Source organism: Botryobacter ruber, from assembly GCF_003347595.2.
Classification (GTDB): domain Bacteria; phylum Bacteroidota; class Bacteroidia; order Cytophagales; family Hymenobacteraceae; genus Pontibacter; species Pontibacter ruber_A.
On the sequence record NZ_QCZK02000043.1, the window covers coordinates 1 to 96,961 of the forward strand.

General features: G+C 50.5%; 81 protein-coding genes. 56 read left to right on the top strand and 25 right to left on the bottom strand.

The window, feature by feature from the left end:
- Window positions 1-202: 202 nt before the first annotated feature.
- Window positions 203-1,519 carry a group II intron reverse transcriptase/maturase gene (gene ltrA / locus DCW36_RS14025; protein WP_114782755.1) on the bottom strand — a complete coding sequence of 439 codons (1,317 nt, stop codon included), beginning with the start codon at window positions 1,517-1,519 and terminating at the stop codon, window positions 203-205.
- A gap of 612 nt (window positions 1,520-2,131) precedes the next feature.
- Between ltrA and DCW36_RS14030 the strand changes: the two genes are divergently transcribed.
- From DCW36_RS14030 to DCW36_RS14040, 3 genes are all read left to right on the top strand, one after another.
- The gene (locus DCW36_RS14030; protein ID WP_114782756.1) at window positions 2,132-2,356 is read left to right on the top strand and encodes a hypothetical protein; all 225 of its coding nucleotides are present in this window, start codon (window positions 2,132-2,134) and stop codon (window positions 2,354-2,356) included.
- Between the two features lie 425 nt (window positions 2,357-2,781).
- A complete protein-coding gene (locus DCW36_RS14035; RefSeq protein ID WP_114782757.1) occupies window positions 2,782-3,018 on the top strand; it encodes a DUF433 domain-containing protein in 237 nt (78 codons plus the stop codon).
- A complete protein-coding gene (locus DCW36_RS14040; protein ID WP_114782758.1) occupies window positions 3,015-3,368 on the top strand; it encodes a DUF5615 family PIN-like protein in 354 nt (117 codons plus the stop codon). Before DCW36_RS14035 ends, DCW36_RS14040 begins: the two co-directional genes overlap by 4 nt.
- A 58-nt stretch (window positions 3,369-3,426) precedes the next feature.
- On the opposite strand, the gene DCW36_RS14045 is transcribed toward DCW36_RS14040, so the two are convergent.
- Window positions 3,427-3,954, bottom strand: a complete 528-nt coding sequence (locus DCW36_RS14045; protein ID WP_114782759.1) for a DUF4385 domain-containing protein — start codon at window positions 3,952-3,954, stop codon at window positions 3,427-3,429.
- 263 nt (window positions 3,955-4,217) lie between these two features.
- On the opposite strand from DCW36_RS14045, the gene DCW36_RS14050 reads away from it, so the two are divergent.
- From DCW36_RS14050 to DCW36_RS14060, 3 genes are read left to right on the top strand one after another with little or no spacing between them, the layout of a single operon-like run.
- Window positions 4,218-5,405, top strand: a complete 1,188-nt coding sequence (locus DCW36_RS14050) for a D-arabinono-1,4-lactone oxidase (RefSeq protein WP_114782760.1) — start codon at window positions 4,218-4,220, stop codon at window positions 5,403-5,405.
- 26 nt (window positions 5,406-5,431) lie between these two features.
- Window positions 5,432-5,818: a sensory rhodopsin transducer gene (locus DCW36_RS14055; RefSeq protein ID WP_114782761.1), complete on the top strand. Its 387-nt coding sequence runs from the start codon at window positions 5,432-5,434 to the stop codon at window positions 5,816-5,818.
- Between the two features lie 13 nt (window positions 5,819-5,831).
- Window positions 5,832-6,341, top strand: a complete 510-nt coding sequence (locus DCW36_RS14060) for a DUF2721 domain-containing protein (RefSeq protein ID WP_114782762.1) — start codon at window positions 5,832-5,834, stop codon at window positions 6,339-6,341.
- Between the two features lie 11 nt (window positions 6,342-6,352).
- On the opposite strand, the gene DCW36_RS14065 is transcribed toward DCW36_RS14060, so the two are convergent.
- Window positions 6,353-7,240 (bottom strand): DMT family transporter, encoded by an 888-nt coding sequence (locus tag DCW36_RS14065; protein ID WP_262708148.1) that lies wholly within the window; start codon window positions 7,238-7,240, stop codon window positions 6,353-6,355.
- A gap of 175 nt (window positions 7,241-7,415) precedes the next feature.
- Window positions 7,416-9,227, bottom strand: a complete 1,812-nt coding sequence (locus DCW36_RS14070; RefSeq protein WP_114782763.1) for a hypothetical protein — start codon at window positions 9,225-9,227, stop codon at window positions 7,416-7,418.
- 371 nt (window positions 9,228-9,598) lie between these two features.
- On the opposite strand from DCW36_RS14070, the gene DCW36_RS14075 reads away from it, so the two are divergent.
- The 7 genes from DCW36_RS14075 (at window position 9,599) to DCW36_RS14105 (ending at window position 14,878) form a co-directional block, all read left to right on the top strand.
- The gene (locus DCW36_RS14075) at window positions 9,599-10,027 is read left to right on the top strand and encodes a hypothetical protein (RefSeq protein WP_114782764.1); all 429 of its coding nucleotides are present in this window, start codon (window positions 9,599-9,601) and stop codon (window positions 10,025-10,027) included.
- Between the two features lie 312 nt (window positions 10,028-10,339).
- Window positions 10,340-11,656, top strand: a complete 1,317-nt coding sequence (locus DCW36_RS14080; RefSeq protein WP_125185424.1) for a hypothetical protein — start codon at window positions 10,340-10,342, stop codon at window positions 11,654-11,656.
- A gap of 458 nt (window positions 11,657-12,114) precedes the next feature.
- A complete protein-coding gene (locus DCW36_RS14085) occupies window positions 12,115-12,699 on the top strand; it encodes an SUKH-4 family immunity protein (RefSeq protein ID WP_114782766.1) in 585 nt (194 codons plus the stop codon).
- Between the two features lie 64 nt (window positions 12,700-12,763).
- Window positions 12,764-13,444 (top strand): hypothetical protein, encoded by a 681-nt coding sequence (locus DCW36_RS14090; protein ID WP_114782767.1) that lies wholly within the window; start codon window positions 12,764-12,766, stop codon window positions 13,442-13,444.
- A gap of 132 nt (window positions 13,445-13,576) precedes the next feature.
- Window positions 13,577-13,855 carry a DUF4160 domain-containing protein gene (locus tag DCW36_RS14095; RefSeq protein ID WP_262708149.1) on the top strand — a complete coding sequence of 93 codons (279 nt, stop codon included), beginning with the start codon at window positions 13,577-13,579 and terminating at the stop codon, window positions 13,853-13,855.
- The gene (locus tag DCW36_RS14100; protein ID WP_114782768.1) at window positions 13,849-14,091 is read left to right on the top strand and encodes a DUF2442 domain-containing protein; all 243 of its coding nucleotides are present in this window, start codon (window positions 13,849-13,851) and stop codon (window positions 14,089-14,091) included. Before DCW36_RS14095 ends, DCW36_RS14100 begins: the two co-directional genes overlap by 7 nt.
- Before the next feature lie 430 nt (window positions 14,092-14,521).
- Window positions 14,522-14,878, top strand: a complete 357-nt coding sequence (locus DCW36_RS14105; protein WP_128396978.1) for a hypothetical protein — start codon at window positions 14,522-14,524, stop codon at window positions 14,876-14,878.
- Between the two features lie 136 nt (window positions 14,879-15,014).
- On the opposite strand, the gene DCW36_RS14110 is transcribed toward DCW36_RS14105, so the two are convergent.
- Window positions 15,015-18,365, bottom strand: a complete 3,351-nt coding sequence (locus tag DCW36_RS14110) for a vitamin B12-dependent ribonucleotide reductase (protein ID WP_114782770.1) — start codon at window positions 18,363-18,365, stop codon at window positions 15,015-15,017.
- Window positions 18,366-18,595: 230 nt separating this feature from the next.
- Between DCW36_RS14110 and ric the strand changes: the two genes are divergently transcribed.
- The 11 genes from ric to DCW36_RS14165 all read left to right on the top strand — a co-directional run bounded on the left by ric (window position 18,596) and on the right by DCW36_RS14165 (window position 33,091).
- Window positions 18,596-19,546 (top strand): iron-sulfur cluster repair di-iron protein, encoded by a 951-nt coding sequence (ric, locus tag DCW36_RS14115; protein ID WP_114782771.1) that lies wholly within the window; start codon window positions 18,596-18,598, stop codon window positions 19,544-19,546.
- Between the two features lie 299 nt (window positions 19,547-19,845).
- Window positions 19,846-20,349, top strand: coding sequence for a hemerythrin domain-containing protein (locus tag DCW36_RS14120; RefSeq protein ID WP_114782828.1), 504 nt, complete (start codon window positions 19,846-19,848; stop codon window positions 20,347-20,349).
- A 2-nt stretch (window positions 20,350-20,351) separates the two neighbouring features.
- Complete coding sequence (locus DCW36_RS14125) at window positions 20,352-21,170, top strand: DUF2249 domain-containing protein (RefSeq protein ID WP_114782772.1); 819 nt, start codon at window positions 20,352-20,354, stop codon at window positions 21,168-21,170.
- Window positions 21,171-21,172: 2 nt separating this feature from the next.
- Window positions 21,173-22,480, top strand: coding sequence for a hypothetical protein (locus DCW36_RS14130; RefSeq protein ID WP_114782773.1), 1,308 nt, complete (start codon window positions 21,173-21,175; stop codon window positions 22,478-22,480).
- Window positions 22,461-22,775, top strand: coding sequence for a metal-sulfur cluster assembly factor (locus DCW36_RS14135; protein ID WP_114782774.1), 315 nt, complete (start codon window positions 22,461-22,463; stop codon window positions 22,773-22,775). The genes DCW36_RS14130 and DCW36_RS14135 overlap by 20 nt, the downstream gene beginning before the upstream one ends.
- Window positions 22,776-22,810: 35 nt before the next feature.
- Window positions 22,811-23,269, top strand: a complete 459-nt coding sequence (locus DCW36_RS14140) for an RrF2 family transcriptional regulator (RefSeq protein WP_114782775.1) — start codon at window positions 22,811-22,813, stop codon at window positions 23,267-23,269.
- Between the two features lie 833 nt (window positions 23,270-24,102).
- Window positions 24,103-25,098: a quinolinate synthase NadA gene (gene nadA / locus DCW36_RS14145; RefSeq protein WP_240676186.1), complete on the top strand. Its 996-nt coding sequence runs from the start codon at window positions 24,103-24,105 to the stop codon at window positions 25,096-25,098.
- A gap of 10 nt (window positions 25,099-25,108) precedes the next feature.
- On the top strand, window positions 25,109-26,665 hold the full coding sequence (gene nadB, locus DCW36_RS14150) for an L-aspartate oxidase (RefSeq protein ID WP_114782777.1): 1,557 nt from the start codon (window positions 25,109-25,111) through the stop codon (window positions 26,663-26,665).
- 462 nt (window positions 26,666-27,127) lie between these two features.
- Window positions 27,128-27,757 (top strand): phosphoribosyltransferase, encoded by a 630-nt coding sequence (locus DCW36_RS14155; RefSeq protein WP_114782778.1) that lies wholly within the window; start codon window positions 27,128-27,130, stop codon window positions 27,755-27,757.
- A 17-nt stretch (window positions 27,758-27,774) separates the two neighbouring features.
- A complete protein-coding gene (locus DCW36_RS14160) occupies window positions 27,775-28,428 on the top strand; it encodes a dienelactone hydrolase family protein (RefSeq protein WP_114782779.1) in 654 nt (217 codons plus the stop codon).
- A gap of 778 nt (window positions 28,429-29,206) precedes the next feature.
- A complete protein-coding gene (locus tag DCW36_RS14165; RefSeq protein WP_114782780.1) occupies window positions 29,207-33,091 on the top strand; it encodes a T9SS type A sorting domain-containing protein in 3,885 nt (1,294 codons plus the stop codon).
- Window positions 33,092-33,592: 501 nt separating this feature from the next.
- On the opposite strand, the gene DCW36_RS14170 is transcribed toward DCW36_RS14165, so the two are convergent.
- Window positions 33,593-35,440 (bottom strand): prolipoprotein diacylglyceryl transferase, encoded by a 1,848-nt coding sequence (locus tag DCW36_RS14170; protein ID WP_114782781.1) that lies wholly within the window; start codon window positions 35,438-35,440, stop codon window positions 33,593-33,595.
- 135 nt (window positions 35,441-35,575) lie between these two features.
- A complete protein-coding gene (locus DCW36_RS14175; protein WP_125185425.1) occupies window positions 35,576-36,172 on the bottom strand; it encodes a hypothetical protein in 597 nt (198 codons plus the stop codon).
- 430 nt (window positions 36,173-36,602) lie between these two features.
- Between DCW36_RS14175 and DCW36_RS14180 the strand changes: the two genes are divergently transcribed.
- From DCW36_RS14180 to DCW36_RS14195, 4 genes are all read left to right on the top strand, one after another.
- On the top strand, window positions 36,603-37,433 hold the full coding sequence (locus DCW36_RS14180) for a hypothetical protein (protein WP_125185426.1): 831 nt from the start codon (window positions 36,603-36,605) through the stop codon (window positions 37,431-37,433).
- Window positions 37,434-37,485: 52 nt separating this feature from the next.
- Window positions 37,486-39,231, top strand: coding sequence for a DUF5060 domain-containing protein (locus tag DCW36_RS14185; protein ID WP_114782783.1), 1,746 nt, complete (start codon window positions 37,486-37,488; stop codon window positions 39,229-39,231).
- Between the two features lie 184 nt (window positions 39,232-39,415).
- Entirely contained in the window at window positions 39,416-39,844 is a 429-nt protein-coding gene (locus DCW36_RS14190) for a hypothetical protein (RefSeq protein WP_114782784.1), read from the top strand.
- Between the two features lie 275 nt (window positions 39,845-40,119).
- On the top strand, window positions 40,120-40,572 hold the full coding sequence (locus DCW36_RS14195; protein ID WP_114782785.1) for a YbhB/YbcL family Raf kinase inhibitor-like protein: 453 nt from the start codon (window positions 40,120-40,122) through the stop codon (window positions 40,570-40,572).
- A gap of 11 nt (window positions 40,573-40,583) precedes the next feature.
- Here the strand turns inward: DCW36_RS14195 and DCW36_RS22960 are convergent, their stop codons facing one another.
- Window positions 40,584-40,709 (bottom strand): hypothetical protein, encoded by a 126-nt coding sequence (locus DCW36_RS22960; RefSeq protein ID WP_262708150.1) that lies wholly within the window; start codon window positions 40,707-40,709, stop codon window positions 40,584-40,586.
- A gap of 235 nt (window positions 40,710-40,944) precedes the next feature.
- On the opposite strand from DCW36_RS22960, the gene DCW36_RS14200 reads away from it, so the two are divergent.
- Window positions 40,945-41,316, top strand: a complete 372-nt coding sequence (locus DCW36_RS14200) for a hypothetical protein (protein ID WP_114782829.1) — start codon at window positions 40,945-40,947, stop codon at window positions 41,314-41,316.
- 13 nt (window positions 41,317-41,329) lie between these two features.
- Here DCW36_RS14200 and DCW36_RS14205 read toward each other — a convergent pair whose 3' ends face one another.
- Window positions 41,330-43,504: a xanthine dehydrogenase family protein molybdopterin-binding subunit gene (locus tag DCW36_RS14205; protein WP_114782786.1), complete on the bottom strand. Its 2,175-nt coding sequence runs from the start codon at window positions 43,502-43,504 to the stop codon at window positions 41,330-41,332.
- Window positions 43,505-43,516: 12 nt separating this feature from the next.
- The gene (locus DCW36_RS14210) at window positions 43,517-43,966 is read right to left on the bottom strand and encodes a (2Fe-2S)-binding protein (RefSeq protein WP_114782787.1); all 450 of its coding nucleotides are present in this window, start codon (window positions 43,964-43,966) and stop codon (window positions 43,517-43,519) included.
- Window positions 43,967-44,435: 469 nt separating this feature from the next.
- On the opposite strand from DCW36_RS14210, the gene DCW36_RS14215 reads away from it, so the two are divergent.
- Window positions 44,436-45,431, top strand: a complete 996-nt coding sequence (locus DCW36_RS14215; protein WP_114782788.1) for a Gfo/Idh/MocA family protein — start codon at window positions 44,436-44,438, stop codon at window positions 45,429-45,431.
- Window positions 45,432-45,460: 29 nt separating this feature from the next.
- On the opposite strand, the gene DCW36_RS14220 is transcribed toward DCW36_RS14215, so the two are convergent.
- The 6 genes from DCW36_RS14220 to DCW36_RS14245 form a co-directional block, all read right to left on the bottom strand.
- On the bottom strand, window positions 45,461-46,006 hold the full coding sequence (locus tag DCW36_RS14220; RefSeq protein ID WP_114782789.1) for a class I SAM-dependent methyltransferase: 546 nt from the start codon (window positions 46,004-46,006) through the stop codon (window positions 45,461-45,463).
- A 32-nt stretch (window positions 46,007-46,038) separates the two neighbouring features.
- Entirely contained in the window at window positions 46,039-47,448 is a 1,410-nt protein-coding gene (locus DCW36_RS14225; RefSeq protein WP_114782790.1) for an APC family permease, read from the bottom strand.
- A gap of 124 nt (window positions 47,449-47,572) precedes the next feature.
- The gene (locus DCW36_RS14230) at window positions 47,573-49,129 is read right to left on the bottom strand and encodes a protein adenylyltransferase SelO (RefSeq protein WP_114782791.1); all 1,557 of its coding nucleotides are present in this window, start codon (window positions 49,127-49,129) and stop codon (window positions 47,573-47,575) included.
- 220 nt (window positions 49,130-49,349) lie between these two features.
- Window positions 49,350-50,390 carry an aspartate--ammonia ligase gene (gene asnA / locus DCW36_RS14235; RefSeq protein WP_114782792.1) on the bottom strand — a complete coding sequence of 347 codons (1,041 nt, stop codon included), beginning with the start codon at window positions 50,388-50,390 and terminating at the stop codon, window positions 49,350-49,352.
- Window positions 50,391-50,642: 252 nt separating this feature from the next.
- Window positions 50,643-51,083: an SRPBCC family protein gene (locus DCW36_RS14240; protein WP_114782793.1), complete on the bottom strand. Its 441-nt coding sequence runs from the start codon at window positions 51,081-51,083 to the stop codon at window positions 50,643-50,645.
- A 146-nt stretch (window positions 51,084-51,229) separates the two neighbouring features.
- Complete coding sequence (locus DCW36_RS14245; protein WP_114782794.1) at window positions 51,230-52,171, bottom strand: hypothetical protein; 942 nt, start codon at window positions 52,169-52,171, stop codon at window positions 51,230-51,232.
- Between the two features lie 111 nt (window positions 52,172-52,282).
- Between DCW36_RS14245 and DCW36_RS14250 the strand changes: the two genes are divergently transcribed.
- The 3 genes from DCW36_RS14250 to DCW36_RS14260 all read left to right on the top strand — a co-directional run bounded on the left by DCW36_RS14250 (window position 52,283) and on the right by DCW36_RS14260 (window position 54,869).
- Window positions 52,283-52,870 (top strand): methyltransferase, encoded by a 588-nt coding sequence (locus DCW36_RS14250; protein ID WP_114782795.1) that lies wholly within the window; start codon window positions 52,283-52,285, stop codon window positions 52,868-52,870.
- Window positions 52,871-52,928: 58 nt separating this feature from the next.
- The gene (gene kdsA, locus DCW36_RS14255) at window positions 52,929-53,738 is read left to right on the top strand and encodes a 3-deoxy-8-phosphooctulonate synthase (protein ID WP_114782796.1); all 810 of its coding nucleotides are present in this window, start codon (window positions 52,929-52,931) and stop codon (window positions 53,736-53,738) included.
- A gap of 99 nt (window positions 53,739-53,837) precedes the next feature.
- Window positions 53,838-54,869, top strand: coding sequence for a hypothetical protein (locus DCW36_RS14260; RefSeq protein ID WP_125185427.1), 1,032 nt, complete (start codon window positions 53,838-53,840; stop codon window positions 54,867-54,869).
- A gap of 86 nt (window positions 54,870-54,955) precedes the next feature.
- Here the strand turns inward: DCW36_RS14260 and DCW36_RS14265 are convergent, their stop codons facing one another.
- From DCW36_RS14265 to apaG, 3 genes are all read right to left on the bottom strand, one after another.
- The gene (locus DCW36_RS14265) at window positions 54,956-55,249 is read right to left on the bottom strand and encodes a Bor/Iss family lipoprotein (protein WP_114782798.1); all 294 of its coding nucleotides are present in this window, start codon (window positions 55,247-55,249) and stop codon (window positions 54,956-54,958) included.
- A 174-nt stretch (window positions 55,250-55,423) separates the two neighbouring features.
- A complete protein-coding gene (locus tag DCW36_RS14270) occupies window positions 55,424-56,209 on the bottom strand; it encodes an O-methyltransferase (RefSeq protein ID WP_114782799.1) in 786 nt (261 codons plus the stop codon).
- A 253-nt stretch (window positions 56,210-56,462) separates the two neighbouring features.
- Window positions 56,463-56,849, bottom strand: a complete 387-nt coding sequence (gene apaG, locus DCW36_RS14275; protein ID WP_114782800.1) for a Co2+/Mg2+ efflux protein ApaG — start codon at window positions 56,847-56,849, stop codon at window positions 56,463-56,465.
- A gap of 100 nt (window positions 56,850-56,949) precedes the next feature.
- Between apaG and ung the strand changes: the two genes are divergently transcribed.
- Together ung and DCW36_RS14285 are read left to right on the top strand one after the other, a co-directional pair.
- Window positions 56,950-57,612: a uracil-DNA glycosylase gene (ung, locus tag DCW36_RS14280; RefSeq protein ID WP_114782801.1), complete on the top strand. Its 663-nt coding sequence runs from the start codon at window positions 56,950-56,952 to the stop codon at window positions 57,610-57,612.
- 209 nt (window positions 57,613-57,821) lie between these two features.
- The gene (locus tag DCW36_RS14285; protein WP_240676188.1) at window positions 57,822-58,484 is read left to right on the top strand and encodes a DUF4397 domain-containing protein; all 663 of its coding nucleotides are present in this window, start codon (window positions 57,822-57,824) and stop codon (window positions 58,482-58,484) included.
- A 531-nt stretch (window positions 58,485-59,015) separates the two neighbouring features.
- On the opposite strand, the gene DCW36_RS14290 is transcribed toward DCW36_RS14285, so the two are convergent.
- A complete protein-coding gene (locus DCW36_RS14290; protein ID WP_114782803.1) occupies window positions 59,016-60,557 on the bottom strand; it encodes a hypothetical protein in 1,542 nt (513 codons plus the stop codon).
- A gap of 164 nt (window positions 60,558-60,721) precedes the next feature.
- On the opposite strand from DCW36_RS14290, the gene DCW36_RS14295 reads away from it, so the two are divergent.
- The 6 genes from DCW36_RS14295 to DCW36_RS14320 all read left to right on the top strand — a co-directional run bounded on the left by DCW36_RS14295 (window position 60,722) and on the right by DCW36_RS14320 (window position 66,560).
- Window positions 60,722-61,888: a 2-isopropylmalate synthase gene (locus DCW36_RS14295; RefSeq protein WP_114782804.1), complete on the top strand. Its 1,167-nt coding sequence runs from the start codon at window positions 60,722-60,724 to the stop codon at window positions 61,886-61,888.
- Window positions 61,889-63,286: a 3-isopropylmalate dehydratase large subunit gene (gene leuC / locus DCW36_RS14300; RefSeq protein WP_205702935.1), complete on the top strand. Its 1,398-nt coding sequence runs from the start codon at window positions 61,889-61,891 to the stop codon at window positions 63,284-63,286. It begins immediately after the preceding gene.
- Window positions 63,286-63,882, top strand: coding sequence for a 3-isopropylmalate dehydratase small subunit (leuD, locus tag DCW36_RS14305; RefSeq protein WP_114782806.1), 597 nt, complete (start codon window positions 63,286-63,288; stop codon window positions 63,880-63,882). Before leuC ends, leuD begins: the two co-directional genes overlap by 1 nt.
- Window positions 63,870-64,988, top strand: a complete 1,119-nt coding sequence (gene leuB / locus DCW36_RS14310; RefSeq protein ID WP_114782807.1) for a 3-isopropylmalate dehydrogenase — start codon at window positions 63,870-63,872, stop codon at window positions 64,986-64,988. The genes leuD and leuB overlap by 13 nt, the downstream gene beginning before the upstream one ends.
- Window positions 64,989-65,472: 484 nt before the next feature.
- Window positions 65,473-65,928, top strand: a complete 456-nt coding sequence (locus DCW36_RS14315) for a hypothetical protein (protein WP_125185429.1) — start codon at window positions 65,473-65,475, stop codon at window positions 65,926-65,928.
- A 50-nt stretch (window positions 65,929-65,978) separates the two neighbouring features.
- Window positions 65,979-66,560, top strand: coding sequence for a YIP1 family protein (locus DCW36_RS14320; RefSeq protein ID WP_114782808.1), 582 nt, complete (start codon window positions 65,979-65,981; stop codon window positions 66,558-66,560).
- A 203-nt stretch (window positions 66,561-66,763) separates the two neighbouring features.
- Here the strand turns inward: DCW36_RS14320 and DCW36_RS14325 are convergent, their stop codons facing one another.
- Entirely contained in the window at window positions 66,764-67,996 is a 1,233-nt protein-coding gene (locus DCW36_RS14325; RefSeq protein WP_114782809.1) for a Bcr/CflA family multidrug efflux MFS transporter, read from the bottom strand.
- Window positions 67,997-68,291: 295 nt separating this feature from the next.
- On the opposite strand from DCW36_RS14325, the gene DCW36_RS14330 reads away from it, so the two are divergent.
- Window positions 68,292-68,558: a GNAT family N-acetyltransferase gene (locus tag DCW36_RS14330; protein ID WP_114782811.1), complete on the top strand. Its 267-nt coding sequence runs from the start codon at window positions 68,292-68,294 to the stop codon at window positions 68,556-68,558.
- 404 nt (window positions 68,559-68,962) lie between these two features.
- Here the strand turns inward: DCW36_RS14330 and treF are convergent, their stop codons facing one another.
- The 4 genes from treF to DCW36_RS14350 form a co-directional block, all read right to left on the bottom strand.
- On the bottom strand, window positions 68,963-70,576 hold the full coding sequence (gene treF, locus DCW36_RS14335; RefSeq protein ID WP_114782812.1) for an alpha,alpha-trehalase TreF: 1,614 nt from the start codon (window positions 70,574-70,576) through the stop codon (window positions 68,963-68,965).
- 200 nt (window positions 70,577-70,776) lie between these two features.
- Window positions 70,777-71,880, bottom strand: coding sequence for an outer membrane beta-barrel protein (locus tag DCW36_RS14340; protein WP_114782813.1), 1,104 nt, complete (start codon window positions 71,878-71,880; stop codon window positions 70,777-70,779).
- 10 nt (window positions 71,881-71,890) lie between these two features.
- Window positions 71,891-72,763 carry a hypothetical protein gene (locus DCW36_RS14345; protein ID WP_114782814.1) on the bottom strand — a complete coding sequence of 291 codons (873 nt, stop codon included), beginning with the start codon at window positions 72,761-72,763 and terminating at the stop codon, window positions 71,891-71,893.
- A 12-nt stretch (window positions 72,764-72,775) separates the two neighbouring features.
- Complete coding sequence (locus DCW36_RS14350) at window positions 72,776-73,309, bottom strand: RNA polymerase sigma factor (RefSeq protein WP_114782815.1); 534 nt, start codon at window positions 73,307-73,309, stop codon at window positions 72,776-72,778.
- A gap of 592 nt (window positions 73,310-73,901) precedes the next feature.
- Between DCW36_RS14350 and DCW36_RS14355 the strand changes: the two genes are divergently transcribed.
- From DCW36_RS14355 to DCW36_RS14420, 14 genes are all read left to right on the top strand, one after another.
- Entirely contained in the window at window positions 73,902-74,342 is a 441-nt protein-coding gene (locus tag DCW36_RS14355) for an OsmC family protein (protein ID WP_164891141.1), read from the top strand.
- Between the two features lie 229 nt (window positions 74,343-74,571).
- Window positions 74,572-75,891, top strand: a complete 1,320-nt coding sequence (locus DCW36_RS14360) for a type IX secretion system plug protein (protein WP_114782817.1) — start codon at window positions 74,572-74,574, stop codon at window positions 75,889-75,891.
- Between the two features lie 532 nt (window positions 75,892-76,423).
- A complete protein-coding gene (locus DCW36_RS14365; protein ID WP_164891142.1) occupies window positions 76,424-78,034 on the top strand; it encodes a DUF6377 domain-containing protein in 1,611 nt (536 codons plus the stop codon).
- A 172-nt stretch (window positions 78,035-78,206) separates the two neighbouring features.
- Window positions 78,207-78,959: a 3-keto-disaccharide hydrolase gene (locus tag DCW36_RS14370; RefSeq protein WP_240676187.1), complete on the top strand. Its 753-nt coding sequence runs from the start codon at window positions 78,207-78,209 to the stop codon at window positions 78,957-78,959.
- Between the two features lie 972 nt (window positions 78,960-79,931).
- Window positions 79,932-83,024 carry a SusC/RagA family TonB-linked outer membrane protein gene (locus DCW36_RS14375; RefSeq protein ID WP_114782830.1) on the top strand — a complete coding sequence of 1,031 codons (3,093 nt, stop codon included), beginning with the start codon at window positions 79,932-79,934 and terminating at the stop codon, window positions 83,022-83,024.
- A gap of 20 nt (window positions 83,025-83,044) precedes the next feature.
- Window positions 83,045-84,520: a RagB/SusD family nutrient uptake outer membrane protein gene (locus DCW36_RS14380; protein WP_114782820.1), complete on the top strand. Its 1,476-nt coding sequence runs from the start codon at window positions 83,045-83,047 to the stop codon at window positions 84,518-84,520.
- A 163-nt stretch (window positions 84,521-84,683) separates the two neighbouring features.
- Complete coding sequence (locus tag DCW36_RS14385) at window positions 84,684-86,165, top strand: SusF/SusE family outer membrane protein (protein WP_114782821.1); 1,482 nt, start codon at window positions 84,684-84,686, stop codon at window positions 86,163-86,165.
- Between the two features lie 66 nt (window positions 86,166-86,231).
- Window positions 86,232-86,450: a hypothetical protein gene (locus tag DCW36_RS14390; protein WP_125185431.1), complete on the top strand. Its 219-nt coding sequence runs from the start codon at window positions 86,232-86,234 to the stop codon at window positions 86,448-86,450.
- Window positions 86,451-86,860: 410 nt separating this feature from the next.
- Window positions 86,861-88,645, top strand: a complete 1,785-nt coding sequence (locus DCW36_RS14395) for an endo-dextranase (protein ID WP_114782822.1) — start codon at window positions 86,861-86,863, stop codon at window positions 88,643-88,645.
- Between the two features lie 584 nt (window positions 88,646-89,229).
- Complete coding sequence (locus tag DCW36_RS14400) at window positions 89,230-89,796, top strand: sugar O-acetyltransferase (protein WP_114782823.1); 567 nt, start codon at window positions 89,230-89,232, stop codon at window positions 89,794-89,796.
- Between the two features lie 370 nt (window positions 89,797-90,166).
- Entirely contained in the window at window positions 90,167-92,296 is a 2,130-nt protein-coding gene (locus DCW36_RS14405) for a glycoside hydrolase family 97 protein (RefSeq protein WP_114782824.1), read from the top strand.
- 704 nt (window positions 92,297-93,000) lie between these two features.
- Window positions 93,001-93,357, top strand: coding sequence for a hypothetical protein (locus DCW36_RS14410; RefSeq protein ID WP_114782825.1), 357 nt, complete (start codon window positions 93,001-93,003; stop codon window positions 93,355-93,357).
- Between the two features lie 247 nt (window positions 93,358-93,604).
- Complete coding sequence (locus DCW36_RS14415; protein ID WP_114782826.1) at window positions 93,605-96,316, top strand: alpha-L-rhamnosidase-related protein; 2,712 nt, start codon at window positions 93,605-93,607, stop codon at window positions 96,314-96,316.
- A 552-nt stretch (window positions 96,317-96,868) separates the two neighbouring features.
- The coding region (locus tag DCW36_RS14420; protein ID WP_164891143.1) for a glyceraldehyde 3-phosphate dehydrogenase NAD-binding domain-containing protein at window positions 96,869-96,961 on the top strand (93 nt) is incomplete at its 3' end.

Sequence of the window (96,961 nt, forward strand, 5' to 3'; positions counted from 1 at the left end):
TGCCACTGCCTAACTGGGCCTTGACTTTCTCTCAGCTTTTTATCATGTTTGAGGAAAGACTCAGGACCCACCTGAGGGTTTGACTTTTTTGATGTTAGGCTAAAGCCGTAACATCAAAAAAGCCATTAAAAAAATGAGTGACACAGTTTCGTTTACACTCCCGTAGACGGCCCCGCCAGCGTTAACTGACGGGGAGCGCCTCTCACACCACTGTACGTACGGGTCTCGTATACAGCGGTTCGTTAAGTTGTGGAGCTACTTTCCTGTAGTAGTCGAGCATCGATTCATACCCCCTCCTGACAAGCCGTTTCACCGTTACCGTCGTTATCAGCATCGGACTTTGAGCTACAGCCCAGCCTCCTTTCCTGGTCCTGCTCCAGGCATACGCCTGGCCTTTCGGAACTCCCAGCCGAATCAGGTTCTTCCTTTTCCGTTCCGGTCGCTTCCAGTCATGCCAGATGCAGTGCCTTAATCTGTTGCGTATCCAGCTGTCGACTTCTTTGAGTTTGCCCTGTATACTTGCCAACCGGAAGTAATGGATCCATCCTCGTTGCGCCTCTTTCAGTTCCTGAATACGTTCGTCAAAAGAGCAGGGCGTCGTTTTCCGGGTGATGCTCTTTAGTTTCTGCTTTAACCTGTCCCAACCCTTCTTTGTCACCACCAGCTGGTATTTGCCTTTGTCGCCCTTCTTGTAGGTAGGCACGAATCCGTGACCCAGAATTTGAAAGTCCACAGGACGCCTGATACCAGACTTCTCCCTGTTGATAGGCAGCTTGAGCCTGTCCCTGAGGAACAGGAAGACAGTGTTACCTACCTTCCGGGCTGTCGCTTCACTTTTGGTGTAGATACTGAAGTCATCGGCATAGCGGACGTAGCGCAGCTCTTGCTTTTCCAGCTCCTTGTCAAGCTCGTGGAGCATGATGTTGGAGAGGAGCGGTGAGAGCGGGCTTCCCTGTGGCACACCTTTCCGGCGTTTGACCAGTCTCCCGTTGATAAGGATGGGAGCCCGGAGCCATTTGCGGATGAGGCGAAGGGTGAGGGGGCATTTTACCTTGCGGTAGAGCAGTTGCAGCAGGATGCAGTGGTCCACTTCGTCAAAGAAGTTCTGAAGGTCTATATCCACCATATACTGGTAGCCTTCATGGATGTACTTATGCGCCTGCTGCACTGCCTGGTGGGCATTGCGGTTGGGGCGGAAGCCGTAGCTGTGCTCTTTGAACTCAAGCTCGAAGAGCGGTGCTATCACCTGGCTGACGGCCTGTTGCAGTGTTCGGTCGGTAACGGTGGGAATGCCCAGCAGGCGATTCTTACCGTTGCTCTTGGGTATGGCTACCCCTAAGATGGGTTGAGGAAAGTACCTGCCGTTGCAGATGTCGGTGGCGATGGCGTCCCTGTTTTGTTTCAGGTGCGCCGCCAGCTCTTTCACAGACATACCGTCCACACCGGCCGAACCTTTGTTGGCCAGTACGTGCGTGTATGCCTTGAGCATGTTGCCCCGGTGGAGTACCCTCTCTATCATCTTTACTACTTTTACTGTATTCTCTGCCCCGCTTAAGGCAAGGCTGGCTAGGCCTCCTTACCGAATTTGGAGCAACTTAACGTTCGGCCCTTGAGTAGCTTGTGAGGCCTCCGGGGGAAGGGTTTAGCTATTCCGGCTCGTTTCCACTACCTACTATGGCTTCTGCTGACTCCTTGGCTCATAGAAAACAAATCTATTCCAAGGTATCCCCAGGTAAGAGCACATTCCTTCCTCCGATTCCTGCTGCATCTACACAAAGTCGTTTGTTGGTCAGGGGCATCGCAAAGGGGTGCTTGCTTACCCACGACTTCCTGCCTCTTATGCAGTTTCTGTCCGTCAGTACCGGATTTTGCAGTCCCGCTTTCTTCACTGCACGCCTCACGACGAACCAGCTTGCGGCTTGCTAACAGGCTTCACCAACTCGCCTGCAAGGGACTTGCACTCTCTGGAATAATTTGGTACCTTCAGTACCAGGTGCCCATACTGGGCGCACACCCTAGCTATAATATAGCTACGCCACATTATAGCCCAATCCGTCAAGCAAGTAAAACCTTTTAAATTTAGAATACGTCCAGAAATTACGATATTGGCTTATAAACAGAACAAAAGAAGATGGGACTTGAAGCTCTAAAATTGGAATTGATAGAATGGCTGGCTCAATTAGATGATGAGGACACCATTGAATATTTAAAAGTTGTAAAGGACTCTAAAACAGAAGGAGACTGGTGGGAAGATTTAACCCCGGAACAAAGAACAGGAATAGGAAGAGGTCTGAAAGATATAGATGAAGGAAGGGTTACGCCACATGAAGAAATAAAGAAGCGATTCGGGTTATGAGTTTTCCGATTTTATGGACTGACGAAGCCGTAGAAAATTTGAGAACATCCTCAGCTATATTTCCACAAAATGGACAGAAAGAGAAGTCAATAAATTTAAGGCTAAACTATCCGAGCAACTAACTATCATATCCAGGTTTCCCAACGTTTTTCCTGCCTCGACCATAAGTCCACGTTTAAGAAAAGCTGTATTGTCTAAGCAAACAATAATTTTCTATGAATTTAAAGAACAAGTAATTTATATCACGTACTTGTTTGACAGCAGACAGAACCCAAATAAGATAAAATAGACACAGGCCGGTTTGCCAGGTATGTTACCTGCTTCGGCTAATGCCTCGCAAGTCGTAGATACCAGCCCATTGTCGGGAAAATAATAAAAGTGAAAAGTTTTCCAGCTATTTTTGATTAATAAAAGTAAACTAAGACATGCAAGAAGAACTTATCAACAGAATAACAATAGACCCCAATATTTGTCACGGTAAACCTACTATTCGTGGATTGCGATACCCTGTCGATAATATGCTTGAACTTTTAGCTTCTGGTATGACCATAGAAGAACTTCTTGAGGATTATCCTGATTTAGAGAAAGAAGATTTTCTTGCCTGCCTTGCGTATGCGGCTAAACTGACTCAAATAAAAAGTATCTACAGAATAGCTTCATGAAGTTCCTTGTTGATGCACAGTTGCCAAAAGCACTTTCTGACTTCATTAACTACAAAGGAATTGTTTCCATTCATATCCTTGAGCTGCCAGATAAGAATAAGACGCAAGACGGATACATCACTCGGTTAGCCACTGATGAGCATTTCATAGTTATCACAAAAGATGCCGATTTTCTGGAGTCGTATGTACTAAAAAAAGAGCCTCCTAAGCTGTTGATTGTAAGAACAGGAAATATCCGAAATAGCGAGTTAATCCACCTGTTTGACAAGAATTTAGAATTGATTGTAAGACTATTTTCAGAGCATTCGTTAGTGGAGATGTCAAAAACAGAAATTGTGGTACACGCATGAAGTGTCTTCCCCTAACCCAGCTACAAGGTATGCTTCGGCTAACGCCTCGCAAACCAGTTCATTTATAATACTTCTCCCGAAACACCGCCTTCTGCTTCAGGTACTCCGGGTGGTCTTTGGCTTTAAACCAATAGTTTTTAAACACCGCAGCAGCACGGGCTTTTTCGTTTGTTAGCGTATCAGGCTCCTGCTCCAGCACTGTGTTGCCTTTGTGCCTGCTTCCGGAGGAGTAGGGATAGGCCAGGTTTTCAGTTTTGTCTTCCGCGCCGGGTTTGTATTTGCGGCCGCTTTGGTGGTTGGCGTAACGGCGGGCACGGGTAAAGCCCATCTGCAGGAACTTGCGGGCCATGTCGGCGCCTACAAAATCGTGCTGCTGCAGGTACTCTTCAAACAGCGCAAATATTTTTTCGGCAGAAGCTTTTGCTACTGCTTCGGTCTTAAACCTCCAGTGCGGCAGCAATTCCGACTTGTACGGCTGCACCAGCAAAACCCCCTGCTCGCCCACACCAATCCGGTATAATTCCGGGTGTTTCCTGAAATCGGTGTTGTCGAAATCAAGCTCATAATTAAATGCGTTGCCTGCCATAGTGTTCCTATACCCGCTAACGACAGCGAATGTTGCTGCAAAACAAAACCCCAGCCTCATCATAAAAAATACAGCAGCAGAGGCAATGGTGGCAGCTGCAGCAGATAAAAAAAGAACTTTTTCTGCTGCATACAGGCAAAAATTATTTGCTGCTGCAGTCACCATTCCCGCTGCTGCTGGTGCAGGTTAATTTACGTCATTCCTCCTTAACCTTCAGCAGCTATTTTCAGTTATAGGGGAGAATACCTCAACATCTAACCAGAATGGCGGAAGAATGGATTAACTGGTCAGGCAGTGTACGGTTTACGCCTGAGAAAATAAAAAAACCGGATAGCGAAACGGCGCTTCAGAAGCTTGTGTTGCAGGCCCTGGCTGATAAAAAACAGCTACGCATTGTGGGAGCAGGACATTCTTCCATGCCCCTGGTAAAAACAGACCAGTTGCTGGTGTCGCAGGAAAAACTGAAAGGGATCACAGGGTTCGAGGAAGATAAGCTGCGGGTAAAACTTTTGCCGGGTACTTCTATTCGCGAAGCTTCTGAAGGGCTGATCAAACTGAACACGAGCCTGCACAACACGGGCGATATCGACATGCAGTACCTGGCCGGTGCTTTCGGAACAGGCACCCACGGCTCTGGCCGGAAGCTGAAAAATCTGTCAAGTATGCTGGTGGGGTGCCGCCTGGTGGATGGCAGAGGCGACCTGAAAACCTACACCCTGGAAGAGCATCCGGAAATGATACGGGCGGCAAGGGTGTCGCTGGGCAGCCTGGGTTTTATGACCGAGCTGACGATACAGGTGGAACCGGCGCAGCAGTTTTTACGGAAAGAATACTGCACCCATACCGATACCAGCCTGGCGCACCTGCACGAACTGATAGAAACCAACCGCATGTTCGACCTGTACTGGTACCCGCGCAGCGACCTGACCAAGCTGCGGATCTGCAATCCGGTAGGGGAGGGCATGCAGGATATTCCGTTCGGCGACCTGGTGAAAGAACAGGAAGGCTGGCTGTACGAAGTGCTGCCACGGTTCCGGTACCTGAAGTACGAAGAAATGGAGTATGCCGTCCCGTTTGAGGCGGGGCCGGAGTGTTTCCGGGAAATACGGAAGCGCATCAAGGAAAAGCACCGGCACTATGTGGGCTGGCGCGTGCTGTACCGGACGATTGCGGCAGACGATGCCTGCCTGAGCCCGTTTTACAACCGCGATTCGGTAACCATTGCCGTGCTGCAGAATCATGAACTGGAGTACAAAAAATATTTCGACGACCTGGAGCCAATTTTCAGAGCCTACGACGGAAGGCCACACTGGGGTAAAAAACATACCCTGAAAGCCCCCGAACTGAAGCAGTTATACCCGGAGTGGGACAGGTTCCTGGAAATCAGGAAGCAAATGGACCCGGAGGGTATATTCCTGAACGATCATTTAAAGGAAATTTTTGGCCTGTAAGCCAGCAAAACAAACTATTTTTACACATGAAAGACAAGCGCTACGGCAAAAAATATTGGGCGTTTTCGGGTGGTTACATTCCAGTCGACAGTACCGGAAAAGAACCGGAGTATGTGAGTAAAGATATTATTTCGATATTGAACACCACCAGCGAAGAAGCAACTGTAAGCATGACTTTTTATTTTACCGACACCGAACCTGCCGGCACTTACCAGGTAAAGGTGAAAGCGCAGCGGGTAAAGATGTTCAGCGTGAACGACCTGATAGAACCGTTTGCGCTTCCGCTGGGCGTGCCGTATGGGGGAGTGCTGGAGAGCGATGTGCCGGTGGTAGTGCAGCTGACCAAACAACACACCGGGCAAAGTGCACTGGCTTTGATGGGCATAACGGCTTACCCCGCCGACAATACTTGAAACCTCTGTCTGTATGATGACTGATTTAAAAGTTTTATCAGCCATGATTACGCCTGTGGTGCTTATTTTAGCCACCGGGCAACTCATCCTGACTACCTCGCAACGCCTGGCCAGAAGCATTGAGCGGGCACGAAAGCTCTCCGATCAGTTCGAAGAACTGGTACGGAAAGAGGAAGATCAAATCAATGCGGAAAAAAAAGAGCTGTTGTACCAGCTTCTGTACCGTGCGGCCTATCGCTCCCGTAAGCTGCAGCACACCATTAGTTTGCTGTATGTGGCGCTGTCTACGTTTGTGGCTACCAGTATTTCCATTGGTCTGCTGGAAGCGCTGGGAATTCTGACGCTTTGGGTGCCGGTGGTATTGGGTATTTTCGGGACCGTATTTCTGTTCTACGCCACCATCCTGCTGATTGCCGAAACCCGGATAGCCTTAGCGGCTGTTGATGTTGAAATGAATTACCTGGTCCGGAATTTCCGGAGAGATATCCCTAAAACGGCGGAGGAAAAAGGCGAAATCAAATAACACTGCTTCAGTTAAACAGCTTCGCTTGCTTGCGCTCCTTGCATGGCCTGTCGTTTTAGCTGGCGGCTTTTGAACCGCATGTTCAGAAAAACCCCCAGCAGCACCAGTGCCATACCCGAATAGGTGAGCAGGCTGAATTCTTCCCCAAAAAGAAAATACCCCAGCACAAGCGCGTAAATAATGCCGATATAGTTCAGGTTGGCCACTTTCGAAATTTCTTCGGCCTGGTACGACATGGTCATGTAATACTGCCCGAGCTGTGTGAGCACGCCCACCAGCAGCAGCAATGCCCAGTCCCAACCCTCCGGCCTCACCCAGTTGAACATGGTATAAGTGCCCACAATGGGAATGGTAACGAGCGGAAAGTAAAAAATTATGACCAGTGGATGTTCCTTCGTATTCAGTTTCCGGATGATGGTATACGCCAGTCCGGAGAACAAGGAACTAAGGACGCCAAGCCACAGGTAGAAGGTATCGATTTCGGTTTCGATGCCATTGATCACGATTATTCCGGCAAACGAGATCAGGAAAAAGACCCACTGCCAGGGCTTTACATGCTCCTTTACCAGGAAAATGCCCAGGATGGCGGTGAAGATAGGAGAGATGTATTGCACCGTGGCCGCCGTAGCCAGCGGGATGTGCTGCAGCGTGTTAAAGAAAAGCAGCAGTGCCGTGGCGCCTGTTGCCCCGCGTGCTACCAGCCACCAGCGGTTACGTTTGCTGCCCAACACACTTAAATGCGCCCTGCGCAGCACCACAAAGCTCATGATCAGCGAAACCACAGATCGGAACAGGATTACTTCTGCTGCCGGAATATGCGGCACTGCCTTCACGCAGACATTCATCAGCGAGAAAAACAACGTTGACAGCAGCATGTACCTTACCCCTTTCGAGAACATAATTTCATTCTGGTTATGGCTGTAAAGGTCCGCTTTTTAAGCCGGAAAAGAAATTATACGCAGATAATCGGGCAATGCTGCCGCTGTAAAAAAAGAGGCAGCGCTTTTATAACCAAATACGATTACAAAAGCGCTGCCTCAGAAAAAATGACAGGAAAAATCAGGTATCGGTTGGTTAAGCCATGGCCGGTTTGTGTTGGTGTACCAGCAGTTCTTCTTCAGCCTGCAACAGCTCCTCCAGCATGCGTGTCAGCTGCTCGGGTTTGTTCGGGAACAGCGAGGGCAGCAGTTGTTTGTAGTAGCTGATGCCTTCCTGCAGGTTCTGCCAGAAGTTCTGCAGGTACTTCTGCTGCTTATCGGTAATAGCGGCAGCCTGTTCGGCTTTGGTTTTTTTCCAGTAGTCGATGTACATGCCAAGCTCATTAATGAACATGTGCGGACGATACGTCTGGTTGAGCAGGTTTAGGCGACCGTAGATGTGGTCGACCATTTCCTGCAGCTTAAAGATACCTGAAAAATAAGCCAGGTTAGGGCCGGGGCAGATGGTAACCGTCTGGTTGATGGCTCTGCGGCTGAGGTCGAACTTCAGGAGTGCGGAATTGGAAAGCCCTTCGCAGAGGCATTCTTTTGCCAGCACCTTTGCTTCTTCTGCCTGGTATTCCGCCAGTGGCAGATCCTGGGCCTTCAGCTGCTCCAGTTTCCGGCGCTGGTATTTGCGCGAGGCGGTGCAAATGGGCTCATCGGTAAATTCCGTGTTAGATACCAGGTGCTTTTTCTCGCACGGACTGCCCGGTTTTCCTTTAGCGGCCCGCTCGAATTTCATGGCTTCGCTGGAAGTGCCGCGCAAGGCATTAAAAGGAACGCCAAGCGGCGAAATCGGGCTCAGGTAGAGGTCTTTTTTCCTGGCTGAAGCCAGCTTCTGCAGTGTTTCTTCATCCACGGTAGTTGCCTCCGGCACCAGCAGGAAGGGGGTGCCCCAGCCCGTGGCTTCCACACCGTAATACTCCAGCAGGAAATTGTGTTCGTCGGCTGTGCCAATGCCGCCCTGTACCGTTACGCGCATGGCTGGCGCCTCTGCCGGTACCTGCTTGCCTTTGGCAGCCAGGGCTGCGCTGTAGAGCGAATAAAGTTCTGCTACCAGTGCCTCCTTGTTTTTCTTGAACTCCTCCAGGATCGGGCCCAGCAGGTAGCCGTCGGTGGCAAAGGCGTGGCCGCCGCAGTTAAGCCCGGACTCAATCCGGAATTCCGACACCCACAGCCCCTTCTTCGCCAGGATTTTGCCCTGTACCAGTGCCGAGCGGTAGTCGCTTACTTTTATGATGATTTTCTTATCAAAAGTGCCTTGCTCGTTCAGTCCAAAGCAGGCGAACTGGTCGAGGTAGCTGTAGAGGCGCATGTTCATACCTGCCGAGAACACAATAGAAGAGTGCACCGTGCTGTTGGCATAGCCGCGCAGTGCAGCCAGCGCATCGGTATATTCCGAAGGCAGCGCTTCCCCGCTTTTGCTGTAGTTGGTCTTGTCGAGCTTGGTCATGATGTTTACATCGATGCTGCCGGGCACAACCAACTTGCGCAGTTCATCCTGCATCATCTGTTGCTGCGCTGCCTTCTCTTCGAGCAGCATCTCGTTGTAGAGCGACTTCAGGTAAGAGTTCTCAGGCAGCAGCTCAAAGTATTTTGTGAGTTCGGTGCCGGGAGCAAAAGCCTCCTGCCGCAGCGTTTCTACCTGTTCGTTTACCAGCTCGTTTACCAGGTCGAGGTAAGCGGTTATTCTTCTGGCCCTGTAGTCGTCTTCGTGCTCGGTAATAGGCGTAAATGGTTTTTGATTGAGGTGGCTGTAATAGTCACGCATTTGCTCGATAAGCTGATCGGTGCTGAGCGAAAGTACCGAAGAAATCCCAAAACGGGCTACCTTCAGGGGAGTATCGATGGAAAAAGACAGCCCCATGACAGGTATATGAAAATTGTGCGGTGTAAACTGTTGCATGAGTGTGTTAAATAACTATAATTTGGTTTAAATAAGTATGTCTGAGACAGCTTGTGCCCGGGTGAACCAGCACGAGAGCGGTAATGCGCTCCAGGCTGTTGGGTGCCATAACTTTCGCCAAATGTTCCGGATGCCGCTGCTTGTCTAAAGCAACAGCTTAGCACAGTACAAGTGTAGGGAGAAAAATGCAGCAGGAGGATGAGTAGTATCAGCTGAAAAAGTGATAAATATCAGTTTTTTTCTGAAAGGTCTAGGAAGTGCGCAATATCATCTTAATATCCTTTTTAGGGTGACCTGAGTCATTTCAGGAACAGGCAGCAACTGGTAACTTGCAGCTACTTAAATGTTTGATATGTAGCCTGTTTTTACCCATGAAAACCATTTTTTCAGTAGCCCTTGCTTTGCTGCTCCTGGCTGCCTGTTCACCCGGTCCGGAAGCCGAAGTGCACAGCGTAATCATCTATTCCGAAGCCCCTGAGCTAACCCTGAACCTGGGCGAGCGCTGGCAAACCGACGACTACACCGACCTGGGTATCCGCATCATCCAGGAGACTGCCTGGCAGCATGATGGCCGCACCCTGGATACCTATAACACCCTGGGCCGCAACCTGGAAGAAGTAATTATGCAGGTGTTTAAGAACACCACCATGAAAGGCGAATCCAACGATATGCTGCACGTGTTCCTGATGCCGGTTGCCCAGGATGTGAAGATGCTGGAGCGGAAGGATCTGGAAGAGGCCAGGGCAGCGTATGAACGCATCTGCTTACGGCTGACCTTGTACGAGCATTATTTTAAGTGATAGATGATACACGTAAAATAGTAGGAAAAGTCCCCCTTTGAAGGGGGTAAGGGGGATGATACACGGGCTGTGAAGAAAATCAGGTTCTGCAGCCAGTACAATATATATTGTCCGCTGGTGTAAATCATCCCCCTGCCCCCTTCAAAGGGGGACAAAATACCGCCTGCGTAGCTTCAGTAAGCGAATTTGGTCTGCGCAGATACGAAAGTTGAAAACTTTCGTCATAGTTAGCTCCAAGTTGAAAACTTGAAGCAGTAATTATTTAGTCAAAGGAGGACAAATCTACTTGCGGAACATAAGTGAAAAAAGCCCATGCTACAGGTAAAGAAGAGAAGGAATATAGTCGAGCAACGCCGCGAGTCGGTGGTGCGGGTACGGCTGGCGCTAGGGTATTTTGTGCTGGTAGCTGTGCTGGGCCTGCTGCTGCGCTGGTTGCTGGTGGCACCTGTCAGCTGGCTGAATTACAAAAATATTCTCCATGCACACTCGCATGTGGCGCTGCTGGGCTGGCTGTATTGCGCTTTTTTTGCGACACTGCTATACGCCTACAAACCCCAATCAGAACAGGCGCGAAAATCGTTCCGGCTGCAGTTCTGGCTTACGCAGGTGGCGGTGCAGGGCATGCTGCTGTCGTTTCCGGTGCAGGGGTATGCCTTGTTCTCGATTACCTTTTCTACGCTGCAAATCCTGCTTACTTATTGGTTTGCGTGGCGTTTCTGGCGGCATGTGAAAGATGATCAGCTCCTGTGGCACCGGCACTACATCTCGCTGCGATTTGTGCTGCTGAGTTTGGTGTTCCTGGTGTTGTCGAGCTTTGGCCCCTGGGCACTTGGTCCTGTGATGGCAACCGGAGGAGCGGGAGGCGAGCTTTACTATTCGGCTATCTATTTTTACCTGCACTTCCAGTACAACGGCTGGTTTACTTTTGCGGCGCTTGGCCTGCTGTTCTGGTTTCTTGAAAACAGGAACATCACCTATAACAAAAGCTATGCGAGCCGGGTGTTCTGGCTGCTAACCCTTGCCTGCGTACCTGCCTTTGCCCTGTCGGTGCTCTGGACAAAGCCTGCCGCTGCTATTTACTGGACGGGAGGGGTAGCAGCTGTGCTGCAGATTGTGGCGCTGGGATACCTGCTCCGGCTGCTGTGGGCAGTACGACTGAAACTGGCGCGGCAGCTGCAGCCCTGGGTGAAGTTCCTGTCCCTGCTGGCCCTGGTATCGCTGGTGGTTAAACTGGCAATGCAGCTGGTTTCGGCTTTCCCGTATTTCGCCGACCTGGCGTACCGGCTGCGTTACTTCGTTATCGGGTACCTGCACTTGTCGCTCATTGGCTTTGTGTCGCTTTTTGTGCTGGGCTTTTTCCTGCAGCAACGACTCCTCAGGCTTTCCGCTATGGGTAGAGCCGGAATGGTGTTGCTCTTGGTTTGCTTCTTCCTGACCGAAGCGCTCCTGTTCGGGCAGGGGACGCTGTTGTGGCAGGGGCTCCCGGCAGTTCCTGCTTTTAACCTCGTGATGTTTATCGCCAGCATCGGCATGCCCGTAGGTGTGCTGCTCCTGTTCCTGGACCAGCCCGGCCTTTACCTGTACAAACGGCCAATAGCTGCAGCTGAGGCTGACAAAGCGTGCGCGTGAAGCAGTTTTATTCACCTTCGGGTATCAATTTTGTTTGCTGCACCTGCCACCATTCCCGCTGCTGCTAAAGAATTTCCTTTCTTAATATTTATCTTCAGGCCTTTCCCTGTAAGGCTGTGGTGGCTATGGGAGAACCCAAGTTGCCTATGTGCAGCGGCTGTGGTGGCAGGTGCAGTGATACTTTTTTGGGGTATGAAAGCGCTTTCAGCGAAAGGTGCCGGGAAAGTGACCAGAAAAGTAGGATGTCGTATCTGTCTTAGAATTATTTCCTTATCTTGCTATACGAATGCCACTCCGGGAAACGGGCTGATTTCCGCTGTTCCGAGGCTGAAAAAACCATAGCCGGAGCAAAAAGGAATCTACTCTGCATATAGTGCAGATAACCGTATGTTTGTAAACCGTAGGTTGGGTGGTATTACGTTTATACTATAGTTCTGTGTAATATGAAATAATGAAAGATGACCCCAGCAGAGTTAAAGCAGATTTGGCCTGAAGAAGATTTAATAAAAGTTAATATAGACTCAGTTAATAATTTTTCACTTCAATCAAGTACTAAAGATTTATTGACTATTTCAGGTATTCCAAAAGGCTTCGAAGAAATAAGCTTTGATGATTTAAGTGAAGGGTTAAATACTGTTAATAAATCTTGGAACTTGGAAGACACGTTCTTTGACCAATATTTAGCTATTGGCTCAAATGGTTCTGGTGACCCAGTAGCCATAAATTTGAATAACAAAGAATGTATCGTCTACTTAAACCATGATAATGGTTTTCAGGAAGTATTTATTAATACAAATATTGAAAAGCTCGTTGAGACTATTGTAAGGCTTAGGGAGTTCTCAAAGGTAAAACATCCACTAAAAGAAGATTCCTTCTGGATTACAGAATTTACTGATGAAGAATATGAAAGACTTAAAGCCGACCTCAGCAGAATAGATAATAATATATTTGAAAATGAAGGCTCCCATTGGAAAGACACAATTGATTACTACCTATGGGAACGGGAAGAAGAAAGAAAAAATACAGCACAGAACACTATATAGCATAGAGCCTTCGGCTTTGCCTCAGTTCCTATGCTATACCACACCGTTATGTGGTATTTGAATTATGAATACAGAAGAGCACAAAGCCATTTTCAAGAATGATTTCTTTAGAATAATACAGGAACAATCATTTATAAGGAAACAAATGATTGGGAAAGGTATTGATGCTATCTATTATGCTCCTAAAGTTGAGGGATGGGAGGAAATTAAAGATAAAGAAGTCATTCATGTGCCAATGGGTTTCTTGACGATTCAATTGTCTGACACAACATTCTATAAACTGAATACTGATTATCAATCATGGTGTGGTGGCATTTTCGGTATTCAAATAGAGAGAATTCAAGCAAAGGAATTCTTTGAAAACAAATATGTGCAAGACGAAAACAATCTGAATGTTAATAAAAATTGGCAAGCAATAGCTGGGCAAAGGATTAGAAATATTAAATGGTACTGGAAAACAGATTCAAATGAGGTATTAGATGGTACAGTTCTAAATGATGAAGATGCATTAGAATTTTTATTTGAAGATTTATTTCTGCCTGAAAGCATAGTGTTTACATTCGAAAATAACAAAAAAGTCTATTTTTCCGCCTTTGCTCCTGATTCGGATTACAAGCTAATTACTGGTGCCGAGGAAATAATGATATTTTTTGATGAGGCAAAACTTCTGCAATGGGGAATTGCCAGCAAAGGGTTTGAAATAGAACAAAAAAGCAAAACACCACATAACAAAGTTCAGCCTTAACCCTACTAGCTACGCTACGGGCTTCGGCTGCACAAATAACGTTGGTGTACATTTCAATAACAAAAAGTAATATTCTAACTTTACAAGAAATTACTTATGCCAAAGCTTTATGAATATTTCTGACTAATCATTTTGTTTTATTCAAATGAGCATGAACCAATTCACGTGCATGGCAAGTACCAAGGGCAGGAAAGCAAAGCTGAATTAATTTTTGAAAATGGAGAATTTGAAAAAGTTCGAATATCAGCAGTGAAAGGTAAAGAACCTCTTGAAAGTAAAAATGAAAAAAGGCTAAGGAAGTTAGTTGAGCACTTTAGGGAAGATATTGTGAAGAAATGGGTAGACTTCTTCGTATATAATAAAGAAGTAAAATCTGAAGTAATCACTAAAAAAATTGATGAAGCATGGTAGTTTCAATTGACAAGGCTGTATATCTTGACGGGTATAAAATTAAATTTGAATTCTCAGATGGTGTTAACAAAACCATCGATTTTGAAAGCTTTTTAAAGTCAGCGAAAAATCCGATGACTAAGAAGTACCTGGATAAGGAAAAATTTAAAAACTTTAACTTGGAATATGGGGATATAGTCTGGAATGACTATGAGTTATGTTTTCCCATATGGGACTTACATGAAGGAAGCATTTAAAGAAACATGCACCAATCCAGCACCGCCTTAATCCTCGCTTTGCTTCGAATTCATGCAATATAAGATTTGAGGGAGGTCCATTTCGGGAACAGGAGTTTGAAGTCGTTAAATTTGAAGGAGAGAGTTTATATTTAAAAGAAGAGGGCTACCTGTATAAACTCAAGAAAGAAAAATAACTCATACCCTAATTGCTGCAATAGATTATCAAAGCATTTTCTGCTCAACTCCTTTAGCCCTACCAGTTTAAGCCTGTTGCCTGTATTACCCTTCCAGTACCAACCCCGCCTCTGAACATCAACAGGCAAGCCCAGTTTTAGAAAAAATACAGAAAATTTAAAGCAGCTTTTGCAAGGAACTGTAACTGCACAGCCTGAAAAAATAACGCTATCGCCGCTAAATCCCGTATACTGTCATAAATTCTGCAAAAGCCATGCTATACGGGCAGTCCATCATGTCTTATTTAAAAACAATAAAGCGTTACATCTACATTGCACTGGATGCGCACCGCAACGAGCGCTTTATGCTGTTTGCGTTTTTGCTGACCATTTTTGTGGTGGGCACCAACATAAATGAGCAGGTAATTCCGGATGTGGTGCTTCTGCCACTAAGCGTAATCCTGTGCCTGGTTGGCGTGGTATGTTTTGCCGCTTTCATTTACTGGACCATCTTTTTCTGGAACAAATACTCCACCGAACATCGAATCCTCATCCTGATAAAAGGCATCATTTATACCTTCCTGTTCCTGCTGGCCGGAAGCTTTACCTACTCCATTTATTTTTATGGTTGATGCTGCAGGTGTAGCCGTTTCCTGTGTGAAAAATAATTCTGCTGTAGCTGCCACCACACCCTCTGCTCTTCAAAAAAGAAAAGCGGAAGCCGCTGCCATTACAGCAGTTGCTCCCGCTTTTTTAGAAGATGAAATTTTAGCTACAGCCGAGGCTGTTGCCGCAGTTCAGGCATTTGTAACAGGTGCCGGAGCGGATGGTAATGTGGCCGCACACGTTGCAGATCGGGGCATCGCCCATCATGCTGGCCAGCGCCTGCTGCGACTGCTCCAGGTGCAGGCCTTTGTTAGCGGCCGCTACCGCTTTTTGGCTGTTCCCGTTCACGCCGTTTACCAGCCGCCCGTTCTGTGGTGCTTTGGGCTGTGTAGGTTTTTCCGCTTCCGGAGCAGCCCTATTCACTTCCTTTGGCGGGTCCTGCACATGCACCAGGTCGGTACGGTTCAGGTACTCGTAGCCCAGCAAACGGAACATGTAATCGAAAATCGAAGTGGCAGACTTGATGTTCGGATGCTCCACACGCCCCGCCGGTTCGAAGCGGGTGAAGGTGAAGCGGCTCACGAACTCTTCCAGCGGCACCCCGTGCTGCAGCCCCAGCGATACGGCAATGGCAAAGCAGTTGAGGATAGAGCGGAACGAAGCCCCTTCCTTGTACATATCGATGAACACTTCGCCCAGCGTGCCGTCCGGGTACTCGCCGGTGCGGAGGTAGATGGTATGGCCGTCGATTTTGGCTTTCTGCGTAAACCCGTTGCGTTTGTCCGGAAGCTTGCGGCGCTCCACCATGTACGCCAACTGCTGCCGGAAAGCAGGATTGTCCGATTCGGCGAGAATGGCCTTGGCAGCCTTCAGAATCTGGTCGGCGTTATAGGTCAGTTCCTCTTTCTGTGGCGCTTCCTGTTTCTTTGCCTCCAGCTTCACTTCTTCCTGCTTCACCTCTTCCTGCTGCTCTTCTTTCTCATCATCGCTGCTGCTGTTCTTGGCCGACAGCGGCTGCGAGAGTTTGCTGCCGTCGCGGTAGAGCGAGCAGGCTTTCAGACCCAGTTCCCATGACAACTCGTAGCAGTGTGCCACTTCTTCCGGAGCGGTTTCCTGCGGCAGGTTTATGGTTTTGGAAATAGCTCCTGAAATGAAAGACTGAACAGCAGCCATCATCCGGATGTGGCCCTGGGGCAGTATATAGCGCCTGCCTTTGTTGCCACAGCGGTTGGCACAATCGAATACCGGGTAGTGTTCCGCTTTCAGGTAAGGCGCGCCTTCGATGGTCATGGTGCCGCAGACGTAGTCGTTGGCTTCTTCGAGTTGCTTAGTTGTGTAGCCCAGCGCACGCAGCAGGTTAAAGCCGGGCTGGTTGTAGTGAGCAGCCGTAAAGCCCAGCCGCTGCAGGCTGGCCTCGCCCAGGGTATACACACTGAACAGCGAAACCAGGTCATAAGCCGTTGGCAGGACTTCTTCCACCCGGTCAACTTCCGCCTCCAGCAGGCCATGCTGCAGCAGCGACTCCCTGTTTACATGCGGTGCACCAGCTAAGGTCGCATGCCCTTTGGCATAGTTTACAATGGCCTGGGTTTGCTCCGGCGTGTAGTTCAGCTTCTGCAGCGCCAGCGGAATAGATTGGTTGATGATTTTGAAGTAGCCGCCACCGGCCAGCTTTTTATATTTTACCAGCGCAAAATCCGGCTCCACGCCGGTGGTGTCGCAGTCCATGAGCAGGCCGATGGTACCGGTCGGGGCGATAACGGTAGCCTGTGCATTGCGGTAGCCGTATTTTTCACCGAATGCCAGGGCATCATCCCAGGCCTGGCAGGCGGCAGCGTGCAGCTGCTTGGGGCAGCGCACCGGGTCCAGCGGAACAGGCTTGATGCTGAGGTGGCTGTAGTTTTCCGGTTGGTTATGGGCAGCCGCATGGTGGTTGCGGATCACGCGCAGCATGGCCTCTTTGTTCTGCTCGTACTTCGGAAAAGCGCCCAGCACAGCGGCCATTTCGGCGGATGTTTTGTAGGCCACACCGGTCATGAGGGCGGTAATGGCACCGGCCATGGCACGGGCATCGTCGCTGTCGTAGGGGAGGCCCTGTATCATGAGCAGTGCGCCCAGGTTGGCGTAGCCCAGGCCGATGGTGCGGTAGTCGTAGGAGCGTTGCGCCACAGCCTCCGATGGGAACTGCGCCATCAGCACCGATATTTCCAGCACGATCGTCCAGAGGCGGCAGGCGTGCTCAAACGCAGCCACATCAAACGACTGCTCCTGCTCGTTAAAAAACTTGCTCAGGTTCAGCGACGCCAGGTTACAGGCTGTGTTGTCGAGGAACATGTATTCCGAGCAGGGGTTCGAAGCCCGGATAGGTCCTTCGGCCGGGCAGGTGTGCCACTCGTTAATGGTGGTGTCGAACTGCACGCCGGGGTCGGCGCAGGCCCAAGCGGCGTCTGCTATTTCATCCCAGAGTTTTTGTGCCGGTATCTCCTTTACTACACTGCCATCGGTACGGGCCACCAGGTTCCAGTTTTCGCCTTTGCGGAGTGCCTCAAAAAAGGAGTTCGGAATGCGCACCGAGTTGTTGGAGTTCTGCCCCGACACGGTCTGGTACGCCTCGCCGTTGTAATCGGAGGAGTAGCCTTCTTTAATAAGTGCCGCTACCTTTTTCTCTTCGTCTTTTTTCCAGTTGATAAAATCTTCGATTTCGGGGTGGTCCAGGTCGAGGCACACCATCTTAGCCGCACGGCGGGTAGTGCCGCCCGACTTGATGGCACCGGCTGCACGGTCGCCGATCTTCAGGAACGACATCAGGCCCGAGGAAGAGCCACCGCCGCCAAGGGGCTCGTCTTTGCCCCGGATGCTGGAGTAATTGGTGCCTACACCCGAGCCATATTTAAAGATGCGGGCTTCCTGCACCCACAGGTCCATGATGCCGCCTTTGTTCACGAGGTCGTCTTCTACAGCCAGGATAAAACAGGCATGCGGCTGCGGCCGCTCGTACGCCGACTCCGACTCCTTCAGTTCACCGGAGTTCGGGTCTACATAATAATGTCCCTGGGGTTTGCCGGTTAAGCCGTAGCTCTCGTGGAGGCCGGTGTTAAACCACTGCGGGGAATTGGGCGCAGCCTGCTGGTCCAGGAGCATGTAAGCCAGCTCATCGTAAAAGGCCTGCGCATCGTCTTCCGATGCAAAATAGCCGTAGCGTTTGCCCCAGTTGGTCCAGCAGTTCACCATGCGGTGCACCACCTGCTTTACCGACGTTTCGGAACCGGTGCCTCCCGATGGCAGCGGCACGCCTGCTTTGCGCAGGTATTTCTGGGCTAAGATATCCGTCGCGATCTGCGACCAGCCTGCCGGCACTTCCACATCTTTTATCTCGGCAACCACATCACCCGACGGGTTCCGGATAGTGGAGGAACGGCGCTCGTAACGGAACAGATCATACGGGTTTGCGTCCTTCCTGGAGAAGTGGCGGGAGACGGTCAATCCTTTTCGCTCTGCGTGTTTTTTTTTCATAAGTAAAGTCTAAATATTTATAAACGAGATTGTTAGGCCAGTGTTCGGGTGGCGGGAAGATATTCTATTGTAAAGGTACTATATAGGGCTTTCCTAAAAAGTGATATATATCACCTGTTTTAGAATAAAAAAAGATCTTTTACTCTTTTGTTTTCTGGATTCCGTTTCTACTTTTACATCGGCAATCATTTACAACCTGACAGTATTAGTATCACGCAAAGCAAAAAACAATGGAAACCTTAGAAAAACTAGATGTAACCGTTATAGAACCCCGCCTGAAACACCCCACCATCTTCAGTAAGTTTGATGCGCTGGCTGGTGGCCAGGCGTTCATCATCCACAACGACCACGACCCCAAGCCGCTGTACTACCAACTGCTGGGCGAGCGCGGCAATATCTTTAAATGGGAGTACCTGGAAGAGGGGCCGGAAGTATGGGAAGTGCGCATTTCGAAGCTGACTCCCGCCGAGGGCGAAACAGTAGGAGAGCTGGTAGCAAAGGATTACCGCAAGGCGCAGGTGTTTAAGAAGTATGGCATCGACTTCTGCTGCGGCGGGAAAAAATCGGTCGCACAGGTTTGCGAAGAAAAAGGAGTTGACCAGGAGCAACTGGAGCAGGAACTGAACGCAACCGGGCAGGTAAGCAACGCCCGCGAAAACGACTACAGCAGCTGGGATCTTTCTTTCCTGGCCGACTACATCGTGAACATGCACCATAAATATGTGCGGGAGTCGCTGCCTGCACTGTATGAATATACCACCAAACTGGCCCGCGTGCACGGACAGCGCCACCCGGAGCTGGTGGAAATCGCCAAACACTTTGTGAATGTGGCCAACGAGCTAGAGGCGCACATGCCGAAAGAGGAGCGCGTGCTGTTCCCGTACATCAAGCAGCTGGAAGAGGCGAAGAAGCGTGGCCTGCAAATGGATACGCCGCCTTTCGGCTCTATTCAGAACCCGATTAACATGATGGAGATGGAACACGAAAATGCAGGCGGCGAACTGGAAGCCATCCGCAGACTCAGCAGCAACTATACGGTGCCGGCCGACGGCTGCGCTACCTACCAGGTTGGTTTTGCCAAGCTGAAGGAGTTTGAAGAAGACCTGCACCGCCACATCCACCTCGAAAACAACATCCTGTTCCCGAAAGCCCTGGAGCTGGAGAAAGAGGTGCTGAAGTAAAACCTCCTGTCATTTCGAACGCAGTGAGAAATCTGATACAGTAAAAACCTAAGCTAACCCAGATATCTCCCTGCGGTCGAGAAGACAGCTTCAAAAGACCTCGCAGTGTGCGCAGGTCCAGCGAGTGTCTGACAGCAGAAAGAGCTAAGACAATGGTCGCAGCTGCAGAAAAATTTTCCTGCCGGATGAACATCAAAGGAGAACAGTAATAACTACATGTACAATAGGAGGAAGTAAGCAGCGGGTTGGTAAGGCTGACCCTGCTGTTTCAAAACAAACGGGTTAACCCCACCATCGCCATGAAAACTGAAACCAAACCACAGAAAAGAGATAAAAGCCTGGTGCCGTTGTCGCGGGAGCACCACTTTGGCCTGCTGTTTTGCTGGAAGCTGCGCCAGGGCCTGAAAAACGGTACCGACCTGGAGGTGCTGCGGGATTACGTGCGCTACTTCTGGGAAAACATCCTGAAGGCGCATTGCGACGAAGAAGAATGGGTGCTGAAAAGGCTGTTGCCAAAACACGATACCCAACGGATGCGGCTGGAGGAAGAACACAGGCTGTTGGAAGCCATTATTCAGCTTATTGACGATGGCAGTCCCCGGAACAAAGACCTGTTCCAGGTGCTGGAAAAAGACCTGGTGGACCATATCCGTTGGGAAGAGCGGGAGTTGTTTAATTACCTGCAGTCGGTGGTGCAGCCCGACGAGCTGGAGCTGACCGGAAAACTGCTGGAGCACCGCCACGCACCCAGCACCGATAATTTTCAGCCGGAATTCTGGACCAAAACCGATAAGATTGAATAGCCATGAACATTGCCGCCACAACCAAAATTTCGGCGCTGATCAAAGCCAATCCTGACGCCATCGAAGCGATTGCTTCTATTAACAGGCGCTTTGAAAAGCTGCGTAACCCGGTGCTCCGGAAGGTGCTGGCCTCCCGGGTAACCATCGCTGATGCCGCCCGCATTGGCGGCTGTGCTGTCGAGGATTTTTATGAGAAGCTGGCGCCGCTTGGCTTTAATAGCGGTAACACAACAGAACCAAACACGATGCAAACAACCGAAACCAAAATTGCCCTGCCCGCATTCCTGTCACAACTCGACGAAGCGCAGGTGCTCACGCTGGATGTGTGCGAAGACATCGCCACCGGCAACGATCCATTCCTGAAAATCATGGCGGCCGTAGAGCAGCTTGATGGCAGCAATGCCCTGCTGATAATAAACACCTTCGAGCCGACGCCGCTCATTTCCATCCTGGCCAAAAGAGGCTACAACTACTACACCGTGGTAAAATCGGAAGACCTGGTGCATACCTACTTCTGGCTGCAGACAGCAGTAGGAGCAGCGGCTGTGGTGACAGCAGCAGCAGAACTTTCGTTTGACGAAGCGCTGCAAACTTATGGCCAAAACATCCGGAAGATTGACGTACGGCACCTGGAAATGCCGCAGCCGATGGTTACCATCCTCAACGAACTGGAACAGCTGCCACCGGAGGAGGCACTGTATGTGACGCACCGCCGCGTGCCGCAGTTCCTGCTGCCGCAACTGCAGGAGCGCGGTTTCAGCATAAAGGCAAAAGAGGCCGGACCAGCCGAAGTGTATTTACTCATCTATAAAGAAACCTGACCATGAGTACCGCCACCGTCTCCAACTCGCCTGCAAAATGGGTAGTGCTGCCACACTATGCCTTTGCAGCCCTTGCGTTTGTGGCACTGAGCGTGATGCTGCTCTTTTCCACCGATGCCTTCAGCGGGCATTATTTTCATCCCAAGCTGCTGGCCCTCACGCACGTGGCGGCGCTGGGCTGGGCTACCATGACCATTTTCGGTGCGCTGTACCAGCTGCTGCCGGTGGTGCTGGAGGGGAGGCTGTACAGTGAGCGGATGGCGGTCTGGGCTTTCGGGCTGCTGGGTGCCGGTACGATGCTGCTGGCCTACTGTTTCTGGAATTTTCAGGTGGGATGGCTACTGCACGCGGCGGCCTGTATGCTGTTCCTGTCGTTTCTGTTCTTTACCATCAACGTTGTCCAGACGGCCCGGCAGGCACCTAAGTGGACCATCGAAGCTGATTTTATTGTGACCTCGGCCATCTGGCTGTTGCTGACCGGGCTCATCGGGCTGCTGATGGCGCTGAACTTTACGCTTGCTTTTCTGCCGCAGGAGCATGTGCACTACCTCAAGCTGCACGCGCACCTGGGCATGGCCGGCTGGTTTCTGCTCCTGATCATTGGTGTAGGGGCCAAGCTGATCCCGATGTTCCTGCTCGCGCACCATACCGACACGCAGCACCTGAGCAAAGCCTATTACCTGATCAACGCCGCGCTGGTTTTCTTTACGTTCGATCACCTGTTTTTCCACTCAGATTTGTTGCCGCTTTATGCCGCCATGGTGGCTGCCGGAATTGTCTTGTTCCTGCTCTACCTGCGCCAGGCCTACAAAGCAAAGCTGCGTCCGGCAACCGACCCGGGCATGAAGCAGACGTTTGTCGCGCTAGGCTTGTTGCTGCTGCCGCTCGTGCTGGTGTTCGTGGTAAGCAGCAGGCTGGGGCTGCCGCAGGCCTTGCTCTCGTCCGTGTACCTGGTGTATGGCGTTTCAATTTTCCTGGGCTTTTTATCGGCGATCATCCTGGGGCAGACGTTCAAGACCCTGCCGTTCATCGTTTGGATGCATGCTTATGAAAACCAGGTGGGCCGCTTTAAAACGCCGCTGCCCAAGGACCTGTTCAGCGAGGGACTGCTGCGCTGGCAGAATGCCAGCTACCTGCTTGGATTTGTGCTGCTGGTGGCGGGGGTGCTGCTGAACCGGCAGGAACTGCTGCTGGGCGGCGCCATCGGGTTTACGATTACTTCGCTGCTCTTTACTGCCAATGTCTTTCAACTGCTACTGCACAAAACTCAAGAATTAAAACCGTTTACCTATGGAAGCGCCAACAACTGAAACCGGAAATGAAGTACTGGAGACCTTAAAGTTTATCATAGACCCGGAGATAGGCATAAACATTGTAGACCTGGGGCTTGTATACAAGGTAAGCCACGAAGCTAACAGGCTGCACGTAGAGCTTACCCTCACCACGCCGGGCTGCCCCATGAGCAGCACGATCGTAACAGCGGCAGAGCAGATCCTGCAGAACCGCTTTCCGGAGCTGGCGGTAGCGGTGGAGCTGGTGTGGGTGCCCATGTGGACACCGGAAAGAATAACCGAAGCCGGATTGCTGCAGATGAACAGTATCTGATATCTTCGCGGCTGAAAATTACAGGAGAGAGAATTATGTTATCGAAGACAACTGAATATGCCTTGCGTTCCATTGTGTACATCGCCATGAACGATGAAAAAGGAAGCAAAGTAGGGATAAAGGAAATAGCCAAGGAACTGGAACTGCCGGTACATTTTATCGGCAAAATATTGCAGGACCTGGTACGGAAAGGCGTGATCGCTTCGGTGAAAGGGCCAAACGGTGGGTTTTACCTGCACCGCCCGGCCAGCGAGATCAACCTGATGGAAGTGGTGCGGATTATCGACGGGCTGGAAACATTTAAAAAGTGCGGCATGGGCATGAAACACTGCTCAGACACACATCCCTGTCCGCTGCACAACGATATAAAAGCCTGGCGCAACCATATGCTCAAAACCTTCAGCACCCGCACCATCCAGGACCTGGTAGACAGCATCAACGCCGGGAAATCCTATATCACCAACGTACACGAAGAGCTGACCACCAGCAGCTGACCGGTAGCTGATAACGTGTGGCTGGATCCTTCAGGGCCTGCCTGCAATTCCGCGGTCTCTGGTTGAAGTAAAATAAACAACCTCAGGTCGCGGAATTTTTGTTTAGCAGCAGCGGCTGTGGTGGCAGCTGCAGCAGAATAAAAACAGCGCTTATTCGGATGTTTTCATCCGAATGTAATCTGCCGGGGATCTCCAGATCCCCGTGAACCAATAGGGCCGTTTCATTCTAATTTTTTGCTATTCAAAATGAAAAATAAAAGTAACTGTCATTTCGAACGCAGTGAGAAATCTGAATTATTACAAGCATTTGTGTTTGTACCAGATTTCTCACTGCGTTCGAAATGACACAAAAGATTAGATAAAACAGCCCTACGTGAACCAGGATCAGAAGAAGCATAAAGTATTGCGGTGAACTTCTAATTTATATAAAGCCAGCTGTTTAGTTTCCTGTAGCGAGCAGCAGCGGCAGTGGTGGCAGGTGCAGCAGAATAAAAGAGACCAAATTATGCGCTGGAGCCGGAGTGGGTAGAGGTTTTCAGGTCTTACTTCCGGTGCAGCATTAAGATAAACGTTAAAACATCAATCCATTTGATGACAAATGTCATTCTCCTGCTCAGCAGCAGGTAATACCTTTGTAATGTTGATAATCTTACACTTAGCTAACAGGGCAGGTGAAGCGGCTTTTTCAAAGCTTTTTTACCTGTCGGGAGCTGGCTGACAAAACCGGAATCTGAATGACCGGTTGCGCAAAGACATTTTTTTGACTTTCATAACCATATTTCCGCATGCTTGAAACACAAACACAGGGTGCTTTCTCTGAAAAACTCAGAGCAATGGATCCCTTTGCCTTATTCACGGAAGATGCCTCGCTGCTGGAGGCTGTAGAAGAGATACGCGAACTGAAACGGCAGAAGAATGCTGTCATCCTGTCGCATTACTACATGGCGCCCGAGCTGCAGATAACTGATGCGGATGGCGGTATTGCCGACTTTGTGGGAGACTCGCTGGGCCTGAGTGTGGCGGCGAAAAAGACAGGTGCTGAGAACATCATTTTCTGTGGTGTGAAGTTTATGGCCGAAACAGCCAAGATATTGAACCCGGAGAAACGGGTGCTGCTGCCAAGTTTTGAGGCAGGCTGCTCGCTGGCCGAAAGTATTACAGCGTCCGATGTGCGTCAGCTCAAAGCGCTGCACCCGGAGGTGCCGGTGGTGGCCTATATCAACACCTATGCCGAAACAAAAGCGGAAGCCGACATCTGCTGCACCTCGCGCAACGCCATGGACATTGCCCGTTCCTTTCCCGGGAACAAACTTATTTTCCTGCCCGATGTTTTTATGGGTCGCAACTTGCAGGCTAAAATCGCTGCCGAAACCGGCAAAGAGTTAATCCTGTGGGAAGGCCGTTGCGAAGTGCATGAGCAGTTTACGCCGCAGCGCATCAACGGCCTGAAACTGGTGCACCCCGATGCGCAGGTGCTCGTGCACTGGGAAGTGCCGGACGATACGGTGCTGGAAGCCATGAAAGGTTCCGGTGGTATTGTAGGCAGTACGTCAGATATTATCCGCTTCGTGGGCGAGAGCAGTTCCCGCAAATTTATCCTGGGTTCCGAGTGCGACCTGGGTGCTACGCTGCGCGGGATGTATCCTGAAAATGAATTTGTGGTGCCCTGCATCAAGTGTCCGCATATGAAACAGATAACAGTGCAGCGTACGCTGCAGGCCCTGCGTGCGATTGGTACGGAAGAGGAGCGTGTGTTTGAAGTGAACCTGGAAGCAGACATCCTGCAGCGGGCGCTGCTGCCGATCGAGCGGATGCTGGAGTTCTCTTAATCCTATTGTCATGGAAGCGCGGTTTTACGACTATGTGGTGCTCGGAAGCGGTATTGCAGGACTTACCTTTGCCCTGCATGCCGCCCGGCATGGGACGGTGGCGGTGGTCTGTAAAGCCGGCGCAGCCGAAACGAATACTGCCTACGCCCAGGGCGGCATAGCTGCCGTACTCAGCACCCTGGATTCCTTTGAGGAGCATGTGCAGGATACCTTAACAGCCGGTGCCGGTCTGTGCGACGAGGCGGCGGTTCGCTTCCTTGTGGCACAGGCCCCGGAGGCAATTCAATGGCTGCAACAGCAGGGGGTGGTATTCGACAGCAACGGGAACAGCGAAATTGCGCTGGGGCTGGAAGGCGGCCACAGCCGCAAACGCATTGCCCACGTGAAAGACCACACCGGCCTGAGCATACAGCAGGTACTGGTAGCGGCAGCGCAAAGGCAGGAGAACATCACCTTCCTGGAGCACCGCATGGGAACGGAGTTGCTGACGAGCAGAGGCAATGGTGGCAGCTGCTGTTACGGTGTTCGGGTGCTGGATCTGAACACAGACACGCAGCAAACTCTCCTGGCAAAAGCAGTGGTACTGGCAACAGGTGGCGCAGGCCAGGTTTTTCAGCACACCACCAACCCGGCTATTGCGACAGGCGATGGCCTGGCCATGGCTTACCGTGCCGGTGCAGCTGTTAGTGACATGGAGTTTTTCCAGTTTCACCCCACGGCGCTCTACCAGCCCGACAGCAACGAAACTTTTTTAATTACGGAGGCTTTACGGGGAGCAGGAGCAGAGCTGGTGCTGCCCGATGGCTCCCGCTTTATGCACGAAGTGCACCCGCTCGGCTCGCTGGCACCGCGCGACATTGTAGCCCGTGCCGTGTACCGGCAGATGCAACTGCACAACAGTCCCTGCCTGTACCTGGATGCCCGTCACCTGCCCGCGGATCACGTCCGGAAACAGTTTCCTTCTATCAATGCCAAATGCAAAAGTATCGGGATTGCGGTGGAGCAGGACCTGATTCCCATCGTACCGGCAGCACACTACCAGTGCGGCGGCCTGCAAACTGACCTTCACGGCTGCACTACGATCGCAGGGCTTTATGCGATTGGCGAAGTTGCCTGTACGGGCGTGCACGGTGCCAACCGGCTGGCAAGTAATTCCCTGCTGGAAGGGGTGGTGTTTGGCCGCAGCGCGGCGCGTCATTCCCTTCGATGGCAGCAGGCGCAGCTGGGGCCACAGCCTGAGCTACCACCAGTTATTCCAGGTGTTCTACAACCTGCTGCTATGGCGCAGCCTGATGTCGCACACCTCCGCACCAGGTTGCGGGAGCTGCTGTGGGAAAAGGTAGGCATTGTCCGGAATCCGGATAAACTGGAGCAGGCGCTGCATCAGGTTGCGGAACTGGAAGAGCAGCTTGAGAATGAATCTGCCCTTTCCACCGCGACTGCTGCTGTGCAGGAACTGAGAAACCTGCTGACGGTGGCCACGCTGGTGATACAGGCATGTTTGCGCCGGAGCGAATGCGTAGGCGGGCATTATGTAGAGGCTGATTCGGTGGTAGCTGTGTGTTAGTCAGGAAGTTTTTGTCCTCACAAAGCTAATCTTGTAGAGAAAAATTATCTGCTGGTGCCACCATTGCCTTAGCTCCTGGGTAAGATAATTTGGTGAACAACTTCATCCCCCTTGGCGAAGGGGGCAGGGGGATTGATGGTTACTGCTAATCAATAGTTGTTTGCATTGCTTCCAGTAAATCATCTTATAGCTTTGATTCTTCTGCTATACCGGGCCAATCCCCCAACCCCCTTCGCCAAGGGGGATTAATTCCGTCGCACTACCTTCTACTGCCTTCTCTTGCATTGCAACCAAATTTCACTGATCCGCTTTTTCTCTACAAAATTTAGCTTTAAAGTGGAATATGCAACTCCCGGTTTTACCCGTTAGTCAAAATATAAAATCCAGGTAGAAAGCATCTTAGCAGTACGCTAACCGTAAAGACTATAAGACTTGTGTTTGTATTACCTAAACACGAAACGTATGGCCTTTGAAAACAGAGAAGAAGCAGCACAGTTGCTGGCGCAGGAGCTGAAAAAGTATAAGCAGACCAATGCTGTTGTTCTTGCCCTGCCCCGTGGAGGCGTACCCCTCGGCTACATCATCGCGAAAGAGCTGGACCTTCCCCTCGATGTTATCCTCATCAAAAAAATAGGCTACCCCACCCATCCCGAATACGCCATCGGGGCCGTCAGCCTGGAGAGCCGGGTCCTTAACCCGGATGTAAAGGTGCCACAGGAATATTTCGACGAGCAGACCGAGGAGATCAGGTACCAGCTGCGGGAGCGCTACAAACGTTTCAGGGGCAGTCGTAGTCCCGTCATTATCAAAGACAAAACCGTTATTCTGGTAGATGACGGCATTGCGACGGGCTATACCATGATGGCGGCTGCCCAGCTGGTACGCGATTCGCACCCGGCTAAAGTGGTCATTGCCGTTCCCGTCGCCTCACCCCGCGTGCTCGACAAGCTCGCTGTCTGTTCCGAAGATATTGTTTGCCTCTCGGCGCCTGAGTCTTTCCAGGCGGTAGGACAGTTTTATCATGATTTTTCTGAAGTGACGGATGAGGAGGTAATCCAGATGCTGCAGGACCCCACTATCCAGAGCCGGTAATTTAAAACAACTGAGGTATGCCAGAATATCAAATACAGGAAGAAGTGGAAATCCGCATCGGCGATAAGCGCCTGATGGGAAATTTGAATTTACCTGCCGGGGCAACCGGTATGGTTATTTTTTCGCATGGCAGTGGCAGCAGCCGGCACAGCTCCCGCAACCGCTATGTAGCCCGTGTGCTCGAAGAAGAGGGCCTTGCCACCCTGCTGTTCGACCTGCTTACCGAGGAGGAGGACAGCGTGTACGAGAACCGGTTTGACATTCCGTTGCTTATCCGGCGCCTGATAAGTGTAACGGAGTGGGTGCAGCACCAAAAAGCTTTACAGCAGTTGCCACTGGGTTTCTTTGGTTCGAGTACAGGAGCTGCTTCGGCGCTGGGAGCGGCTGCAGAACTAGGCAATACAATTAAAGCCGTCGTATCCAGGGGTGGCCGGCCCGACCTGGCTATTCCGGTGCTGCCCAAAGTTACGGCACCAACCCTGCTGCTGGTCGGCGGCCTCGATGGCCCGGTAATCGGCATGAACGAAGAGGCTTACGCTGAACTGAAATCGGTACGAAAACTTACCATAGTGCCGGGCGCGACGCACCTGTTCGAAGAACCCGGGAAGCTGGAGGAAGTGGCGCACCTGGCTATGCAGTGGTTCAAAGAGTACCTGAAGAAGCAGGAGTAGCTGTCGGGACCGTTGGTGGAAATGTTACTTACTCTTAGTGTATGTTCATCTGTATCTTCTTGCTCCCTTTTTCATTGTTAACTTTCGCGCTCCTCGGCTGGGGAAGGGGCCCTATTTAAGCGCGGCCGCGTTTTCGCATCCGTCGCTGTCTACGTGAACCTGCCCTTCGCTGCACTGCGGGCTGCTGAGCAGAGCTCAGCACCGGAACACGTAGAAGGCTCCTCCTGCGAAAACTGGAAAGGTTTTCTCTTCGAGCCAACTGTTGCAAAATCTGTCATTGGTAGCCCTGTGAGAAATGACACTAAAAATTAGAATGCTTGAAATAATTCAGATTTCTCACAGCTACGCTGGCTCCCTTCGGCTCTCGCCTCGGGAATGTTACCAATGACAGTTACTTTTGTTTTTTATTTTGAATAGCAAAAAATTAGAATGAAACGGCCCTACCTGATAACGGGAAGAACAGGGGGAAATGGTTTGGTAGCTGAGTTGAAAAGAAGATGAACCATTCTTCCGGATACAGGTAGTAAACTACAATAAAATAATTTTCAATTTTAGGGAATCAAAATTGCACTTTAAAGGTTTTGGCTGGAAATAACTAAAACTTTATGGCAAAAAATTACAATAGAGGTGTTTTTACTGCCTCTAAAGGCCTGTTGGCTTTGTACCACGCGAAGCAGCTTAACTCCTGCTCCGGAAATAGTACGTTTCTGCAATTGTGCCGGCTTCTGTAGTCGCCATTTTTCTAAAATAAATACTGATCCATTTTTGAATTTATTTTATGCAGTTCGCACAACTCCGACGTTCCTTTGCAGCTGTTGCTGCACTTTGCTGTTTCCTTAGTTACCCCGCGTTTGCCCAGACCAGTTACACCTGGAACGGCAGTAGTTCTTCGGACTGGAACCAACCTGCCAACTGGACGCCAAACGGAGTTCCCGCTGCTGCAGACAATGTTTCCATTACCACTGCCACTCCAAACCAACCGGTGCTCCAGGCTTCCGGCAGCGTCGCCAACTTTACAATCAGTACCGGTAACCTCAACTTAAATGGCTTCACGCTGACAGTTGCAGGAGCAACAGGTACTTTCTCCGGCGGAACAATCTCCAACGGCACCCTACAGCTGTCGCTCACGAACAGTGCCACCTTTTCAGGCACTACCTTTGGCGTCCTGCTAAATGGTAACGCAGGCGGGTTGCTTTTTAACGGCTCTACTTTCAACAACACCGTAAGCCTGACCAAAACCGGCAGTACCACAGATCTCTGCACCGGGAACAACACCTTTAACGGCGTCACTTCCATCACGAACAACGGCACCAACTATATCCGGCTTGCCAATTCTACCCGCGATATCTTTAATGGAAACGTCACGTTCAGCAACACCGGCACCAGCTACATCGACGTGGCCCGCCACGATGCCAGCGGCACATTGTTCAATGGCAACGTCCTAATCAACAGTATTAGCGGCACAGGCGTCAACTTCGGGCAGGGAACAGGCATGGCTATACTGGCAGCAGGAAAGACGATTAGCGTGGGTGCTTCCGGTTTCACAGCGGGTACGCTGGCGCTGCGAAATTTTATTCAAACAGGCACAACCGCACAAAATCTTAGCCTGAGCGGCACCAGCACCTTATCTTTCCAGACAGGCAGCGTTTTTGAAGGTCCGCTCACCACTGTCGCTCCAAATATGGCCTTGAACGGCTCCACCTTTAACAACACAACTGTTATTGAGAAGACCGGCAGTGCGAGCAATACCTTTACTGGCGGCAACACCTTCAACGGCACCACCACCATCGTCAACAGTGGCACCAACTATATTCGACTAGCCAATTCCACCCGCGATATTTTCAATGCTGATGTTACTTTTACGAACACCGGCTCCAGTTATATTGACGTGGCACGTCACGATGCTACCGGCACCGAATTTTACGGGAACATTTTTGTAAACAGTACAGCCGGAACAGGCGTGCAGTTTTGCCAGGGAGCGGGTGTGGCTACGCTGGCAGCTGGAAAAGTAATGCAAGTGGGCAGTATGGGTTTTACGGCAGGCACCCTGATGCTGCGAAATTTCACCCAAACCGGCAATACGGCCCAGAACATCCGGCTTACCGGTACCGGCATCGTCTCGTTCCAGAGCGGCAACACGTTTAACGGTCCGGTAGCAGTAACAGCACCGGGTATCGTGGTTGGCGGAACAGTATTTAATGCAACAGCTTCCTTTGAAAAAACCGGCACAAGCACCAACAACGGAACCGGCGGCAATAGCTTCAACGGCCTTACCACCTTTACCAATACCAGCACCGGGGCTTTCCACCTGAACAACACCGGCACCGATGTCTTTAACGAGAACATCATTGTTAACTGCACTGCCAGCGGCGGCATCCGCTTCGGACAGTCAACCGGTTCTGCAACACTGGCAGCCGGTAAAACGATCAGTATTGGCAGTACAGGCTTTAGCAGCGGCAGTTTGCTGCTCCGTAACTTCACGCAGCTTGGCAGCGCGCCTATCAGCTTTTCAGCAACCGGCACAGGTACTATCTCTTTTCAGGCAGGCACCACCCTGGGCGGCAATGTTACAGTCGTGTCACCGGGCCTTGCGCTGGATGGCGCGACTTTCAATGGAACGGCTTCTTTTGTAAAAACGGCTGCAGGCAGTACCTCCGCCGGCGGGAATACCTTCAGAGGAGTAACAAGCTTTACCAACAGCGGCAGCAGTTTTCTGCGGCTGGCCAACGTTACCCGCGACATTTTTTATGCCGATGTCACTTTCACCAACAGCGGCACCAGCACCAGCTATACCGAAGTTGCCCGCAACGATGCCTCCGGCACGCTGTTCTATGGCAATGTGTACGTGAACAACACCAGCGGCTCCGGAATTCATATCTGTCCGGCAGGAAACACAGGCACGGCTGTACTGGCAGCAGGAAAAACCATTGCTGTAGGCAGCTCCGGCTTTACGACCGGCGGTTTATACCTCCGCAATTTCGTGCAGGAAGGAACTGCTCCGCAACTAGTAACGCTGGGCGGAACGGCAAGCCAGCTTCATTTCCTGGCAGGAACGGTGTTCAACGGTGACCTCAGCGCCACGGCTCCATCGCTGCTCCTGAGCGGCTCTGTCTTTAACGGCACCACTTCGCTTACGAAAACAGGCAGCGCTGCCAATGCGGGAACCGGCGGATGTACCTTCAACGGCCCCACCACCATCACCAACAGCGGCACCGGTGCGCTGACCCTGGCCAGCACCACCGGCGACGGCTTCAACAGCTCCGCGCATTTCATCCAGCGCAGTACGGGAGCGCTGCAACCGGCCTCTTCCGGCACCACCACTTTTGCAGGAGATGTTTCTACAGCAGGTTCTGCAGCCGCTATTACCTTTGGCAGCACAACAGGGAAGGTAGTGATGGACGGATCTGCTCCACAAAACCTGCGTGGCGACGCAGCCTTTCCGCCACAAATTCAGCAGCTCCAAGTGGCAACGACCGAGCAGGGAAAACTGGTACTCCACGTAAACCTGAGCGTGCTGCAAGACCTTGCCTTTACTTCGGGCATCATCGAAGCCAGCAGCACCGGCTCTGCAGCCAATGGACTGCTCATCCTGCAGAATGGTGTCAGCTTCAGCGATGCGCCCGATAACGGCAGTCATGTTACCGGCTATGTGCGCAAAGTTGGGGACAGTGCCTTCACCTTCCCGACCGGCAGCGGCACGGCGTACAGGCCAATCGTCATATCGGCGCCCGCACTAACCACCGATCACTTCACGGCAGCCTATTTCAGAACCGATCCAAACACCTACTACCCCAGAACTTCCCTGAAAGATGGCCTGAACTACATCAGTCACCTGGAGTACTGGATGCTGGACCGGACTGGTGGGAGTTCTGCGGCTACTGTTTCCCTTTCCTGGGATGCGCAAAGTAGCATCTCTGATTCCAAAGGACTGCTGATAGCTCGCTGGGACGGTACCGGCTGGGTAAACGAAGGCCACGGTATGATTTCAGAAAACGGACAAAGCGGATTTCTTTTTTCCGGGTCAGATGTCAGCTCCTTTAGCCCCTTTACCTTTGGTTCTGTCTATACACCATTCGAATCAAACGCTCCTGTTGCGCAGGGTGCCTTACCGGTAGAACTGATCAGCTTTGTTGCCACACCCAAAGCTGCAGGGGTGTGGCTACAATGGAAAACAGCTACCGAAAAAGATAACAACTACTTCACCGTAGAACGCTCACCGGATGGAATTCATTTTGAGGAAGTAACCCGCGTGAAAGGCAGTGGCAACAGCAGCACCGCCCGGAGCTACGAAGCTGCAGACCAACACCCGCTGCCAGGCACGAGCTATTATCGTTTAAGGCAAACAGATCTGGATGGCAGCTTCAGCTATTCCGCTGTCGTGCCGGTAAACTTCCGGGGAAGCCTTCAGCAGGACATGCAGGTGTATCCGAATCCTTCTGCCGGTGCCACCATTGCCATAGCTGTTCCTGCAGCAGCGGGCAAGGAGTTGGCCGTTACAATCGTGGATGTGCAGGGGCGGGTTGTGTATGCTACCATCGTTCCGGAACATGCCGCTGAACGTCTGCTGAAAATTGAGCCGGTGCAACCGCTGAAAGCAGGCGTTTATATGGTGCATGTTACCGGCAGCAACAGCGCTTACAGCAAAAAGCTGATCGTGCAGTAGCTGTCCTGGCTGGGTAGATAATCGTAGTGTCTTGATGTTGTGCTATAAAGAAAGGATATGTAGCCTTCTTTATAGCACAACATCATTTACTCCCGTTCTCTAAAAACATTGATACATTTTCAAGTTTAATAAAGAAGAAAAAACTCCCCTCCTTGGACCTAATCTTGTAGGGAAAAATGGAATAATAAAATGATTCCTGCCACCAGTTACCGCTGCGCTCAAACTGGCGGTAGAAAATACTTATGAAAAACAATTCATATTTTTATAATACAAAGTTATCTCTACAAGATTAGCCTTGGACAAGGAGGGGAGTTTTTACTGACTTGAAATTGTATCTATTATTCAGTAAAAAGGGAGTAAACCCACTTCCACTGAAGAGCAGCAGAGGCTGTGGTGGCAGGTGCAGCAGAACAAAAACTGCGAAATCAGCACTTGCTAATGTCGAAAATCCCGAAGAATTTCGGGGGAAGCAAATGTGGTTGATTTAAAACTAAATCCTGTCTATCGCCCTGGCACTTTCTCTTCCTTAAAATTAAACCGGTAGTGAAGCCCCAGCAGGAACTGCCTTTGTTTATAATCTACCGTTCCTGTTGCAAACGGTACGGTAGAAACACCCCACAGGTAAAGCGGCTCCAGCACAAACTGCTGCCCCAGTACAAAATGGCCAGCCACGTAACTATCCGGTCCCGTGGAACCTCCCCGCAGGTAGCTTCCGTTCCGGATACCAAAGCCACTGCCCAAACTAACCTGGTGCCGCAGCCCGGGCAAGCCTGATGGAAACTGATCTGCCAGCCTGTATTCCGCAAACAGTAAACGGGTTGCCCCGAACCGCACATACAGCTGCGGGTAAACAGCAACTTTCCGGCCACCACTCTGTGGTATTCCGCTTCCTTCTTTCTGTAAGTTTTCGGTGGTGTAAAACAGGTTGCCCAGGTGCAGCCCGCCCCCTATACCTGCCCATTTCTGATCGTACAAGATGTATGGATTTACCCCAAACAAGGTAAGATCGTTTGCGGTTCTGAAAACAGGCGCATGGGTGATATCGGTTTCCTGGTGAGAGCCGCCATAGACATTGACGCCATACGTAAGGGTTTCTTTCTCTTTTTCTTTTGTGATGGCGTAACCTGCGCCGCCCACTTTGTATTCCTGGTGAAAATAGCGGGTGTTGCTCACCCGGCTGCACCCGCTGCCCGTGCCAATGTCGTGGGAGTTGTAGTAATCGCCGGAGCCGTAACCGACTTTAAAGCTGTGGTAGGTTTTAACCTGGGCAGAGTCGTTCTGTTCTTCTGTTGGAAATGTCTGGCTCATGAGCAGCAGCGGCACTACCAGTATGCCGGCCGTGAGCCAGCGGTAGCGCGGCACCGTAACTGTCCTGAAAATATGCACGCCCGCCATGGCAATAGCAGGAAGTATGGAAATATGCAGCGCCACCAGCTCGGCGTAGGTAAACCAGTTGCGCAGGCTCCACGATGCCAGCACCAGGGCGAGCAGCAGCACCAGCGTGGTAAAGAGGTCAGGAGCAGGACCAGTCTGTACCGGCGCCTGCACTTTGCTGAACTTTCGCTCGCGGTACATCACCACCGCCCCCAGCACCAGGATCATCACCAGGATTATCCATTGCACCACTTTCAGTCCGCCAAGGGGCGTGCCACCTGCTGCATGTGCGGCAGCATCTCTGAAAAACTCAATGAAGAACCGGAAGAAGCTATACAGCAGGATAGACAACATAAACAGGTTACCAGCAACCTTCAGGCGCTTCCTGAAAAAGAGCAACAAGCCCGCCACCGCCACACTGGCCACTACTTCGTAGAGTTGCGTCGGGTGAACCGGCAGGGAGTAGTACTGCCCGTCCGGCAGCAGCCTGGCTTCGAACTGGTGGAAGTGGGGCAGCGTGTAGGGCTTGTACTGCATGCCCCAGGGCAGCATCGTTATTTTTCCGTGGCAGCAGCCTGCCAGCCAGCACCCGAAGCGCTGCACGCCAATCCCGATGGGCAGCATGATGGCAAAGGCATCGAGGGCATCGTTTTTCAGGGAGAGCAGTTTCTTCAGGGGCCAGTACACTGCCATCGACAGCAGCAGTCCGCCAAACAGGAGCTTGTCGTTTGTTGCAGGCAGGTAGAAATCCGTTACCAGCGCCTGCCACTCTGCATCGGAATAGGTGAACAGCTTGGTGCCAGCAATAAACAGAAACCGGGAACAGGCCAGCGCCAGCAGCCACGCCACAAAATGATACTTCCGCCGGTGCCCTTCCACCAGCAGCCACACAAAGCCCAGCAGGAACGCCAGGATGTAAAACAGGTCGAAGAAGTAGTTTCCCGGCAGGTCGATAATGAATAACAGGCTGTTCATAGGTTTATGATTGCTGTGAAATAAACTCTTGGTATTTCGCTTTTTGATTGGTTTTGGCTATGAACGGATTTGCCTAATTAGGTGTGCGAGGCGAAGCCGAAGCATAACTTATAGGCAGGGTTATGGGATTGTTTTTCACAAATCGTATTCTAATATAGCTAATGGCATGGGCTTTTCATCTTCTAAACTTCTATGATACCAAAGTGTACCTTTATGAGTATCTGTGGCAACACTATCCAATTCAACAATTCCATAAGCAACTTTAGAGTTGAAAGGAGATTTATCATCATAAAGAAGTTTTATTGTGTCTCCCACTATTTCGTATGTACCATTGTAATCATCAAATCCGAAACAGACTGAAGTATAAGAAAATCGATTTTCCTTCCTTATCTTCAAAGATGATGTACAATTTGCAGTACTTTCAAGTCGAGCAAAAATTAGATTCGGTTCTTCAAAATGATTTGGATTATATACACCAAAAGGAAAAATAACAGTAATCAAAAGTACGAATGCGAGAACGGCTGTACTTATGTTTTTCTTTTTGCTTTTAAACTTCCCAAATATTAGAAGAGTAAATTGTACAAGTAACACAACAGCCAAAGCTAAAAAAGCAATTACCAATACTGCGATAATTCCCAAGTCCCATAGCCCTGGCAACTTTTGCCATAAAAAGGAAGTGTTAAAAAGCAAAAAGAACAGGATTGATGATATAATTATTGATTTATTCTTCATCTCTTTATTTCAACTTACCCATAACTATACTATAAAAGTAATTATTACGTCTACACTCCCAATACTGGAGGATAAGCGTACCCCCTAAACCTACAGTTTCCAAACATACGCTTATCTGCACTATGTGCGGAGTAAATTCTTTACTGCTACTGCTCTAAATTTCTTATCAGAGCAACACCTTTCAAAGTCATTTTCTTACACAGCAAGATAAAAAAATATTCCAATAATTTAATATCTCAGTTAAACTTTTTCACTGCTGCAGTCACCATTCCCACTGCTGCTTCAAGGACACTGTTCATTGCACCTACTATCGGAGTTTCAGCTGCCAAAACCGAATGCCTAATAGGTTTTATATATAAAAATGGTATTTATCAAAAAATATCATAATCTTACAAGTGCCTTAAACCTAACAAACAACAATTACTTCCCAATGCGCTTACACCTGCTCCTTTGCCTGCTGTTGCTCCTGCTTGCCGGCACAACGGCTTTTCCTCAGAAAGTTAAACTCACCGAGGCAAACTGGCATGGCGTGGGCTGCTACAAAATAGAAATGCCGATGGGTACGGTGTACTTCGAGAAAGACAACGGCGTATCGGGCTTCAAAAGCTTCATCGACAAGGAAGGCAACGACTGGATTGCGTCGTACCTGGAGCCCGGACCAAACGGCGACTTCCGCGGCTTCCCGAACAGCAACGGCAACTTTGGCCATGCCGGGCGCAACAGTAATTCCTTTACCACGGTAGTGGACGGCAAAACAGCAGGCGACCTCGTTATCCTGGAGTCGTCGAACCCGGATTTTACGTTTCAGTACTGGTTTTTTCCGGAGCACATCGCCCTGAAAGTGCTGCGCTCCAAAGGCGATTACAGCTTCCTGTACGAAGGTGTGATTGGCGGCACCGCCGATGCGGAAGACTACTTTGTTACCGCCGACGGGCAGAAGCACATCCCCAGCGGCGAATTTTTCGATTTCACGCCGGAATGGTTTTACCTCGGCGACCCCAAAGCAAAAAGCTACCTGTTCCTGGCCAAAACACCCAACGACGATGCCCCAAACGAGAACCACCGCCAGATTCGCAAAGGCAACGTGCACAACATGGACCTCTACAGCTTTGGCCGTACCGGTCCCGAAAACGGCTACAAAGTCTACGGCATGAGCGGCAACGAACACGTCTGCATCATCGGCTTCGCTGACAGCTCCAAAAGTCATAAGCAAATGCAAAAGATGATTGAAAAGCGCTTGAAGTCGCCTTTTAATAAATAAGAAGTTTACATTGAATCCTGTTGAAAATAGCTCATCAGCCAAACCACTACCCATGCGACATCCCCTGACACTCTTCGCCCTGCTCCTGCTCTTTGCCTGCAGCCACCCAAAGCAACTACAAGGCACTGCTTCAACCGGCAACCCGGAACAACAGGCACCCTATGTTACACAGCAGCAACAGAACACATCAGAAGCCATTACAGCAACCGGAAAAGTAGGGCAATACAGGTTATTCGAAGCAGCACTGATCAACAACAAAAACTACAACAACAAATTTACCGATGTGGAGCTGCTCGTGCAGTACCAGGCGCCTTCCGGTCGGTTGGTCGACTTCCGGGGCTTTTATGACGGCGATGGCAAAGGGGCAGGGAACATAACGTCTGGCAATGTCTGGAAGATGCGCTTTATGCCCGACGAGCCCGGCACCTGGCGCTACGTGTACCGCTGGACCGACGGCACCAAAGGCGGCGCCGGAAGTTTTGAATGTACAGCCGAAAACGCTGGCAAGGGCGTTTTGCAGCCCTACACGCAGAACCCGCACTGGTTTGCCTACAACGGCACCGACCCCGTCTGGCTCAAATCCTACTACGAAACCGGCCACGGCTCCATCGGTCAGGATTTTGACTGGGTGGTGAACAACGTGTACAGCAAGTTTGTGGAAAATGGCTACAACCACCTGCAGGTAAACTGGCTGCTCTCGCTCTGCTGCTTTAAACAATACTACCTCGACGGTCCCGAACCCGAAACGCTGGACCTGGCGCTGTACCAGGAAGGCAAGGCCACCACTACCATGAACCTGGATGTGTGGCGGCGCATGGAGCAGCACCTGGGCTGGCTGAACGAGCGCGACATCAGCGTGCACATGTTCCTGGGCGTGGACGGCAGCCAGAACGAAGGACCTGCCTGGGAAAAGCTTTCTACTGAAGAAAAGGAATTTTACGTACGTTACATGGTGGCGCGCCTGGCGCCCTACGCCAACCTGGCCGGCTGGAATTTTGTGTGGGAAGTGGATGGCAACCGCGAAAGCCACGAACTGGGTTTTGTGCGGCTGGTTGCCAAATACGATGTGTTCAACCACCTCCGCACCTACGAAGACGAATTCCCCCGCGAGAACTACTACCACCTGCCCGAATACACTTTTGCCGCCGTGGAAAACCATCAGGTAGCTGCTCCTACAAAACCCCTGGAACGTCACCTTTGGCGCGACGCCTGGACGCACCACATGGCCTGCCTGCTGGGCTATGCCGGAAAACCGGTCTTCATGAGCGAAGGCAACGCGCTCTGGCGCCGCTTCTGGCACGAGCGTGTGGGCGCAACCCAGGACGACCTGCGCCGCGCTGCCTGGGCCTGTGCCACCGCTGGCGCCTCCTTCACCTGGAACGGCCACGAAAAAGAATACGAACTCTACGCCGGCGGCCCTTCCGGCCTGCCTTTCAACGACAAAAATCCTTTCCGTACCTCAGAGCGTTACATCGACATCCTGACCCAGGTGTTGCGCAACGAAGTGGCATTTCACAACATGAAGCCGCACGACGAGCTGCTGGCCCATCACCAGGCACTGCGCGTGTATGCCCTGGCCGAGCCCGATCGGCAGTATCTTGTTTTCGCACCCGATGGCGAGTCGTTTGCGCTGAAACTAAAGGAGGGCACCCGCTACACCCGCAACACCTGGATAGATACCAAAACCGGGAAACAAGTAAAAGCAGCTGCCGTACGCGGACAGGGTGAGGAAAAGCCTATTGCCTTTAAAGCGCCTACTACAGCTACTGACTGGGTATTGGTGCTGCGGGCTGAGTAGCAACCGTACCGGAGAAGACCAGTTCAGGACTTTTGCTTTGGTTGCTTTCTGGTGATAGGGAGCAGGTAAAGCTGTGGTGGCTGTGGCTGCAGAAAAAGTTTATCCATATTGCGCAAATACCGGTTTACGAACCCAACTTATCAGCTGAAAATCAGGTAAAATATGCAACGCAGCTTGCAGCCTGATGAGCAGTAGATTCAAAAATAACTTTAAACAGGTTAAATCCACTTACGACAGCTATGTACGGGAACTGAGGCAGGAAGACTCCCTGATCAAAGTCCGCCTGGGCTGGTTTATTCTGTTCGAAGGGTTGCTTTTTAATATGTATACACAGGCCAGTATCCAGATCCGGTACATTATCCTGGTGCTGGGTTCTATTGTCGCCTGCCTGGTGCTGGTGTCGTTATTAGCTGCAGTTTTTGCCTGGAATGATAACTTCAGAATTCTGAACACCGAGTTTGTGAGGAGGTTCAATATTTCGGAAGAGGAAAGAATAAATTTTCCGCAGCTAAACCGGGACAAAAAGTTCATCTGGTTAGGCCACACATTTGCCTTACTTATTCCTACTGTTGTGGTTGGCGTCTGGATATTTATTTACATCTATGTCTTCTAAAGCTTTCTGCAGCAGCTACCATAGCCTCTGCACCTGCCTGGCGGCGACTTCCCCTCAGCAATCGGCTGGAAAATTTACAAGCTAAAGCATAAATTTTATAAATAAAATCACTTACCGCAACCTCCTTTACGTATAGGATAAAGCCCTCTTTTCCAGTAGCTTTCAGCTTCTGTAGCGACGAGTGCGGCACCAGCTGGCGCACCGGGTGGCTGCTTCAGGAAACAGGAGAATTCACGAGTACTTTTGCTTTTACCGTCACACAAAAATCCCAGGCCATGGAAACAACCACAAAACTAAGTCTGCAACTGCAAAGCCCTGCCTTTGAGGCAGGAAGCAACATTCCGTCCCGTTTCACCTGCGACGGCGAAGATATAAGTCCGGCACTGGAAATAAGCGGACTGCCGGAAGATACCAGGAGCCTTGCCCTGATCCTGGACGACCCCGATGCCCCCCACGGCACCTGGACGCACTGGCTGGTGTGGAACATAGCCCCAACCGACAAAATAGCCGAAGGAAGCACACCGGGCATAGTTGGCCGGAACAGCTCCGGCAAGAAAAGTTACAGCGGCCCATGTCCTCCGGGCGGCACGCACCGCTATTATTTTAAACTGTATGCCCTCGACAGCATGATAAGCCTGCGGGAGGGTGCCACGAAGCAGGAACTGGTACGCGTGATGGAGCCCTATATACTGGCTACCGGCGAACTGATGGGCAGGTACAGCAGGTAAAGCCACGCTGGCTAAGGCCAGAAATGGTCATAAAACCTGCGTTTCCGTTTGCGTGGCTTCCCCTTTACATAAACCTCATACACCAGGTAAAATACGCCGGCCAAGGCCAGGGCAGCTGCTATGATCAATCCTTCCATACACGTTTATACGTATGCGGCAGCATAGCTGTGGCTGCTCTAAACAGCGAATGGTTTTCCGTTTCCGGAGCCATATACATACCCTGAAAATGCATACTGCTGCAGCCACCACAGCCGCTGCTCAAGGAAGCAGGGCAGCTACACGACAGGTGTTTGCGCACCTTTTCTGCTGTGCTGCCAATACATCGTGCGGCAAATTACGTTTAACAGGATGATGCATCAAAAAAACAGAACTATGGAACATAACACGGAAACAGAGATGATGGTTTTTCATCAGATTTGTGAGATAAACGAACTCGACCCACAGACCATCATACAGGAAGCACACCAAAACTGTCCTGACAGGTTCAGCAACGGAAACGATGTGGATGCCCTGATTCGAACAGCCTACGAACACCGCGCCAACGATTTACTGAAAGGTGCAAACGTTGATCTTACCAAACAAAGCAATGCCAACGCAGGCGGCAAGCCGTACCGGATTGATGCAGATCCTGCCGGTCCGGCCTTTACCGTAAATGAAGAGTACATCCGGAGGGCCTACAGCAAAGAAGCAGCAGCTAGCATCATAGAAGCACTCGGGCATGTGAAAATGCCTGTAACGGGGTGACAGGAATATTCGGCTAGCCGCCAGCTTTCCCCAGCATACCAGACAGCCCGTTTGGCACCAAAGGCAAAGCTTTTAACCGAACGCCCGTAGCAGCGGCAATAGCATTGCGAATGGCAGGAGCGATGCCTACAATGGGCGCTTCGCCGGCTCCGGCAGGTGGCAGGTCTTTGCGGTTCAGCTGGATGATTTCGATGGCGGGCATGTCGCGGAAGCGGGGCACACGGTACTGCGCGAAACGCGGGTTCAGGATCTTTCCGTTTTCAAAATCCACTGCCTCAAACAAGGCACCGCCAAGGCCCTGCACAATCGAACCAAGGATCTGGTTTTCGAGGTGCTCCGGGTTAATGATGGTGCCGCACTCGAAAGCCGTAACAGCGCGTACTACTTTTACCTCGCCGGTCTTTCTGTCCACGGCTACTTCGGCACAGGTGGCGGTATAGCCGCCTTTCTCGGTGCCGCCGCCTATCCCGAACCCATGATCGGTGGCAGGTTTTGTTTTGTTCCACCCGAAGGCCTGTGCAGCGGCTTCAAAAGCAGCTTTCAGACGCGCATCCTGCAGGTTCTTCAGCCGGAAGGCCAGCGGGTCCATGCCCACCAGCGCTGCCATGTCGTCCATCTGCGACTCCAGCACAAAAATGTTTGCCGTGGAGGCCAGTCCGCGGTAAGAACCCTGCCGTAGCGGCGACTCCACCGGGTGGTACTGAATCAGCTGGTTCGGCACCTCGTAGGGTGTGCGGATGCCGGCGGGGCCGGAGTTGTAGTTATGAAATTCCCAGGAAGTAAGGGTGCCATCGTTTTTCACGCCGCTGCTCGCCTCTATCACACCAGCCGGACGGAAGTAGGCCCAAATAAATTCCTCTTCGCGGGTCCAGGTCAGCTTTACGGGTTTCTGCGCGGCTTTCGCCAGGCGGGCAGCTTCGATGGCAGCTTCTCCGGAGTGTTTGCCGCCGTAAGCTGAACCCGTATCGGGCATGATCACCCGTACATTTTCTTTTGAAATAGTAAACTCCTTCGCCAGTTCCTCCTGCACCCCAAAAGGGCGTTGCGTGCCGGTCCAGACGGTGAGTTTGCCGTTTTCCCAATGTGCCAGCGCTGCGCGTGGTTCCATGGGCGCATGGGCAATATAATCGATGTGGTACGTTTCCTGAAGTGTTTTAGCGGCAGCGGCCATTCCGTCCATTACACTTCCTTTTACGGTGTTGCCACGGCCACCACGGCTGCCACTGTTATAGACGTTCTTTTTCAGATAAGAGAAAATACCGGAACGGGAAGGCTGCTGCGGCGCGGCGCTCCACTGCACCTTAACTGCGTCTGCAGCCTTTGCAACTGTTGCCCGGTTGGGTGCTGCCACCCCGATAAAGTCTTTTTCGTGCACCACGACCACACCCGGTATAGCCCTGGCAGCAGACACGTCTGCTGACGTAACGGTAGCGCCATAGGCAGGAGGACGCAGGATTTTACCGTACAACATGCCCGGCAGCTTCATATCCGACACATACTTGTGCCTGCCGGTGATTATGTCTCGTCCATTCACTTTGGGCACTGAGGTACCGGCCACTTTCCACTCCTCCACCGGCGTCAGCGCTACATCATTCACCACGGCCTGCTGCAGTTCTTTTCCCCGCGTCAGCTGCCCGTAACTTAACGCTTTCTTATTTTTTGAATGGACGACTTTGCCATCAGCCAGTTTTAAAGTACTCTTAGCGGTTTTCCATTCCTGCGCCGCCATGTCCAGCAGCATACCACGGGCCGTGGCAGCTGCTCTTCGGAGTTGCGGGCCCATCTGGGGTGTGGTGCGGCTGCCGAAGGTGCCGGCATCGTAGGGCACCAGATCCGTATCGCCCATCACCATTTTAATTGAATTTACCGGCACCCGCAGTTCCTCCGCCACTACCTGCGCCAGCGACGTCCGGATGTTCTGGCCTACCTCTACCTTGCCCGTGAAAACCGTGATCACATCATCCTGCCCGATGTGCAGCCAGCCGCCTACCTCTTTTGAATCTGCTGCACGCAAAAGCACAGGTTCCGCAGGCCCGGGAACGAACGCAGAAACATCCTGCAGCACAAAGGCAACGGCAATACCACCGCCAAACAATTTCAGGAACCTGCGCCTGCTGTTACTGAAAGCACGCTGTTGCTCCGCTTCGGGCTCCTGCAGCTTAGTTACTTCAAATATTTCTTCTTTCATCGGCTACTAGACTTACGCTTTTGAAGCTTCTTTTATGGCACTGATAACACGTGGGTAGGTACCGCAACGGCAGATGTTACCGTTCATCGCAGTTATGATCTCTTCGTCGGTTGGTTTGGGCTTGTCGTTCAGCAAAGCAACTGCCGACATAACCATGCCGGAGGCGCAGTACCCGCACTGGAAAACATCCACTTTCAGAAACGCTTCCTGCACCGGGTGCAGACGCCCGTCTTTTTCCAGCCCTTCGATGGTGGTTATCTTTTTGCCTTGCGCAGCCGTGGCAGGCACACGGCAGGAGCGCACCGCTTTCCCGTCCAGCAGCACAGTACAGGCGCCGCACTGGCCTTCCCCGCAGCCATACTTGCTACCGGTAAGGTCCAGCTCGTCGCGCAGCACCATGAGCAGACTAGTTCCGGCGGCGGGATTCACCGTATAATTCATACCATTTATCAGCAGTTCCATAAAATTTCAGAATAGATGAGCAGATAACTAAACTTAGGAAAATTTATACGCAAAGGCAAGGAGTTTGGGAGTTAGAGAGTTTAGGAGTTAGAGAGGTAGAGAGGTAGAGAGGTAGTTATTTTGTAGGGGTTAAAGATTTTCAACCCTGTAACAGAAAGGTAGTAAGGTTAAGGGTATGGCTGTAGAGACGCGGTGCCCGCGTCTCCTGTACGAACCACGATCCTGCACAAGCCACAGACAAATCTAATCCTGTTATTCCTTAAATCTTCTTAATCGTGTTCAGACAAAATTCCTGTAAATCCTTTAATCTGACGAATCCGAATTCAGACAAAATAATCCTGATTTAGACAAGAAAATCAAGTAAATCACTTTAATCACAAAAATCAACGGTTCAGACAATTCAGCTTCACAATAAGCAACTTCAGCAAAATTCCGTATCTTTTGATCATCGCAAAAAAAGAAAGAGACTATGAAATTAAACTGGGGAATACTGGGAGCCGCAAAAATTGCCATCGAGAAAGTGGTGCCGGCCATGGCAGGCAGCGAGCAGTTCCAGGTGCTGGGAATTGCCTCCCGCGAGCTGGCTAAAGCAAAAGCAGCCGCACAAAAGCTTCATCTCAAGAAAGCTTATGGCTCTTACGAAGAACTTATTGCCGACCCGGATATTCACATTGTTTACAACCCGCTTCCGAACCACCTGCACGCGGAATACACCCTTAAATGCATAGAGGCGGGCAAGCATGTGCTTTGCGAAAAACCTATCGCGCTGAGCAGTGCCGATGTGCAGCGCCTGATCGCAGCGCGCGACAAGTACCAGGTAAAGGTTGGCGAAGCCTTCATGGTGAAGTCGCATCCGCAGTGGCTGAAAGTGCGGGAATTTGTACAGCAGGGAAGCTTAGGCAAAGTAAAGCTGGTGCAAGGGGCGTTCAGCTACTTCAATGTTATCCCGGAAAACATCCGCAACATAGAGGCGTACGGGGGCGGGGCTATGTGGGACATCGGCTGTTACCCCGTTACCACTACACGCTTTGTGCTGGGTGAAGAGCCGCTGCGCGTGATGAGCCTGATGCAAAAAGATCCGGCGTTTGGTACCGATACGCTTTCGTCGGTTATCATGCAGTTTCCTTCCGGACAAGCTGTTTTCTCGGTCAGCACGCAGCTGGCGCCCTACCAGCGCATGACGTTTTTCGGAGAGAAGAAACAGTTGGAAGTGCAGATCCCTTTTAATGCCCCAATCGATATGGCCTGTGAAATAAAAATCAACCCGGGCGACATACTTCAGCAGCAGGTCGAAACGCTGCAGTTCGAGGTGTGCGACCAGTACCAGTTGCAGGCAGAAGCTTTTACCCAGGCAGTTCTGAACAACACCGAAGTGCCCGTAACCCTGGAAGATGCGCTGGCCAACACAAAAGTGCTGGAAGCTATTTTCCAGTCAGCCCGCGAAGGAGGATGGGTGGAGGTTTAAGGTGCTGTACAACCAGGGCAGGTGGCGCCTTATTTCTCCGGTATGGTCCAGAGGTAGATGGTGGAGCCGTTTACCAGAACAGTCTGCTCCGGCTCCCAGTCGCCCATGTCGAAGGCATGCGATACGATGCGGGTGCCGGGTTTCAGCTGCTCGAGGAGCCTGGGGCGCAGCTTCAGGTTAACGGAAGGTAACAGGTACATTGTTACCACGGTGGCATCGCTCAGGTCCATCTCGAACAGGTTGCCTTCCACGAATTTTACTTTATCGGTTACTTCTTCTGTGCGGGCATTTTCGTTTGCTTCGTGAATGCGTTGCGGATCAATGTCCACGCCTGTGCCGGTGGCGCCGTACTTTTTGGCGGCAGTTATGACAATGCGCCCGTCGCCGCAGCCTAAATCGTAAAGCACATCATCCTGCGTTACGTTTGCCAGTTTTAGCATGGCATCCACCACAGCCCTGCTGGTCGGAACGTAGGGTACATCCAGTTTGGGTTTGGAGTACATTTGCGCATCAGCTACAGCCGTTGCACCCAAAAAGAGTAACAAAACGAGGAAAAAGGATCGGAATGTTTTCATAGCATTTAAGCAGTTTGTCAGGAAAGAAGTTTTCAAAGTTTGCTGTTCCGGGATGCATGATGTTCCAGGAGGGGCAGGGTCAGTAACAAGAGGGCGCCTGCCAGTAAAACGCCTGCTCCCACCAGGGCTCCCAAACCAGTATATACGAGACTTGAATAAAGCAGGTAAGCGCTGGTGAGGCAAAACAGCAGCGGGGTAACAGGGTAGAAAGGAACCGGAAACGGCCGTTCCCGCTGCGGCTCTTTCCGGCGCAGCACAAAAACAGCAACACCCACCAGCAGCAGGAAAAACCAGAAGACGGGAGCTGTGTACTCTACCATGGTTTTAAAGCCGTCGCGGGTAAAAAGCGCCAGCCCGATAAGCGCCAGCGATATAGCACACTGTACCAGAAAAGCGTTAACGGGCGAAGACGTTTGCGCATTCCACCTGCCCAGGAATCTGAAAACAGGAAAGTCGCGGCCGAGGGCATAATTGGTACGGGCGCCTGTAAAAATGGTGGCATTGGCAGAGGTAAGGGCAGCAACAGCCACAATAACGCCGATAAGCACGACACCACCTTCACCAAAAACAGTGCGCATCAGGTCACTGGCCACCGCATCGGATTGTGCCATGCCGCCGAGGTGGAGCACCCGGAGGTAAGCCACGTTGATGAGCAGGTAAATGGCCGTGATAAGCAGGATGCTCACAATCATAACCCAGGCCATACCCCTGCGACCGGAACGCAACTCGGCGGAAATGTAAGCGGCTTCGTTCCACCCTCCGAAGGTAAGCAGCACGAATACCATGGCCAGGCCCAGCGAGGTGGCTGGAGCAGCCGTGGAGCTTGCTGCACCTGCCACCACAGCCTCTGCAGGTGAGAACAACAGGCCGGCTGCAACGATGAGCAGCAGACCTGCAGCTTCCAGTGCCAGCAGGAATTTCTGGGTTCCCGTGCCTACATTCAGGCCGATGATGTTGAGGGCAGTGAGCAGGATAACGACCAGCGCTGCATAAACAACAGACGTATAGGTGCCGATGCTGTAAATCTGCGCCACATAATCGCCGATAATAAAAGCCAGCAGCGCAATAGAACCTGTCTGGATAACACTCATGCGGGCCCAGGCAAACAGGAAAGCGAGTTTTTTCCCGAAGGCCCTGTTCAGGAAATGGTAATCGCCGCCTGTGTTGGGGTAGGTGGTGGTAAGTTCGGCATAACAAAGCGCCCCGATCAGCGAAATAACACCGCCCAATATCCAGGTAAACAAAAACATGTCGCCACTTGTGGTGTTAGCAGCTACCAGCGACGGGGTTCTGAAAATACCGGCTCCGATCACGATCCCGACGATCACCGCGATGGCATCAATTTTCCGGAGAGCAGGCTTCGGTTCAGCGGGAGATTCCGTTCCTGTACTGCCAGGAAGTATTCGTTCGTCAGTTTTATGCAGGCCGGATTTCTGAGGCATGTTCCAGTGGTGAGGTCGTGCTATTTTACGTTATCTACCACCTTTCGTTGACGGAAGGCAGGCGCCATATTCCAGGTGCTCCCGTTGCTTTTTCTGCAGGAGGATAACTCAATTTGATAGCCCGTCAGGAACTGCAGGACAACATGGAACAACCAGCTTTCTTGCTGGCCCAGTCGGGTCGTTTGGCGAAGAACTCATCGAAGTTTCGGGAATAAGGATCTTTCATGGCTTCCTGTAGTTTCAGGAAAAGCTGGTTTTCGCCGCGCTCCAGTTCTTCGATGGCCTGGTGCAACAGGTAGTTTCGTAAAATAAAGCGCGGATTGGCCTGGCGCATGCGCTTAACTGCTTCTTCGCGGGTACAGGTGTTCTGCTTTATTCGCTCCTGGTAGGCCTTTATGAGTTTTTGCAGTTTCTCGCGCTCTTCCTGATTCAGTTCCTCATAAAAGCTCTCCTGGAAATGGTTTACTACATCCTGCTCTGCTGCGAGTTCGGCCGGCAGGTCCATGAGGAGCTGGTAGAAGATGGTCATGTCGGGTTTGATGGTGGCGAGTGTTTCCTCCAGGTTTTTAATTAACTGTACGTCTTCTGCTTTTACCTTATCCAGGCCCAGCTTATTGCCCATCATGGCGAGGTACTTTCTGGAGTAGCTGTCGCCATAGGTTTCCAGCGCTGCCACAAGTTCTTCTGTTCCTGGGAATAAAGGGGCGATGGCGCTGGCCAGGCAGCCGAGGTTCCAGTAAGCAACAGAAGGTTGTCTGCCGAAGGCGTAACGGCGGCCCGGCAGGTCGGTGGTGTTGGGGGTGAAATAGGGGTCGTAATCGTCGACGAAGGAGTAGGGGCCGTAGTCGATGGTGAGGCCGAGGACGGACATGTTATCGGTATTCATTACGCCATGTACAAAGCCCACACGCTGCCATTCTACCATCAGGCTTGCCGTACGCTCCACCACCTCTTTGAACCAGGTCAGCACTTTGTCCTCGCCCTGGATATGCGGGTAGTAGCGTGCTATGGTCCAGTCGACGAGCTTTTTCAGGTTATCCGTTTCTTTCCGGGCGGCCGGCATTTCGAAATTCCCGAAACGCAGGAAGCTGGGCGACACCCGCATCACGATGGCGCCCGGTTCGTAGGCAGCATTCCCGTTGTAGAACATGTCGCGCAGCACCGGCTCGCCGGTTGTTACCAGGCTCAGGGCCCTGGTGGTGGGTACGCCCAGGTAATACATCGCTTCGCTCATCAGGTACTCCCGCACCGACGACCGGAGCACAGCCCTTCCGTCGGCGCGGCGGGAGTAGGGGGTAGGGCCGGCGCCTTTGAGTTGCAGCTCCCAGCTGTTGCCATCCGGTGCTTCCCATTCGCCAAGTGTAATGGCACGGCCATCGCCTAACTGGCCTGCCCAGTTGCCGAACTGATGCCCGGCATAACAGGCCGCGTAGGGGTACATGGTGGGGGTAACCAGGTTTCCGCCCAGGATTTTTACATCGTGCTCATCCGGTTTTTCTATTCCCAGCTCCTCTGCCAGTTCCTCCGACCACGCCACCAGCTTTGGATCTTTGACTGGAGTTGGCGTCGCCTTGCTGTACAGCACGCCGGGTGTCTGGCGTGGTTTCAGATCGCCGCTGTCGTCGCCATCGAAGGCCGTTACAAATTCGTTCTTATATTCTTTTTCGCTTAATTTCTGCATAAAATTATTTTTCTGATTCGCTGCTGGTGTGGCAGCAGTTATTCTTCCGCTACCTCTATTAAACCGGAACCGGAGGCAAATGGTTAGCGCAGCAGCGGGAGTGGTGGCAGCTGCAGCAACGTTTTTTCGTGCAATTCAGGCTGCTACCGGACCTGAACCGCAGAAAAAAAGCCACAAGTTTGCGCTTGTGGCTTTTGCTGTATTTTCTGAAAGTTCCTGGTTAAAATAAATGGATCTGGTTTTTGGTACAGGCTTCCATCATCTCGTCCGGCCAGATGCTGGCCTGTACTTCGCCGATGTGGGCTTTGCGCAGGAAAAACATGCACAACCTGGACTGGCCGATACCGCCCCCAATGGTTTGCGGCAGCTCGTCGTTTAGCAGCATCTGGTGCCACATTAAGTTTGCGCGCTCTTCGCAACCGGCCAGGGCTAACTGCTTCAGCAGCGCTTCCTTGTTTACCCGGATGCCCATCGATGAAATTTCGAAAGCACGTTGCAGCACATCATTCCAGACCACAATATCGCCGTTCAGCCCCTTGTGGCCGTCTCCGGTAGGGGTGGTCCAGTCGTCGTAGTCGGGGGCGCGGCCGTCGTGTTTCTCGCCGTTGGCCAGCGAGCCGCCAATGCCTATGATAAAGATCGCGCCGTACTCTTTTGCCGCCTGGTCCTCCTTCTCTTTTGCACTCAGGCCCGGGTACCGGTCGTGCAGGTCCTGGGCATGGATGAAGGTGATTTCTTCGGGAAGCTGCGGCACCAGTTCCGGGTATTCTTCATGAAGCAGGTATTCTGTGCGCTTCATCACCGAATAAATTTTAGTGACAATGTGCTTGAGGAAGGCCAGGTTCCTGTCTTCGTCCCGGATCACGCGTTCCCAATCCCACTGGTCTACGTACAGCGAGTGGATGTTATCCAGGTCTTCGTCCGGGCGAATGGCGTTCATGTCCGTATACAAACCATAGCCTGCCGGAATGTTCAGTCGCTTCAGGTTCCATCTTTTCCACTTTGCCAGCGAATGCACGATTTCGGCATGCGTCTCGTTCATGAATTTTATCGGGAAGCTTACCGGCCGTTCAATCCCATTTAAGTCATCGTTAATCCCGGTGCCTTTTAATACAAAAAGAGGTGCTGTTACCCGGCGCAACCGCAGTTCTGCCGAAAGCTGGTGTTCAAAATAATCTTTTGTTATTTTGATCGCTTTTTCGGTTAGCGTTGGGTTTAAAACAGGTTGATAATTAGGCGGTATAAACAAATGGGTACTCATGAAAAACTCCGGTTAAAATCGTATGGGAAATAATAAATATGTTTGAAATTTTGTAACGCCTGCAAAAAGCTTTTTTACTTTTTAATAACCTCTGGCTGTAAGCTATTGAAAAGTGGACAAAGTTAATAAAAGTTTAACGAAAAGCTTTTTACTTTTAAATAGTAATAAATTATTTTGACTTGCTTTAGCACAATAGCAGCGGAAGGAGGTGGTGTTGCCGTGGCTTTTTATGTGCCGCCTGCAATGCCACTGTTACTTTTTATTTTCGAGCAGTTGTTTAAGTAAAGCCAGGTCTTTGTTGTTGGCCCTTCTCATGGCTGATTTCATAAAGGGAGCCAGTAATTTTGAAAAACCGCTTGGTTTTCCGGTGTTGCGTAACGTCATGTGGGTTTGTCCGTTGGCCACCGTGCTCCAGGTATAGGTTGTTTCCATCGGGAAAGGACCTTCGGAAGTGCGCATCACAAGCTTTTCCCCCGGAACATATGCTACAATTTCGTAGGTGTAGACCAGTTCCCGTCCCAGAAAATGAGCTTTAAACAGAACCTGTGAACCAACTTGTAGCGGTTTGGGGGTTTTCCATTCAACGGATTTAATGTTCACATACCACGCCGGTGCATTGTCGGGGTTGGCCGCATATTCCGACACCATGTTTTGCGGTCGGTCAATTGTTGTTTCTGTTACGATATCTACCATAAGATGTGTTGGCGTTGTAGTGTGTTCAGTTAAAATCAGTTAGGCAAACGTCTGCGGTACGAGAGCAGTAATGCAGGACGGGACAAGGAAAACAAAAAGCCGCTGACCCGGTAACGGACAGCGGCTTTTTGTATGGATTCCTGTTCTTATTTCAGCACAAAAGAGGTTTTGCCAATCATCACGCCATCGGCATACAGTTCTACGGTATGCGCGCCTTTTTTGTATTCGGCTCCCTTGTCGTATATAAAGCTGATTTGCTGCTGCGTATTATCAAATACGAAATCGCGTTTGGCGGTATAGTACATGTCTTCACCATCTATCTGGAAAGTACCCGATCCGGTAGAAAGGTTGTAAAGGGCGGCGCCATCAGGTTCGATCAAGCGCATGTAAACCGTTTTTGGCTCTTTAGGGGCTACCTCGTTTTTGGCAAGTTTAAACGCTACCCTGATCTTCTCGACCGTCCTGGCCCGGAACTCATTTTCCTTGTCGTCTTTCTCTTTGCCGCGTTTGTTTAACACGTTTACCCCGATGTTCTCGGCTTCCAGTTTGGAGGCTACCTTAACCTTTTCAACCAGGTCGAGGTTGGTGGTTTTCATGGTGGTCAGGCTGTCGGCAAGTTGATTCTGCGTGGTCTTGAGGGTCGTGTTCTCGGTGTACAGCACCTCGTTGTCCTTTTTCAGGCTGGCAATCTGCTGGTCTTTTTCTTTCAGCTGCTGCTCAAAGGCCTTGGCACGTTCCTGGTACCTGCGCTGGTCGGAAAGCGAAAAGCTCCTGTTCCGGAAACCACGCAGCTCGTTCAGGTCTGCATTAATAGACACAATTTTCGCCTCCAGCGAGTCGTTTTCCAGTCCCATGGCCTGCAGTTCCTGGCTCTGGCGTTCGAAGTCTGCCTTCAGGGCTTCGTACACTTTTATCTGGTTTTCCAGTTCGCTGTTTTTTACCCGGATTACTTCCTGCTGTTCTTCTGCCTGTTCTTTTTTCTGGTAGTTACTGTAAAGTAGTATGCCGTTAATACTTAGCAGGATGACAAACAGGCCACCGATAAGCAATTTTCTGTTTCCTCTGTTTTCAGGAGTTTGTGTGGACATAATAATTAAAGTTTGTTAGTATTGCCGGTTTAAATATATTGTAGTTTTAATACAAAAACGGCTTTTATGCGCGTATCAAATATAATAGTTTACTTTTAAATGTATAGCTTGATGACTGAAGATTTTAATGCTGCATACTGGCAGGACCGGTACCAGACCGCCCGGACAGGTTGGGATACAGGTACTATAACGACCCCGTTAAAAGAATATTTTGACCAGCTGGATAATAAAAACCTGCGCATCCTGGTGCCCGGTTGTGGGAACGCCTATGAAGCCGAATACCTGTTCCGGCACGGCTTTAAGCAGGTGTATCTGGTTGATATTGCAGCGGCTCCCCTGGAAAATTTTGCCGCCCGCGTGCCGGACTTCCCGAAGGAGCAGCTCCTGCACCAGGATTTCTTCTCGCTTGCTGGCAGCTACGACCTGCTCGTGGAGCAGACGTTTTTCTGTGCGCTTTCGCCGGAGCTGCGATTTGCCTATGCTAAGAAATGCGCCGACCTGCTGGCGCCGGGCGGAAAGCTGGTGGGGCTGTTGTTTGATACCATCTTCGAGCAGCCGGGGCCGCCATTCGGCGGGAGCAGGGAAGAGTACCGGACTTATTTTGAGCCTTACTTTAATTTTCTTCATTTCGAAACAGCCTATAATTCCATTCAGCCAAGGCAGGGGAGGGAGCTGTTTATTTGCCTGCAAAAGAAGTAAGCCATATCAGGCGCTAATTTGTACATTTGCGTCCTGTAAACCACAACTGAAACCGACTATGTTTGAGATACCTAAATTAAAGCACACCGACTCCGGCAACTTCTTTTTAATGGCTGGCCCCTGCGCCATCGAAGGCGAAGAAATGGCGCTGCGTATAGCAGAACACCTGAAAGAACTGACCGACAGGCTGCAGGTGCCGCTGATCTTTAAAGGCTCTTACCGCAAAGCCAACCGCTCAAGGCTGGACTCTTTCCAGGGCATTGGTGACGAAAAAGCGCTGCGTATTCTGCAAAAAGTAAGCGAAACATTTGAGGTGCCCACGGTTACCGATATTCACGAAACACACGAAGCGGCCATGGCTGCCGCGTATGTCGATGTGCTGCAGATCCCGGCTTTCCTGTGCCGCCAGACCGACCTGCTGGTTGCGGCTGCCGAAACGGGTAAAGTAGTGAACATCAAAAAAGGCCAGTTTTTGTCTGGTGCCGCCATGCGCTTTGCCGTGGAAAAAGTACGCGAATCCGGGAACGAAAAAGTAATCCTGACCGACCGTGGCAACAGCTTCGGCTACTCCGACCTGGTAGTGGATTTCCGGAACATCCCCGAAATGCAGGCCAACCAGGTGCCGGTGGTGATGGACGTAACGCACTCGCTGCAGCAGCCTAACCAAAGTTCCGGCGTTACCGGTGGCAAACCCGCCCTCATCGAAACCATTGCCAAAGCAGCGATAGCCGTAGGCGCTGACGGCCTTTTTATCGAAACGCATCCCGAACCCGCAACTGCTAAATCGGACGGAGCGAACATGCTGCCGCTGGCACAGCTGGAAAACCTGCTGCAGAAGCTTATCCGGGTGAGGCAGGCGGTGCGGTAAGTTCGTTTTCTATTCTCATCATGTGATGGTTGTTTGTAGGTTTCTATAGATAACCGTAGGTTAGTTATAGATAGGAGGTTGATGTAAAAAATTAGAAAAATGAACAAAGCGTTCTTCATGCTTTTTGTGATTCTTGTATCTTCCTGCACATCGGAAAGCAACTGGTCAGATTTCAAAGCTAAGGGTTTGCCAAATGATAGCGAGACCTACAACGATTTGGTATTTGTAAATGACTCTTTAGGCTACTTGGGTGGGGCAAGGTTAAATATTTCAGGAACTATTGAAGACCATAATTTACAGCATCATGCTGTTTTATATGAAACAACAGATGCAGGAAATTCATGGCAGAAAATTCCTGTAAGTTATTATGGAGGTGTTGAAAGAGTGTTTTCTTTCAAAGATACTTTAGTTTTGCTCATACAGCACGTTACTGCAGACACTATCTACATCCTGAAGTATTCTAAGCCTGGAAAAGAAGTGGAACAGATACTTAGCTACCCTAATAGCCATTTTGTGAGGGGAATCCATTTTGAGAGTCCAACATCAGGCAAAGTCATTCTTGATGACAGAAAAGAGCAGAGCCTGCTAAGCTATAACGGTAGTAAATGGGACACGCTCCTAGCGCTTCCCAAGAATCACTACCGCCACACGATTTATGAGGATAGAGTAGTTTCCTTAATTCCAGAAAGAGGGACAGGACTTACAAAAGGTATTTTAGTAACTGATATACTAACCCAAGAAAAGAAGGAGGTTCTGTTTGCCACACCTTATGCTATTGCCTCGCAAGCAAAAGCTCGCGAGGAGCTTTATTTGGCAGCAAGTAGTGGTGAAAAAGGAAAAATCATCAAGTACTCAGGAGGCAAGATAAGTGAGATTGAGTTAGGCGAATATGCAGAGTATAGACCTGATGAAGTGTTTGCTTTTGGAAATACAATTGCGGTAGTTGGAAACAGACAAAAGGATGTAGCTTTTCTTGGTGTAGCTCATTCTTTCCTGCTTTCAAAAGATGGTGGAAAAACATGGGTGTTGGAAGAACTACCTAACCCACTATCCTTTAGCCCTGCTTTCTTGTACCGTGACCAATTCTTCATCAGTAGTGAGTTTACTGGTCATTTTCAGATTAGAAAATAAAATCGGTAATAATCAAATCTTTACGGTAGCTATACTACCGCAAAGCCAAAATCTATTGTCCCTTAGAACAAAAATCATCCACTCTCCTAATACTCCACCTGAACCGTTAATGGGCTGTAGATTCCTAACGTCATGGCATTGAGGAGTACATCTTTGAACGTGAGTTTAACCGTGATTTTATAATCTGTTGCGTCATGGCTCATCGCTTTCGGGTCGGGGGCTGTGCCGACGTGGATTAATCCCAGGAAAAGAAATTTATTCCGCTTTACGGTTACCTGTTCCCGCGGCTTTTCCTGTCCGACTACGAATTGGGTGGGATGGCAGGCGCTCATCCCCAGAACTAACAGCACCAGGTAAGTGAGTTTAAGGCTGCATTTCATATTCTTCAGTATTTGAGGACAAGATGCAGCTATTGCTTTACATGGAAAATGAGCTGGATCATTTTCAGAAAATTTACCTGTGATTTTCAGCAACCCGCACTGCTATTGAAAGGACAGCAACACCACGGGAAGCAGTCAAAATCCTGGCTGCACCTGCCACCACAGCCTCTGCTGCTAATAGTAAAGCGTAAAATTCTCCTTAGGCTGCGTTTCCCGGAAAAAGACCAGTCCCACATAAAACAAATCTACCGTCTGGCGCACCTGCGGGTGCTTTTTAATTTCGAGCCAGGCCTTTTTCATTTCCTGTGACCAGTACAGGTCGTCAACTACAAACACGCTGTGCTCGTGGTGCTTTTGCAGGCAAGCGTTAAAGTAGCGCATGGTGGGCTCGTAGCGGTGGTTGCCGTCGAAGAACACAAAGTCCAGTTGCTGTACCTGTTGCAGCTGCTGTTCGAGGGTTTCATCCAGGTTGCCTTGTACTAAGTTTACCTGTTTGAGAGAGAGTTGCTTCAGGTTTTCGCGGGCAGCGCGGGCAATGTTGGGGCAACCTTCGAACGTGTAAATAGCGGCCTGTTTACGGGCTTCGGCCAGGTAGCAGGTGGTAACGCCGAGCGAGGTGCCTAAATCAAAAATAGTGGCAGGCTGAAAATGGTTGACCAGCCGGAAGAGCAGCTGCCCATATTTGGCTGGTTTGGCAGAGGTGCGTGCGATCTCTTTTACTTTCCGGGTTTTGTGGCTGCCGCTTTTCGGGCCAGCGCCAAAGTCGGTTACCTGCAGTGCTCGGTTGTCGCGCAGCAGTTTTTTGCGAAGCTGCTCTACTCTGGCATAAGCATAATAATGGCCGGTGTGGCGAATTACGTTGTGGTACAGGTTAAAGACAAAGGGGGAGTGTACACCATGAAGTTTAAAAGCCCGGAGCCTGTAGAGCAGGTATTCAGCCGCTAGTCGAAAAGGAAGCACGGTTTGAGTTAGAAAGTTAGAGAGTTTGGGAGTTCGAAAGTTTAGGAGTTAGAAAGTTGGGGAATTTTTGTAGGGGTTGAAAATTTTCAACCCTAAATTATATAAAATTTAATTTCTGCTCCTGCCACCATTGCCTCTCATCCTGGTAATCAACAAATCTTTTTCATCTTGTTCAGACAAAATAATCCTGATTCAGACAAAAAAATCATAGTCATCAGTTTAATCACCGTTAATCAAAGGTTCAGGCAAATAATCAGTTCAGCTTATAAGGCACCACCAGGGTAAATTCGGGAATGGTCACATAAAAATTTTTGCCGTCGAGCAGGCGCTCCATCAGGTAGTTGCCGCGCATTTTGCCCATGCCTGTTTTCAGGTTGCAGCCCGATACGTACTCGTGTGTCTCGCCCGGTTCCAGCACCGGTTGCTGGCCAACAACGCCTTCGCCTTCCACTTCGCGCACCACACCGGCTGAATCGTGGATGTACCAGTGGCGGCGCAGCAGTTTCACGGTAAATTCACTGTGGTTCTCGATTCTTATTTTGTAAGCAAATACATAATGCTGCTGAACCGGACTGGAGTAATCGGGAAGGTAGTTGGTGGTAACGGTAACTTTTACGCCTTCGGTAGTTTTTGTATCCATGTTTCAGACTTTTTTGTATACTTAGAAATTGTTTCAGGCAGGAGCTAATTTACCTGAAGCTGATTCCGTGATCATCTAACTCAAATTTACGAACTAAGCCATGACTGTAAAGATAGAAGAAAGCTGGCAAAAAGTATTACAAGATGAATTTGAAAAGCCGTATTTCAAAAATCTTGTCGCTTTTGTTAAAGACGAATACGCTACCCAAAAAGTTTACCCTGCGGGTAACGAGATTTTCAATGCCTTCCAGATGTGCCCGTTTGATGAGGTAAAAGTAGTGATTCTGGGGCAGGACCCTTACCACGGGCCACGGCAGGCAAACGGGCTGGCTTTTTCTGTTCATGATGATGTACGCACGCCGCCATCTCTTGTTAATATCTTCAAGGAAATTAAAAACGACCTGGGCAAAGACCTGCCACCCACCGGTAATCTGGAGCGCTGGGCCAAGCAGGGGGTGCTGTTATTAAATGCAACTTTAACCGTACGGGCAGGAGCCGCCGGTTCGCACCAGCGCAAAGGCTGGGAAGAATTTACCGATGCCGTGGTGCAGAAAGTTAACGAACTGAAGGAGCATGTGGTGTTTATGCTGTGGGGCGCCTACGCCCAGAAAAAAGGGGCTTTTATCGACGAAAAAAAACACCTGGTGCTCAAAGCAGCGCACCCTTCACCGTTTGCCGCCGACCGGGGTTTTTTCGGCAGCAGGCACTTCAGCAAAGCCAACGCTTACCTGGAGTCGGTAGGGAAGGAGCCGATAGACTGGTAAAATTCTTTCGCTATTTTTTGCTTTCCATGCAACTATGGCAGCCGGATTTGGGTCAGACAAGCAGTTGATACTATCTTTGGCGTTGTAACGTTAGTTTACAAAGCCAGCAGTTCCTGTTGTGTTTTTTAATTTTTTCACATTTAAAATTTTCTATGCAGATTTTCTTAAGTAAACAACCGCTTAAAACTTTACTGCTGCTTTTGAGCAGTGTGATCGCTTTTTCGTTAACCGGGTGCAAGGACGATGAGCCAACACCCCAGCCTGAGCAGGAACCCGTTGCCTACCTTGCGCTCTACCATACTGCTCCTGATGCACCTGATTTGGATTTGCTGTTCAACAACCAGCTACAGTCGCAGGTGTTCAAATACCCGAATTCTTACCCTTACCAGGCATTAGCGCCAGGAGACTACAGGTTCAGTTTTAATACTGTAAATGCTACTACTTCTGTCGTCGATTCAACGATTGCCCTCGAGGAAAATAAAATTTATACCTTGTTTCTTGTAGGCCGCAACCAGGACCTGGATCTGCTTGTGCTAAAGGACACCCTGGAAGCACCAGCTGCCGGAAAGGCGGATATCCAGTTTCTGAATCTTGCGCCCGATGCACCTGAAGTTAAGTTGGAAACAACCGGAACATCCGGTGCTACGCTCTTTAATGAAGTGGCTTTTAAAGAAAGTACCAGCTTTACCGAAGTAGATCCAGGTACACTTACCTTTCAGGTGAAGGAAGCAGGAGGAACAGGAGAACTTCTTCGCGAATTGCGTAACTACCAGATCGTGGCAGGCCGGAAGTATATCTTTGTACTGAGAGGCTTACAGAATCCGCCTGCAGGTAATACAAACACGCTGAACATACAGGTTATTCAAATTTAATCTGATTGAGCTGTTACAGCAAAACAAAACGGCTGCTCCAATTCGGGCAGCCGTTTTGTTTTACTGCACCTGCCACCACCCCCTCTGCTGCTGTCTGAACCGTTGATTTACGGTGATGATGATATAGGTTGATTATCAGTATATTATTATATTTAACCAAACAGTAAAAACTTCTTCCATTGTTAGATTTGCTAGTGCGAGCTTGTAGCTCGTACTTACTTACCACGGTAAAAAGCATAGTGGTTAGTAGATAGGCAGCATTTTAGCTTGGGAAATGAAAGTACGAGCTGCAAGCTCGTACCAGCGCACCCGTTTCCCGACAAAATTAGGTCCAAGGAGGGGAGTTTAACTGACTTGAGTTTGTAGTAATTGTTCAGTAAAAAGGAAGTAAAAACCTCTTGTAGCAGACTTTGATGCAGCTCGCCCACAAGTTCCTTTCAGGATGACAGAAGGTGGAGATATTTAGCTGTAAACGAGTAAGTGCTTTTTAAAATTAACACATGAGCACATTAAAAAATTAGCACATTAACCTTACTTCAGCTGGTGGTGCCGGCGGTGCATGATTTCCTGTACCGGCAGGTTCTCAATTTTACTGTCGAGCCACGAGAGGATGTCGAGGTAGAGGAACGGGCGACGTTCAAACGGATTTTCGGCGATGGCAGAAAGTTTGTTCCGGAGCGAGACAAATGCATCTTTGAGCTCGTGCGGGGCAATGTTGCCCAGGTTGCGCAGGAACCGGAAAATCTCTACCTGCATCTGCTGCTGGTCGTTCATTTTGCCCAGGAAACGGTAAACGGATTTAATCTGGTATTCCAGGCTTTCGTCTTCGCCGGCTTCGTAGTGGGCAATCAGGTTCAGGATGCGGGCAAAGCACTGCAGGTCTTCGCGCAGGCTGGTGTCTTTGTAGTGGATGATCTTGTTCAGGTAGTGAATGCACATCTGGTTATCGCCGCTGCCAAAGTACAGGCTGGCAATCTTGAAGTAAAACACCAGCATGCGGTGCGAGTCGAGTTGCGGCTGAAATTCCTTTAGCTTTTCCAGCAGCTCTGGTACCAGCTTTACCCCCTCCGAAAAAGTACCCTGCATAAAATGCACGTTTATCCGGTTGGTGTAGATGTACTGGAACAGGAGCAGTTCGATGTTTGGGTTAGTGCGCCTTGATTCGTCGTTGGCGAAATCTTCCAGCTTTTGCAGTACATCTTTAAATCTGCTGTAATACAGCAGGTTGTACAGCGAAGCGAGCAGGTTGTGCAGTCCCTTTATATAATGGGTGCTCTGCTTGTGCTTCATGCCCGGGTTTTCCTCGAACAGGTCTACCCACTTCTGGGCATAGCGGTAGCAGGCTTTAAAGTTGAGCAGGATGTTGTAGTACCACACATGCGACTGGTAATAATAAAGCTTCTCAAAAAAGCTTCCCTTCGAAATATTTGTCTCCGGAAGGCTGCTTTTAAAAAAAGCGGTAATATTTTTGTAGTCTTCCAGGTTACGCGCGTGCCCCAGCTTGAGGTACAGCCCGTACAGGCCCAGCGCCACATTGGAAAGTTCGTGCGTGAGCGACACCCGTTTGGCCAGCTTCATGGCTTCTTCCGACAGGCTTTCGGCCCTGCCGCGGAGGCTGCGGGTAATGTACTGCGACTCGATCAGCTTCTCGAAATCGATAGCGGCCAGGGCAATATGCTGCAGCTCCGCCTGCTGGGCTGCCACCTTTACCTTTTCCAGCATTTTCAGGCTTTGCTGGTAAAAACCTTTGTTGTAGAGCACACGCGCGTAATCGAGCTGCTCGTGCAGCTGTATGTCGGGGTTCTGATTGGATTGGTAGAGGCGCAGGCTCGAGAGCAGGTGCTTGTAGAGGTTGGCTTTCAGGTTGGCCAGCTGCGAACGTTTAATAGAAGGTACCTGCGAGAGAATTTTTTCGTCGTTGTAAACGTTCTGGTTATCGAGGGCGTCGAAAAGCTGCAGAAACTTCAGGTCCTCGCCGGGGCCGCGGCTGGTCGTTAAACGGAAGTGCCGCTTCTCGGATCGGGTCAGTGATTTAACCAATTGAAAAACAGGATCGATGTTTTCGTTAGACATTGTATTTGTTAATTAGTTAAGTAGCTGACGCACAATGAATTTATTGTGGCTTATCTGCGTTAGAAATAGTATAAATAATTAAAAAAAGTTTTTTTAACAGGGGATTAACCCTGTTCTTGCAATTCAAATTAAAGATTAATTCTGCTAAAAAGACCAAAGTAACGATGTCGGTTCAGAAAATACAAATATTCGATACAACGCTGCGTGATGGAGAGCAGGTGCCCGGCTGCAAGCTGGACATGGATGAGAAGTTGGTGATTGCCAGGCAGTTGGAATTACTCGGTGTGGACGTGATAGAGGCAGGTTTTCCTATCTCCAGTCCCGGTGATTTCGAAGCGGTAAAGGCAATAGCTGCGCAAACCAAACAAGCTACTGTTTGTGGTCTTTCACGGGCCGTGGAGCAGGATATCCTGACAGCCGCTGAAGCGCTGAAAGGTGCCCGTTTCCCACGCATCCATACCGGAATAGGTACTTCCGATTCCCATATCAAGTTCAAGCTGCGCACTACCCAGGAGAAAGTGCTGGAGCGTGCCGTAGAAGCCGTTAAGCTGGCGAAGAAGTATGTGGAAGACGTGGAGTTCTATGCCGAAGATGCCGGCCGAACCGACAACGAGTTCCTTGCCCGCGTATGCGAAGCCGTGATCAAAGCAGGTGCTACCGTACTCAACATTCCGGATACCACTGGTTACTGCCTGCCCGAAGAGTACGGTGCTAAAATAAAGTACCTGGTAGAAAACGTAAACGGTGTGGATCGTGTGCGTCTGTCTACGCACTGCCACAACGACCTTGGACTGGCTACTGCCAACTCCATAGCCGGTGTGATCAACGGCGCCCGCCAGATCGAGTGTACCATCAACGGCGTGGGCGAGCGTGCAGGTAACACGGCTTTGGAAGAAGTCGTCATGATCCTGCGCCAGCATCCGTACCTGAACCTGGACACGAATATCAATACAAAATTATTAACCGAGACCTCCGCAATGGTGTCGCAGATGATGCGCATGCCGGTACAGGCGAACAAAGCTATTGTGGGGTCGAATGCATTTTCACATTCAAGCGGCATTCACCAGGACGGCGTTATCAAGCACCGCGAAACGTACGAGATCATCGATCCGAAAGATGTGGGCGTAAACGATTCCTCTATTGTGCTGACGGCCAGATCAGGACGTGCAGCGCTGGCATACCGTTTGCAGAAACTCGGATACGATTTCGACAAGGCAACACTGGATAAAGCGTATGCTTCCTTCCTTCAGATTGCAGATCGTAAGAAAGAGGTGGTCGACGAAGACCTTCATCAGTTAGTTGAACAGGAAAACCTGATAGCCGCAAACTAAATCATGGCAAAATCATTATTTGATAAAATCTGGGATGCCCACGTCGTGCGGTCCATCCCGGGCGGATTAGATGTGTTTTATATTGACAAGCACCTGATCCATGAAGTTACCAGTCCGCAGGCATTCGCTGAATTAGAAGAGCGACACCTGCCGCTTTACAGGAAAAACCAGATAGTAGCCACCGCAGATCATAACGTGCCTACTAAAAACCAGCACCTGCCAATCCAGGACCCACTTTCCCGTACGCAGGTAGATCAGCTTACAGCCAACTGCGAGCGTTTTGATATCGAGCTTTTCGGGCTCGGACATCAGAACCAGGGCATTGTGCACGTAATGGGACCGGAGCTGGGCATCACACAACCCGGCATGACGCTGGTTTGCGGCGACAGCCACACCTCTACGCATGGTGCTTTCGGTGCGATTGCGTTTGGTATTGGTACCAGCCAGGTAACACAGGTAATGGCCTCTCAGTGTCTGCTGCTGAGCCGCCCCAAGCGCATGCGCATTACCGTTGACGGCGAGCTGAAGCCGGGTGTAACAGCCAAAGACGTTATCCTTTATATCATCGCCCAGTTAGGAACCGGAGGCGCCACAGGTTATTTTGTGGAGTATGCCGGCAGCGCCATCCGCTCTTTGAGCATGGAAGGCCGCATGACCGTGTGTAACATGAGCATCGAAATGGGTGCCCGTGGCGGCATGATTGCACCAGACGAAACCACCTTCGAATACCTGAAAGGCCGTCCGTATGCGCCGAAAGGGGAGAAGTGGGAGCAGGCGGTAGCTTACTGGAAAACGCTTCATTCCGACGAAGGAGCAACTTTTGAGAAAGAGTATACTTACAAAGCCGAAGACATTGCCCCGATGATTACCTATGGTACCAATCCGGGAATGGGTATCGCCATAACAGACGCTATCCCTTCGGAGGTGCCGGCAGGCGAGACTGTCAGCTTTGAGAAGTCGCTGAAGTACATGGGCTTTAAGCCGGGTGAATCGTTGCTGGGCAAAGAGATCAGCCACGTGTTTATCGGTTCCTGCACCAACTCCCGTATCGAGGATCTGCGCACGGTAGCCAACTATGTGAAAGGCAAGCACAAAGCCGACAACGTAGAAGCTATCATCGTACCGGGTTCCAAGCAGGTTGAAAAGCAGGCGAAGGAAGAAGGACTGGACAAGATACTGGCCGAAGCAGGTTTTGAGCTTCGTGAGCCGGGCTGCAGCGCCTGCCTTGCCATGAACGACGATAAAATTCCGGCCGGCGCCTACTGCGTTTCTACTTCGAACAGGAACTTTGAAGGCCGCCAGGGCCCGGGCTCCAGAACCTTGCTGGCCAGCCCGTTGGTAGCAGCCATTACGGCAGTAGAAGGAAAGATTGTAGACGTAAACCGTTACCTGAACTAATGGAGAAATTTGAAGTTTTAAGATCGGCAGCTGTTCCGTTGGCGATCGAAAATATAGATACCGACCAGATTATCCCGGCACGTTTCCTGAAAGCGACATCGCGCGAAGGATTCGGCAAGAACCTGTTCCGCGACTGGCGCTACGATAGCGAAGGCAACCCGATCGAAGGCTTCCCGCTGAACGACAGCCGCTACAGTGGCCAGATCCTGGTGGCCGGTAAAAACTTTGGCTGTGGCTCCAGCCGCGAGCACGCTGCCTGGGCTATCTACGATGCCGGTTTCCGGGTTGTAATTTCCAGCTACTTTGCCGATATCTTCCGCGGAAATGCACTGAACAACGGGCTGCTGCCGCTGCAGGTATCTGACGAGGTGCTGCAACGCATTTTTCAGCAGATAGAAGCTGACCCGACTACGGAGTTTGTAGTAGACCTGCCGAAGCAGGAGCTGTACATCCCGGCCTGGGAAGAAAGAATTTCTTTTGATATTGATGCTTACAAAAAAGAATGCCTCATCAACGGGTATGATGACATCGACTTTTTAGTGAATCAGAAAGAGGCAATTGAAGCTTACGAAAAAAACAGAATATGGGCGTATTAAAAAAGAAGATAGCTGTCCTTCCGGGCGATGGAATTGGTCCGGAAGTTTGCGACGAAGCTATTAAGGTGTTAGAGGCTGTAGCCGATAGGTTTGGTCATCAGTTTGAATTTGAAACACTCCTGATGGGAGCCTGTGCAATCGATGCCACAGGCGATCCGCTGCCGGAGAAAACCCTGAAAGGTTGTTTTGAAGCTGACGCTGTCCTGCTTGGCGCCATTGGCGATCCGAAATATGACAACAACCCTGCCGCCAAAGTAAGGCCGGAGCAGGGGCTTCTGAAGCTGCGCAAGTCGCTGGGGCTGTTTGCTAACCTGCGACCTGTTACGGCTTACGATACGCTCATCGATAACTCTCCGCTCAAAAACGACCGCGTTGCCGGCGCTGATATGCTGTTTTACCGCGAACTGACAGGCGGTATTTACTTCGGCGACAAAGGCCGCACCGAAACCGGCGCCTACGACCATTGCACCTACGAGCGCGAAGAAATTGTACGCATCGCGCACCTGGCCTTTAAAGCGGCTACCACCCGTCGCAACAAACTGACGCTGGTAGACAAAGCCAACGTACTGGAGACATCCCGCTTGTGGCGCGAGGTAGTACAGGAGATTGCACCGGAGTACCCGGATGTACAGCTGGATTACCTGTTCGTAGATAATGCGGCTATGCAGATCATCCTGAACCCGAAACAATTCGACGTTATCCTGACAGAGAATATGTTCGGAGATATCCTGTCGGATGAGGCATCGGTAATTGCAGGTTCCCTAGGACTGCTGCCATCCGCTTCAGTGGGTGAGCGCATCTCGCTTTTTGAGCCTATTCACGGATCTTATCCACAGGCAGCAGGTAAAGGCATTGCCAACCCAATTGCCACGATCCTGTCGGCTGCTATGATGCTGGAGCACTTTGGCCTGCATACGGAAGCCAACCTGGTAAAGACCGCTGTGCAGAATGCCCTGGAAAGAAGAGTATTAACGCCGGAACTGAATCCTACTGCGCCTTATACCACGGAGCAGGTAGGTACGTTTATCGCCTATTATGTGCTGGAAGAAGCAGAAGCGCTGCCACACCGCGATAACATTGAAGCAGGTCTGAGCACCATTATATAACCGGCTATATTTTTAGATTAGTTTAATATAGTTTGAGTACGATTGTAGATGTAGTTTTTTCCAATTCAAAAAGACGCGTCCCTAAGGGCGCGTTTTTTTTGTGCCCTGTCTGAACCGTTGATGGCAGTGATGTCGAAGATCCCGAAGCATATCGGGAAAATGATGTTTGTGAGTTTATGTATGGTTGAGGCTGGATATGTGATGTTCAAATAATTTAACAATTCAGCATTTCCCGATCCAGCCTTATTCCAATCATCATTTGATCCTGCTATCAACGGTTCAGACAAATGTGCAGAGGCTGTGGTGGCTGGCGCAGAAGCATTATTTTATTACCTTGCTGTACCGATACTACTTCGGCAAACAAGCTGAATTCCACTGTTCCGGAACTGAAGTGAACCTACCCCGCACATCGTGCAGATAAGCGTATGTTTGGGGTAATATTATGTGTTCCCTTAGTTAGGCAATATAATAGGTAAAATTTAAAATGAATTTTAGACAGAAAGTTTTTATTGTAATTGCACTGATTTCACTTCTCCAGGTAATTTTAAACTTTACAAATTACGCGACAAGTGTAATCCCAGGTTGGCATGTACCAAATGAATTAAATATTCCTATCTGGGGGACTTTCTCTTATTTTATATTTTTCATATTGCTTGCACTAGTTTACAAATACGTGCCAAGACAACATATTAAAGGTTGGTATTTTTGGATACATGCCTTATTCTCAATATTACCAATCGTCTTTATGAGCGTCTATAATTGGTTTTTTTGGGATGGAGCCTCGCATATGTCATTAAATCGTTTTGAAGAAAACCAAATGGTAAATAAATTAGCTGACTGGATATTCTTCTTAAATCAAGTGGTCTTTCTTTTACTTCTTTTATTTAAGCAAATGAAAAACCCAGTGAAATTGCATCCCACAACCACAGCTATAAGTTAGCTACGCCACCTTATTAAGCTATTCCGTTGGTGGTTATATTTAATTAATAAATGAGTCAAATTATAGGTAATTCAAATTTAAGCATTGAAGAAGCACTTCAAGAGAATGTCCGTTGGGGGAAGACAATTTGGTTCTTCACATTACAAGGTGTCTTCGCCTATTTTATGTTAAAGCAAGACTATTTTCTTGCCTTAGAAATTGACTTGCCCCCACTTATCATATCTCTTATAGTAATTGGTTTTCTGTATGGTTGTGTGTCTAATTTTATCATGTGCTATTTGATTAAGCTCACAGGCAAACTCTTTAATACAGAAGGTTCCTATAAAAATATCATGAAAGCTTTCAGTCTTGCTTACCGACCTCATCTGTATACCGTAGCTCTGATAGTCTTACATTTGACAATTGCTCATTTTTTTGAAAGCAGTATCACACAAGAAAACATGATAGCTCTCATTGTGATAATATCTGTGTTGAAGATTGCAATTGGGATCTTAGCTATATGGGCGCTTGTACGTTTAATAAAGAACTTAATGGTAGTTCAGAACATAACTATGGGCAGGGCAATTCTTAATTTCTTAGCAGCAATAGTACTGTACTTACCAATTTACTATCTTCTGGTAATGGAGTGGTAAGAATTACAAACGCAAATTAGGCATATAAGCCATACTTCGACTACGCCTCTTTAGCCTTTTATTCAAGCCGTTTCACCCCCAATTCCAGTATCAGTCAAAGCAAAATCACACAGTACAAGCAACAGCAGCAGTCAAAAAAGCAGAAGCCTCTGAACAACCAATGTTCAGAGGCTTCTGCTTTAACACGTGAATCAGCAACAGTTTTACATCCGCCTGAACGCAACCGCTGGTTCATCGCTGAGACCTTCGTTAAAGCGGGCTGCCCGTTTGCTAAGCAGCAGAATAGTTAACCCTGATACGGCGCAAAGACTCATCACTGTTACCATTGGAATGGCCGTGTTGTTATGCAGCACACTTACTGCCGCCGATACCAAGCCACCCATGCCCATCCGGAAGCTGCCCATGAGTGCCGCCGCACTGCCGGCATGCCGGGTGAAGGGCGCTAAGGAGAGGGCTGTGGCATTCGGGTTTGTCAGGCCCTGACCGGTCAGGAACAAGAAAATCATCAGGATGAGGCTGTACTTGCCATACCAGCCGTACATGGTGCCCGTTACCAGCAGCACACCCAGTACCGTCTGGTAAAGCAGCGTTACATAAATGACATTTTCGCTGGTGAAGCGCTTGAGCAGGATGTGGTTGAGCTGCGTGGAACCGATCATGGCAAAGGCAATGAAGGCAAAGATCCAGCCGTATTCCTGCTCGCTCACCTGGTACATGTTCATGAAAACATCAGCAGAGCCGGCTATATAGGCAAAAGGAGCAGCCGTGGCAATACCGCCCACCAAAGCGTACACCAGAAACTGCCGCTGCTTAAGAACAGCCATAAAGTTTTGCGTCACCGCCTTAGGACGAAGCGAAATAGACGGGTCGGGCTGTTTACCTTCGGGCAGCGCAAAATGAACGCCAACCAGGATCAGCGCTGTGATAGCCGCCAGAATTAAAAATACGGCGTGCCAGCCAAAGGCCGTAGTTACATAGCCGCCTACTGTGGGAGCTATCATGGGCGAAACGGCAATGACCAGGGTAAGCATCGAAAAAGCCTGGGCCGTTTTGTTTACCGGGAACAGGTCGCGCACCAGGGCCTGCGCCGCTACCATACCGACACAGCCCCCAATGGCCTGTACAAAGCGCATGGCAATAAGCCCATCTACCGACGTAGTAAAAGCACAGGCCAGCGAGGCAAGCAGGTAAACAGCCAGGCCGCCATACAGCGGCAGTTTGCGGCCGAACCGGTCCAGCAGCGGACCGTAAAGCAGCTGCCCAACTGAAATACCAACCAGGTAGCTGGTTAACGAAAGCTGTACTTTATCGATAGTGGTGCTTAAATCTTCGGAAATAGCCGGGAAGCCCGGCAGGTACATGTCAATAGAAAATGGACTGATGGTTGACAACGCGCCCAGAATCAGGATGATCAGAAAATATTGTTTACGCGTCATAAATGAAAAATTATATTCAAAGTTACAACATTAAATGTAGGTATACGAGTTCCAGCAGAAAAAGTAAAAGCATGGAGCCGGCAATGAACCTTGCCTTACCCACTGAATACTGCGGCGTCATTGCCTTTATACCGGAATCTGCTAAAGGTAAACCACCAGATAGAATTAACTGTAAAATTATAAACCTGTTGCACCATAGTTGTTGAATCTGGAAAATGTTTTTATAAAATTTTGGATTAATATTCCCTACCTCCGCCTGTATTGCCCGTAGGTATAGCATTGTAAAAAGAAAACGATGGAAGAAGTACAGGTAAAACACGAGGAAAAATACCAGCAGTTCACAATTTGCTGCGACGGAGAGGATGAGGCAGAACTGGCCTATGCTTTGTCGGAGGAAGGCGTCATTAATTTTACCCACACCTATGTACCGGAGTCAGCCAGGGGCCAAGGCATTGCGCAGAAGTTGCTGGAAGAGGGCTTCCGCTTTGCCCGGGAAAACAACTACCACATCAAAGCTACCTGTCCTGTAGCAGCCCGGTTTTTAGAACGTCAGGATAAGTAGCTGAAGTTAAGCAAATATTTACTTTAGCAGAAAAAGTCCCACTTCAAAGTTAATCTGGTAGGGAAAAAAATCCTGCTTCAAGTTTCCAACTTGGAGCTTTTTATCATGAAAGCTTTCAGCTTTTGTGGCTGAACCTATCTTATTTCATACCCTCGCAAGTTGAAAACTTGCTGGAATGACAGCTCCAAGTTGGAAACTTGAAGCAGTTCTTTGCTTTTTTAGGAGCAACGGCAATGGTCGCGGCTGCTAACAAGTTTCCCTACAAGATTTGCTTCAAAGGGGGACGAAAACTTTGTGTAACATCAGTAAATTCAATTAGCAAAAAGAAGTTTCCATAGAAGAGGAGCAGAGGGTGTGGTGGCTGCAGCAGAATAAAAAATTATTAAGGACAGCTTTGATCCGCACTATTTCTTCCCTGCCTGCGACACAAGCAGCCTGAGCAGCACGCCGTTGGTCCAGCCGAAACCGTCCTGGGTCGGATACTCGCCGCCGCCTGCTTCGAGGGTGGTATTTTCTACATTGTATTTTTCTACCAGCTTTCCGGTGCTTTTAAACACGCTGGTGTTCAGGTTGATCCAGTTGGTGGCAATGCTGTCGGCGAGGGCGGTGTGATTGTAGTTGCGGAGGCCCATGATGCTGATCCACTGCAAAGGTGCCCAGCCGTTAGGAGCGTCCCATTGCTGGCCGGTGTGGCTGAGGGTGGTAACGAGTCCGCCAGGCTTCAGGAAGTCTTTTTGCAGCCTATTGGCAACTGCTTCGGCCTGTTGCTTGTCGGCCATCCGGAAGTAAAGCGGAAAGGCAGCGGCCAGGGTGGGGATGCCGGAAACAGCGTCCTGGGTAAAGTCATAATCGAAAAAGAAGTTGTCTTTCGGACTCCAGCAGTAGCGGAGCAAGGCTTTTTTTCGGGCTTCTGCTCGTTTACGGAACAGTCGTTCTTCTTTGCGGTTGTTGTTTAGTTTCGCGGCCTGTGCCAGCGTCAGTTCGGTGTGGTACAGGAGCGCGTTCAGGTCAACAGGAATCAGTTCGACCGTGCGGATGGTGCGGAGGTTCTGGCCATCGGCGAACCAGCGGCTGCTGAAGTCCCAGCCCGATTCGGCAGCGGCTTTCAGGTTGCGGTACACTTCTTCCTTGTTCCGGCCCGACTCCTGCGCCAGGTGCACATCCTCTTTGTAGGCTTCCGGACGCGGCGTGGGTTTATCGTCCCAGTAGCGGTTCAGGATGCTGCCGTCCTGCAGGCGCACTACACGCCGGTGAGCAGGATTCGCTGTTGTCAGCGTTTCGGCGCCCTCCATCCAGAAGTCGTACTCCTGGCGCAGGGCCGGTGCGTATTTGGCAAGAATGCTGTTGCCTCTTTCGTAAGCTAAAATGCCCAGCATCAGGGCGAAGAACGGCGGCTGCGAACGGGTGACATAGTAAGTGCGGTTGCCGTTGGGGATATGCCCGGTTTTTTGGATGAGGTAAGCGAAATTATCGACCATATATTCGATCAGCTCCACCTCCGAGCTTGCCTGCAGCCCCAGCATGGTAAAGTACGTGTCCCAGTAATAAATTTCCCGGAAACGGCCGCCCGGTACGATGTACGGATTAGGCAAGGGAATGAGCGAGCTGCTGTCGGAGCCGCGCTCGCGGGTGAGTACCGGCCACAGCTTCTCGATATGCTGCACCACTGATTGGCTGGTATCTGAGTGAAAATTAGTGGCAGGGGTAGGAGGAAGCCGGAAGTATTTTAAGACAAAGGCATCCAGGTCAAAGCCCGGTTGGTTCTTTTGCTGGCGGTAAGCCTGCAGGATAACGTCGGGAGCGGCCAGCGGGGTGCAGTCGACAAAGGTTTTGGAATCGGGGAAAACGGGTTTCAGCTGTACAGCCTCAAACAGTTCGCCCAGTTGCTCGTGTGGCCTGAACTGCGCCTGCAGCGGAAAACTGATCCAGAGCAGGAAGAGGAAAAGCGGGAGTAATTTTCTATAGAGGTGGTGTGTCGCGTTGGCTTGTTTCATGAAGCGGGGTAAGGAATGGAACATGAAATTTATCTACGGGCTAAACGGATGTTCTGCTGCTTTTGCTGCCGGAAATCCGTGCTTTGGCAGGTCCGGGATTTACGTGAAGTTAATTTTTTATTTCAAAAGCGGGAAGCCATAAAGCAAAATGTCATCCTGATAGATCTTGTAAGCGCTCACAAGATCCGTTCAGGATGACAAAAAAAGGAAAAAATAAGTCGGTATTACAACAACCTGAAGCCGAAGCTGAGCACATTCATTTCGGGGCCGCGGTTGTCTTTAAACAGGCCGTTCATGTTGTATTTGGCAAAAAGCTGCAGATCGCCGTAGCCGATCACCCCGATTAAGCCATACTGAAAGTCGCTGAGGTTGTAGCTGCTGCGGCCTTTTTCTTTGATGGAATTACCGTTTTGGTGGTACTTCAGTTTGGAATGGCTGCCCAGGCGGTAGCCTGCAAAACCACCTGCACCAATTGTAAAGCCTTCTTTTCCTTTCGGGTTTTTAAACTGCAGTACCGGCATCAGGGGCAGGTTTATCGAGGAGTGCGTCAGCTTGCTTTTTTCGTAGCTGATGTCTGTTGCTCTTCTGAAAAAAGCCACGTCTTCGTCTTCTTCGATTACCGCATTCCGGTCGAACATGTAATTGTTGAAAGCAAACTCCAGCCCCGACACCAGATACAGCGGGCTCCTGCTGCCGCCCACCCGTGATTTCAGGCGCCAGTTCAGGCTGACATAGCGCGAGCCGAGTGGTTTCAGGTCGGGTATAAACTCATCGCTCTCCTTGTTTACAAATGTGTTTACGCCCAGGTCAACATCGAAACCGAAGTTGGAAGGTTTGTCCTTTTTTATTTTTTCTGTTTTGGTGCTGTCGGTTCGGGAGGTGGAAATTTTTACTTTGGAGTCGTCGCCTTCGCCCTCTACTTCCACATCTATCTTTATTTTGTTGTTTATCCGGATTTCATGCCGTTCGGTTTTTTTAGTCCCGTCCTGGCCGGTTTCCTGAACGATGATCGTAACTTTCTCGGGGTCGCCGCCGGGCTCGGTGGAGCCAAGTGTCACGGTCATTTCTTTGGAGCCGGGAGCACTTTTATCCATTTCTTCCGTGTACTTGATCAGGACGGTAATGAGCGAATCGAGGCTGTAGTTCCGGAAAGACTTCAGCTGTTCCATGTTGTCGAGTTGCAGCACCATTTTGGCGCCGTTGGCCATTTTTACCACTATGGTATCCTGGGTTGGGAGGGGTTGGTTTGGGGTAAATCTGCCTTTGGCAGACACACCGGTAGCGGCAGCCATGAAAATGGCTATGATAACAGGTACTATTCTTTTCATAATTTTGGGATTAGAGATTGATTACTTTTGAAAATTTTTGTTTGCCGATCTGTGTTTCCAGCTCAATCCTGCTGGCGTTGATGCCAAGGTCGGAGAGGTCGACCGGTTCCCCGGAAGTGAGGTTTCGGGCCTGCCGGAAAATGCCTTTTGCCAGCCGCTGTTTCTTTTCAAAACCCGACAGTTCTTCTTCTGCTTCTGCCGCAGGAGCGGAGGCTACTTCCGGAGACGGAGAACGTTTGATGATGATCTCCACCGGCTGCGCGTTCAGGTCAGGTTGGGAGGCGGCAAGGGCGATGGGCGTAACTGGCTGCGCAGCTACAGCAGCTACATCGGTTGGTGTAGTTGGCTCGACTGTCGGAATACTGAGCGCCAGCGTTTGCATGGGAGCAGCCTGCTTCACCGGCTGTTGACCTTCGTGCTGCACCTGCTTGGTGTCCGTTGCCTTTGGCGTAGCGTGTGTTCCTGTTTTAGCAGGAGCAGCGGCTATGGTGGCAGGTGCAGCAGTATTTTTTAACCTGATTTCGGCCGCTTCCGTGGCTTCAGGTTGCTTTGCTGCTATTGTTTCTGTTGCTGGTGCAGGTGTTTTCACAGCGGGAGCTGCTTTGGTGGCGGCTACCTCAGTATGCGCAATCTTGATGTCTGCAGCAGGCAGGTTGTAGCGCAGGTGGAAGAAAACCATGGTAGCCGTGAGCAGCACCGTGACAGCTGCCGCCATGCCATAGTAGCTTTTCCTCCAAAGCATTACCGGTTTTTTCTCCTGCTGCTGTACCGGCATTTCCGTTTCCATCCGGTCCTGCAGCCGGTTCCAGAGGTCGGCGGGTGGCGTAGGAGCTGCGTTTTTCAGCCGCTCTCCGAATAGTTTATCGATGTCGTGTGTTTCCATTTTTCCTCCTTTTTAACTTGCAATAGCTTCCTGCCTGTTTAACCTGCGTTGCAGCATGGCGCGGGCCTTGCTCAGCTGCGATTTCGAGGTGCCTTCGGTAATATCCAGCATTTCGGCTATTTCCTTATGCGAATACCCTTCGATGGCGTACAGGTTAAACACCGCCCGGTAGCCGGCCGGCAGTGACTGCAACAGTTTAACAAGCTCTTCTTCTGCCAGTTCCTCGTCGGCGGTGCCCACACCGGCTACCTGGATGTGGCTGTCGTCGATGGCCAGGTGCAGCGGCTCTTTTTTCCGTAAGAAAGCCAGCGCCTCGTTTACCATCACCCGTCGTACCCAGCCTTCAAAACTTCCTTTTGCTTCGTATTGCCCGATGTGCTGGTAGATCTTCATAAAGCCATTCAGCAGCGCTTCCTCCGCATCGAACTGGTTTTTCAGGTAGCGGAGGCAAACCCCGTACATAGGCGACGCAAAGCGTTCGTAAAGGCATTTCTGCGCTTTACTGTCTGCCTGCTGGCAACCTGCTATCAGTTCTGGTTCAGTCACGCCGGGTAAAGTTTTTTCAGATGCTGGGTATTTTTGTTTCCGGAGCGCTTTTGCTGCTCTCTGTCCTTTAGATGTAAAACCCGTGGCGGAGGTTGCCTGGGTTTTTATAAATTTCTGATTTTTATCCGAAAAATTTGCAAATGCATCTTAATGTATTGAGGCTCAATACGAAAAAAATATGAAAGGAGGAGCTTACGGCAAAGCCGGTGGAAAGGAAAAGCTGCGGGAAGGGTGGGTGGGGCTGCAAGTGCAATTCATAAACGCCATAAAAAATATAAGGCAGCGACTCCACTCTCTCTTTTGGTGACGCTGCCTTAATATCTTTGAAAATATGAAATCTTCAACTTTTAGCCATTCTTTTATACGGCGCCCGGTTGCAGCAGGTTATATTCTTTTATAAAATTTGCTGATTTTTTTCGGGTAAGGCAGTGGTGGCGGCTGCAGCATCCTGCTGGTCGAAACGATTCTGCCCGCGGAGGAGGCGGCTGGTGCAATACTGGCAGCGACAGAATTTTGGCCGGAACGTGGCGCTTTTCGCGCACTCCCGTATAGAACAGAAAAATGAGCAGAAACAAAGTTAAAGACTATGGGAATGAGCGGAACAGTGATTGTGAGCGCAGACAGTACTGCGGGTTATGTTGCCAACATCGAGGCGGCGAATCAGCATTTGGTAATTGATGAATCGGACCTGGAGCAGGGCGAGAAAAACGGGCCGGACCCGTTCGATTACATCATGAGTTCGCTGGGCGCCTGTACGGTAGTTACGCTGCACATGTACGCAAAACGCAAAAACTGGCCCCTGGAGCGGGCGGAGGTCCGGATGCAGCACCAGGTGGTAAACGTCGAAGACCCGGAGCTTCCGAATGTAAAAGAGAAGCGGATGCAGATAACCAAAGAACTTATTCTGACCGGCGACCTGAGCCCGGAGCAACGCGAGCGGCTGGAGTACATTTCCGGCAGGTGCCCGGTGCAGCGCGTGCTGGAATCGGGGGTGGTGGTGAAAACGGTGCTGGCTGATTCGCCTGCTGCCTGAGAAAATATTCCTGCTTCAGGTTCTCGACCTGGAGCTTTTCTTCTTTTTTAAGGAGCAAAGGCAATGGTCGCAACAGCAGACAATTTTCCCACCTGATCAGCTTTGTAGCCGGAGGTCCGGCAGGTGCGGGTATTTTGCATTCGGTTTGCCGGCTTTCAACTTTTGAGTATCTTAGTAGCTCACCAATCCGGGCAGTGGCGTTTGCGGTTACGTCCGGCTATCTACGTTCATGCTAAAACAAGCGATCCGACAACTCATTGTAGCTGCTGTCCTGGCCGTTGGTGTTACAGCCTGCGTTCCGCTGGAGCAACAGCAGGGCTATGGCAGCAGCGCCGCGCAGGTGGCCATCCGGTACGAAGATTATGTATACAACCAGAGCATTAAAACGGTGCAGTGCTACCTGGCAACCGGTGTGCCCGACCAGGTGCTGGAGCCGCCGGTGCAGTCGCTGCGGCAGGAGCAGGCAATCATGCTGGAGTTCGACCGCCTGAATGCCGGACCGCAGCGGCTGGTAGCAAAAATGGTGCACTGCAATGCCGACTGGACGCCCTCCGGCCTCAACGAAACGCAGTACCTGAACGAGTTTAACGAATTTTTTATCACCGATGTGCAGAACTCGGTGAGTACGCGGGTGCCGTATGTGCATTACCGTTTCCGGGTGCCACGCGTAAAGCTCAGTGGCAACTACCTGCTGCAGGTGTCGGAAGAGGGGGGAAGCCTGCTCATCACCCGCCGCATCCTCATTTACCAGGACCTGGTGACGGTGGTGGCGAAGTTGGGAAACCCCACCGGGCCGACAGGTCGTTTCTCGCGGCAGCCCGTCGAGTTTAATATCTTTTACAAAGATTACGAACTGATCAATCCGGCGCAGGAAGTAAAAGCAATCATGCGCCAGAACCACCGCTGGGACAATGCCAAGCTTTACCCCAAACCCACGTTTATCCGCGACGATGTGCGGCGGCTTGAATATGTTTTCTTTGAGCCAAAAGACCACTTCCTGGGCTTAAGCGAGTTCCGGCCTTTCGACACCCGCAGTATCCGGTTTAACGGTATCGGGGTGGCGAGCATCAACCTGGATGTGACGCCTGTTCTGGTAAACCTGGAGCCCGACCGCAACCGCCAGGGCTTAGCCTACAGCCAGGACCCGGATGTTAACGGAAAGCTGCTCATCAATAACCGGGAGTACGGCAACGGGGAAGTAAACGGCGACTACACCTATGTGGATTTCCTGCTGCGGACGCCGGAGGAGCCTACCGGGAGTGTCTACATCCTGGGCGGGCTAACAGACTGGAAACTCGACAACGAAGCCCGCATGCGCTACAATGCCGAGCTGCAGGGATACGTAGGGCGCCTGTTCCTGAAGCAGGGTTATTATAATTATTACTATGCGTTTAAGCCCGCCAACAGTCCCGAGGCCGACGCCGCCCATTTTGAAGGCAGCCACTTCAGCACGAACAATATCTATGATATTCTTATCTATTACCGCCCGCCTGGCTCCCGTGCCGACCTGCTGATCGGGTACGAGGAGATTATTTTTAACAAGCGGTAAGTGTCAATAGGTGGTTTTTTCTGAAGAATGCCGGCTGCTGAAGGTGGTAAAGAGGCAGCGCAGAAGTAATACCAAATAACCTATTCCATAAAAAACACTCCTTTTGTCATCTCGAAGGGATCTCGTGAGCCAGCTGCACTTAGGCCAGCTACAAGAAGGTTTAAAATGGAGGATCCTTTTAGCTAACCAATGTGCAGTTCGCCCACAAGATCCCTTCGGGATGACAACGGGGAATGGTTTGTGGAACTGAGTAAATACTATTTGGTATAACAAACACTGAAGCATTTTACCCTCCACACCGGTTGTCCATGGTGTAGTGTGTTTAATATGTTAAGTAGGTTGTTCTGAGCCGGCACATCACTGCCCCTGCCACCACAGTCTTTGCTCCTCAAAAGCAGTTTTTGGCAAACGTTTACACAGACCAAATTCATTTTTCGGGGAAAAATAATGCGTAAAAACAGCTGCTAAGCTTTTTTTGCTGCCAGGATGTAATTAATTTGGCAAAACCTATACGCTATCAGAAGTCTCGAACATGAAGGGTGGTTTTCTCCTGTTTCTTTTGCTAACCTTTTTTTGCGCACCAGTAAGAGTGGCAGGTGCCGGCACAGACAGTCTGTTGCATGCGCTCAGCCAAACCATCCAAAACAGGGAAACCTATACCGAACAAAAGAAGGAGCGGATACGCGAACTGAAACAGGTGCTGAAGAACGTGGGAGACATTTCGCCGCAGCAGCAGTTTACCATCTATAACAAACTCTACAACGAGTACAGAACCTTCCAGTACGATTCGGCTTTTACCTATGCCATGAAGCTGCAGCAAACAGCGCGGCAACTGAATGATCCGGTGAAAGAAACATTTTCCAAACTCAAGCTAAGCCACACGCTGTTATCGTCGGGCATGTACAAAGAGGCGTTGGACTCGTTGAATACGGTGCAGCCAGCACCCATGCCCGACAGCCTTAAAGCAGATTACTATGCCCTGATGGCCCGTGCCTACTACGACCTGTCCGGCTACACCCAGGACAGGTATTACACCAGCCGCTACATACAGACCGGTGAAAACTACGCAGACTCGGCCCTCGCGCTGCTGAGCCCGAATACGCTGCAGTTTTATGCCCTGCGGGGCATGAAACGTGAAATTGCACTTGAAACCGAAAAAGCGAAAGCCGATTTCCAGGCGATTATTGACAAGTTTAATCCCACGCTCAACCAGTACGCCATGGCGGCCAACTCGCTGGGCAACTACTACTACAAAGAGGGCAACGTAGACAAAGCCATTGAGATGATGGCAAAAGCAGCCATTGCCGATATGAAAGCGTCGGTAAACGAAGGCGTAGCCCTAATGACGCTGGCGGAATTCCTCTACAACACCGGCGACGAAAACCGGGCGTATGAATACATAAAGCAGGCGCTCGAAAATGCCGAGTACTATGGCGCCAAACAGCGCAAGATTCAGGTGGCCGCCATTCTGCCGGTTATCGAGGGGGAGCGGCTGACGACGGTAGAGGGGCAGCGGAGCCGCCTGGTGGTTTATGCGGTTGTAGTTACCTTACTTTCGGTGCTGGTTATCGTGTTTGCGTTTATCATTTTCCGGCAGCTCCGGCAGCTGCGGGAGGCAAAGCAAACAGTAACGGAGTCCAATACCAAACTGCAGGAAGTAAACGAGCGCCTGCTCGAAGCCAACCTTATCAAGGAAGAATACATCGGCTATTCCTTTAACATGTACTCCGAATACATTGATAAGATGGAGAAGTTCAAGAAGGCGCTGGACAGGAAAGTAATGGCGAAAAAGTACGACGAGCTGAACCACGTCATGAAATCCCTGAACCTGAAGAAGGAGCGGGAGGCGCTGTACCTGAGTTTCGACAAGATTTTCCTGAAGCTGTTCCCGAATTTTGTGCCGGCTTTCAATTCCTTTTTCAAAGAAGAAGACCGCATCATTCCCAAAGACGAGCAGTCGCTGACGATCGAGCTGCGCATTTTTGCCCTGATCCGGATCGGCATCAACGACCATGAGCAGATAGCCCGCATCCTGGAATATTCCGTCAACACCATATACACTTACAAATCAAAAGTAAAAAACCGGTCCATTCTGCCAAACGAGGAATTTGAGAAGCGGGTGATGGAGATTAAAGCCTTTTAGGGGCTTGTGTTCTATCCGGAAATCTGAAATTTACCAGGAACGAATGATTGTTAGGATAAATCCTTATATTAGCAGCGAACGATACACGCAGCTCCTGTTAAGAAACATGTCCAGACGCAACACCCTTCAAACAATACTCGCAAACCTGCTTTTTTGCGCACTCCTTGCTTTAGTGGCAGGCTGTACTGCCGGTAACCATAAAACTGCCGAAGAGGAGTGGGTTTCGCTATTCAACGGCAAAGACCTGGACGACTGGATCGTAAAAATCCACCACCACGACGTTGGCGATAATTACGGCAATACCTTCCGGGTAGAGGACGGGCTGCTGAAAGTGCGTTACGACCAGTACCAGGAGTTTAATGAACGCTTTGGCCACCTGTACTACAAGCAGCCTTATTCGCGTTACCACCTGGTGGTGGAGTACCGGTTTGCTGAGCCCTGGCGCGAGGATGCGCCCTCCTACACCAAAAGAAACAGCGGCATCATGTTCCATTCCCAGGACCCGCGCACCATGCCCCGGGAGCAGGACTGGCCTATTTCCGTTGAATTTCAGTTGCTGGCAAGTCTTGAAGACGGGAAGCCGCGGCCAACCGGCAATATGTGCTCCCCCGGAACAGAAGTAATCTACGAAGGTAAAATGGACCCCAGGCACTGCATCAATTCCAGTTCCAAAACATACGATGTAAACGAATGGGTGCGTGCCGAGCTGATCGTGTTGGGCGATTCTCTGGTAAAGCACATCATCAACGGCGATACGGTGCTGCAGTACACCAAACCGCAGATAGGCGGGGGTGTGGTAAACAGGTACGACCCCACACACAAACAGGACGGGAAGCTGCTGTCAGAAGGTTTCATCGCCTTGCAAAGCGAAGGCCAGCCCATCGATTTCCGGAAAGTTGAGATCCGGAACCTGGAGCACAAGTAACGGTAATACCAAAAATCAGGCTTTCTGTTAGCCAAAAAACTGTACTGCACCTGCCACCACTTCCACTGCTCCTCATAATTTGCAGGTGTAGGTATAGGTCGCGCTTCAATGCCCTCGACTTAAGCGACTGATTTAACGCAGGATGGTTCCTTTGTCCCCCTTTGAAGGCTAATCTTGTAGGGAAAAAATGGAATAATAAAATAATTCCTGCCGCAAGTTTGAGCGCAGCGGTAACTTGTGGCTATATATGGTGCCAGTTTTCAACTGGCGTAGCTGAAAATTCGTGCTTTTGTAACCACGCCAGTTACAAACTGGTCTCATGGACAACCACCAGTTACCGCTGCGCTCCAACTGGCGGTATGTATCTATGAATATGTCAATAGGCATAGTATAAGGATTAATATTTCCCCTACAAGCTTAGCTTCAAAGGGGGACTTTTTCTCCTTATCTATTTTAGTTCCTTATGTTAATAGCACTGGGTCTCGACCTGCCTCTGCCATATTTAAACCTTTGTTACTCCCGTCCCCCATTCCCTCCCTTCAGGAAACTTAAAATCACACCCCTCATTTCCCCGAATTGCTTCGGGATCTTCTACATCACTACCAGCAACGGTTCAGAAAAACTGCAGCACCTGCCACCATTCCCGCTGCAGCACCCGGAAGAGAAAAAGGCTTGTGTTGTAACACCAGAGTTTAAGCCATTCAAATGCAGGGATTTTGCCGTTTTTCAGGCCATAACACCTTCATATTGAGCCTATATTTTAGAAGCTTTTGTGTATAGTTAATTAATTGATTATTAAATACTTAAATAGGTAAAACAGGTAATATTTTCTATATTTTGCGTGTATTAATTGAAGTTCATAACAGATGCCTGCAATTTTGTATTGTTAACGATTGTTAGTTAACTGACCCGCGGAAGAACATTAAACCTTATTGACAACTAATGCTAAACCACTACAAGAACCTATTCCTTATGAAGAATACTTTAACAAACCGGCTGCAGCGGGTAAGGCGCTGCAGGTTCCACGCTTCAAACCCGGGACAACCCGCAACCAAAAGGTTGGGTGTTGTTTCGTTGTTGCTTTTTTTCCTGTTGCTTACCCTGCCGGCCCTGGCACAGAACGGGCGCAAACTGAGCGGTACCGTTACAGACAATTCCGGCACAGGCATGCCCGGCGTAACAGTAGTCGTAAAAGGTACTTCCGTTGGAACGGCCACTGACCTCGATGGTAACTATGCGTTACTAATTCCTGCAGGTTCAGAAAACGGGACGCTTGTGTTTTCATATGTAGGCTACACCACACAGGAAGTAGCCATAGGCAACCAGTCTACTCTCAACGTGAGCCTGGCCCCGGATACAAAAGCCCTCGACGAGGTCGTGGTGATTGGCTACGGTACCCAGAGCAAAAAAGACCTCACCGGCTCGGTGGCTTCTGTTAAACCGGAAGACCTGAAGTCGCTGCCGGTGCCAAGCGTTAGCGATGCCATCCAGGGACGTGCGGCCGGGGTGCAGGTCATAACATCAGGTACGCCGGGCTCCGACGCAACATTCCGGGTGCGCGGCATTGGTACCATCAACAACTCAGACCCGCTGCTGGTAATAGACGGCATCCCGACCATGGGTGGCCTGAATCAGCTGAACCCGAACGATATCGAGTCGATACAGGTACTCAAAGATGCTTCGGCTACGGCTATTTATGGTTCCAGGGGGGCTAACGGGGTGGTAATCGTAACTACCAAGCGGGGCAAAGGCAAAAAGAACAGCCTGAGCTTCGACCATTTCACCGGCATACAGGAGGCTACCAATCTGCCCCAGATGCTGAACGCTGCCCAGTTTGCGGCCCTGCACAACGAGATGCTGGCCAACAACGGCAGACTGCAGAACCCGGCTTTTGCCGACCCGGCTTACCTGGGCACTGGCACCGACTGGCTGGGCGAGCTTTTCCGCACGGCGCCAATGCGCAGCTACACCCTGTCCTATACCGGCAGCAGCGAAAAATCAAATTACTATGTGTCGGGTAACGTTTTTGACCAGGACGGCGTGGTGATTAACACAGGCTACAAGCGTTATACCGCCCAGTTTAACTCCGACCACCGCGTGTTCGACAGGCTACGCTTTGGCAATAACCTGACCCTGAACCACGACATCAAAACCAGCGGCAACTACAGCATCCGCAATGCCATGGCAGCCCTGCCCACCCAACCCGTGTTTGACCCGGACGGCAGCTATGCAGGTCCTACCGGGCAGGCCATCTGGTCAGGCGACATCCTAAACCCCATCGGGCAGGCCCGCCTGATTGATAACACTACCAAGGGCTACAACCTGATTGGCTCCGTATACGGCGAAGTGGATATCCTGAACGAGCTGCGTTTAAAATCCAGCCTGGGTATGCAGGCCAACATCTGGGACAGCAGGACCTGGGCGCCGGCTTACAATTGGGAACCAACACCCGAACCGGACGCTTTCCTGTCGCAGCAGTCGAACAAGAGCTTTACCTGGCTCTGGGACAACACCCTGACCTACGACAAGTTTTTCAACGACGTGCACCATGTAACGGCCATGTTGGGTACGAGTGCGCAGGAAAATTCCTACTCCAACATGAGCGGCACCCGGAAAGGGTTCATCAGCGAGAGTATCCCACAGTTCAGCAACGCCATTCAGCCGCCAACCTTGGGCGGTGGGGCCAACGACTGGTCGCTGCTTTCGTACATGGCGCGCCTGAACTATGGCTACAACGATAAATACCTGGTTACGGGTACGATTCGCCGCGATGGTTCTTCGAGGTTTGGCAGCGAGAACAAGTGGGGCTGGTTCCCGTCCGCTTCCGTGGCCTGGCGGGTTTCCGAGGAAGAATTTTTAAACGATGTTTCTTTCCTGAACGATTTAAAAGTACGGGCAGGTTACGGCGTAACAGGTAACCAGGAAATTGGCAACTATGCGTTTGCTTCGTTCCTGAACACCGGCCAGTACGATTTTAATGGCAACATAGTGCCTACGGTGGCGCCGGTGGTCATGCCGAACCCCTACGTGCAGTGGGAAACCGTGAAGCAGGCCAATGCTGGTTTTGATGCATCGTTCTTTAACAGCCGTGTAAATGTAACCCTCGATGCCTACCTGAAAAACACAACGGGTATGCTGGTGCCGATGGCAGTTCCTGTTATCACAGGTTACTCCGATATTTTTGTGCCGTCCATTAACGCCGGTAAAATGCAGAACAAAGGAGTAGAACTGGCTATTAATACGAACAACCTGACGGGTAAAGCCCTCACCTGGACCACCGACTTCAACATCTCTTACAATGTAAACAAAGTGATAAGCCTGAACGATTCGATCCCGATGACCAGCGGAAGTATCGGGTTTAATTACAACCTGGCCCGTATCCAGAACAACATGCCGATAAACTACTTCTACGGCTTCAGGACAAACGGCATTTTCCAGACGGAAGAAGAAGTGGATGCTTATGCGACGCAGGTTTCAGGCGCTGATCCGTTCAACCGTACTTCCCCAGGCGATATCCGGTTTGCAGACCTGGACGAGGATGGCGTGATTACCGATGCCGACCGTACCTTCCTCGGCAATCCGAATTCGAAATTCATCTTCGCCCTTAACAACAGCTTTAAGTACAAGGGCATCGACCTGGCTGTCTTTATGCAGGGTATTTCCGGAAACAAGATTTTCAACGCCAACCGCATCTGGACAGAAGGCATGGCCGTGGCCCAGAACCAGAGCATCGAAACGCTAAACCGCTGGAATGGCGAAGGCACCAGCAACAGCATGCCGCGTGCGGTCTTCAACGACCCGAACAAGAACACCCGTGTTTCGGACCGTTACATCGAGGATGGTTCTTACCTGCGCATCAAAAACCTGACGCTGGGCTATACCTTCCCGAGCCAGTTAACAGAGCGTATCAAGATGGCTTCTGCCCGGGTATATTTCTCGGCCCAGAACCTGCACACCTTCACCAACTACAGCGGCATAGACCCGGAAGTACCCGGAAACGGCATCGACTTTAACGTGTACCCCGTGACGAGAACCCTGAGCGTGGGCGTGAACATTGGATTTTAATTTTTATTGAAGACACAGATATGAAACTGACAAAATATTTTCTGGCAGTACTCTTAGTAGGTGCACTAACCAGTTGCGGAGATGACTTCTTAGACAAAGCTCCTAAAGATTCGATTAACACCTCCAACTTTTTTGCAACCGAAGCCGATGCGATTGCCGCTATAAACGGCGCTTACCAGCCCCTGCAGTGGCCCAAGCTCTACAACATGCGTATCTGGACCACCGATATTATGGCCGGAAACAGCATAGTAGGTGCCGGTGGGGGAGACGACGGACGCGAAACGCAGGACATGGCCAATTTCGTGACCGCTACCGATAATCCCGGCGTACTCGATCTCTGGCGCGGTCCCTGGCCCGGCATCCTCAGGGCTAACCTGGTGTTGCAGAAGGTGCCAGCCATGAACATAAACGAAGACCTGAAAAACAGGATAATCGGTGAGGCCAAATTCCTAAGAGCGCATTATTATTTTCTGCTCGTTCGCTTGTTTGGGGATGTGCCGATTTATACGGAGCCGCAGGATATAAACGGCGACATTCGCCCGGCAAGAAGACCTGCTGCTGATGTGTACCAGCTCATTATTGAAGATTTAACGGACGCAAAGGACCTGTTGCCACGAAAAGAAGAGTATAGCGGGGCCAATATAGGACGTGCCTCTAAGGGTGCGGCTGCCGGCATGCTGGCGAAAGTTTACCTGACGCTGGGCCAGTGGCAGAAAACTGTGGACATGGCCAACGAGGTGGAAGCCTTAGGCTATGCGCTGAACGAGCGATACGAGCAGAACTTCGATCCGATGCAGGAGAACTCCGTGGAGTCGCTGTTCGAGGTGCAGTACCAGGGCAAAACCAGCTTCGACTTCTGGGGCAACGACAACCAGGCCTCCTGGGTGAGTACTTTCACCGGGCCACGTAACGCCAACATGGTAGCCGGCGGTTATGGCTGGAACCAGCCAACGCAGGAATTCGTGAACGCCTACGAGCCGGGTGACGCCCGCAAAGAGGCCACCGTGCTGTACGAAGGCGGTCCGGCTTTCGACGGACAAGAATACCGCAGCTCTTACTCCGCCACGGGCTACAACCTGCGCAAGTTCCTGGTAGCCAAAACCGTTTCGCCGGCATACGATACCAACCCGCTCAACTTCCCGATACTGCGTTATGCGGATGTGCTGCTCATGAAAGCGGAAGCGCTGAATGAACTGGGCAGAACCGAAGAGGCGGAGGAGCCGCTGAACAAAGTGCGTGAGCGAGCCAACCTGGCGCCTGTCGATAATTTGTCGCAGGGCGAGTTCCGCGAAAAAGTGCTGCACGAACGGCGTATGGAACTGGCCTTCGAGGGCCACCGCTGGTTCGACCTGATTCGGGTAAACGACGGCCAGTACGGCATCGATTTCCTGCGCTCGATAGGTAAAACCAATGCTTCGGCCAAGCACCTGCTCTTCCCGATTCCGCAGAAAGAACGCGATACCAACCCGAACCTGTCGCAGAATACAGGCTATTAGCAGGTTTCTGCAGCTGTTACCATTGCCTCAGCTCCTGGCTAATGTCAGCTGAATCAGCAGAAGTGAACAGGATTTTTAGCTGCTTTTGAGGTGCAGTGGCCATGGTGGCTGGTGCAGCAAAGTTCATTTATCAAAAAGTATAAAAGGTAATTCATGAAATCATATGAAAAATAACGTACTCAATTCTTCCATAGTGATGGGGCTGCTCCGGAAGAGCATTTCGTCAGGCTCCGTGCTCCTGCTGCTTTTCGCCTCCTTATTCCTGGCCTCCTGCGACCCGGAGGAAGAAGCGGTGATGCCTGTCAAGGCCTCTACCCCGGTGCTTTCTGCCTCGTCGGATGCGCTGGTGCTGAACCAGAAAAATATAAACAAAGCCGGGCTTACCTTTGAGTGGACGCCGGGTACGAATCGAGGCACCAACACCGCCATCGACTACACCCTGCAACTCGATAAGAAAGGAAATAACTTTGCCACTCCTGTCGAATACAAGCTCGGGCGGGCGGTTTATTCCAACAGCCTGTCGGTGGGTGCACTGCACGAGTTGCTGACCACCAGGTTTGGTGTTGCACCAGGAACCGCCGGCGAACTGGAAGCCCGCCTGGTGTCTGCCCCGGCAACTACAGCGCTTGCGCCTGAGTTTTCAAACACCGTAACGGTGTCGATTACCCCCTACATACCGGTTACCCCAACCCTTTACCTGCTCGGCAGCGCCACGCCAAACGGCTGGAATACCGGCAACGCCACCCCGCTGACCGTTAGCAGCACCGACCCTACCGTCTTTACCTACACCGGCCCCTTGTCGGTTGGTGAGTTCAAATTCATTACCACCCTCGGGCAGTTCCTGCCATCCTATAACAAAGGAACTGCAGCCAACCAACTGGTACTGCGTACCGACGACAGCCAGCCGGATGAGAAGTTCAGTATTACAAAGGCTGCCACCTACAAGGTAACCGTTAATTTAGCCGACCTTTCGGTTGCCATTGCAGAACAGGCCGGTCCTCCGTACAGCAGGCTTTGGGTGGTAGGCGATGCCGCGCCAACTGGCTGGGACCTGGACAATGCCGCTGAAATGACAAAAAGTGCTTCCGACCCCTTTGTGTTTACCTTTACAGATTACCTAAAGGCAGGAGAACTGAAAATAGCAACCGCCAAAGACTGGGGCGCCCCGTTCTACAGGCCGACGGTGGCAGATGCACCCACCACCAGTACTGCTGTGCAGGTATCGGCTGGCGACCCGGATTACAAATGGAAAATTGCCCAGGCCGGCGTTTACAAAGTTACCCTGAACCTGCGCACCATGACCATTGCCTTTGCCCCGGTAGAGTTGTACCTGGTTGGCGATGCCGGCCCCAATGGGTGGAACATCGAATCGCCTGCGCCCATGAGCAAAAGCGGCAGTGTGTACACGTACACCGGTCCGCTTACCCCCGGCGAGCTAAAGATTTCCATGTTCAAAGGCGACTGGTGCGGTGGCGACTGGATTAACGCGGCCACTGCCAATCAGGCTATTACGAATGGCAGTTACATCACTACTTCCGGCTGCGAAGGACCCGATAATAAATGGCGTGTAACCGATGCTACAGCCGGCAATTATACAGTTTCGGTAGACCTTGCTGCCAAAACAATGACCATCGTGCGTCAGTAATCTTTATCACTGCTGCAGAACAAGGTGTTTTTTGTCCCCCTTTGAAGCTAATCTTGTAGGGAAAATTTGTCTGCAGCTGCGACCATTGCCTTTGCTCCTAAAAAAGCAAAAACTGCTTCAAGTTTCCAACTTGGAGCTATCATTCCAGCAAGTTTTCAACTTGCGCGGGTAAGAAATCAGGTAAGTTCAGCCACGAAAGCTGAAAGCTTTCAGGATAAAAAGCTCCAAGTTGGAAACTTGAAGCAGGAGTTTTTTCCCTACAAGAATAGTGCTCAACCAATTTGATTCTTAGAAATAGATGCTGACTGCGAAACTGTCCCCTTGAGGGTAGGGGCGTTTCACTCTCCGAGACTATCCCCTTGAGGGGATTATAGGGGTGTAAAGCTCGGTGGTAAAACGTCTGAAATTATGTTCTCAGAGTTTATTCGCAGATGTAAACACCCCTCTTGCTCCCCTCAAGGGGAGAATTTTCTCTAAAGATTAATTTGGTCAAGCAATAGCCTTCAAAGGGGGACTTATTCTGCTACTGTAGTTTTTGTGCGAATGTAAGACTTGTTCAAAATTTGGTATGAGACTACTTTAAAGTTAACCGGCTTTGAAATTTACCTTAAAGCGGAGTAATAATTTTCTTTAACATTTAAACAACAGGCCGTCCTCCGGAGCAAGCCCGGAGGACGGGATAAACCTTTTCCAACATGACGTTCAAACACATCTGTTTTTATTTCTTTATTCTTCTGGTAGGCGCAGGGGCGGGTTGTAAGGAAGAAAGAAACGACTCTTCCCCAACCCCAACCGATGCCCCCGCCAACGCGGCCACACCCGCCTATAGCGATGTAAGCATTGCTACCGATAAAGCAGCCTATCGCCCGGGCGATAACGTAACCTTTACCATCGACTTTGCAAAACTACCCGCAGAGGCAAAAGTACGCTACAAACACCTGAACGAGGTAGTAGGAGAGGAAGCGGTAACGGCTGCCAACTGGACCTGGAAAGCGCCAGCTACCGATTTCAGGGGGTATAGTGTGGAGGTTTTCAGTACCTCCGGGAACACCGAAACCATACACGCCACTACCGCCGTGGATGTTTCTTCGGAATGGAAGAAGTTTCCCCGCTACGGGTTTCTTTCCAAATTCCCGCAGATGAGCGACGAGCAGGTACGTGAAGTTATGGCTAACCTGAACGAACACCACATCAACGGTATTCAGTTCTACGACTGGCACCACAAGCATCACTTGCCCTTACCGGTTACTAACGGAACGCCGGCAAGCAGTTGGAAAGACATCATCAACCGGGACATCTATTTCAACACCGTGCAGCAGTACATCCAGGAGGCGCATGAGCACAATATAAAGGCCATGCAGTACAACCTGGTTTTTGGCGCCTGGGATAATGCCGAAGCGGACGGCGTGAACCGGGAATGGTTTGTTTTTAAAGACAACACGCGCACCAACCGCGATTTCCACCCTTTGCCAACGCCGCCGTTTCTGAGCAACATCTACCTGGTAGACCCATCCAACACGGCATGGCAGCAGTACCTGATAAACGAGAACAGCAAAGTATACCAGCAGCTTGATTTCGATGGGTTTCACATGGACCAGCTGGGTGACAGGGGAACTACGTTCAAATATGACGGCACTAATTTAAACCTGGCGCAAACCTACAAGCCATTTATTAATGCCGTAAAGTCGGCTACGCCGGCGAAGTATGCCGTAATGAATGCCGTGAACCAGTACGGGCAGCAGGGGATAGCGGAGTCGGCTTCCGATTTCCTGTATTCCGAAGTGTGGGGACCTTTTGACACCTACAACGACCTGGCCAACGTCATCAAGCAAAACAACGCCCTCAGCAACAACACCAAAAACACGGTACTGGCCGCCTACATGAATTACGACCTGTCCAACAACACGGGCTTCTTCAACACTCCTGCCGTACTGATGACCAATGCCGTAATCTTTGCACATGGCGGGGCGCACCTGGAACTGGGCGAGCACATGCTGTCGAAGGAGTATTTTCCGCATAACAACCTGCAGATGAAGCAGGACCTGAAAACCGCGATGCAGGAATACTACGACTTCCTGGTTGCCTATGAAAACCTGCTGCGCGACGGCGGTACGTTCAACAACATAGCCTTAACCTCCATCGACAAAAAGCTAAAACCGGCCAACTGGCCTGCCGCTACAGGCTCGGTGGCCACGCTGGGCAAAACAATAGGCAACAGCCAGGTGATTCACCTCATCAACTTCAACAACGCCAAAACCCAGAACTGGCGCGATAACAGCGGCATCCAGGCGGCGCCGCTTCAGGTAAAAGATGCCAAACTTGCTTTTACAGCCAACGGTACCGTAAAAAAAGTCTGGACCGCCACGCCCGATATCATCGGCGGGGCTTCCCGGGCCCTGAACTTTACCCAGCATGGCAACCAGGTAAGCTTTACCCTGCCCGAACTAAACTACTGGAGCATGGTGGTGGTGGAGTATTAAAATACTTTTCTCACTTTCAGCTTCGTCGGGGAAATAACCCCACTTCATTTTAGTAGCATCCACCGGACTTCCTGCGAGTTCGGTGGATTTTTTGCTTCCGCCATTTTTATGGAAGTACAGCAGAGGCTGTGGTGGCAGGAGCAGTAGGGTAAAATCAGTCAATAGAAGCGCAATAGTTTGCCTCTGAACTATCTGCTGCGCCAGCCACCACAGCCTCTGCTCCCTCCAATTCCTTGCTGACCTTGTAGGGGAAAAAAAACTCCTGCTTCAAGTTTCCAACTTGGAGCTTTTTATCCTGAAAGCTTTCAGCTTTCGTGGCTGAACTTACCTGATTTTATACCCACGCAAGTTGAAAACTTGCTGGAATGATAGCTCCAAGTTGGAAACCTGAAGCAGTTTTTTTGCTTTTGTAGGAGCAAAGGCAATGGTCGCAGCTACAGATAAATTTCCCTACAACATTAGATTCCTTGGCAGGAGGAAACATCGCAGCAGGAGGTGTTATTTTCTTCCGGAAGCGCAGCCTTATTACCCTGCATTGCCTACCTTCGGCAAACAAATCCGGGTTAAAAAAGTAAACCTGCCTTATGAAATCAGAAAAAGAAAAAATGCTCGCCGGCGAGCTCTACGACCCGCTGGACCAGCAGCTCTCGGAAGACAGGCTGCGCACCCGCCTGCTCCTCAAAGAACTAAACGACACCCGCGAAGACCAGCCGGAAGAGCGCACGCGCATCCTGCAACAGCTTATTCCCAATGCCGGCGATGGTCTGTGGCTGCAGCCGCCTTTTTACTGCGACTACGGCTACAACCTGGCGATAGGGGAGCGGGTGTTCTTCAACTTCAACTGCGTGGTGCTCGACGTGATGCAGGTAACCATCGGGAGCCGGACGCTGTTCGGGCCCAACGTGCAGCTCTACACAGCCACCCATCCCATGAACCCTGTCGAGCGGGCTTCCGGGCTGGAATATGCCAAACCCATTACCATTGGAGAAGACGTTTGGATTGGCGGCAGTGTGGTGGTTTGTCCCGGTGTTAGCATCGGCGACCGTGCCGTGATTGGAGCAGGCAGCGTGGTTACCAAAGATATTCCTGCCGGTGTGTTTGCAGCCGGTAATCCGTGCCGGGTTATCAGGCAACTGAATGCCCCTGCCTGAACGCCAACAGCTGCAGCGCCGCTCGTAATTTTTGTAAAAGTGATTACTGGTACCAGGCCTTTTTGCAAGGGAAGCCTCGGAGGCTTCCCTTTTTTTGTTGCTTCCGGGGCAGTTTATCCCTATAACAGGGTTATATTTTTATGCAGGTTCAATTTTTGTAACTAATTGATAATAAGCAACTTGCCTGTATTTACATGAAGCTTTTTTCTATATTTCAGGTTTACAAATTGCTGTTTTTTGCTGAGCCCGGCAATTTTGCAATACCTACTAACAATCGTAAGCAACAACGTGCGCCTGCTTTTCCGGTAGCGGCAACAGGCTGTACGCTGCACGCTTAAATGCCGGACTAATTATTTTACCAATATAAACCATGCTCCGAAAAACATTTCTCTTAATTTTTGCCTTCCTGCTCACGTGGCAGGTGTATGCGCAGGTAATTACCTCGCCGGATAAAAACTTTTCGCTCACGTTTCAGCTGAACGACAACGGCGAACCAACCTACCAGTTAACTTATAAAAAGAAGCCGGTGATCAGGCAGAGTAGCTTGGGACTGGAAACAAAAGATGCGGGTTCCCTGGCCAAAGGCTTTACCCTTGCCAACACCGAACAGGCAACCGTCGACGAGTCGTGGAACCCGGTGTGGGGCGAGGTAAAGACCATCCGGAACAACTACAACGAGATGGCAGTAACCCTTAAGCAGGAAGAGCCGAAAAGCCGCACCATGGTTATCCGGTTCCGCCTGTTCAACGACGGGCTCGGCTTCCGGTATGAGTTCCCGGCACAGCCCAATCTGTCCTACTTTGTTATCAAAGAAGAAAAGACGCAGTTTGCCATGACCGGCGACCACACCGCCTACTGGATTCCCGGCGATTATGATACGCAGGAATACGACTATACCACCTCTAAACTATCAGAAATCAGGGGCCTGATGACTGCTTCCATAACAGAGAATGTATCCCAAACCTCGTTTTCGCCAACCGGTGTTCAGACATCCCTGATGATGAAAACGGACGATGGCCTCTACATCAACCTGCACGAGGCAGCGCTTATCAACTTTCCGGTAATGCACTTAAACCTGGACGATATGAACATGGTGTTCGAGGCCTGGCTGACACCCGATGCAAGAGGAGACAAAGGCTATGTGCAGGCGCCTGCCTCTACGCCCTGGCGCACCGTCATCGTAAGCGACGATGCCCGCGACATCCTGTCCTCCAAAATGACTTACAACCTGAACGAGCCCAGCAAAATAAAAGACACCTCTTGGATAAAGCCAACCAAATACGTGGGTGTATGGTGGGAAATGATTACCGGAAAAAGCTCCTGGGCATATACAGACGATTATCCTGCCGTGCAACTTGGCCAGACCGATTATACTAAAGCAAAGCCAAACGGCAAACACGGCGCCACCACTGCCAACGTGAAGCGGCATATCGATTTTGCAGCTAAGCATGGGTTTGATGCCGTACTGGTAGAAGGCTGGAACCAGGGCTGGGAAGACTGGTTCGGGAATTCCAAAGATTATGTGTTTGACTTCGTGACGCCTTATCCCGATTTCAATGTGCAGGAGGTACGAGACTACGCCAAATCCAAAGGCGTAAAAATGATTATGCACCACGAAACCTCCTCTTCCGTGCGTAACTACGAGCGCCACCTGGACACCGCCTACCAATTCATGAAGGCCAATGGCTACGATGCCGTGAAAAGTGGTTATGTCGGCAACATTCTGCCCCGCGGCGAGAACCACTACAGCCAGTGGATCATCAACCATTACCAGTACGCCCTCGAAAAAGCAGCGGACTACAAAGTTATGGTGAATGCCCACGAAGCTGTGCGCCCTACCGGTATCGCCCGCACCTACCCGAACCTGATCGGCAACGAATCGGCCAGGGGAACCGAATACCAGGCTTTCGGAGGGTCCAAACCAAACCACGTAACCGTGCTGCCCTTCACGCGCCTGATTGGTGGCCCCATGGACTACACTCCGGGTATATTTGAGATGGATTTGCACAATGGCTCCCACGTAAACAGCACGTTGGCAAACCAGCTGGCCCTCTACCTGACCATGTACAGCCCCCTGCAAATGGCCGCCGATTTTCCGGAGAACTACGATAAATTTCCGGATGCCTTCCAGTTCATCAAAGATGTAGCCGTTGATTGGGACGAGAGCAAGTACCTGGAGGCAGAGCCGGGCGCTTACATAACGGTTGCCCGTAAAGCCAAGCATACTGGCCAGTGGTTTTTGGGAAGTGTAGGCGGAAACGAAGCCCGTACCTCCAAAATTAAATTCGACTTCCTGGAGCCAGGCAAAAACTACATCGCTACCATCTATGCCGATGCAAATGATGCCCATTACAAAACAAACCCGCAGGCGTACACCATTCGCAAAGCAGTGGTTACAAACAAATCGAACTTAGCTCAGTTCGTGGCTCCCGGAGGAGGTTATGCCATCAGTTTTACAGAGGCAACCAAAAGCCAGACGAAGGGCATCAAGCGTTTGTAACATAACCCGCCATTACAGATTAAGGCCGGTCGCAGGTCTGCTGCACCAGTCACCACAGCCACTGCTCCGGGAGTAAACCAGAAAGAGCATCCACAAGTCCGTTTCAGGACCTGTGGATGCTCTTTTTTGAATGGTAACCCGGTAGTGGTTTGCTGATAAAAATGCATCTGCCCGAACTGGACCAACCGTTCTAACCCCAACTCTTTTTCTCAGGCCGCTTGCCAAACGGTAAAAACGCTGCATTCAGCAGTTCAGCACGACTGGCAAGGACGATTGCATATACTTAGCTGCTGCAAAGAGTAAAGGGGATACGAGCATCAAAAGCAGCCTTAAAAATGTGTAATAGTGAGTCGCCTGATGATACTCCCGGCACACATCAGCCATTAGGATGAGAGGTGTTGATGTATATCATACGGGCTCCTGTGAAGCTGTTTCATGGTAGCTGCCGCTTGATAATCAGCTTATATTTTGGTAATGCTATTTTATTGATAATTTGTTGATTTAAAGCTATTTGTGATTATAACAGGGATGCTTTTTTCTATATTATGAGTATAATAATTGATGTTGCCTTTGTTGGCTTGTTCCTTTGTATTAATAATAACGGATGTTAGTTCAGGGGAACCTTCTGATGTAAAGCCAGCAAAAAACAGCCTCTGTTCCTAATGCATGTAACCAATTGTTATTCACTTAATTTACTATGTCCTATGATTATTATAGCAGATAGCGGGGCGAATAAGACAGACTGGCGGATAGTCTATGAATCAGGTGCAGTAAAACAAGTTTTTACGGTAGGCATCAACCCCCAGTACCAGGATGTAAACAAACTGTATAACATTGTGTTAGCAGAGCTGCTACCACATATTGGTTCTGAACCAACAGCAGTCATAAAGTACTACAGTGCCGGTAACAGTACCAGCGAACGTAATGAGTTGCTGGAAGATGCCCTGCGTCGGGCGTTTCCGGATAGCGAGGTGCGCGCAGACCATGACATGCTGATGTTCCTGAAGCTTCAGTACCTAAGCACGGAAGCCCTTCACCATTATTTATATCCGAACTTATGACTATCGTTCTTCGTGCCCCTGTTGTGTTATGGTTATATCGTGTACTATGGCTTCGTGGGGTCAAAACCGGTGAAGCGGGTGGCGTCATAACTACTAGCTCACCGAATAAGATTGCTTATCTGAATCAGCAAAAATCAGCATAACCAAAGCTGATGCAGCCAAAACGGAAGTATTAAACTTTTAAGCAGGATTCTGCTTTTTACCTGCTGGTGGAAATGCCTGGAGCTCCTGTGTTATAATAAAAACCATGAAACACCTCAACCTGAAAGCCGCATTCTTCCTGCTGGTGCTGGGCCTCGGCTCCTGCCAGACGCAGCAAACGGTAACCCAGCCAGGCCTAAGCCAGGGCGCTATCTGGCAATCCGAAGCCTATGCCATTTACCCGGACAGGGTGGTGCAGCAGGAGCATGAGGCAAAGGTAATCTCTGCTACCGAAATGGTATCGAATTACCAGAGCCCCGCCAACGAATTTCAAAGCCCGGAGCTGACGTTCAAGTTCAGCATCAATGGCAAAGACAACGAAATGGTTTCCGGCAAAGACCACCGCTTCATCTGCTCTTCGGAGAGTGGCGGCTGTGTGACACCGGTGATCACATTTGGCAAGCAGCACGTGGATACCTCGGTAGTGCCAGCCAACACCTATCTGGCACCCAATACCAATTTCACTGTGAGGCTGGACATGCGCCATGTGCTGCAGGCCTTTGAGCAGAAGGGTTACTACACGACTTTTGATAGCACCAAAATCTACAAAGATGATTTTAAGCAGGTATTTATTGCCGGCAACACGGCTCCGCTGATGTGGGACTTCGATAACCTGGTGAACAAACCGGAACTGGAGCTGAAGGACCCGGACAGGGATGGCATTTACGAAGTGACGCTCACGCTCAACAAACCGGAGGAGAAAAAAGCAACGGCCGGCAACTGGAAACTGACCCACGACCTCTCCGCTTTCCCGCAATACAAATCCGAGTACCCGCTTGTGGACGTGCTCTATAATATGTCGCTGGAAGAAATGCAGCAGGATATCGAAGCAGACAGCACCTTCCGGACAGGCGAAGAATGGGCAGGCGTCTGGACACGCGATATCAGCTACAGCATCATCCTGGGCATGGCCACACTGCAGCCGAAGGTGTCGCAGTACAGCCTGATGCGCAAGGTGCAGAACGGCCGCATCATCCAGGATACCGGCACCGGCGGCGCTTACCCTGTTTCCACCGACCGCATCGTATGGGCCGATGCCGCCTGGGAAATCTACAAAGTAACCGGCGATAAAAAATGGCTGCAGCAGTCCTACGACATCATCCGCAACTCCGTGGAAGACGACCTGAAAAACGCCTACGATCGTGAAACCGGGCTCGTGAAAGGAGAATCCTCTTTCCTCGACTGGCGGGAGCAGACCTACCCGAAGTGGATGCAGCCCGTAGATATTTATGAATCGGAGTGTCTGGGCACCAATGCCGTGCATTACCGCGCCAACATAGTGCTGGCGGAAATGGCGAAGCTGCTGAACGACGAAAAAGCCGCTGCTAAATACCTGGATATTGCCGGGGTGATTAAAGATGGCATGAACGAGCACTTGTGGATGGCCGATAAAGGCTACTACGGGCAATACCTGTACGGTCGCAATTTTAAAGTACTGTCGCCACGCTCGGAGGCGCTGGGGGAGGCGCTGGCAGTGCTCTATGGTATAACCGATGAGGCGAAGGAGCAACAGGTGGTGATGAATACGCCCGTCAGCACCTACGGCATCCCGAGCATTTTTCCGCACATCCCGAACATTCCGCCATACCACAACAACGGCATCTGGCCTTTTGTGCAGGCGTACTGGTCGCTGGCTGCCGCCAAAGCCGGCAACGAGCAGGCCCTCACCGAAAGCATGAGTGCTATTTACCGGCCTGCTGCGCTGTTCCTGACAAACAAGGAAAACTTCGTAGCCAGCAACGGCGACTTCGCCGGGACACAGATTAATTCCAGCAGGCAGCTCTGGAGTGTAGCCGGAAATATCAGCATGGTGTATAAAGTGCTTTTCGGCATGGACTTTAAGACCAGCAGCCTTGTGCTCAAACCCTTTGTGCCGGAAGCCTGGAAAGGCAAGCGCAGCCTTACCAATTTCAAATACCGCCAGGCGGTGCTCGATATGGAGATGGAGGGCTACGGCAACCAGGTTAAAACAATCACCTTAGATGGAAAACCGTTGGCCAATGCCGAAGTGCCGGGTAACCTGCAGGGGCGGCACCAGGTGAAAATTGTGCTGGCTAGCAACGAGGTGCCGGAGCAGAAATCGAATAAGGTAGAACATACCGTGTCGCCAGCTGCACCGGAGGTAAGCCTGACAGGCAATTCCTTAACCTGGAAGCAGGAGGAAGGGGCTGTCAACTACAAAGTGCTCAAAAATGGCAAAGTAGTTTCTACCTTAAGCAACACCACTTACCCGCTCCCGGGAAATGGCTATGCCGAGTACCAGCTGATAGCAGTAGATGGAGCAGGGGTGGAGTCCTTTGCCAGTGAACCCTTGGTAACACCTACAGCCAGTGTGCAGGTATATGAACTGGAAAAAGCAGCTCCAAAGGCAGCTTTGCCTTACAAAGGCTTTACAGGCACCGGCTTTGTGGAGCTAACGAAGCAAAAGAACACCACCCTTAAAGTTAACATAACAGTACCGGCGCCGGGATTGTATGCCATCGACTTCCGTTACGCCAACGGCAACGGTCCCACCAACACCCAAAACAAATGTGCTATCAGAACACTCCGCGTGAATGATGCCTTTGCCGGTACAGTTGTGCTCCCGCAACGCGGCACCGACGAGTGGTCCAACTGGGGATATTCAAACGCCGTGCAGGTGCCGCTCGAAAAAGGCACACATGCTGTCACCATAGCCTTTGAACCCGCCAACGAAAACATGAACCTGGAAATTAACCAGGCCATGCTCGATAACATGCGGGTGGTACAACTGAACTAGAACCCATGGCACCGGCACCCGCTGGTGCCAAATTCGTTTCATTAACTACGCTGCTTCCACATTACCCCCCTCTTTTTAAAGGTTCTCCCCCCGTTCAGGTGATGGCACCAGCGGTATATTTGTGCTGAAACAGTATCGCCATAGGCGTTTGTATCACAAAAAAAACTACTGCAGCTGCCACCATAGCCACTGCTCCATAGAGTATGTATAAATTTTGCTTGCAAAGGACGGAATTTAAACATGCTCTTAAACGGAACAGTACAAGTGTTAGTGCTATTCGCGTAATTTTGGTAATATTGCAAACAAATCCGGATCAGTATTACGAATGATAAAAGTCATTCCTGCTGAACGTATACTTTTTATAATTTCGTGCTTTGAAATTTTATTTCATCGCAACAATTAGGTATCTTGCTTAACCGATTAAGCTATAGGGGGTTGGGTTAAAAAAGTGTTAAATAATGTAGGTGAAATGATTTTATTTAACCTGTTTCAATATGGTCTTATAGCTTATTACAATCACAAATTATACTAAAACCAATTTTACCATTAATCATGTCTAAGATTAAAGTTGCAATTAACGGATTCGGCCGCATCGGTCGTCTTACCTTCCGGGCGCTGCTGGCCAAGGAAAATGTAGAGGTAGTT

Bases quoted from the DNA above. Each gene is read 5' to 3' on its own strand.
- DCW36_RS14200 (WP_114782829.1), top strand. From the start codon at position 40,945: ATGGAACATAACACGGAAACAGAGATGATGGTTTTTCATCAGATTTGT.
- DCW36_RS14125 (WP_114782772.1), top strand. From the start codon at position 20,352: ATGAACATTGCCGCCACAACCAAAATTTCGGCGCTGATCAAAGCCAAT.
- ric (WP_114782771.1), top strand. From the start codon at position 18,596: ATGGAAACCTTAGAAAAACTAGATGTAACCGTTATAGAACCCCGCCTG.
- DCW36_RS14120 (WP_114782828.1), top strand. From the start codon at position 19,846: ATGAAAACTGAAACCAAACCACAGAAAAGAGATAAAAGCCTGGTGCCG.
- kdsA (WP_114782796.1), top strand. From the start codon at position 52,929: ATGTTTGAGATACCTAAATTAAAGCACACCGACTCCGGCAACTTCTTT.
- DCW36_RS14245 (WP_114782794.1), bottom strand. From the start codon at position 52,171: ATGTCCACACAAACTCCTGAAAACAGAGGAAACAGAAAATTGCTTATC.
- DCW36_RS14045 (WP_114782759.1), bottom strand. From the start codon at position 3,954: ATGGCAGGCAACGCATTTAATTATGAGCTTGATTTCGACAACACCGAT.
- DCW36_RS14090 (WP_114782767.1), top strand. From the start codon at position 12,764: ATGAATACAGAAGAGCACAAAGCCATTTTCAAGAATGATTTCTTTAGA.
- DCW36_RS14400 (WP_114782823.1), top strand. From the start codon at position 89,230: ATGAAATCAGAAAAAGAAAAAATGCTCGCCGGCGAGCTCTACGACCCG.
- DCW36_RS14290 (WP_114782803.1), bottom strand. From the start codon at position 60,557: ATGTCTAACGAAAACATCGATCCTGTTTTTCAATTGGTTAAATCACTG.
- DCW36_RS14175 (WP_125185425.1), bottom strand. From the start codon at position 36,172: ATGAAGAATAAATCAATAATTATATCATCAATCCTGTTCTTTTTGCTT.
- DCW36_RS14185 (WP_114782783.1), top strand. From the start codon at position 37,486: ATGCGACATCCCCTGACACTCTTCGCCCTGCTCCTGCTCTTTGCCTGC.
- DCW36_RS14415 (WP_114782826.1), top strand. From the start codon at position 93,605: ATGAAACACCTCAACCTGAAAGCCGCATTCTTCCTGCTGGTGCTGGGC.
- DCW36_RS14210 (WP_114782787.1), bottom strand. From the start codon at position 43,966: ATGGAACTGCTGATAAATGGTATGAATTATACGGTGAATCCCGCCGCC.
- ung (WP_114782801.1), top strand. From the start codon at position 56,950: ATGACTGTAAAGATAGAAGAAAGCTGGCAAAAAGTATTACAAGATGAA.
- leuB (WP_114782807.1), top strand. From the start codon at position 63,870: ATGGGCGTATTAAAAAAGAAGATAGCTGTCCTTCCGGGCGATGGAATT.
- DCW36_RS14345 (WP_114782814.1), bottom strand. From the start codon at position 72,763: ATGGAAACACACGACATCGATAAACTATTCGGAGAGCGGCTGAAAAAC.
- DCW36_RS14355 (WP_164891141.1), top strand. From the start codon at position 73,902: ATGAGCGGAACAGTGATTGTGAGCGCAGACAGTACTGCGGGTTATGTT.
- DCW36_RS14375 (WP_114782830.1), top strand. From the start codon at position 79,932: ATGAAGAATACTTTAACAAACCGGCTGCAGCGGGTAAGGCGCTGCAGG.
- DCW36_RS14165 (WP_114782780.1), top strand. From the start codon at position 29,207: ATGCAGTTCGCACAACTCCGACGTTCCTTTGCAGCTGTTGCTGCACTT.
- DCW36_RS14140 (WP_114782775.1), top strand. From the start codon at position 22,811: ATGTTATCGAAGACAACTGAATATGCCTTGCGTTCCATTGTGTACATC.
- DCW36_RS14065 (WP_262708148.1), bottom strand. From the start codon at position 7,240: ATGTTCTCGAAAGGGGTAAGGTACATGCTGCTGTCAACGTTGTTTTTC.
- DCW36_RS14180 (WP_125185426.1), top strand. From the start codon at position 36,603: ATGCGCTTACACCTGCTCCTTTGCCTGCTGTTGCTCCTGCTTGCCGGC.
- DCW36_RS14160 (WP_114782779.1), top strand. From the start codon at position 27,775: ATGCCAGAATATCAAATACAGGAAGAAGTGGAAATCCGCATCGGCGAT.
- DCW36_RS14040 (WP_114782758.1), top strand. From the start codon at position 3,015: ATGAAGTTCCTTGTTGATGCACAGTTGCCAAAAGCACTTTCTGACTTC.
- DCW36_RS14295 (WP_114782804.1), top strand. From the start codon at position 60,722: ATGTCGGTTCAGAAAATACAAATATTCGATACAACGCTGCGTGATGGA.
- DCW36_RS14230 (WP_114782791.1), bottom strand. From the start codon at position 49,129: ATGCAGAAATTAAGCGAAAAAGAATATAAGAACGAATTTGTAACGGCC.
- ltrA (WP_114782755.1), bottom strand. From the start codon at position 1,519: ATGATAGAGAGGGTACTCCACCGGGGCAACATGCTCAAGGCATACACG.
- DCW36_RS14395 (WP_114782822.1), top strand. From the start codon at position 86,861: ATGACGTTCAAACACATCTGTTTTTATTTCTTTATTCTTCTGGTAGGC.
- DCW36_RS14260 (WP_125185427.1), top strand. From the start codon at position 53,838: ATGAACAAAGCGTTCTTCATGCTTTTTGTGATTCTTGTATCTTCCTGC.
- DCW36_RS14405 (WP_114782824.1), top strand. From the start codon at position 90,167: ATGCTCCGAAAAACATTTCTCTTAATTTTTGCCTTCCTGCTCACGTGG.
- DCW36_RS14155 (WP_114782778.1), top strand. From the start codon at position 27,128: ATGGCCTTTGAAAACAGAGAAGAAGCAGCACAGTTGCTGGCGCAGGAG.
- DCW36_RS14250 (WP_114782795.1), top strand. From the start codon at position 52,283: ATGACTGAAGATTTTAATGCTGCATACTGGCAGGACCGGTACCAGACC.
- DCW36_RS14220 (WP_114782789.1), bottom strand. From the start codon at position 46,006: ATGAAAACATTCCGATCCTTTTTCCTCGTTTTGTTACTCTTTTTGGGT.
- nadB (WP_114782777.1), top strand. From the start codon at position 25,109: ATGGAAGCGCGGTTTTACGACTATGTGGTGCTCGGAAGCGGTATTGCA.
- DCW36_RS22960 (WP_262708150.1), bottom strand. From the start codon at position 40,709: ATGGAAGGATTGATCATAGCAGCTGCCCTGGCCTTGGCCGGCGTATTT.
- DCW36_RS14060 (WP_114782762.1), top strand. From the start codon at position 5,832: ATGATGACTGATTTAAAAGTTTTATCAGCCATGATTACGCCTGTGGTG.
- DCW36_RS14205 (WP_114782786.1), bottom strand. From the start codon at position 43,504: ATGAAAGAAGAAATATTTGAAGTAACTAAGCTGCAGGAGCCCGAAGCG.
- DCW36_RS14325 (WP_114782809.1), bottom strand. From the start codon at position 67,996: ATGACGCGTAAACAATATTTTCTGATCATCCTGATTCTGGGCGCGTTG.
- DCW36_RS14080 (WP_125185424.1), top strand. From the start codon at position 10,340: ATGCTACAGGTAAAGAAGAGAAGGAATATAGTCGAGCAACGCCGCGAG.
- DCW36_RS14340 (WP_114782813.1), bottom strand. From the start codon at position 71,880: ATGAAAAGAATAGTACCTGTTATCATAGCCATTTTCATGGCTGCCGCT.
- DCW36_RS14130 (WP_114782773.1), top strand. From the start codon at position 21,173: ATGAGTACCGCCACCGTCTCCAACTCGCCTGCAAAATGGGTAGTGCTG.
- DCW36_RS14365 (WP_164891142.1), top strand. From the start codon at position 76,424: ATGAAGGGTGGTTTTCTCCTGTTTCTTTTGCTAACCTTTTTTTGCGCA.
- DCW36_RS14265 (WP_114782798.1), bottom strand. From the start codon at position 55,249: ATGAAATGCAGCCTTAAACTCACTTACCTGGTGCTGTTAGTTCTGGGG.
- DCW36_RS14100 (WP_114782768.1), top strand. From the start codon at position 13,849: ATGGTAGTTTCAATTGACAAGGCTGTATATCTTGACGGGTATAAAATT.
- DCW36_RS14320 (WP_114782808.1), top strand. From the start codon at position 65,979: ATGAGTCAAATTATAGGTAATTCAAATTTAAGCATTGAAGAAGCACTT.
- treF (WP_114782812.1), bottom strand. From the start codon at position 70,576: ATGTTCCATTCCTTACCCCGCTTCATGAAACAAGCCAACGCGACACAC.
- asnA (WP_114782792.1), bottom strand. From the start codon at position 50,390: ATGAGTACCCATTTGTTTATACCGCCTAATTATCAACCTGTTTTAAAC.
- DCW36_RS14225 (WP_114782790.1), bottom strand. From the start codon at position 47,448: ATGCCTCAGAAATCCGGCCTGCATAAAACTGACGAACGAATACTTCCT.
- DCW36_RS14330 (WP_114782811.1), top strand. From the start codon at position 68,292: ATGGAAGAAGTACAGGTAAAACACGAGGAAAAATACCAGCAGTTCACA.
- DCW36_RS14315 (WP_125185429.1), top strand. From the start codon at position 65,473: ATGAATTTTAGACAGAAAGTTTTTATTGTAATTGCACTGATTTCACTT.
- DCW36_RS14240 (WP_114782793.1), bottom strand. From the start codon at position 51,083: ATGGTAGATATCGTAACAGAAACAACAATTGACCGACCGCAAAACATG.
- DCW36_RS14055 (WP_114782761.1), top strand. From the start codon at position 5,432: ATGAAAGACAAGCGCTACGGCAAAAAATATTGGGCGTTTTCGGGTGGT.
- DCW36_RS14215 (WP_114782788.1), top strand. From the start codon at position 44,436: ATGAAATTAAACTGGGGAATACTGGGAGCCGCAAAAATTGCCATCGAG.
- DCW36_RS14385 (WP_114782821.1), top strand. From the start codon at position 84,684: ATGAAAAATAACGTACTCAATTCTTCCATAGTGATGGGGCTGCTCCGG.
- DCW36_RS14380 (WP_114782820.1), top strand. From the start codon at position 83,045: ATGAAACTGACAAAATATTTTCTGGCAGTACTCTTAGTAGGTGCACTA.
- DCW36_RS14070 (WP_114782763.1), bottom strand. From the start codon at position 9,227: ATGCAACAGTTTACACCGCACAATTTTCATATACCTGTCATGGGGCTG.
- DCW36_RS14190 (WP_114782784.1), top strand. From the start codon at position 39,416: ATGAGCAGTAGATTCAAAAATAACTTTAAACAGGTTAAATCCACTTAC.
- DCW36_RS14110 (WP_114782770.1), bottom strand. From the start codon at position 18,365: ATGAAAAAAAAACACGCAGAGCGAAAAGGATTGACCGTCTCCCGCCAC.
- DCW36_RS14105 (WP_128396978.1), top strand. From the start codon at position 14,522: ATGCTATACGGGCAGTCCATCATGTCTTATTTAAAAACAATAAAGCGT.
- DCW36_RS14035 (WP_114782757.1), top strand. From the start codon at position 2,782: ATGCAAGAAGAACTTATCAACAGAATAACAATAGACCCCAATATTTGT.
- DCW36_RS14085 (WP_114782766.1), top strand. From the start codon at position 12,115: ATGACCCCAGCAGAGTTAAAGCAGATTTGGCCTGAAGAAGATTTAATA.
- DCW36_RS14075 (WP_114782764.1), top strand. From the start codon at position 9,599: ATGAAAACCATTTTTTCAGTAGCCCTTGCTTTGCTGCTCCTGGCTGCC.
- nadA (WP_240676186.1), top strand. From the start codon at position 24,103: ATGGATCCCTTTGCCTTATTCACGGAAGATGCCTCGCTGCTGGAGGCT.
- DCW36_RS14195 (WP_114782785.1), top strand. From the start codon at position 40,120: ATGGAAACAACCACAAAACTAAGTCTGCAACTGCAAAGCCCTGCCTTT.
- DCW36_RS14050 (WP_114782760.1), top strand. From the start codon at position 4,218: ATGGCGGAAGAATGGATTAACTGGTCAGGCAGTGTACGGTTTACGCCT.
- DCW36_RS14410 (WP_114782825.1), top strand. From the start codon at position 93,001: ATGATTATTATAGCAGATAGCGGGGCGAATAAGACAGACTGGCGGATA.
- DCW36_RS14030 (WP_114782756.1), top strand. From the start codon at position 2,132: ATGGGACTTGAAGCTCTAAAATTGGAATTGATAGAATGGCTGGCTCAA.
- DCW36_RS14360 (WP_114782817.1), top strand. From the start codon at position 74,572: ATGCTAAAACAAGCGATCCGACAACTCATTGTAGCTGCTGTCCTGGCC.
- DCW36_RS14170 (WP_114782781.1), bottom strand. From the start codon at position 35,440: ATGAACAGCCTGTTATTCATTATCGACCTGCCGGGAAACTACTTCTTC.
- DCW36_RS14135 (WP_114782774.1), top strand. From the start codon at position 22,461: ATGGAAGCGCCAACAACTGAAACCGGAAATGAAGTACTGGAGACCTTA.
- apaG (WP_114782800.1), bottom strand. From the start codon at position 56,849: ATGGATACAAAAACTACCGAAGGCGTAAAAGTTACCGTTACCACCAAC.
- leuD (WP_114782806.1), top strand. From the start codon at position 63,286: ATGGAGAAATTTGAAGTTTTAAGATCGGCAGCTGTTCCGTTGGCGATC.